At 73.6% G+C, this 114,376-nt stretch carries 96 protein-coding genes and 1 riboswitch (2 of these 97 only partly in view); of the genes, 56 read left to right on the top strand and 40 right to left on the bottom strand.

Annotation, left to right across the window (positions count from 1 at the left end):
• Positions 1–605, bottom strand: the 5' portion of a protein-coding gene (locus tag ACIGAN_RS01585) for a helix-turn-helix transcriptional regulator (RefSeq protein WP_365088052.1). Its footprint begins 229 nt before the window's first position; the window shows 605 of its 834 coding nt (coding positions 1–605); it begins with the start codon at positions 603–605; its stop codon lies beyond the left edge, outside the window.
• Between the two features lie 125 nt (positions 606–730).
• On the opposite strand from ACIGAN_RS01585, the gene ACIGAN_RS01580 reads away from it, so the two are divergent.
• The 7 genes from ACIGAN_RS01580 (at position 731) to ACIGAN_RS01550 (ending at position 12,507) form a co-directional block, all read left to right on the top strand.
• Positions 731–2,410 carry an AMP-binding protein gene (locus tag ACIGAN_RS01580; protein ID WP_365739745.1) on the top strand — a complete coding sequence of 560 codons (1,680 nt, stop codon included), beginning with the start codon at positions 731–733 and terminating at the stop codon, positions 2,408–2,410.
• The gene (locus tag ACIGAN_RS01575) at positions 2,407–3,990 is read left to right on the top strand and encodes an AMP-binding protein (RefSeq protein ID WP_399854406.1); all 1,584 of its coding nucleotides are present in this window, start codon (positions 2,407–2,409) and stop codon (positions 3,988–3,990) included. The genes ACIGAN_RS01580 and ACIGAN_RS01575 overlap by 4 nt, the downstream gene beginning before the upstream one ends.
• 68 nt (positions 3,991–4,058) lie before the next feature.
• On the top strand, positions 4,059–5,084 hold the full coding sequence (locus ACIGAN_RS01570; protein ID WP_365088049.1) for a LacI family DNA-binding transcriptional regulator: 1,026 nt from the start codon (positions 4,059–4,061) through the stop codon (positions 5,082–5,084).
• Positions 5,085–5,345: 261 nt separating this feature from the next.
• Positions 5,346–6,476: a GH12 family glycosyl hydrolase domain-containing protein gene (locus ACIGAN_RS01565; protein WP_399854405.1), complete on the top strand. Its 1,131-nt coding sequence runs from the start codon at positions 5,346–5,348 to the stop codon at positions 6,474–6,476.
• Positions 6,477–6,826: 350 nt separating this feature from the next.
• On the top strand, positions 6,827–9,061 hold the full coding sequence (locus tag ACIGAN_RS01560) for a glycoside hydrolase family 3 N-terminal domain-containing protein (protein WP_399854404.1): 2,235 nt from the start codon (positions 6,827–6,829) through the stop codon (positions 9,059–9,061).
• Positions 9,062–9,142: 81 nt separating this feature from the next.
• Entirely contained in the window at positions 9,143–11,368 is a 2,226-nt protein-coding gene (locus ACIGAN_RS01555) for a glycoside hydrolase family 6 protein (protein WP_399854403.1), read from the top strand.
• A 56-nt stretch (positions 11,369–11,424) separates the two neighbouring features.
• Positions 11,425–12,507, top strand: coding sequence for a lytic polysaccharide monooxygenase auxiliary activity family 9 protein (locus ACIGAN_RS01550; protein WP_365088045.1), 1,083 nt, complete (start codon positions 11,425–11,427; stop codon positions 12,505–12,507).
• Between the two features lie 60 nt (positions 12,508–12,567).
• On the opposite strand, the gene ACIGAN_RS01545 is transcribed toward ACIGAN_RS01550, so the two are convergent.
• Positions 12,568–13,236: a hypothetical protein gene (locus ACIGAN_RS01545; RefSeq protein WP_399854402.1), complete on the bottom strand. Its 669-nt coding sequence runs from the start codon at positions 13,234–13,236 to the stop codon at positions 12,568–12,570.
• A gap of 191 nt (positions 13,237–13,427) precedes the next feature.
• Between ACIGAN_RS01545 and gcl the strand changes: the two genes are divergently transcribed.
• Positions 13,428–15,212 carry a glyoxylate carboligase gene (gcl, locus tag ACIGAN_RS01540; RefSeq protein ID WP_399854401.1) on the top strand — a complete coding sequence of 595 codons (1,785 nt, stop codon included), beginning with the start codon at positions 13,428–13,430 and terminating at the stop codon, positions 15,210–15,212.
• Between the two features lie 46 nt (positions 15,213–15,258).
• Here gcl and ACIGAN_RS01535 read toward each other — a convergent pair whose 3' ends face one another.
• From ACIGAN_RS01535 to ACIGAN_RS01515, 5 genes are all read right to left on the bottom strand, one after another.
• Positions 15,259–15,705: a hypothetical protein gene (locus ACIGAN_RS01535; RefSeq protein ID WP_399854400.1), complete on the bottom strand. Its 447-nt coding sequence runs from the start codon at positions 15,703–15,705 to the stop codon at positions 15,259–15,261.
• A 153-nt stretch (positions 15,706–15,858) separates the two neighbouring features.
• Positions 15,859–16,095 (bottom strand): hypothetical protein, encoded by a 237-nt coding sequence (locus ACIGAN_RS01530; protein WP_399854399.1) that lies wholly within the window; start codon positions 16,093–16,095, stop codon positions 15,859–15,861.
• Between the two features lie 310 nt (positions 16,096–16,405).
• Entirely contained in the window at positions 16,406–17,863 is a 1,458-nt protein-coding gene (locus tag ACIGAN_RS01525; protein ID WP_399854398.1) for a catalase, read from the bottom strand.
• 194 nt (positions 17,864–18,057) lie between these two features.
• The gene (locus tag ACIGAN_RS01520; protein WP_399854397.1) at positions 18,058–18,951 is read right to left on the bottom strand and encodes a 2-hydroxy-3-oxopropionate reductase; all 894 of its coding nucleotides are present in this window, start codon (positions 18,949–18,951) and stop codon (positions 18,058–18,060) included.
• Between the two features lie 26 nt (positions 18,952–18,977).
• Entirely contained in the window at positions 18,978–19,799 is an 822-nt protein-coding gene (locus ACIGAN_RS01515; RefSeq protein WP_399854396.1) for a TIM barrel protein, read from the bottom strand.
• A gap of 297 nt (positions 19,800–20,096) precedes the next feature.
• On the opposite strand from ACIGAN_RS01515, the gene ACIGAN_RS01510 reads away from it, so the two are divergent.
• The 7 genes from ACIGAN_RS01510 to ACIGAN_RS01480 all read left to right on the top strand — a co-directional run bounded on the left by ACIGAN_RS01510 (position 20,097) and on the right by ACIGAN_RS01480 (position 25,880).
• Positions 20,097–20,348 carry a hypothetical protein gene (locus ACIGAN_RS01510; RefSeq protein ID WP_365739733.1) on the top strand — a complete coding sequence of 84 codons (252 nt, stop codon included), beginning with the start codon at positions 20,097–20,099 and terminating at the stop codon, positions 20,346–20,348.
• On the top strand, positions 20,345–20,713 hold the full coding sequence (locus ACIGAN_RS01505; protein ID WP_365099266.1) for a helix-turn-helix domain-containing protein: 369 nt from the start codon (positions 20,345–20,347) through the stop codon (positions 20,711–20,713). Before ACIGAN_RS01510 ends, ACIGAN_RS01505 begins: the two co-directional genes overlap by 4 nt.
• A gap of 164 nt (positions 20,714–20,877) precedes the next feature.
• Positions 20,878–21,387: a 2-oxo-4-hydroxy-4-carboxy-5-ureidoimidazoline decarboxylase gene (gene uraD / locus ACIGAN_RS01500; protein WP_399854395.1), complete on the top strand. Its 510-nt coding sequence runs from the start codon at positions 20,878–20,880 to the stop codon at positions 21,385–21,387.
• A 7-nt stretch (positions 21,388–21,394) separates the two neighbouring features.
• On the top strand, positions 21,395–21,790 hold the full coding sequence (gene uraH / locus ACIGAN_RS01495) for a hydroxyisourate hydrolase (RefSeq protein WP_365739730.1): 396 nt from the start codon (positions 21,395–21,397) through the stop codon (positions 21,788–21,790).
• A 4-nt stretch (positions 21,791–21,794) separates the two neighbouring features.
• Positions 21,795–22,742, top strand: a complete 948-nt coding sequence (pucL, locus tag ACIGAN_RS01490) for a factor-independent urate hydroxylase (RefSeq protein WP_365739729.1) — start codon at positions 21,795–21,797, stop codon at positions 22,740–22,742.
• 111 nt (positions 22,743–22,853) lie between these two features.
• Positions 22,854–24,233, top strand: coding sequence for an 8-oxoguanine deaminase (locus tag ACIGAN_RS01485; protein ID WP_399854394.1), 1,380 nt, complete (start codon positions 22,854–22,856; stop codon positions 24,231–24,233).
• Between the two features lie 258 nt (positions 24,234–24,491).
• Positions 24,492–25,880 (top strand): nucleobase:cation symporter-2 family protein, encoded by a 1,389-nt coding sequence (locus ACIGAN_RS01480; RefSeq protein ID WP_399854622.1) that lies wholly within the window; start codon positions 24,492–24,494, stop codon positions 25,878–25,880.
• 35 nt (positions 25,881–25,915) lie between these two features.
• Here ACIGAN_RS01480 and ACIGAN_RS01475 read toward each other — a convergent pair whose 3' ends face one another.
• The 3 genes from ACIGAN_RS01475 to ACIGAN_RS01465 form a co-directional block, all read right to left on the bottom strand.
• On the bottom strand, positions 25,916–26,338 hold the full coding sequence (locus ACIGAN_RS01475) for an acyl-CoA thioesterase (protein ID WP_399854393.1): 423 nt from the start codon (positions 26,336–26,338) through the stop codon (positions 25,916–25,918).
• Between the two features lie 79 nt (positions 26,339–26,417).
• A complete protein-coding gene (locus ACIGAN_RS01470; protein ID WP_399854392.1) occupies positions 26,418–27,068 on the bottom strand; it encodes a hypothetical protein in 651 nt (216 codons plus the stop codon).
• Between the two features lie 76 nt (positions 27,069–27,144).
• Positions 27,145–28,353 (bottom strand): pyridoxal phosphate-dependent aminotransferase, encoded by a 1,209-nt coding sequence (locus tag ACIGAN_RS01465; protein ID WP_399854391.1) that lies wholly within the window; start codon positions 28,351–28,353, stop codon positions 27,145–27,147.
• A gap of 86 nt (positions 28,354–28,439) precedes the next feature.
• Between ACIGAN_RS01465 and ACIGAN_RS01460 the strand changes: the two genes are divergently transcribed.
• Positions 28,440–29,066, top strand: coding sequence for a winged helix-turn-helix transcriptional regulator (locus tag ACIGAN_RS01460; protein ID WP_399854390.1), 627 nt, complete (start codon positions 28,440–28,442; stop codon positions 29,064–29,066).
• Between the two features lie 47 nt (positions 29,067–29,113).
• Here ACIGAN_RS01460 and ACIGAN_RS01455 read toward each other — a convergent pair whose 3' ends face one another.
• From ACIGAN_RS01455 to ACIGAN_RS01445, 3 genes are read right to left on the bottom strand one after another with little or no spacing between them, the layout of a single operon-like run.
• Positions 29,114–29,905, bottom strand: a complete 792-nt coding sequence (locus ACIGAN_RS01455; protein ID WP_399854389.1) for a hypothetical protein — start codon at positions 29,903–29,905, stop codon at positions 29,114–29,116.
• The gene (locus ACIGAN_RS01450; RefSeq protein WP_399854388.1) at positions 29,905–31,170 is read right to left on the bottom strand and encodes a VWA domain-containing protein; all 1,266 of its coding nucleotides are present in this window, start codon (positions 31,168–31,170) and stop codon (positions 29,905–29,907) included. Before ACIGAN_RS01450 ends, ACIGAN_RS01455 begins: the two co-directional genes overlap by 1 nt.
• Positions 31,171–31,214: 44 nt before the next feature.
• The gene (locus tag ACIGAN_RS01445; RefSeq protein WP_399854387.1) at positions 31,215–32,708 is read right to left on the bottom strand and encodes an IucA/IucC family protein; all 1,494 of its coding nucleotides are present in this window, start codon (positions 32,706–32,708) and stop codon (positions 31,215–31,217) included.
• A 100-nt stretch (positions 32,709–32,808) separates the two neighbouring features.
• On the opposite strand from ACIGAN_RS01445, the gene ACIGAN_RS01440 reads away from it, so the two are divergent.
• Together ACIGAN_RS01440 and ACIGAN_RS01435 are read left to right on the top strand one after the other, a co-directional pair.
• The gene (locus ACIGAN_RS01440; RefSeq protein ID WP_399854386.1) at positions 32,809–34,341 is read left to right on the top strand and encodes an IucA/IucC family protein; all 1,533 of its coding nucleotides are present in this window, start codon (positions 32,809–32,811) and stop codon (positions 34,339–34,341) included.
• 49 nt (positions 34,342–34,390) lie between these two features.
• Positions 34,391–34,516: riboswitch (cobalamin riboswitch) on the top strand.
• Between the two features lie 62 nt (positions 34,517–34,578).
• Positions 34,579–34,977 (top strand): (2Fe-2S) ferredoxin domain-containing protein, encoded by a 399-nt coding sequence (locus ACIGAN_RS01435; protein WP_365739719.1) that lies wholly within the window; start codon positions 34,579–34,581, stop codon positions 34,975–34,977.
• A gap of 7 nt (positions 34,978–34,984) precedes the next feature.
• Here ACIGAN_RS01435 and ACIGAN_RS01430 read toward each other — a convergent pair whose 3' ends face one another.
• From ACIGAN_RS01430 to ACIGAN_RS01415, 4 genes are read right to left on the bottom strand one after another with little or no spacing between them, the layout of a single operon-like run.
• On the bottom strand, positions 34,985–37,057 hold the full coding sequence (locus ACIGAN_RS01430; protein ID WP_399854385.1) for an iron ABC transporter permease: 2,073 nt from the start codon (positions 37,055–37,057) through the stop codon (positions 34,985–34,987).
• A gap of 8 nt (positions 37,058–37,065) precedes the next feature.
• Positions 37,066–38,046 (bottom strand): ABC transporter substrate-binding protein, encoded by a 981-nt coding sequence (locus ACIGAN_RS01425; RefSeq protein WP_399854384.1) that lies wholly within the window; start codon positions 38,044–38,046, stop codon positions 37,066–37,068.
• Complete coding sequence (locus ACIGAN_RS01420) at positions 38,043–38,912, bottom strand: ABC transporter ATP-binding protein (RefSeq protein ID WP_365099281.1); 870 nt, start codon at positions 38,910–38,912, stop codon at positions 38,043–38,045. The genes ACIGAN_RS01425 and ACIGAN_RS01420 overlap by 4 nt, the downstream gene beginning before the upstream one ends.
• Before the next feature lie 54 nt (positions 38,913–38,966).
• Complete coding sequence (locus tag ACIGAN_RS01415; protein ID WP_399854383.1) at positions 38,967–39,530, bottom strand: MSMEG_1061 family FMN-dependent PPOX-type flavoprotein; 564 nt, start codon at positions 39,528–39,530, stop codon at positions 38,967–38,969.
• 105 nt (positions 39,531–39,635) lie between these two features.
• On the opposite strand from ACIGAN_RS01415, the gene ACIGAN_RS01410 reads away from it, so the two are divergent.
• Both ACIGAN_RS01410 and ACIGAN_RS01405 read left to right on the top strand, forming a co-directional pair.
• Entirely contained in the window at positions 39,636–40,550 is a 915-nt protein-coding gene (locus ACIGAN_RS01410; protein ID WP_365739715.1) for a HipA family kinase, read from the top strand.
• Positions 40,547–40,816: a SelT/SelW/SelH family protein gene (locus ACIGAN_RS01405; RefSeq protein ID WP_365099284.1), complete on the top strand. Its 270-nt coding sequence runs from the start codon at positions 40,547–40,549 to the stop codon at positions 40,814–40,816. Before ACIGAN_RS01410 ends, ACIGAN_RS01405 begins: the two co-directional genes overlap by 4 nt.
• A gap of 19 nt (positions 40,817–40,835) precedes the next feature.
• Here ACIGAN_RS01405 and aceB read toward each other — a convergent pair whose 3' ends face one another.
• A complete protein-coding gene (gene aceB, locus ACIGAN_RS01400) occupies positions 40,836–42,461 on the bottom strand; it encodes a malate synthase A (RefSeq protein ID WP_399854382.1) in 1,626 nt (541 codons plus the stop codon).
• Positions 42,462–42,666: 205 nt separating this feature from the next.
• Positions 42,667–43,278 carry a nucleotidyltransferase family protein gene (locus ACIGAN_RS01395; RefSeq protein ID WP_399854381.1) on the bottom strand — a complete coding sequence of 204 codons (612 nt, stop codon included), beginning with the start codon at positions 43,276–43,278 and terminating at the stop codon, positions 42,667–42,669.
• A gap of 193 nt (positions 43,279–43,471) precedes the next feature.
• On the opposite strand from ACIGAN_RS01395, the gene ACIGAN_RS01390 reads away from it, so the two are divergent.
• On the top strand, positions 43,472–43,801 hold the full coding sequence (locus tag ACIGAN_RS01390; protein WP_365099287.1) for a DUF5955 family protein: 330 nt from the start codon (positions 43,472–43,474) through the stop codon (positions 43,799–43,801).
• A gap of 61 nt (positions 43,802–43,862) precedes the next feature.
• Here ACIGAN_RS01390 and ACIGAN_RS01385 read toward each other — a convergent pair whose 3' ends face one another.
• Both ACIGAN_RS01385 and ACIGAN_RS01380 read right to left on the bottom strand, forming a co-directional pair.
• Positions 43,863–44,549, bottom strand: a complete 687-nt coding sequence (locus tag ACIGAN_RS01385; protein WP_365739710.1) for a DUF6304 family protein — start codon at positions 44,547–44,549, stop codon at positions 43,863–43,865.
• Entirely contained in the window at positions 44,546–45,340 is a 795-nt protein-coding gene (locus ACIGAN_RS01380; protein WP_365099057.1) for an IclR family transcriptional regulator, read from the bottom strand. The genes ACIGAN_RS01385 and ACIGAN_RS01380 overlap by 4 nt, the downstream gene beginning before the upstream one ends.
• Before the next feature lie 163 nt (positions 45,341–45,503).
• Between ACIGAN_RS01380 and allB the strand changes: the two genes are divergently transcribed.
• Positions 45,504–46,844 (top strand): allantoinase AllB, encoded by a 1,341-nt coding sequence (gene allB, locus ACIGAN_RS01375; RefSeq protein ID WP_365739707.1) that lies wholly within the window; start codon positions 45,504–45,506, stop codon positions 46,842–46,844.
• A 38-nt stretch (positions 46,845–46,882) separates the two neighbouring features.
• Entirely contained in the window at positions 46,883–47,998 is a 1,116-nt protein-coding gene (alc, locus tag ACIGAN_RS01370; protein WP_399854380.1) for an allantoicase, read from the top strand.
• 666 nt (positions 47,999–48,664) lie between these two features.
• Here the strand turns inward: alc and ACIGAN_RS01365 are convergent.
• A complete protein-coding gene (locus tag ACIGAN_RS01365; protein WP_399854379.1) occupies positions 48,665–49,408 on the bottom strand; it encodes an SDR family oxidoreductase in 744 nt (247 codons plus the stop codon).
• A gap of 170 nt (positions 49,409–49,578) precedes the next feature.
• Between ACIGAN_RS01365 and ACIGAN_RS01360 the strand changes: the two genes are divergently transcribed.
• Together ACIGAN_RS01360 and ACIGAN_RS01355 are read left to right on the top strand one after the other, a co-directional pair.
• Complete coding sequence (locus ACIGAN_RS01360) at positions 49,579–50,235, top strand: dihydrofolate reductase family protein (protein ID WP_399854378.1); 657 nt, start codon at positions 49,579–49,581, stop codon at positions 50,233–50,235.
• Positions 50,236–50,321: 86 nt separating this feature from the next.
• A complete protein-coding gene (locus ACIGAN_RS01355) occupies positions 50,322–50,717 on the top strand; it encodes a ribonuclease domain-containing protein (RefSeq protein WP_365099050.1) in 396 nt (131 codons plus the stop codon).
• A 54-nt stretch (positions 50,718–50,771) separates the two neighbouring features.
• Here the strand turns inward: ACIGAN_RS01355 and ACIGAN_RS01350 are convergent, their stop codons facing one another.
• A complete protein-coding gene (locus ACIGAN_RS01350) occupies positions 50,772–50,972 on the bottom strand; it encodes a hypothetical protein (RefSeq protein WP_365099049.1) in 201 nt (66 codons plus the stop codon).
• A 213-nt stretch (positions 50,973–51,185) separates the two neighbouring features.
• Here ACIGAN_RS01350 and ACIGAN_RS01345 point away from each other — a divergent pair, with 213 nt between their 5' ends.
• Both ACIGAN_RS01345 and ACIGAN_RS01340 read left to right on the top strand, forming a co-directional pair.
• Positions 51,186–52,427 carry a sensor histidine kinase gene (locus tag ACIGAN_RS01345; protein WP_399854621.1) on the top strand — a complete coding sequence of 414 codons (1,242 nt, stop codon included), beginning with the start codon at positions 51,186–51,188 and terminating at the stop codon, positions 52,425–52,427.
• A 55-nt stretch (positions 52,428–52,482) separates the two neighbouring features.
• A complete protein-coding gene (locus tag ACIGAN_RS01340; RefSeq protein WP_399854377.1) occupies positions 52,483–53,196 on the top strand; it encodes a response regulator transcription factor in 714 nt (237 codons plus the stop codon).
• A gap of 14 nt (positions 53,197–53,210) precedes the next feature.
• Here ACIGAN_RS01340 and ACIGAN_RS01335 read toward each other — a convergent pair whose 3' ends face one another.
• On the bottom strand, positions 53,211–54,233 hold the full coding sequence (locus ACIGAN_RS01335) for a Gfo/Idh/MocA family protein (protein WP_365739693.1): 1,023 nt from the start codon (positions 54,231–54,233) through the stop codon (positions 53,211–53,213).
• 128 nt (positions 54,234–54,361) lie between these two features.
• Between ACIGAN_RS01335 and ACIGAN_RS01330 the strand changes: the two genes are divergently transcribed.
• The 8 genes from ACIGAN_RS01330 (at position 54,362) to ACIGAN_RS01295 (ending at position 65,519) form a co-directional block, all read left to right on the top strand.
• Positions 54,362–55,099 carry a GntR family transcriptional regulator gene (locus tag ACIGAN_RS01330; RefSeq protein ID WP_365099060.1) on the top strand — a complete coding sequence of 246 codons (738 nt, stop codon included), beginning with the start codon at positions 54,362–54,364 and terminating at the stop codon, positions 55,097–55,099.
• Positions 55,100–55,224: 125 nt separating this feature from the next.
• On the top strand, positions 55,225–56,373 hold the full coding sequence (locus ACIGAN_RS01325) for an ROK family glucokinase (RefSeq protein WP_365099045.1): 1,149 nt from the start codon (positions 55,225–55,227) through the stop codon (positions 56,371–56,373).
• Positions 56,370–56,951 carry a sugar kinase gene (locus ACIGAN_RS01320; RefSeq protein WP_365099044.1) on the top strand — a complete coding sequence of 194 codons (582 nt, stop codon included), beginning with the start codon at positions 56,370–56,372 and terminating at the stop codon, positions 56,949–56,951. The genes ACIGAN_RS01325 and ACIGAN_RS01320 overlap by 4 nt, the downstream gene beginning before the upstream one ends.
• A gap of 85 nt (positions 56,952–57,036) precedes the next feature.
• Positions 57,037–59,865, top strand: a complete 2,829-nt coding sequence (locus ACIGAN_RS01315) for a DEAD/DEAH box helicase (RefSeq protein WP_399854620.1) — start codon at positions 57,037–57,039, stop codon at positions 59,863–59,865.
• Positions 59,866–60,469: 604 nt separating this feature from the next.
• Positions 60,470–62,632 (top strand): SWIM zinc finger family protein, encoded by a 2,163-nt coding sequence (locus ACIGAN_RS01310; protein WP_399854619.1) that lies wholly within the window; start codon positions 60,470–60,472, stop codon positions 62,630–62,632.
• A 77-nt stretch (positions 62,633–62,709) separates the two neighbouring features.
• Entirely contained in the window at positions 62,710–64,017 is a 1,308-nt protein-coding gene (gene pcaC, locus ACIGAN_RS01305; protein ID WP_399854376.1) for a bifunctional 3-oxoadipate enol-lactonase/4-carboxymuconolactone decarboxylase PcaDC, read from the top strand.
• Between the two features lie 34 nt (positions 64,018–64,051).
• Positions 64,052–64,687 (top strand): MBL fold metallo-hydrolase, encoded by a 636-nt coding sequence (locus ACIGAN_RS01300; protein WP_365099036.1) that lies wholly within the window; start codon positions 64,052–64,054, stop codon positions 64,685–64,687.
• A gap of 52 nt (positions 64,688–64,739) precedes the next feature.
• Positions 64,740–65,519, top strand: coding sequence for an exodeoxyribonuclease III (locus tag ACIGAN_RS01295; protein WP_365739681.1), 780 nt, complete (start codon positions 64,740–64,742; stop codon positions 65,517–65,519).
• On the opposite strand, the gene ACIGAN_RS01290 is transcribed toward ACIGAN_RS01295, so the two are convergent.
• Positions 65,516–67,285, bottom strand: a complete 1,770-nt coding sequence (locus ACIGAN_RS01290) for an SGNH/GDSL hydrolase family protein (protein ID WP_399854375.1) — start codon at positions 67,283–67,285, stop codon at positions 65,516–65,518. The genes ACIGAN_RS01295 and ACIGAN_RS01290 overlap by 4 nt on opposite strands.
• Positions 67,286–67,506: 221 nt before the next feature.
• Between ACIGAN_RS01290 and ACIGAN_RS01285 the strand changes: the two genes are divergently transcribed.
• Entirely contained in the window at positions 67,507–67,914 is a 408-nt protein-coding gene (locus ACIGAN_RS01285; protein WP_365099034.1) for a DUF6278 family protein, read from the top strand.
• Between the two features lie 140 nt (positions 67,915–68,054).
• Positions 68,055–68,798, top strand: coding sequence for an amino acid ABC transporter ATP-binding protein (locus ACIGAN_RS01280; RefSeq protein ID WP_365739677.1), 744 nt, complete (start codon positions 68,055–68,057; stop codon positions 68,796–68,798).
• 220 nt (positions 68,799–69,018) lie between these two features.
• Here ACIGAN_RS01280 and ACIGAN_RS01275 read toward each other — a convergent pair whose 3' ends face one another.
• Together ACIGAN_RS01275 and ACIGAN_RS01270 are read right to left on the bottom strand one after the other, a co-directional pair.
• Complete coding sequence (locus tag ACIGAN_RS01275) at positions 69,019–70,587, bottom strand: alpha/beta fold hydrolase (RefSeq protein ID WP_399854374.1); 1,569 nt, start codon at positions 70,585–70,587, stop codon at positions 69,019–69,021.
• Positions 70,588–70,703: 116 nt separating this feature from the next.
• Positions 70,704–71,468 carry a hypothetical protein gene (locus tag ACIGAN_RS01270; protein ID WP_399854373.1) on the bottom strand — a complete coding sequence of 255 codons (765 nt, stop codon included), beginning with the start codon at positions 71,466–71,468 and terminating at the stop codon, positions 70,704–70,706.
• Positions 71,469–71,572: 104 nt separating this feature from the next.
• Between ACIGAN_RS01270 and ggt the strand changes: the two genes are divergently transcribed.
• Positions 71,573–73,372 carry a gamma-glutamyltransferase gene (gene ggt / locus ACIGAN_RS01265; RefSeq protein WP_399854372.1) on the top strand — a complete coding sequence of 600 codons (1,800 nt, stop codon included), beginning with the start codon at positions 71,573–71,575 and terminating at the stop codon, positions 73,370–73,372.
• Between the two features lie 47 nt (positions 73,373–73,419).
• Here the strand turns inward: ggt and ACIGAN_RS01260 are convergent, their stop codons facing one another.
• Both ACIGAN_RS01260 and map read right to left on the bottom strand, forming a co-directional pair.
• Complete coding sequence (locus tag ACIGAN_RS01260; protein ID WP_399854371.1) at positions 73,420–75,942, bottom strand: ATP-dependent Clp protease ATP-binding subunit; 2,523 nt, start codon at positions 75,940–75,942, stop codon at positions 73,420–73,422.
• Between the two features lie 180 nt (positions 75,943–76,122).
• On the bottom strand, positions 76,123–76,890 hold the full coding sequence (gene map / locus ACIGAN_RS01255; protein ID WP_365087066.1) for a type I methionyl aminopeptidase: 768 nt from the start codon (positions 76,888–76,890) through the stop codon (positions 76,123–76,125).
• A gap of 32 nt (positions 76,891–76,922) precedes the next feature.
• On the opposite strand from map, the gene ACIGAN_RS01250 reads away from it, so the two are divergent.
• The 9 genes from ACIGAN_RS01250 to ACIGAN_RS01210 all read left to right on the top strand — a co-directional run bounded on the left by ACIGAN_RS01250 (position 76,923) and on the right by ACIGAN_RS01210 (position 88,301).
• A complete protein-coding gene (locus ACIGAN_RS01250; protein WP_351349502.1) occupies positions 76,923–77,174 on the top strand; it encodes a helix-turn-helix domain-containing protein in 252 nt (83 codons plus the stop codon).
• 109 nt (positions 77,175–77,283) lie between these two features.
• On the top strand, positions 77,284–79,206 hold the full coding sequence (locus ACIGAN_RS01245) for a hypothetical protein (protein ID WP_399854370.1): 1,923 nt from the start codon (positions 77,284–77,286) through the stop codon (positions 79,204–79,206).
• 170 nt (positions 79,207–79,376) lie between these two features.
• The gene (locus ACIGAN_RS01240) at positions 79,377–80,219 is read left to right on the top strand and encodes a nitrilase-related carbon-nitrogen hydrolase (RefSeq protein WP_365087062.1); all 843 of its coding nucleotides are present in this window, start codon (positions 79,377–79,379) and stop codon (positions 80,217–80,219) included.
• Positions 80,216–81,502, top strand: coding sequence for an aspartate aminotransferase family protein (locus tag ACIGAN_RS01235; RefSeq protein WP_365087060.1), 1,287 nt, complete (start codon positions 80,216–80,218; stop codon positions 81,500–81,502). Before ACIGAN_RS01240 ends, ACIGAN_RS01235 begins: the two co-directional genes overlap by 4 nt.
• A 27-nt stretch (positions 81,503–81,529) precedes the next feature.
• Positions 81,530–83,137 carry a PucR family transcriptional regulator gene (locus ACIGAN_RS01230; RefSeq protein ID WP_399854369.1) on the top strand — a complete coding sequence of 536 codons (1,608 nt, stop codon included), beginning with the start codon at positions 81,530–81,532 and terminating at the stop codon, positions 83,135–83,137.
• 155 nt (positions 83,138–83,292) lie between these two features.
• A complete protein-coding gene (locus ACIGAN_RS01225; RefSeq protein ID WP_399854368.1) occupies positions 83,293–84,135 on the top strand; it encodes a nitrilase-related carbon-nitrogen hydrolase in 843 nt (280 codons plus the stop codon).
• Between the two features lie 89 nt (positions 84,136–84,224).
• A complete protein-coding gene (hydA, locus tag ACIGAN_RS01220) occupies positions 84,225–85,610 on the top strand; it encodes a dihydropyrimidinase (RefSeq protein ID WP_399854367.1) in 1,386 nt (461 codons plus the stop codon).
• 11 nt (positions 85,611–85,621) lie between these two features.
• Positions 85,622–86,644 (top strand): TIGR03842 family LLM class F420-dependent oxidoreductase, encoded by a 1,023-nt coding sequence (locus tag ACIGAN_RS01215; protein ID WP_399854366.1) that lies wholly within the window; start codon positions 85,622–85,624, stop codon positions 86,642–86,644.
• A gap of 127 nt (positions 86,645–86,771) precedes the next feature.
• Positions 86,772–88,301 (top strand): NCS1 family nucleobase:cation symporter-1, encoded by a 1,530-nt coding sequence (locus ACIGAN_RS01210; RefSeq protein ID WP_399854365.1) that lies wholly within the window; start codon positions 86,772–86,774, stop codon positions 88,299–88,301.
• A 44-nt stretch (positions 88,302–88,345) separates the two neighbouring features.
• Here ACIGAN_RS01210 and ACIGAN_RS01205 read toward each other — a convergent pair whose 3' ends face one another.
• Positions 88,346–89,017 (bottom strand): hypothetical protein, encoded by a 672-nt coding sequence (locus tag ACIGAN_RS01205; protein WP_399854364.1) that lies wholly within the window; start codon positions 89,015–89,017, stop codon positions 88,346–88,348.
• 266 nt (positions 89,018–89,283) lie between these two features.
• Here ACIGAN_RS01205 and ACIGAN_RS01200 point away from each other — a divergent pair, with 266 nt between their 5' ends.
• The 4 genes from ACIGAN_RS01200 (at position 89,284) to ACIGAN_RS01185 (ending at position 94,183) form a co-directional block, all read left to right on the top strand.
• Entirely contained in the window at positions 89,284–91,110 is a 1,827-nt protein-coding gene (locus ACIGAN_RS01200) for a gamma-glutamyltransferase family protein (protein ID WP_399854363.1), read from the top strand.
• A gap of 131 nt (positions 91,111–91,241) precedes the next feature.
• The gene (locus ACIGAN_RS01195; protein WP_365097844.1) at positions 91,242–92,087 is read left to right on the top strand and encodes an inositol monophosphatase family protein; all 846 of its coding nucleotides are present in this window, start codon (positions 91,242–91,244) and stop codon (positions 92,085–92,087) included.
• Between the two features lie 180 nt (positions 92,088–92,267).
• Positions 92,268–93,677 carry a phytoene desaturase family protein gene (locus ACIGAN_RS01190; protein ID WP_399854362.1) on the top strand — a complete coding sequence of 470 codons (1,410 nt, stop codon included), beginning with the start codon at positions 92,268–92,270 and terminating at the stop codon, positions 93,675–93,677.
• Entirely contained in the window at positions 93,674–94,183 is a 510-nt protein-coding gene (locus ACIGAN_RS01185) for an O-acetyl-ADP-ribose deacetylase (RefSeq protein WP_399854361.1), read from the top strand. The genes ACIGAN_RS01190 and ACIGAN_RS01185 overlap by 4 nt, the downstream gene beginning before the upstream one ends.
• Positions 94,184–94,201: 18 nt before the next feature.
• Here ACIGAN_RS01185 and ACIGAN_RS01180 read toward each other — a convergent pair whose 3' ends face one another.
• Positions 94,202–95,035, bottom strand: coding sequence for a class II glutamine amidotransferase (locus ACIGAN_RS01180; protein ID WP_399854360.1), 834 nt, complete (start codon positions 95,033–95,035; stop codon positions 94,202–94,204).
• A 222-nt stretch (positions 95,036–95,257) separates the two neighbouring features.
• Between ACIGAN_RS01180 and ACIGAN_RS01175 the strand changes: the two genes are divergently transcribed.
• Positions 95,258–97,945, top strand: coding sequence for a LuxR C-terminal-related transcriptional regulator (locus tag ACIGAN_RS01175; RefSeq protein WP_399854359.1), 2,688 nt, complete (start codon positions 95,258–95,260; stop codon positions 97,943–97,945).
• 210 nt (positions 97,946–98,155) lie between these two features.
• Here the strand turns inward: ACIGAN_RS01175 and ACIGAN_RS01170 are convergent, their stop codons facing one another.
• From ACIGAN_RS01170 to ACIGAN_RS01160, 3 genes are all read right to left on the bottom strand, one after another.
• Complete coding sequence (locus tag ACIGAN_RS01170) at positions 98,156–99,559, bottom strand: DUF2252 domain-containing protein (RefSeq protein ID WP_399854358.1); 1,404 nt, start codon at positions 99,557–99,559, stop codon at positions 98,156–98,158.
• A gap of 9 nt (positions 99,560–99,568) precedes the next feature.
• Positions 99,569–100,168, bottom strand: coding sequence for a potassium channel family protein (locus ACIGAN_RS01165; RefSeq protein ID WP_399854357.1), 600 nt, complete (start codon positions 100,166–100,168; stop codon positions 99,569–99,571).
• A gap of 384 nt (positions 100,169–100,552) precedes the next feature.
• Positions 100,553–102,598, bottom strand: a complete 2,046-nt coding sequence (locus ACIGAN_RS01160; RefSeq protein ID WP_399854356.1) for a SpoIIE family protein phosphatase — start codon at positions 102,596–102,598, stop codon at positions 100,553–100,555.
• Between the two features lie 388 nt (positions 102,599–102,986).
• On the opposite strand from ACIGAN_RS01160, the gene ACIGAN_RS01155 reads away from it, so the two are divergent.
• Positions 102,987–106,913, top strand: coding sequence for a glycoside hydrolase family 2 TIM barrel-domain containing protein (locus ACIGAN_RS01155; protein WP_399854355.1), 3,927 nt, complete (start codon positions 102,987–102,989; stop codon positions 106,911–106,913).
• 26 nt (positions 106,914–106,939) lie between these two features.
• Here the strand turns inward: ACIGAN_RS01155 and ACIGAN_RS01150 are convergent, their stop codons facing one another.
• Positions 106,940–107,302, bottom strand: coding sequence for an ArsR/SmtB family transcription factor (locus tag ACIGAN_RS01150; RefSeq protein ID WP_365097858.1), 363 nt, complete (start codon positions 107,300–107,302; stop codon positions 106,940–106,942).
• A gap of 130 nt (positions 107,303–107,432) precedes the next feature.
• Here ACIGAN_RS01150 and ACIGAN_RS01145 point away from each other — a divergent pair, with 130 nt between their 5' ends.
• Entirely contained in the window at positions 107,433–108,914 is a 1,482-nt protein-coding gene (locus ACIGAN_RS01145) for an AlkA N-terminal domain-containing protein (RefSeq protein ID WP_399854354.1), read from the top strand.
• A 9-nt stretch (positions 108,915–108,923) separates the two neighbouring features.
• Positions 108,924–109,406 carry a methylated-DNA--[protein]-cysteine S-methyltransferase gene (locus ACIGAN_RS01140; protein ID WP_365097862.1) on the top strand — a complete coding sequence of 161 codons (483 nt, stop codon included), beginning with the start codon at positions 108,924–108,926 and terminating at the stop codon, positions 109,404–109,406.
• Between the two features lie 36 nt (positions 109,407–109,442).
• Here ACIGAN_RS01140 and ACIGAN_RS01135 read toward each other — a convergent pair whose 3' ends face one another.
• From ACIGAN_RS01135 to ACIGAN_RS01125, 3 genes are all read right to left on the bottom strand, one after another.
• A complete protein-coding gene (locus tag ACIGAN_RS01135) occupies positions 109,443–110,198 on the bottom strand; it encodes an SIR2 family NAD-dependent protein deacylase (RefSeq protein WP_399854353.1) in 756 nt (251 codons plus the stop codon).
• A 110-nt stretch (positions 110,199–110,308) separates the two neighbouring features.
• Complete coding sequence (locus ACIGAN_RS01130) at positions 110,309–110,803, bottom strand: NUDIX domain-containing protein (protein ID WP_399854352.1); 495 nt, start codon at positions 110,801–110,803, stop codon at positions 110,309–110,311.
• A 44-nt stretch (positions 110,804–110,847) separates the two neighbouring features.
• On the bottom strand, positions 110,848–111,921 hold the full coding sequence (locus ACIGAN_RS01125) for an ADP-ribosylglycohydrolase family protein (protein WP_399854351.1): 1,074 nt from the start codon (positions 111,919–111,921) through the stop codon (positions 110,848–110,850).
• Between the two features lie 187 nt (positions 111,922–112,108).
• Between ACIGAN_RS01125 and ACIGAN_RS01120 the strand changes: the two genes are divergently transcribed.
• Positions 112,109–113,227, top strand: coding sequence for a glycerate kinase (locus ACIGAN_RS01120; RefSeq protein WP_399854618.1), 1,119 nt, complete (start codon positions 112,109–112,111; stop codon positions 113,225–113,227).
• A gap of 97 nt (positions 113,228–113,324) precedes the next feature.
• Here ACIGAN_RS01120 and pssA read toward each other — a convergent pair whose 3' ends face one another.
• Together pssA and ACIGAN_RS01110 are read right to left on the bottom strand one after the other, a co-directional pair.
• Positions 113,325–114,107, bottom strand: a complete 783-nt coding sequence (pssA, locus tag ACIGAN_RS01115; RefSeq protein WP_050810223.1) for a CDP-diacylglycerol--serine O-phosphatidyltransferase — start codon at positions 114,105–114,107, stop codon at positions 113,325–113,327.
• 55 nt (positions 114,108–114,162) lie between these two features.
• Positions 114,163–114,376, bottom strand: the 3' end of a protein-coding gene (locus ACIGAN_RS01110; RefSeq protein WP_365097868.1) for a phosphatidylserine decarboxylase. It continues 443 nt past the right edge of the window; only the last 214 of its 657 coding nucleotides appear in the window; its start codon lies off the right edge, out of view; the stop codon is at positions 114,163–114,165.

Below are 114,376 nucleotides of genomic sequence, written 5' to 3'. Positions count from 1 at the left end.
CCGCCGGGGCCGGCCGCCAGCAGCGCGCACGCGCCGAGCAGCTCGGCCCGCAGCCCGGGGTCCGCGATCCGCGGGGCCAGCGCCCGCAGCGCCGCGTGCGCCTCCCGCACCTGCTCCCAGCCCGCGCCCGGACCGCCGCCGGCGGCGAGCGTGCGCGCCTCGTCCCGCACGACCAGCGCCCGCTCCACGTCCCGCGCCGCCTCCACGGCCGCGTCCAGCATCCGCCCGCCCAGCGGCTGAGCCGTGCGCAGCGCCCCGTACAGCACCCCGCGCACCCGGTGCCGCACCACCACCGGCACGGCCAGCACCGAGCGCAGCCCCTCCACCGCCACCGGGGCGTCGTACTCGTGGCTGATCTGCCGCGAGACGGAGTAGTCCGTCACCACGCACGGCCGCGACAGCGCCACCGCCTTGCCGCCCAGGCCGGTCCCGGACGTCACCACCAGCGACCGCAGCGCGTGCGTCGCCGTGCCGCTCAGTTCGCTGATGCGCATCTGCCGCCCGGCCTCCAGCAGACCGCCGAAGGCCACCGGAAGACCGGTGGCGCGGCGCAGCCGCAGCAGGGCGTCCCGTACCTCGACCGCGTCGGACGCGTCTGCCGTCACCTGTTCGCCCCTTCACTACGGCGCCTGTGCGGGCGCACCCCCCGTTCGGGGGTAGTGAGACCCGCATCACGGATTACACGATGGCTCAGAGCCGCCCGGCAATGGTCCGGCACCGAGGAGGACGCATGACATCGGCGACGGAGGCGTTCCGCAGCGCGCGGGACTTCCTGCTGGAGCACCGCGAGGACTACGCCACCGCCTACGGGGGTTTCCGCTGGCCCCGTCCCGAGTACTTCAACTGGGCCCTCGACTGGTTCGACGAGATCGCCGACGGCAACGCCCGCACGGCCCTGCACATCGTCGAGGAGGACGGCCGCGAGACCCGGCTGTCCTTCGGGGAGATGTCCGTGCGCTCCGCCCGGTTCGCCACCTGGCTGCGGGCCCGGGGCGTGCGCGCCGAGGACCGGATCCTGGTCATGCTCGGCAACCAGGCCGAACTGTGGATCACCGCCCTCGCGGCGATGAAGCTGCGCGCGGTGGTCATCCCGGCCACCCCGCTGCTCGGCCCGGCGGACCTGCGCGACCGGGTGGCGCGCGGCCGGGTCCGGCACGTCATCGCCCGTCCCGAGGACGCCGGCAAGTTCGCCGAGGTCCCCGGCGACTACACGCGCATCGCCGCCGGGGCCGCCGGATCCGTACCGGACGGCTGGCTGCCGCTGGACGACGCCCACGGCGCCTCCGCCGACTTCACGCCCGACGGCCCGACCCGGTCCGACGACCCGCTGATGCTCTACTTCACCTCGGGCACCACCGCCCGGCCCAAGCTGGTCGAGCACACCCACACCTCGTACCCGATCGGCCACCTGGCGACCATGTACTGGATCGGCCTGAAGCCGGGCGACGTGCACCTGAACATCTCCTCCCCGGGCTGGGCCAAGCACGCCTGGTCCAACCTCTTCGCCCCCTGGAACGCCGAGGCGACCGTCTTCCTGCACAACTACACGCGCTTCGACGCCGCCCGGCTCATGGCCGAGATGGACCGGGCGGGCGTCACCACCTTCTGCGCCCCGCCGACCGTGTGGCGCATGCTCATCCAGGCCGACCTGACGCAGCTGCGCACCCCGCCCCGCGAGGTCGTCGCCGCCGGGGAACCGCTCAACCCGGAGGTCATCGAGCAGGTCCGCCGCGTCTGGGGCGTCACCATCCGGGACGGCTTCGGCCAGACCGAGACGGCCGTCCAGGTCGCCAACAGCCCCGGCCAGCCGCTCAAGACCGGCTCGATGGGCCGGCCCAGCCCCGGCTACCGCGTCGAGCTGCTCGACCCCGTCTCGGGCGCGCCCGGCGCCACCGAGGGGGAGATCGCCCTCGACCTGTCGCACCGTCCGGTCGGCCTGATGACCGGCTACCACGGCGACGCGGACCGCACGGCGGAGGCCATGGCCGGCGGGTACTACCGCACGGGCGACATCGCCGCCCGGGACGCGGACGGGTACCTGACCTACATCGGCCGCAGCGACGACGTCTTCAAGTCGTCCGACTACAAGATCAGCCCCTTCGAGCTGGAGAGCGCGCTGCTGGAGCACGAGGCGGTGGCCGAGGCGGCTGTGGTGCCCGCCCCGGACGAGGTGCGGCTGTCGGTGCCGAAGGCGTACGTCGTCCTGGCGGAGGGCTGGGAGCCCGGGCCCGACACGGCGAAGGTCCTCTTCGAGCACTCCCGCGAGGCCCTCGCCCCCTACAAGCGCATCCGCCGCCTGGAGTTCGCCGATCTGCCCAAGACCGTCTCCGGCAAGATCCGCCGGATCGCCCTGCGCGAGGCGACGGCGGCCGGCTCGGACGCCGAGTACCGCGAGGAGGACTTCCGGTGAACTCCTACAGCCACGGCACCGGCACGACACCGCTGCTCGGCGACACGATCGGGGCGAACCTGGACCGGGCCGTGGCCGCGTGGCCGGACCGCGAGGCCCTGGTGGACGTGCCCTCCGGGCGGCGCTGGACCTACGCGCGCTTCGGCGCGGACGTCGACCGTCTCGCGTCGGCCCTGCTGGCCTCCGGTGTCGCCAAGGGCGACCGGGTGGGCATCTGGGCGGTCAACTGCCCCGAGTGGGTGCTGGTCCAGTACGCCACCGTCCGCATCGGCGCGATCATGGTGAACATCAACCCGGCCTACCGCACCCACGAGGTCGAGTACGTCCTGCAGCAGGCCGGGGTGTCCGTGCTGTTCGCCTCGCAGAGCCACAAGACGAGCGACTACCGGGCCATGGTCGAACAGGTGCGGGGCCGCTGCCCCCGGCTGCGCGAGGTCGTGTACTTCGGCGATCCGGGCTGGCAGGCGCTGCTCGCCCGGGCGACCCCCGATCCGGCCTACCCGGAGCTGTCCTGCGACGACCCCATCAACATCCAGTACACCTCCGGCACCACCGGCTTCCCCAAGGGCGCCACGCTCTCCCACCACAACATCCTCAACAACGGCTACTTCGTGGGGGAGTTGATCGCCTACTCCGAGCAGGACCGGATCTGCGTCCCGGTGCCCTTCTACCACTGCTTCGGCATGGTCATGGGCAACCTCGCCGCCACCTCGCACGGCGCCTGCATCGTCATCCCGGCCCCGTCCTTCGACCCCGCGGCGACCCTGGAGGCGGTCCAGCAGGAGCGCTGCACCTCCCTCTACGGCGTCCCGACCATGTTCATCGCGGAGCTGAACCTGCCCGGCTTCGCCTCCTACGACCTGTCCTGCCTGCGCACCGGCATCATGGCGGGCTCGCCCTGCCCGGTGGAGGTGATGAAGCGGGTCGTGGCCGAGATGCACATGGCGGAGGTCGCCATCTGCTACGGCATGACCGAGACCTCCCCGGTCTCCCTGCAGACCCGGCGGGACGACGACCTGGAGCACCGCACCGGCACGGTCGGCCGCGTCCTGCCGCACCTGGAGGTCAAGGTCGTCGACCCGGCGACCGGCGTGACGCAACCCCGGGGCGTGGCGGGCGAGTTGTGCACGCGCGGCTACAGCGTGATGCTCGGCTACTGGGACGAGCCGGAGAAGACCGCCGAGGCGATCGACGCCGGCCGCTGGATGCACACCGGCGACCTCGCCGTCATGCGCGAGGACGGCTACGTCGAGATCGTCGGGCGCATCAAGGACATGATCATCCGGGGCGGGGAGAACATCTACCCGCGCGAGATCGAGGAGTTCCTCTACGCCCACCCCAAGATCCGGGACGTCCAGGTCGTGGGCGTGCCGCACGAGCACTGGGGCGAGGAGGTGCTGGCCTGCGTCATCGCCCGCGACCCGGACGACCCGCCGACCCTGGAGGAACTGCGCGCCTTCTGCGCGGGGCGGCTCGCGCACTACAAGGTCCCCAGCCGGCTGCAGGTCCTGGACTCCTTCCCGATGACGGTGTCCGGAAAGGTGCGCAAGGTGGAACTGCGCGAGCGCTACACCGTCTGAACGACCACGGGGGCGTTCGGCCGGACGGGAGCCCCGGCCCGTAAGATCGGCGCCCTTGGGGGTGACACATGGTCAAGCGGCGGCCCGGTACGACGCCCACGCTGGAGCAGGTGGCCGCGCTCGCCGGCGTCGGGCGGGGCACGGTCTCCCGCGTCATCAACAACGAGGCGGGCGTGCGCGAGTCCACCCGCCTCGCGGTGCAGCGGGCCATCGCCGAACTCGGCTACGTGCCCAACCTGGCGGCGCGGTCGCTGGCGGGGCGGCGGGCCGACGCCGTGGCGCTGGTGATGACGGAGCGCGACTGGCGGCTGTTCGGCGAGCCGTTCTTCTCGGAGACGGTCACCGCCGTCGGCGACGCGCTCGCCGAGACCTCGGTGCAGCTGCTGCTCACGCTGGTCCGCACGGACGCCGAGCGGCAGCGGTTCGTCGAGTACGCGCGCGGCGGCCGGGTCGACGGCGTGCTGCTGATGTCGGTGCGCGCCGAGGACCGGCTGCCCGACATGCTCGCCGACGCGGGCCTGCCCACCGTGCTGCTGGGCCGCCGCTCCGGTGACGAGCAGATCACCTACGTCGACGCGGACAACGTCGGCGGTGCCCGCGAGGCGGTGACCCACCTGCTGGCGGGCGGCCGGCGGAAGATCGCGGCCATCACCGGGCCGCTGGACATGTACGTCGCCCGGTGCCGGCTGCGCGGCTACCAGCAGGCCCTGGAGCAGGCGGGGTTGCCCGCGCCCGGCTCCTGGACCGTCGAGGGCGACTTCACCGAGGCGAGCGGGCGCCGGGCGATGGCCGAACTCCTGGAGCGCCACCCGGACGTGGACGCGGTCCTCGCCGCCTCCGACACCATGGCCTCCGGCGCCCTGGCCGTGCTGCGCGCGGCGGGGCGCCGGGTCCCCGACGACGTGGCGGTCGTCGGCTTCGACGACTTCGAGCTCGCCCGGCACACCGACCCGCCGCTGACCACCGTCCGCCAGCCGCTGGAGCAGATCGGCCGGACCATGGTGCGGCTGCTGCTGGAGGAGATGGACCAGCCGGAGGTGGCGTGGCGCCATGTGATCCTGCGGACGCAGCTGGTGGTGCGGGAGTCGGCGTGAAGCCGTCCGGGAGCGCTCCCAACTCCCGCATGTGGCGCACCCGTTGATCGGTACGGCCGACGCACCGCACTGACCTGCGGCTTCGAAATTCATTCGATGGATTCCCGTCTAACGGGTTGTCAGGGACATGGAGTGGCTCCTACAGTCGCGACCGAAACCGGTGAGGTGGGAGCGCTCCCATCAGTGGGGAGGTGGGAGCGCTCCCGAACTCCGAAGCCGCAGCACCTCCGTCATCCGGTTCCCACGGAGAGAGGCCCCCGCATGCGATCGTCACCGCACCGCCTCCGCACCGTCCGCGCCCTGTTCGGCGCGCTGCTCACCACGCTCGCCACCGTCGCGGCGCTCCTCGCCGCCACCGCGCCCGCCCGGGCGGACACGGTCGTCTGCGAGCAGTTCGGCTCGACCGTGATCCAGGGCCGCTACGTCGTCCAGAACAACCGCTGGGGCACCAGTGCTCCGCAGTGCGTCACCGCGACCGACACCGGCTTCCGGGTCACCCAGGCCGACGGCTCGGTACCCACCAACGGGGCGCCGAAGTCCTACCCGTCGGTCTTCAACGGCTGCCACTACACGAACTGTTCGCCGGGCACCAACCTGCCGGCGCAGATCAGCACCATCTCCAGCGCGCCCAGCAGCATCTCGTACGGCTACGTCTCGGGCGCCGTGTACAACGCCTCGTACGACATCTGGCTGGACCCGACGCCCCGCACCGACGGCGTCAACCGCACCGAGATCATGATCTGGTTCAACCGGGTCGGGCCGATCCAGCCGATCGGCTCCCAGGTCGGCACCGCCTCCGTCGGCGGGCGCAGCTGGGAGGTGTGGACCGGCAGCAACGGGTCCAACGACGTGATCTCCTTCGTCGCACCCTCGGCGATCTCCAGCTGGAGCTTCGACGTCATGGACTTCGTCGACCAGACCGTGGCCCGGGGCCTGGCGCAGAGCAACTGGTACCTGACCAGCGTCCAGGCCGGTTTCGAGCCGTGGCAGAACGGTGCCGGGCTCGCCGTGAACTCCTTCTCGTCCACCGTCGACACCGGCGGCCAGGGCCCGGGCGGCCCCGGCCAGCCCGCGACCGCCTGCCAGGTGGCCTACGACGCCAACGTCTGGCAGGGCGGCTTCACCGCCGACGTGACCGTGAAGAACACCGGCTCGGCCGCGGTCGACGGCTGGAAGCTCGGCTTCACACTGCCGTCCGGGCAGCGGGTGTCGAGCACCTGGAACGCGACCCTCTCCGGGACCGGCGGCGCCGTCACGGCGAGCCCCGTCGCGCACAACGCGCGGATCGCGGCCGGCGGCACCCAGTCCTTCGGCTTCCAGGGCACCTACAGCGGCTCCTTCGCCGAGCCGTCCGGCTTCACCCTGAACGGCACCGCCTGCTCCGTCGCCTGACCCGCGGCGCACCGACCCGCTCCGGGCTCCGCCCTGCGCCGAACGGGCGGACCCCGGAGCGTTCCACCCCGTCGCGGGCCCTCGCCCGGGGCAGCGCCACCGGGCCACCGGCGAGCCCCGTCCGGTGAACCGTCCCGCCCCGTCCCGGGCGGCCGCACGACCGGGCCGCCCGGAGTCCCGCTCGCCTCACCCTGCCGGGGGTCCGCTCCACCGGCCCACCGGCACCTCCTGTCCGCCGTACCTCCCCGTGTCCGGCACCGCGTCCCGTCCCCCCGGCCGCACCACGCCGGCGGCGCCGCCGGGCCACGCCTCGCCCCGCCCCTCCGGCCCGCATCCGGAAAGGCTCCGCCATGACCCCACCCCCGCCCGCAACCGCCGTCCCCCCTCCCGCCCGGCGGTCCGTCCGCCGCCCGGCGTTCGTCGCCGCGCTGTGTGCCGCCGCGCTCGTGGTGACGGGACTCGCCGCAGCCCCGCCCGAGCGGGACACCGTGCGGGCCGCCGCCGTGCTGCCGTACCAGGATCCGGCCCTGCCCGTGCCGCAGCGGGTCGAGGATCTGCTGGGCCGGATGACGCTGGACGACAAGCTCGGCCAGATGACGCAGATCGAGAAGGACGCCCTGGTCCCGCGCTCCGATCTGGCCACCTACCGCATCGGCTCGGTGCTCTCCGGCGGCGACTCCACCGTCAGCCCCAACAACGCGCAGACCTGGGCCGACACCTACGACGCCCTCCAGCGCACCGCCCTGACCACCCCGCTCGGCATCCCGATGATCTACGGCATCGACGCCGTGCACGGCCACAACGCGGTGCGCGGCGCCACCCTCTTCCCGCACAACATCGGCCTCGGCGCCACCCGCGACCCCGCCCTGGTGCAGCGCGTGGGCCGCGCGGTCGCCGAGGAGGTCGCCGGCACCGGCATCGACTGGTCGTTCGCGCCGTGCCTGTGTGTGGCCCGCAACGACCGCTGGGGGCGTACCTACGAGTCGTTCGGCGAGACGCCCGAACTGCCCACCGCCATGACGTCGTTCATCACCGGACTGCAGGGCACCGCCCTGGGCGGCGACCCGGCCTCGGTGCTCGCCACCGCCAAGCACTACCTCGGCGACGGCGGCACCACCGGCGGCGTCGACCAGGGCAACACCCAGCTCACCGAGGCCGAACTGCGCGCGATCCACCTGCCGCCCTTCAGGGAGGCCGTCAAGCGCGGCGTGGGCTCGGTGATGCTCTCCTACAGCAGCTGGAACGGGGTGCGCTCGCACGCCCACAAGTACCTGGTCACCGACGTCCTCAAGGGCGAGCTGGGCTTCACCGGCTTCGTCGTCTCCGACTGGGCGGCCATCGACCAGCTCGACGGGCAGAGCGGGTTCACCGGCGCCGAGATCGCCACCGCCGTCAACGCGGGCGTCGACATGGTGATGGTCCCGCACGACTACAAAAAGTTCCTGAGCCTGCTGCGCGGCGAGGTCACCGCGGGCCGGATCTCCCAGGCCCGGATCGACGACGCCAACCGGCGCGTGCTGACGAAGAAGTTCCAGCTCGGGCTGTTCGAACGGCCGTTGACCGACCGCGCGTACACCGCCACGGTCGGCTCGGCCGCCCACCGCGCCCTCGCCCGGCAGGCGGTGCGCGCCTCGCAGGTGCTGCTGAAGAACGACGGCGACGTCCTGCCGCTGCCGCTGCCGAAGACCGGCCGGCTGTTCGTCGCCGGGAAGTCGGCCGACGACATCGGCAACCAGAGCGGCGGCTGGACCGTCGGCTGGCAGGGCCGCAGCGGTCCCGTCACCGAGGGCACCACCGTCCTGCAGGGCATCCGCGCCGCCGTCGCCGACCCCTCCCGGGTCACCTACGACCGCTACGGCAACGGCATCGACGGCGGCTACACGGCAGCCGTGGCCGTCGTCGGCGAGACCCCCTACGCCGAGATGCGCGGCGACCGGCCGGACGGCATGGGCCTCGACCAGGAGGACCTGCAGACCCTGGCCCGGCTGAAGGCCAGCGGCGTGCCCGTCGTGGTCGTGCTGGTCTCCGGCCGCCCGCTCGACATCGCGGCCCACCTGCCCGACTGGAAGGCCCTGCTCGCGGCCTGGCTGCCCGGCACCGAGGGCGGCGGCGTCGCGGACGTGCTCTTCGGCGACCACGCGCCCACCGGCAAGCTGCCCATGACCTGGATGCGCAGCGCCTCCCAGCAGCCGATCAACGACGGCGACGGCAAGAGCCCGCTCTTCCCCTACGGCCACGGCCTGACCTACGGCACGGACCCCGATCCGGACCCGGAGCCCGATCCCGACCCGCACCCGGCCGCGGCCTGCACCGCCACCCACAAGCTGGTCAACTCCTGGCCGGGCGGCCACCAGGCGGAGGTCACCGTCAAGAACACCGGCACGGGCCCGGTCACGGGCTGGACGGTCGACTGGGACCTGGGAGGCGCGACCGTCACCAGCCTGTGGAACGGCACCCACACGGTCACGAACGGCCGGATCACGGTCCGCGGCACCGGCACGCTCGCCGCCGGCGCCACCACCTCGTTCGGCTACACGGCGAACGGCAGCGCGGGCACCCCCGCCCCGCGCTGCACCCCCGCCTGACCGGCCCACGGTTCTCCCCACCGGTTGATCCCGCGGCTGTCCCCACACCCCTCACCCGCACCCCCGCACCGAGGAGAGCACATGACAGACCGGAACAGACGCGACGCGGACACCCGCCCGCGCCGGCCGCGCCGCAGGCGCGCCGCGGCACTCGCCACCGCCCTGGCCACCCTGCTGCTGGGGGCGGCGGCCCAGGTGTCGGCCCCGGAGGCGTCCGCGGCGGAGGCGCATGTCGACAACCCGTTCGCCGGCGCCTCGTTCTACGTCAACCCGGACTACGCGCGCCTGGTTGACGGATCCATCGCCCAGACCACCGACGCGACGCTCAAGGCCAGGATGGAGAAGGTCAAGAGCTATCCGACGGCCGTCTGGCTGGACCGGATCGCCGCCATCCACGGCGGTGAGGCCAACGCGGGCCGCAAGAGCCTCGCCGACCACCTGGACCTGGCACTCGCCCAGAAGAAGCCCGGCCAGCCGCTCGTCGCCACCTTCGTCGTGTACGACCTGCCGGGCCGCGACTGCTCCGCCCTCGCCTCCAACGGCGAACTGCCGCTCACCGCGGCCGGGTTGGCGCGTTACAAGAGCGAGTACATCGACGAGATCGCCGAGGTCTTCGCCGATCCCAAGTACCAGGACATCCGCATCACCACGGTCATCGAACCGGACGGCCTGCCGAACCTGGTCACCAACCTCAACGACCCCGAGTGCGCCCAGGCCAAGAGCAGCGGCATCCAGGTCGAGGCGATCCGCTACGCCCTGAACAAGCTGCACGCCGTCCCGAACGTGTACACGTACCTGGACTTCGCCCACTCCGGGTGGCTCGGCTGGGACAACAACCTCGCCCAGACCACCCAGCTGTACACGGACGTCGTCAAGGGCACCACGGCGGGTCTTCGCAGCGTCGACGGCCTGATCACCAACGTCGCCAACTACACGCCGCTCGCCGAGCCGTTCCTGACCGACCCGAACAAGACGGTCGGCGGCAACCAGATCCGGTCCGGCAAGTACTACGAGTGGAACCCGAACTTCGACGAGTCGGACTTCACCAAGGCCGTGCACGCCGCGCTGGTGGCACAGGGCTGGCCCGCCTCCACGGGCATGGTCGTCGACACCTCCCGCAACGGCTGGGGAGGCGCTGCCCGGCCGACCGCCGAGTCCACCAGCACGGTCCTCGACACCTACGTCAGCCAGTCCAAGGTGGACCGGCGCACCCACCGCGGCCTGTGGTGCAACGTCAACGGAGCCGGTCTCGGGCAGCCCCCGCAGGCCTCGCCCGCCGGGTACCCGGACTCGCACCTCGACGCCTTCCTGTGGATCAAGCCGCCGGGGGAGTCGGACGGGGCCAGCAAGGACATCCCGAACGACGAGGGCAAGCGCCCGGACCCGATGTGCAACCCGGACTACACGGCGCCCAACGCGGGCGGCAACCCGACCGGCGCCATGCCGGACGCGCCGCTCGCCGGCCACTGGTTCCACAACCAGTTCACGATGCTGGTGCGCAACGCGTACCCGGCCGTGCCCACGGACGGCGGCGGCGAGCCCGACCCGGCCGACACCACCGCGCCCACCGCGCCGGCCGGTCTGAGGTCCACCGCGAAGACCGCGAGCAGCGTCTCCCTGGCGTGGACGGCGGCCACCGACGACGTGGGCGTCACCGGTTACGACGTGTACCGCAACGGCACCAAGGCCAACGCCTCGACGGTCACCGGCACCACGTTCACCGACACCGGGCTGAGCGCGGCCACCGCGTACAGCTACACCGTCCGGGCCCGCGACGCCGCCGGGAACGTCTCCGCGGCCTCCGCCGCGCTGAGCGTCACCACCGAGGCGGGCGGCGGCGGACCCGACCCGGCCGGCGGCCTCAAGGTCACCTACAAGAACAACGACGCCTCGGCCGCCGACAACGGCATCCGCCCCGGCCTGCGGATCGCCAACACCGGCAGCGCCGCCGCGGACCTCACCAAGGTCACCGCCCGCTACTACTTCACCCGGGACGGCGGCTCGTCCACCGTGAACGCCTTCTGCGACTACGCGGCCGTCGGCTGCTCCAGCCTCTCACTGCGGGTGGTGCCGCTGAGCACCCCGGTCGCGGGCGCGGACGCCTATCTGGAGGTCGGCTTCAAGAGCGGCACCCTCGCCGCCGGCAAGGACACCGGCGACGTCCAGCTGCGCCTGGCCAAGTCCGACTGGTCCGCGTTCGACGAGACCGACGACCACAGCCGCACCACCGCCGCCTCCTACACCGACGCCCCCAGGATCCCCGCCTACCTCAACGGCGCCCTGGCCTGGGGCACGCCGCCGGCCTGACCCGCCCCGAACCCCCCGGGGAGACAACCGAACCCACCATCCCCACAGGAGAGAACATGGCTCGAAGCACCAGACGCCCCCTGTCGTTACTGGCGGTCCTGGTCACCCTGCTCAGCGGGCTCGGTCTGGCCCTGATCGGCCAGAACAGCGCGCAGGCGCACGGCGTGACGATGACGCCCGGCTCGCGGACCTACCTGTGCTGGCTGGACGCCAAGACCAGCACCGGCTCCCTGGACCCGACGAACCCCGCGTGCAAGGCCGCGCTCGCCGAGAGCGGCGCGTCCTCGCTGTACAACTGGTTCGCCGTGCTGGACTCCAACGCGGGCGGACGCGGCCCGGGTTACGTCCCGGACGGCAAGCTGTGCAGCGCCGGCGACCGCTCCCCGTACAACTTCACCGGCTACAACGCCGCCCGCGCCGACTGGCCCCGCACGCACCTCACCTCCGGGGCGACCATCCGCATCAAGCACAGCAACTGGGCGGCGCACCCGGGCGACTTCCGGGTGTACGTCTCCAAGCCCGGCTATTCGCCCACCAAGCCGCTGGGCTGGGGTGACCTGGAGCTGATCCAGACGGTCACCAACCCGCCGCAGTCCGGTTCGGTGGGCAGCGAGTCCGGCCACTACTACTGGGACCTGAAGCTGCCCTCGGGCCGCTCGGGCGACGCGATGATGTTCATCCAGTGGGTGCGCTCGGACAGCCAGGAGAACTTCTTCTCCTGCTCGGACATCGTCTTCGACGGCGGCAACGGCGAGGTGACCGGCATCCGCGGCTCGGGCGGCTCCCCTGACCCGACGCCCACGCCGACCCCGACGCCCACCGACCCGCACACCGGGTGCATGGCGATCTACAAGGTGACCAACTCCTGGGGCGGCGGCTTCCAGGGGTCCGTCGAGGTGATGAACCACAACACCACCGCGCGTGACGGCTGGGCCGTGCGCTGGCAGCCGGGCGCCGGCACCCGGATCAGCCAGGTCTGGAACGGCACGCTGAGCACGGGCACCGACGGCACGGTGACGGTCAGGCACGCCGACCACAACCGCACCATCCCGCCGGACGGCACCGTCACGTTCGGCTTCACCGCCACCTCGACCGGCAACAACCTGCCGGTCGGCTCCCTCACCTGCGTCAACCCGTAACACCGCGCACGACGGCGCCGGCTCCCGCTCCGCGGGGGCCGGCGCCGGCCCGTGGGCGTCTCAGGCGGCGAACGCCTCGGCCGGCTCGTTCACCGCCTGGGGAGTGCCCGTCAGATCGAGCACGAACAGCGGCACGCCGAGCGCGTCGGCGCGGGCGCGGGCCTCGTCGCCGTACCCGGCGAGGGAGAAGTAGACGCAGGCCGCGGACTCCGTCATCGCGGTCAGCCACAGGCATTCCACGTCCCGCGCGTCGGCCGGGCGCACGGTCGGGTCCACCTGGGCCAGCACGCCCCGCGCGGCGAGCCCGATCCCGGACGGCGGGCGCCGGTCGGCGCGCCGTACGTCCCGGTGGCCGAGCCAGCGCAGATAGAGGGCGGCCGCGGTCACCGCGTCGCGCGCGGTGCGGATGGTCACCGGCCGGAAGGCGGGGCGCACCGGCCGCGGCGGGATGTCGCGCGGGGCGTCGCGCACGTCCGCCACCGACAAGCGCAGCATCGTGCCGCAGGGACAGCCCAGTTCCGGGTGCGGCCACGCGGAGGGACGGTCGCAGGCCGCGCAGTGCACGGTCACCCACTCCTCGTCCCAGGACCGATGGGTGACGGCGGCCGGCAGCGCCCGCGGATCGAGCGGTGGCGCGACGGGCGCCCCGCAGGCGCACGGATACGACGGCGCGGCGAACAGATGGGCGCGCCCACAGGCCGGGCAGCGCACCGGCACGCTCTCGGACATGCCCCCATGGTCCACCCGCGGGCCCCCGCCTGTCCGTTGCTCCGCCCATCACCCCGGACGTCTCTTGACGGCTACCCCGCACCCCCCTACATTGCTTCCAGATAGTAGAAACTAAATTCCGCAATACGGAAGGTGCTCACGGCGGGGCGCGACGGGAGTGCGTATCCGACAGCCGAACCAGGAGTAGTTCCATGGCTCGTATGACCGCTGCCCGCGCGGCAGTCGAGATCCTCAGGCGTGAGGGCGTCACCGACGCGTTCGGTGTCCCGGGCGCGGCGATCAACCCCTTCTACGCGGCGCTCAAGGCCTCCGGAGGCATCGCCCACACCCTCGCTCGGCATGTCGAGGGCGCCTCCCACATGGCCGAGGGCTACACCCGCACCCACCCGGGCAACATCGGCGTCTGCATCGGCACCTCAGGGCCGGCCGGCACCGACATGATCACGGGCCTGTACTCCGCGATCGGCGACTCCATCCCGATCCTGTGCATCACGGGCCAGGCCCCGACCGCCGTGATCCACAAGGAGGACTTCCAGGCCGTCGACATCGCCTCGATCGCCAAGCCGGTCACCAAGATGGCCGTGACCGTCCTGGAGGCCGCGCAGGTCCCGGGCGTCTTCCAGCAGGCGTTCCACCTGATGCGCTCGGGACGGCCCGGCCCGGTCCTCATCGACCTGCCGGTCGACGTGCAGCTGACGGAGATCGAGTTCGACCCGGAGACGTACCAGCCGCTGCCGGTCTACAAGCCCGCCGCGTCCCGCGCCCAGGTCGAGAAGGCCCTCGGCATGCTGAACGCCGCCGAGCGGCCGCTGATCGTCGCCGGCGGCGGCGTCATCAACGCCGACGCCTGCGAACTGCTCGTGGAGTTCGCCGAGCTGACCGGCACGCCCGTCGTGCCCACGCTGATGGGCTGGGGCATCCTGCCCGACGACCACGAACTGAACGCCGGCATGGTCGGCCTGCAGACCTCGCACCGCTACGGCAACGCGACCTTCCTGGAGTCCGACTTCGTCCTCGGCATCGGCAACCGCTGGGCCAACCGCCACACCGGCAGACTGGACGTCTACACCGCCGGACGGACGTTCGTCCACGTCGACGTCGAGCCGACCCAGATCGGCAAGATCTTCGCCCCCGACTACGGCATCGCCTCCGACGCCAAGGCGGCCCTGGAACTGTTCGTGGAAGTCGCCCGCGAGACGAAGGCGGCCGGCCGGCTGCCCGACCGCTCCGCCTGGGCCGCCTCCGCGCAGGAGCGCAAGGCCACGCTCCAGCGCCGTACGCACTTCGACGACATCCCGATCAAGCCGCAGCGCGTCTACGAGGAGATGAACAAGGCCTTCGGCCCCGAGACCCGGTACGTCTCCACCATCGGCCTCTCCCAGATCGCCGGCGCCCAGATGCTCCACGTCTACCGGCCGCGCCACTGGATCAACTGCGGCCAGGCCGGCCCGCTCGGCTGGACCGTCCCGGCCGCGCTCGGCGTCGCCAAGGCCGACCCGGAGGCGTCCGTCGTCGCGCTCTCCGGCGACTACGACTTCCAGTTCATGATCGAGGAACTGGCCGTCGGCGCCCAGCACCGCATCCCGTACGTCCACGTCCTCGTGAACAACTCCTACCTGGGGCTGATCCGGCAGGCGCAGCGGGCCTTCGAGATCGACTTCCAGGTCAACCTGGAGTTCGAGAACCTCAACTCACCGGAGATCGGCGTCTACGGCGTCGACCACGTCAAGGTCGCCGAGGGCCTGGGCTGCAAGGCGATCCGGGTGACCGACCCGGCCGAGCTGGGCGCCGCGTTCGAGCAGGCCAAGAAGCTCGCGGCCGAGTACCGGGTCCCGGTGGTCGTCGAGGCGATCCTGGAGCGGGTCACCAACATCTCCATGTCGACGACCAACGACATCGGCGACGTCGTGGAGTTCGAGGAGCTCGCCACCGAGCCGGGGCACGCCCCGACCTCCATCAAGACGCTGAAGGCCTGACACCGGCGACACCAGGGGCGGCCCGTCCGGCAGGACGGGCCGCCCCTCACGCATGCGCGGACGCGCCGCTCACTCCCCGGCCCCGCCGCCGCAGCAGGAGGAGCCCCCGCCCCCGCCGCCCGTGCCGCGGGGCGAGTGCTCCAGAGCGCCTTGCCGCCCACCTCGGGCCGAGCAGCGGGTGGCGCGGCAGGCCGGCGTCCGCGAGCGGGACGCGCGTCAGCGCGACGGCCAGCCGGATGCCGGGGTCCTCCATCAGGGTCTTGAGCCCGGCGGGTTTCCGCACACGCGTGTGCACCGCCTCGGCGGGTGGCGGGAGCGGCCGCGGCCCTCCACGGCGTCCCCGGCGCCCCGGCCCGGCGTCCCCGGGCGGGTCGGCCTCGGTCAGGCCCCGCAGGTGCAGGTCCACCACGGCGACGGTGACGGCGGCCCGCGGGCCGTCCCCCCGCGGTGCGATCCCGCGCGGCGCCGGCGGCACCGCCGTACCGTCGCTCATGGCTCACCCCCGTACCGGGCCCGCCGCCCCCGTGCCGGCGGGCCCGTGTGCCGAGAATGTGCCCGGCCCCGGGGGCGGTTGAAGCCCCCGGGGCCGGGTTCAGAGGTTCATTTGAGGGTGCCGTACGGGGTGTACGACCGGTGCCGTACGCGCTCAGGCGCCGTGGTGCTCCGAGAGCCCGGGCCAGTCGTCCGGTCCGCCGCCCTGCCACTCGACGAGGTCGTTGTCCTCGACGTCCGTGACGTACAGGTCCGCCAGGCGCAGGATCTCCGCCACGTCGTCGACGTGGGTGGCGACGCCCAGGGGCTCGTCGCCCAGCGTGACCCGGCGCGAGCCGTCCAGGGCGGGAGCGTGGACCACGACGTGCGGCTGCTCGGTCGGATGTGCCATGCCTTCAGGCTGCCGCCGACGGGGCGGTTCCGCACCCCGGGGCGGGCCGGCCGTCCGGCGGCGCGAGGCTGGGCGCGACAGGACGTTCGCGCCGCCGGACGGGGTCGAGGGGAGGGGGAGCGTGTGCTGGGACCGCGGCGGGTGCGACGGGATCCGGAGCGGGCTTCCCTCAGGTCGAGAAGCCGGTCCTGATCCCTTCACCACCGCACTGGCTCGCGCCCGCCGCGGTCCGCGCCCTGCCCGTGTCCGTGTCCGGGACGGCCACCCCTCATCCGGGCCGCCGGCGGCGGTCGGACGCGGGCAGGGAGTCTCAGTCCTCGCGCAGCGCGCGGACCGCCTCCTCCACGCGCCGGCCGTAGTCGGGGTCGGCGGCGTGGAAGTGCGCGAGGTTCTTCTCGATCACGTCGTCGCGGGAGACCCGGGACAGGCCCCCGGCGATGTTCGCGACCAGGCGGGACTTCTCCTCGGCGGACATCAGCCGGTACAGCTCGCCCGCCTGGAAGAAGTCGTCGTCCTTGGTGTGCAGGGGCGCCGCGTGGGTGCCGGTGTGGCCGTGCACCGCGAGCGGGGCCGACAGCGGCCGGCCGGTCTCGGCCGGGCCGTCGTAGGAGTTCGGCTCGTAGTTCTTGGCGTACCGGCCCTGCGGGTTGGTGGCCATGAGGCCGTCCCGGCCGTAGTTCTCGGCGGTGGTGGCCCGGGGCGCGTTGACGGCCAGCTGCGTGTGGTTGACGCCCAGCCGGTAGCGGTGGGCGTCCGCGTAGGCGAACAGCCGGCCCTGGAGCATCTTGTCGGGCGAGGGTCCGATGCCCGGCACGAAGTTGTTCGGGGAGAACGCGGCCTGCTCGACCTCGGCGAAGACGTTGTCCGGGTTGCGGTCCAGCACCAGCCGGCCCACGCGGCGCAGCGGGTGGTCCGCGTGCGGCCAGACCTTGGTCAGGTCGAAGGGGTTGAAGCGGTACTCCGCCGCCTCGGCCGCCGGCATGATCTGCGCGTACAGCGTCCAGGACGGGTGCACGCCCCGCTCGATGGCCTGCAGCAGGTCCGTCTGGTGGGAGTTGGGGTCCTTGCCCGCGAGCTCGGCCGCCTGCTCGCTGCTCAGGCAGCGGATGCCCTGGTTGGTCTTGAAGTGGTACTTGACGAAGAAGGCCTCGCCGCGGGCGTTGGTCCATTGGTAGGTGTGCGAGCCGTAGCCGTTCATGTGCCGGTACGAGGCCGGGATGCCGCGGTCGCCCATCAGCCAGGTCACCTGGTGCGTGGCCTCGGGGGAGTGGGCCCAGAAGTCCCAGACGTTGTCCGGCTCCTGACGGCCCGTGAACGGATCGCGCTTCTGCGAGTGGATGAAGTCGGGGAACTTGATCGGGTCCTTGATGAAGAAGACCGGGGTGTTGTTCCCGACGAGTTCGTAATTGCCCTCGCGTGTGTAGAACTTGACGGCGAAACCGCGCGGGTCGCGCACGGCGTCCGCGCCGCCGAGGCTGTCGGCCACGGTCGAGAAGCGCAGGAACACCTCGGTGCGCCGGCCCACCTCGCCGAGGAAGTCGGCGTGGGTGAACTCCGTGACGTCGTCGGTGACTTCGAAGTGGCCGTAGGCGCCCGAGCCGCGGGCGTGCACCACGCGCTCCGGGATGCGCTCGCGGTTGAAGCGCGCGAGCTTCTCCAGCAGGTGCTGGTCCTGGAGCAGGAGCGGGCCGCCGACGCCGGCGGTGGCGGAGTTCTGGTTGTCGGCGACGGGGGCGCCGGACTCGGTGGTGAGCACGCGCTGCGACATCGTGACCTTCCGTACGAGAGGGCAGCGGAAAAATGTTTCCGCTTTGTGGAGCCTAGGGTCGGGGCGAGCGGAGCGTCAACAGTTTGTTGAAGCGGTGGGCATGGGTGGACCGGGCGGTGCCGCCCCTTTGGGCGCGACAGGACAGGTGTCAGCGGCGGCACCGCCCGGAGCAGGGGGCCCTGGGAGGGCGAGGGTCAGAGCTGTGCGCCGGAGAGCCGCTCCACGGACCGCAGCAGCGCCGAGTGGTCCAGGCCGCCGTCGCCCTGCGCGCGCAGGGACGCCACCAGCTGGGCGACCACCGCGCCGACGGGCAGGGCCGCGCCGACGGTGCGGGCGGCGTCCGTGACGATGCCCATGTCCTTGTGGTGCAGGTCGATCCGGAAGCCCGGGGTGAAGTCGCGGGTGAGGAAGTTGTCCTTCTTGCGGGCCAGCACGGTCGAGCCGGCCAGGCCGCCGCCCAGGACCTCCAGCGCCGCCGCAAGGTCCACGCCGGACTTCTCCAGGAAGACCACGGCCTCCGCGCACGCCTGGATGTTCACGGCGACGATCAGCTGGTTGGCCGCCTTCACCGTCTGGCCGGAGCCGTGCGGGCCGCACAGCACGATGGTCCTGCCCAGCGCCTCGAAGACGGGCTTCGCCTCGTCGAAGTCGGCCTGCTCACCGCCGACCATGATGGACAGCACGGCCTCGATCGCACCGGCCTCACCGCCGGAGACCGGCGCGTCCAGGACGCGGATGCCCTTCTCAGCCGCGGCCTTGGCGAGGTCGATCGAGGTCTGCGGGGTGATCGAGGACATGTCGATCAGCAGCGCCCCGGACCGGGCGTTGTCCAGGATCCCGTCGGGGCCGTAGGCGACGGCCTCGACCTGCGGCGAGGCGGGCACCATCGTGATGACGACGTCCGCGTCCCGCACGGCCTCGGCGATGGAGGAGGCGGCCGTTCCGCCCGCCGCGGCCAGCCGGTCCAGCTTGTCCCGCTCCAGCGTGTAGCCGGTGACCTGGTAACCCGCCTTGATCAGGTTCTCGGACATGGGGGAGCCCATGATGCCGAGGCCGATCCAGGCGACCTTGGGGAGAGTGCTGCTCATGATGGGGTGCCTTTCGGTGGAGAGGGTCAGCGGGGCAGCCAGTCGAAGGCCTCGGCGCTCGGGCGGTCGCCCGGCTTGTACTCGAGGCCGACCCAGCCGTCGTAGCCCGCCTTCTTCAGCCGGTCGAGGAGGTCTTCGAGCGGGAGCGAGCCCGTGCCGGGCGCGCCGCGGCCCGGGTTGTCGGCGATCTGGACGTGGCCGGTCTTCGCGGCGAACCGCTCGATCACCGCCGGCAGGTCCTCGCCGTTCATGGACAGGTGGTAGAGGTCCATGAGGAAGCGCGCGTTGCCCAGTCCGGTGGCCGCGTTGACCCGGTCGACGACCTCGACGGCGGCGGGCGCGGACACCAGCGGGTACAGCGGCGACTCGGGCTTGTTCAGTGCCTCGATCAGCAGCACCGCGCCGATCCGGTCGGCGGCCCGGGCCGCGAGGACCAGGTTCTCCAGCGCGAGCGCGTCCTGCTCGGCCGGGTCCACGCCCTCGACGCGGTTGCCGTACAGGGCGTTGAGGGCCCGGCAGCCGAGCGAGGCGGCGAAGCCGGCGGCCACGTCGAGGTTGGCGCGGAACCGCTCCGACTCCGCGCCGGGCAGCGACAGCGCGCCGCGGTCCGGGCCCGGCAGCTGCCCCGCGTAGAAGTTCAGCCCGGTGAGCTGCACGCCCGCGTCCTCGATCGCCCGCTTCAGGGCGTCGAGCCGGGACTGCTCCGGCGTGGGTGTGTCGGTCCAGGGCCACCACAGCTCGACCGCGGTGAAGCCGGCCGCGGCGGCGGCCGCGGGGCGCTCCAGGAGCGGGAGTTCCGTGAAGAGGATCGACAGGTTGACGTTGAAGCGCTGGTCTGCGAATCCCATCGGGCCGCGCTCCCTTCCGCTGTATTTCGTATTGTGGAAGTTGCTTTCTGCTTAACGGAAGACTGCCGTCGGGTCTCCCCGCTTGTCAAGGGGGTGGGGGAGGGTCCGTCCCCGGGCGGGGGAGCGTCCGTCCCCCGGCTGCGCCTGGATCGCCCGGCAGTCGCGGCCCGCCCCGTCCGTCCGTGCGTCGGCTAGGGTCGCCTCGTGGCGGACCCGGCGTGTCCGCCGCTCCCCGCCGCGTCCGGCCCGTCACGGGCGGGCCGGCGGCGGTGCAGGTCATCACGGTGAGGGGGCGCTATGCGCTTGAGGGTGGAGTTCACGACCGAGCCCTTCGACCTGGACGAGGCGCCCGCGCACGCGCTGGTCGCCCGCGAGGTCGTGGAGGGGGCCGGACTGGACGCCGTGGACGTCGGCCCGTTCGGCAACACCGCGCAGGGCGGCGCCGACGCGGTGCTCACCGCCGTCGACGCCCTGCTCCGCAGGACCCTGGAGGCCGGTGCCACCCGGATCTCGCTCCAGGTCAACGTGGTCGCGGAGGACCAGGCATGACCGGCACGGGGGACGAGCCGTTCATCGCGGCGGTCAAGCCCCTGGTCGACGCCATGGGCGGCGAGATGGTGCCCCCCGACGAGGCCGGCCCCGACGACGTCGTGCTGTCCTGGGAGGGCCGCGACGCCGTCGCCGTACGGCTGCCGCAGCTCGCCGACTCCCTCGATCACATCCTGGCCGCCATGGAGCGCCGCAAGGGCATGCCGCTGGCCGACCTGGACCGCAAGGCCAAGCAGGAGGTCGTGCGCATACTGGAGGCGCGCGGCGCCTTCTCCGTGCGGCACGGCGTGGAGACGGTGGCGAGCGCCCTCGGCGTCAGCCGCTTCACCGTCTACAACTACCTCAACCGCGAGAAGGGGTCCTGACCGGTCCCTTCCCGGCCGGACCGCGCCCGGTGGTCGCCGCGCGGTTTCGCCGCCGTTTCCCCGCCGCGAATTTTCAACAAACTGTTGACGGGTTGTCGCGGGAGGGCGTTAGCTATCGGCACGCCCGTTCAGCACGACGGCCGCATCCGGCCACGGAGGCTCCCGTGACTTCCCGTTCCACGCCGCCGGGCCTGGCCCGGTTCAACACCCTGGAGGAGCACGCGGCCCGCACCGCGCTCCACGAGGCGTGCGCCTCCACGGCGTGGGCGACACGCCTGCTCGCCAACCGCCCCTACGCCACCCCCGAGGACCTGTACACCGCGAGCGACGCCGCCACGGCGGACCTGACGGACCCGGACCTCGACGAGGCGATGGCCGGACACCCGCCCATCGGCCGCCCCAGGCCCGGCGACCCCACCTCCGCCCGCGAACAGCGCGGCATGGCCGGCGCCTCCGACGCGCTCAAGGCGGAGATGCTGGAACTGAACCTCGCCTACCAGGAGAAGTTCGGCCATGTCTTCCTGATCTGCGCCACCGGCCGCACCGGCGAGCAGATGCGCGACGCGGTCCGGGAGCGGATCGGCAACACGCCGGAGCGCGAGCGGGAGATCGTCCGCACCGAACTGGGGAAGATCAACCGCATTCGCCTGGCCCGACTCGTCGAAGAGGACTGACCGCACCATGAGCACCTCCGCCACCGCGTCCGTGTCCACGCACATCCTGGACACCAGCGCCGGCCGCCCGGCCGAGGGCGTCGCCGTCCGGTTGTCCGCCCGCTCCGGGCGTGCGGCCGGCTGGCGGGCGCTCGGCGGCTCGGCGACCGACGCGGACGGCCGGTGCAAGGACCTCCCGGCCCTGCCGGAGGGAACCACCCATGTGCGGCTCGACTTCGCCGTCGAACCGTACTTCGAGAAGAAGCAAGCCGATGCGCAGCAGGACGCCCCCGCGAATCGGGACAGCGGCGCCGATGTGTTCTTCCCGGAGGTGGCGATCACCTTCGCCGTCGTCCCGGGCGAGCACTACCACGTACCGCTGCTGCTCAACCCGTTCGGCTACTCCGTATACCGAGGGAGCTAGCTAGATGACCGTCAATTCCCGCCCCGGCCGCCCCGTCCTGCTGGGACAGAACCAGTACGGCAAGGCCGAGAACCGAGTCGTGAGGATCACGCGGGACGGCGCCACCCACCACATCAAGGACCTGAACGTGTCCGTGGCGCTGAGCGGCGACATGGACGAGGTCCACTACTCCGGCTCGAACGCCAACGTCCTGCCGACCGACACCACCAAGAACACGGTGTTCGCCTTCGCCAAGGAACACGGCATCGAGTCCGCCGAGCAGTTCGGCATCCACCTCGCCCGGCACTTCGTCACCAGCCAGGAGCCGATCCACCGGGCCAGGATCCGCATCGAGGAGTACGCCTGGGAGCGGATCGAGGCCTCCGACGCCACCTCGCAGTTCATCGGCGCCGACGAGGTCAAGCACTCATTCGTCCGCAAGGGCCAGGAGACCCGCCTCACGCAGATCACCTACGACGGTGAGAAGTGGGAGGTGATCTCGGGCCTGAAGGACCTGGTCGTGATGAACTCGACCAACTCCGAGTTCTGGGGCTACGTCAAGGACAAGTACACGACCCTGAAGGAGGCCTACGACCGCATCCTGGCCACCGAGGTCTCCGGCCGCTGGCGCTTCAACTGGACCGACGACGACGCGCGCATGCCGCACTGGGAGAAGTCCTACGAGCAGGTGAAGAAGCACATGCTCCAGGCCTTCGCCGAGACCTACTCGCTCTCGCTGCAGCAGACGCTGTACCAGATGGGCGCGCGGATCATCAACCACCGCAGCGAGATCGACGAGGTCCGCTTCTCCCTGCCGAACAAGCACCACTTCCTGGTCGACCTGGAGCCGTTCGGGCTGAAGAACGACAACGAGGTCTACTACGCCGCCGACCGCCCCTACGGCCTGATCGAGGCGACGATCCTCCGGGAGGGGAGCGAGGCGCGCATCCCGGCGGACCTCACCAACCTCTGACGTTCCCCCTTTTTCGGCACCCGTGGCCGGGGGCAACCCGACCCCCGGCCACGGCACTCAAACTCCCGGGGTCCTGCCGTGCCCTGCCCACATCAGCGCAAAGGACGAACCATGGCAGCTGACCGGCGCATCGTCATCGACAACTGTGCGATCGCGACCGTCGACGCGCACGACACCGAGTACGCCTGTGGACACGTCGTCATCGCCGGCAACCGCATCGAGTCCCTCGGCGCGGGCCCCGCCCCCGAGGGCCTGCGGGACGTGGCCCGCCGCATCGACGCCTCCGGCCACCTCGTGACCCCCGGCCTGGTCAACACGCACCACCACTTCTACCAGTGGATCACCCGGGGCCTGGCCACCGATCACAACCTCTTCGACTGGCTCGTCGCGCTCTACCCCACCTGGGCCCGCATCGACGAGCCGATGGTCCGCGCGGCGGCCCAGGGCTCGCTGGCGATGATGGCCCGCGGCGGCGTCACCACCGCCATGGACCACCACTACGTCTTCCCGCACGGCTCCGGCGACCTGTCCGGCGCGATCATCGGCGCCGCCCGCGACATGGGCGTCCGCTTCACCCTCGCCCGCGGGTCCATGGACCGCAGCGAGAAGGACGGCGGCCTGCCCCCGGACTTCGCCGTGGAGACCCTCGAGGGCGCGCTCGCGGCCACCGAGGAGACCGTCCGCCGGCACCACGACTCCTCCTTCGACGCCATGACGCAGGTCGCCGTCGCCCCCTGCTCGCCCTTCTCCGTCTCCACCGAACTGCTCCGGGACGGCGCGCAGCTGGCCCGCCGCCTCGGCGTGCGCCTGCACACCCACGGCTCGGAGACCGTCGAGGAGGAGAAGTTCTGCCACGAACTGTTCGGCATGGGCCCGACCGACTACTTCGAGTCCACCGGCTGGCTCGGCGAGGACGTGTGGATGGCGCACTGCGTCCACATGAACGACTCCGACATCGCCGCCTTCGCCCGCACCAGGACCGGCGTCGCGCACTGCCCCTCCTCCAACGCCCGCCTCGCGGCCGGCATCGCCCGCGTCCCCGACATGCTCGCCGCCGGCGTCCCGGTCGGCCTCGGGGTCGACGGCACCGCCTCCAACGAGTCCGGCGAACTCCACACCGAGCTGCGCAACGCCCTCCTCATCAACCGCCTCGGCGGTCACAAGGAGGCCGCGCTCGACGCCCGCCAGGCGCTTCGCCTCGGCACGTACGGCGGCGCCCAGGTCCTCGGCCGGGCCGCGCAGATCGGCTCCCTGGAGCCCGGCAAACTCGCCGACCTGGTCCTGTGGCGGATGGACACCCTCGCCCACGCCTCCATCGCCGACCCGGTCACCGCCCTGGTCCTCGGCGCGGCGGCCCCGGTCACCGCCTCCTTCGTGAACGGCCGGCAGATCGTCGAGGACGGGCGCCTGCTCACCGCCGACGAGGACGCGATCGCCCGCGCCACGCGCGACGAGGCGCGGCGCCTGGCACGGATCACCGCCGAGGCCTGACCCCCACCCGGATACTCCGGCCGGGAGGGACGGCTCCCGGCCGGCGGCCGCGGACCCGAGCGGGGCCCGCGGCGGCTGTCTCCGGAGGCGTGCGCCCACGCGAGCGCCTCCGGAGACGGTCACCACCGTCCGCCGGTCCCTCCCCCAAGCTCTCGGCTTCGCTCGAGCAGGGAGGCACCCATGACCACCCGCACCACCTCCCTGACACCCACGGCAGCCCTTCGGCGCGGCCGTGTAACCGACCGGAGGGACGCCGCCGTGGCCGACCACCCCGTTGACGAGAAACTCCCCGCGATCAAGATGGCGACGACCGGCCTGCAGCACGTGGCCGCCATGTACGCCGGAGTCGTCGCCCCGCCCCTGATCGTCGGCGCGGCCATCGGCCTGACCGCCACCGACCTGACCTTCCTCACCGGCGCCTGCCTGTTCACCGCGGGCCTCGCCACCTTCCTGCAGACCCTCGGCATCTGGAAGATCGGCGCCCGGCTGCCGTTCGTCAACGGCGTCACCTTCGCCGGTGTCGCCCCGATGACCGCCATCGTGGCCTCCACCGAGGACAGGTCCGACGCCCTGCCGGTCATCTTCGGCGCGGTCATCGTCGCCGGACTCCTCGGCTTCCTGGCGGCCCCCGTCTTCTGCAAGGCGATCCGCTTCTTCCCGCCCGTGGTCACGGGCACGGTCATCACCCTGATCGGCATATCGCTGCTGCCCGTCGCCTTCGGCTGGGCCCAGGGGCCGGACCCGGCAGCGGACGGCTACGGCTCGGCGACCAACCTGGGCCTGGCGGGCGTGACCCTGCTGATCGTGCTGCTGCTGCGCCGGTTCACCCGGGGCTTCGTCAAGCAGATCGCCGTGCTGCTGGGCCTGGTCGCCGGCACCCTGATCGCGATCCCGTTCGGCGTCACGGACTTCGGCCCGGTCGCGGACGCGGACGTCATCGGCTTCCCGACGCCGTTCCACTTCGGCGCCCCGCAGTTCCAGCTCGCCGCGATCCTCTCGATGTGCGTGGTGATGGTGGTGTCGATGACCGAGTCGACCGCCGACATGCTGGCCCTCGGCGAGATCGTCGACCGCCCGGCCGACGAGAAGACCATCGCCGCCGGACTGCGCGCCGACACCCTCGGCTCGGCGATCAGCCCCCTGTTCAACGGCTTCATGTGCAGCGCCTTCGCCCAGAACATCGGACTGGTCGCGATGACGAGGATCCGCAGCCGCTACGTCGTCGCCGCGGGCGGCGGTTTCCTGGTGCTGATGGGCCTGTGCCCGATGGCCGCCTCACTGATCGCCGTCGTACCGCGCCCGGTGCTCGGCGGGGCGGGCGTGGTCCTGTTCGGCTCGGTCGCCGCCAGCGGCATCCAGACCCTGGTCCGGGCCGGCCTGGACAAGGACAACAACGTCCTGATCGTCGCCGTCTCCCTGGCCGTCGGCATCGTCCCCATCACCGCGCCGGAGTTCTACCACGCCTTCCCCGAGACGGCCCGGATCGTCCTGGACTCCGGCATCTCCACCGGCTGTGTGGCGGCGGTGCTGCTGAACCTGGTCTTCAACCACCTGGGCCGCGGCGGCCGGGACGCCCACGACGTGACCCACCCGATGGAGCCGGGCGAGGAGCTCACCAGCACCCCCAAGACACCGGCCACGCCATGACCCCCCTGTCGGGCGCACGCGCCGGGGCCGGTGACCTAGAGCCCGAACACGCCCGGGTGTGACGCCAGTCTCCGGAAGACCTCGGCGGGGTCCGCGACCAGCCTGCGCTTCTCCAGGTCGAGGATCCCGCCGACCGCCGAGATCTCGGCGGCCACCGTGCCGTCGGTCTTCACCACGGCCTGCTCGATCCGGAACGTCTTGCCCTCACCCCAGACGAAGGCGCAGGTCACCTCGGCCTCGTCGCCCGCGAGCAGCTCCCGCCGGTAGCGGATGGTCGTCTCCAGGGCGACCGGGCCGACGCCGCTGGAGACGAGGGCGGACTGGCTGATGCCGGCCGCCTGGAGCAGGGACCAGCGGGCGTGCTCCGCGTAGTTCAGATAGACCGCCTGGTTGAGGTGTCCCTGCACGTCCGTCTCGTATCCACGGACGGTCACAGGGACGGAAAACGGCTCGCTCACGGCTTCCCCTTCCGGCACCGGACCTCCTCGCCGGGCGTCCCGTGCACGGCGCGACGATCCGTCGATCTTGGCATGTACATCATGCCCGGCGCGGTGAAGCCAGCAGATACCGGTTCGCGGTGCGCGGCTCGCGGTGCTCGCTCACCTGCCAGCCTGCCTCTTCCAGCGTGGCCGCGCAGGCCCGCAGCGCCTCGCCGTCCGGCCCGTACACGGCGACGGCCTCCGGCTGCGGGGTCTCGCGCACCCGGTAGCCCTCCTCGTCCGGCCCGGCCGGACGGTGGCCCGCCGCCTCCAGCGCGAGCGCGGCGGCCCGCACCAGGTGCGCGCGCTCCCAGCCGCACGGCCGGTCCACCGCCCCGTCCGGGTTGGTCATCCGGCGCAGCTCCAGCAGCCCCTGCCAGGCGCTGTGCACCTCGCGCCGCCGGGCGGGCCCGGACCGCGGAGGATCCGGCTCGCCGCCGGTGCGTGCGGCGAACACCCCCGCCGGCGCGGGGTCCGCAGCGGAACCGGCGGGCCCTGACCCGGCGGGCTCGGGCGCCCCGGTGATGCCCTGCCGTATCCGGTGCCCCTCCGGCGTCAGGTAGTGCTCGTGCGGCGGACGGGGGTGGCGGAAGGCCAGACCCCGCTTCACCAGCGCGGCGAGCTGCGCCTCCGTCCCCCGCAGCCGTCCGGTCACGGGGTCGGCGGCGTCGATCACACGCCGCTGCGCGGCGGTCGGCGGTCGCGTCACGGCGTGCTCCTCTCCGGCCGGTCCCGGGCACGGGCCCACCTGCTCGAAGGCTACGACCCGCCACTGACAACCGCGCCTACTGGCGGTAGCCGGCGAGGAAGCGCCCGATCCGGCCGATCGCCGCCTCCAGGTCGTCGGCGTACGGCAGGGTCAGGATGCGGAAGTGGTCGGGCGCGGGCCAGTTGAAGCCGGTGCCCTGCACCACCTGGATCTTCTCGCGCAGCAGCAGGTCCAGGACGAACTTCTCGTCGTCGTGGATCGGGTACACCTCGGGATCCAGCCGGGGGAAGGCGTACAGCGCGCCCTTCGGCTTCACGCAGCTCACGCCCGGGATCTCGTTGAGCCTGCGCCAGGCCACGTCCCGCTGCTCCCGCAGCCGCCCGCCCGGCGCGGTCAGCTCGCCGATGGACTGCCGGCCGCCGAGCGCGGCCTGGATGGCGTACTGGGCGGGGGCGTTGGCGCACAGCCGCATGGAGGCCAGCATGGTCAGCCCCTCCAGGTAGTCCTTGGCGTGCTGCTTGGGACCCGTGACCACCAGCCAGCCGGAGCGGAAACCCGCCACGCGGTAGGTCTTGGACAGGCCGCAGAAGGTGAGGACGACCAGGTCCGGGGCGAGCGCGGCGGCCGAGTGGTGCACGGCGTCGTCGTAGAGGATCTGGTCGTAGATCTCGTCGGCGAAGACCATCAGGCCGTGGCGGCGGGCGAGGTCGAGGATGCCCTCGACGATCTCCTTGGGGTAGACCGCGCCGGTGGGGTTGTTCGGATTGATGATCACGACCGCCTTGGTGCGGTCGGTGATCTTCGCGGCCAGGTCGTCCAGGTCCGGGTACCAGTCGGCCTGTTCGTCGCACAGGTAGTGGACGGCCCTGCCGCCGGCGAGGGTGGTGACCGCCGTCCAGAGGGGGAAGTCGGGGGCGGGGATCAGGACCTCGTCGCCGTCCTCGATCAACGCCTGTACGGCCATGGAGACCAGCTCGGAGACGCCGTTGCCGAGGAAGACGTCGTCGACGCCGACCTCCAGGCCCAGCGTCTGGTAGCGCTGGGCCACGGCCCGGCGGGCGGAGAGGATGCCGCGCGAGTCGGTGTAGCCGTGCGCCCGCGGCAGCATCCGGATCATGTCCTGGAGGATCTCCTCGGGTGCCTCGAACCCGAAGAGCGCGGGGTTGCCGGTGTTCAGGCGCAGCACGCTGTGGCCGGCCTCCTCCAGCGCGTTGGCGTGCTCGATCACCGGGCCGCGGATCTCGTAGCAGACCTCGCTGAGCTTGCTCGACTGCCGGAACTCCATGCGCCGCTTCCCCTCTGCCGACTGTGTCGCTTGGTTTTACCAAGTAGGCGCTTGGAAAGTCCAACAACTTGTCTAGACTGCGTCGCATGCCACCTCGCCGAAGCTACGACCAGTACTGCCCCGCCGCCCGCGCGCTCGACGTCGTCGGCGACCGCTGGACCCTGCTGATCGTCCGGGAGCTGCTCGCCGGTCCCCGCCGCTACACCGACCTGCACGCGGACCTGCCCGGCGTCAGCACGGACGTACTCGCCTCGCGGCTGAGGGACATGGAGCGCGACGGCCTGGCGACCCGGCGCCGGCTCCCGCCGCCCGGCGCGGCGAACGTCTACGAACTCACCCCCAGGGGCCGTGAGTTGCTGCCGGTGCTGCAGGCGCTGGGGGAGTGGGGGCAGGGCGAACTCGGCGAGCGCAGGCCCACCGACGCCGTCCGGGCGCACTGGTTCGCGCTCCCCCTGCTGCGCCTGCTGGGCGGCGAGGGACTCGTCGAAGTCCGCTTGGAGGAGGGGCGGTTCCATGTGCACGCCGGTGCCGAGGAGGGCCCGGTGTACGGCGACGGGCCCGCCCCCGGGGAGCCCGACGCCCTGCTGACCCTGGACACGGCCACGTGCACGGCGCTCGGCCGGGGCGAGCTGGACCTGGTGCGGGCCGTGCGGGAGGGCCGGGTCGAGGTGACCGGCGAGGGCGCCCTGGCGAAGGCACTGCGCGAGGGATGAGAGAAGGCCCGCACCGGGCGGGCCTTCTCCAGGGGCGTCGGACCGGGTCAGGCACCCGGCGGGACGCGGGCCGGGCGGCCCGAGCCACGGGTCAGGGCGTATCCGGCGACCCCCGCCAGCGCGGCCAGCGCGCCGCCCAGGGCGGTCCACACCCACCGGTCCGACCACCAGCCGGACGTCCAGCCGTCCTCGGGTGCGAGCCCGGCCGGCACCGCCGCGTCCTCCCGATCCTCCTCGGTCTTCGCCGCGGTCCCCGGCACCAGCGGCTCGGCCAGGGAGCCGTCCACCGCCGCCGCGCCGCCGGCGTCCTCGGACTCGACCCGGACCCGGGTCTCGACCGGGAGACCGAGGTCGGAGGTGGCGGCCCCGGTGACGGTCAGCCGCACGTAGTACGTGCCGGGCAGCGGGTCGTTCGCCCACGGCTCCGACCAGGCGCGGACCGTGCGCAGGGCGCAGGCCAGTTCCACCGAGGCCGCGTCCGCCGCCGCGGTGCGGGTCTGGGCGCCGTACCGGCAGGCCTGGCGGCGGCGCAGCCCGTCGTAGACGTCGACCTGCCAGGTCTGGGAGGCATGGGTGTCCGGCAGCCGCACCGTGGCCCGGACCGTGGGGCGCTGCCCGGTGTCCGCGGGGAACGACCAGTACAGGTAGTCGCCGGTGGAGCCGCCGGCCGTGGCCTCCTGCCCGGGCTCGATCCCCGTCGCGGTGCGGAACGAGGTGCCCGCCCGCGTGGGGCCCGCCGAGCCGTCCCGCGCCGGACCCGGCGAGGCGTCGGCGGCGGCCGGGGCGGCCGCCAGGCCCAGGGTCAGCAACGCGGCGCCGAACGCGCGTACCACTCGCATCAGTTGGTCCTCCAGACGGCGACCCGCCAGCGCGACAGCCAGCCCCAGACGAGACCGGCCAGGAAACCGGTCAGGATCAGCACACCCAGCAGCCACCAGCCGCGGCCCAGACCGAAGGCGGCCACGTCGGACGCCTCGCCGGGACCGTCCACCACGTCGACGGTCAGCTCCAGCGGCAGACCGGGCGTGGTCTTCACGCCGGAGGCCGCCGAGAAGGAGTGCGAGACCGCCAGGCAGACCGCCTCGGCGGGAGCGCCTTCCTCGTCGCCCCCGGCCTTCGGATAGCGCAGACCCGTCGAGATCACATCCGTACGGCCGGTGCCCGCCGCCTCGCCGCGCACGATCTCCCGGCCCTTGAGCGTGACGGCCCGCAGCAGCACGCCGTAGCCGGGGTTCACGGCCCGGTCGGCCGCCACGCTCACCGACGCGCGCAGCTCCTTGCCCGGCGGGAGGTCCACCCGGTACCAGCGCTGCTGCCCGAACCCCTCCCGGTCGGTGTACAGGCCCGGCTTCAGGGCCGGAGCCCCGGCGCACCGGTCCGCGCCCTCGGCCGGCACCGGCGTCACCACCGGGTCGGCCGCCCGGTCCACCAACTCGTTCACCCGGTCGGTGAGTTCGTCCTGGTGCCGCACCGAGGTGTAGGTGCCGCCGGTGGCCTCGGCGATGCAGCTCAGCTGCCGGCTCAGCTTCGCCGTCGGCACCAGGCCGAGCGTGTCGATGGTCAGGCCGATGCCCTTGGCGGCGATCTCGCGGGCGACCTCGCACGGGTCGAGCGGGGCGCAGGTGTCCTCTCCGTCGCTGATCAGCACGATGCGCTTGGAGCCGTCACCGCCGTCCAGGTCACCGGCCGCCTTCAGCAGGGCCGGTCCGATCGGCGTCCAGCCGGTCGGGGCGAGGGTGGCGACGGCCGCCTTCGCCTCGGTGCGGTCGAGCGGCCCGACCGGGTAGAGCTGCGCGGTGTCCTTGCAGCCGGTTCGGCGGTCGTCGCCGGGGTAGTTCGCGCCGAGGGTGCGGATACCGAGCTCGACCTCCTCGGGCGTCGCGTCCAGCACGTCGCTGAACGCCTGCTTCGCGGCGGCCATCCGCGACTGTCCGTCGATGTCCCGGGCCCGCATCGAGCCGCTCACATCGAGGACGAGGTCGACCTTGGGGGCGTCCCGGCCCGTGGGTTCACCGGCGGCCGCCCCGGCCGGGAGGGCGATCCCGGCGGTCAGGGCGGCGAGCAGGGCACAGGCGCCCGCCGCCAGCCGTGTACGTGTGATCATCGGCGGATCCTATTGATCACTCGGGCCGTCCTCCAAAACGGCCCTCAGCGCAGCGGATTGGGCAGCTCCGCCCACTGGTCCCCGGGCGTGCGCGGCGAGAGCCGCATCAGCGTCAGCGCCTTCGTGGGCAGGGGCTCAGCCCGCAGGGCCGCGACGTCCGCGGTGTCCGGCAGGTCCCCCAGGGCCGCCTCCAGTGCCGCCGCGAGCGCCTCGTACGACCCGGCCGTCCCGGCCAGCGCGCCCGCCACCAGGGAACCGAACAGCTTGCGGCGCAGGGTGCGTTCGTCGTCCGTGACCATGCGGGCGGGCAGCTCGGGCACCGCGATGCCGTGCCGGGCGAGACGGGCCGGACTCACGCGGATGTCGGCCAGATCGCGGTAGACCAGCCGCAGCGGCTCGCCCGCCGCCGAGAGGACGACCAGGAGGTTCTGGCCGTGCGCCTCGAGGGCCACGCCCAGTTCCAGCAGCCGCAGCCCGACCGTGAGGGCGAGACGGGCGAACCCGGCCAGCCAGGCGGCGGACCGGGGCAGTTCGGTGGTGGCGAGCGCGGCCACCGGCAGCACCCGCTCACCGCCGCCCGCGTACACCTGCGGCGACTGACGCAGCACGGCCGCGAAGTCGGGCGAGCCGGCCGCCGCCGCGCCCAGGGTGCGGGTGACGTGCAGCAGCCCGTCCGTGCGCGCGGCCGGGAGCGCGGCGAAGTCCGACAGCAGCGCGGAGGCGGCGACCGAAGGCAGCGAGATGTCCCGCACCGAGGACGTCAGCCGGGCGCTCAGCGAGGTCTTCACATGCGGCCCGCCGGGCAGGGCGAGCGTCCGCAGGGACATCAGCGGATGCGCCGGACGGCTCACCTCGCACGACCGCTTCAGCACGTGCGCCGCCTGCCAGGGGTGCACCGGCAGCAGCACGCGCCCCCCGTCCCGCAGGTCCTCCGGCCACCCACCGGTGACCAGGCACTCCTCCTCCGGCACCGGCACCAGCCCCAGCTCCACCACCGGCCGGTGCTCCGGCCCGTAGGCCAGCTGTTCGGCGACCGAGAAACCGGGCCGGGAGCGGCAGGTCGGGTGGAACGGGTGCCCGTCGACGATCCGCTGCTCCCACTCCCAGTCCCGCCGCGGCCACGCCCGGCGGTCCTCCTCCTGCCCCGCCCTGGACAGCGCCAGCGAGGCGACGCTGTGCCCGAGTTCGGCCGCGAAGGAGGCCGAGTGCGGCACGCCCAGGCCGGTCATCAGCCGTGCCGGATCGGCGTACTCCGTCCCGTCGAGCCGCACGGCCGTGACATACGCCCCGGTCGCGTACGGATCGGGCAGCGGACCGTGCAGCCGGCGGCCGTCGGCGAGGGACAGGGCCAGCCCGTCCCGGCCCCGCTCCACGCCGGTCACCCAGGGCAGTGGATCATGGGTCAGGCCACGCCACAGGCGGGACAGCACGGCCGCCCGGGCGCCGGGCAGTTCGGCCTCGTAGCGCGGCAGGAGTCCGGGCCGGACGACGGACAGCTCGTCGGCGACCTCGGTCTCGGCGCTGGGGGGACGGTGCACGGGCGGACTCCTCGGGTACGAATAGGGCGTCACAGCGGAATGGCGACGACCGACATACTGATCATCTCCGCCCGGAACGCTGGAAGGACCGTAGGGACGAGTGGAACGCGTGGACCTCATGCCCCCGCCCGCCGACGACGACTCGGCCCACGGTGACGACCCGGCCATCGGCTCTCTCGCCGACGCGTACGCCGCCGTGCCCCTGCTCAACTGCCTGCTGCGCGAGGTCGCCCGGCCGGTGCGCGAGGAGGACGGACACCGCGTCCACCACCTGCCCGGAGCGGACCGCCTGCTGCGCGTGCGCGGCACCCGGCGGCCCGCCGAGCCCGAGATCGAGGCGGCGGGCACCTGGCGGCGCCTCGGCCACGCCGAGCTGGTCGGCCTGGTCGCCGCGGAACTGCGCCGGCGCACCGGCGTGGACAATCCCGGCCTGCCCGCCGAGATGACCGACAGCCGGGACGTGATCGCCGCGCTGCTCGCCGCCCGCGCCGGGGCCACCCCGCCCGAGGACCTCTACCGGCGGTCCGAGCAGTGCCTGCTCACCGGCCACACGCACCACCCCGCCCCCAAGGCCCGCGGCGGCGGCCCCGCCGCGGCCTGGCTGCCGTACGCGCCCGAGGCGTACGCCCGCTTCCCGCTGGTCCTGCTCGGCCTGCGCGAGGACACCGTCGTGGAGGACGGCGACACTACGGCGCTCGACGCCCTCGGCACGGCACCGCCCGGCTACCGGCTGCTCCCGGCCCACCCCTGGCAGCTCGACCTGGCCGCCCGGGAGCTGGCCCCCGCCTTCGCGGACGGCAGACTCCTCCGGCTCGGCACCACGGCCTTCGACACCTGGCCGACGGCCGCGATCCGCACCGTCTACGCCCCCGAGCGGGACCTGTTTTTGAAGTTCAGCCTGGACGTGCGCATCACCAACGACATCCGCCGGCTCTGGCGCCACGACCTGCTCGCCCTGCGCCGGACCGACTCCGCCACGAGCGCGGCCTTCGCGGCGTACGACGGCCCGCCCGGCTGGCTCGGCGACCGCGGGTACCGCACCGCCGGCTTCTCTTTCGAGGCCCTCGCCGTCCTGGTCCGCGACGGCTTCACCGGCCGCCTCGTGCCCGGGGCGACCCCGCTGCTCGCGGCCGCCCTCGTCGAGGGCTTCGACGGCAACCCGCTCGACCGGGTCACCGACCCGGAGCCCTGGTGGGAGGCCTATCTGGCGCACGCCGTGCCCCCGGTCCTGGCGGCCTTCGCAGGCCACGGCGTCGTCGTCGAGGCCCATCTGCAGAACACGCTGGTCGCCGTGGACACGGCCGGCATGCCCGTGCAGGTGCTGTACCGGGACGCCGAGGGCGTCAAGCTGCTGCCGGACGTGGAGCGCGCGGCCGGCTGGGAACGGCTGGTGTACTGCCTGCTCGTCAACCACCTCACCGAGATCGCCGGTGCCCTCGCCGAACGCCGGCCCGGCTTCGACCCCTGGCCCGCCGTCCGCCGCGCACTCGCCCGGCACGACCTGCCGGAGATCCCGGCCTTGCTCGCCTCCCCGACCCTGCCCGCCAAGACGAACCTGCTGCTGCGCTGGACGGGCGCGGACGGCGCCGACGCCCGCTACCTGCCGCTGCCGAACCCGCTCAGGCGGTCCTGACCCCGGCGCGGCCCCGTGGAATGATGACCGGCGACAAGGGCGACGGCGGACGAGGAAGCCGGTGTGAATCCGGCGCGGTCCCGCCACTGTGATCGGCGAGCCGGTCCCGACAGGCCACTGCCCGCAAGCGGGTGGGAAGGCCGGGACCGGCGGCGACCCGAGAGCCAGGAGACTCACGCGGTCGCCTCCTCCACGGACCACCGGGGCGGATCTCCCCGGAGAGAGGGCAGGTGCGGCATGCCCGCGACGCCGGCCGGCGAACCCCTGGACGACCCCCGCGGCGATGCCCCGCCCTGCCGGGTCGTCGTCTGCCGGGACTGCTGCTGCGGCAGCCCCAAGGTGAGAGGCGTCGACCACGCGGCCCAGACCGCGCGCCTGCGCGCGGCGGCGCCGGTGCGGATCTCCGACTGCCTCGACGTCTGCGACCAGGCCAACGTCGTCGTCGTGCAGCCGTCCGCCGCGGGCCGGGCCGCCGGCGCCCGCCCGGTCTGGCTCGGCCTGGTCAACGACCCGGCCGCCACCGAGGACGTCGTGGCCTGGGTGCGGGCCGGCGGCCCGGGCGTCGCCCCGCTGCCGGACATCCTCGGCCTGTACGTCTTCAGCCCGCGGGCGCGACGGGACGGCGACCGCGCCTGACACGGCCTCAGGCCGCCCGCCGGCTCCGGACCAGCAGCCACAGGAAGTACGGCGTGCCGATCACGGCCGTCATCAGACCGGCGCCCAGCTGGGCCGGGGCGATCACGGTCCGGCCCAGCAGGTCGGCCGTGCCGACGAGCGCGGCGCCGAGCAGCACGGCCACCGGCACCACCCGGACGTGCCGCCGGCCCACCAGGGCCCGGGCCGCGTGCGGCGCGACGAGGCCCACGAAGCCGATGGTGCCGGCCGAGGCCACGGCGGTCGCCGCCAGCAGCACGCCCACCACCAGGAAGCCGAGCCGGGCCCGGGGCAGTGCGAGCCCGAGCAGACGCGGGGTGTCCCCGTCCAGCGAGACGAGGTCCAGCTCGGTGCGCCGGGCGACCGCGACGGCCACCCCCAGGGCCAGCACGAGCGCCACGGGCACCACGTCCGCCGTGGTGCGCCCGTACGTCGAACCGGACAGCCAGGTCAGCGCCTTGGTGGCGTTGAACGGGTCGGTCAGCACGATGAGCAGGCTGATCAGGGCCGTCGACCCGGCCGCCACGCCGATGCCGACGAGGACCAGCCGGCTCTGCTGGTAGCCGCCCCGGGCGGCGAGCCCGAAGACGAGGGCGGAGGCCAGGGCCGCACCCGCGAAGGCGGCCCCCGCGACACCCCAGGAACCGGCGGCGGGCACGGTGGTCACCAGCAGCACGGCACCGAGCGCGGCGCCGCCGGAGACGCCCAGCACCCCGGGCTCCGCCAGCGGGTTGCGGGTCACGGCCTGCACCAGCGTGCCGGCCAGGGCGAGCGCGGCACCCGCGCAGAGGGCGGCGAGCACCCGCGGCACCCGGGTGTCCAGGACGAAGGAGACGGTCCGGCCGGCCCGGCCCTGCGCCCAGTTGGCGACGTCGCCGAGCAGGAGCTTGGTGTCGCCCAGCAGGACACCGGCGAGGGCGACGGCCACCACCGCGGCGGCCAGGGTCCCCACCGTGACCAGGAACGCCGTCCGGCCGGGGATGCGCAGCCGGTCCGGTGGCTCCACCCCGGCGGTGTCCCGCAGCCGCAGGGCCGTCGCCACCAGGAACACGGCCCCGACCAGGCTGGTGACGATGCCGGTGGGCACACCCACCGCCGTGTCCGCCGGGATCAGGGACCGCAGCAGCACGTCCGAGCCGAGCACCAGCGCCGCCCCGGCCAGCCCGGCCGCGGGCAGCGCCGCCCGCGCGCGGGTGAAGCCCCGGAACCGGCGGGCCAGCGGACGGACCAGGGCGGGCGCGCAGAGCCCGACGTAGCCGAGCGGACCGGCGAGCGTGACGGCCGCCGCGGACAGCAGCGCCGCCAGCACCACCACCGTGACGCGGGTGGCGTGCACCGGCACGCCGAGACCGCGCGCGGCGTCGTCGCCGAGGGCGAGCGCGTCGACCCGGCGGGCGACCAGCAGCAGCCCGGCGAGCCCCACCAGGGCGACGGGCAGCATCTGCAGGACACCGTCGAAACCGTTCTGGCCGATGCTGCCCTGGTTCCACTGGTAGAGGCCCTCCGTCTGCTGCGGGAACAGCAGCAGCAGCCCTTCCGTCAGGGAGTTCAGGCCCAGCGCGAGCGCGGTGCCGGCCAGGACCAGCCGTACGGTGCCGGTGCCGAGGCCGGACAGGGCGAGCACCACGGCCGCGGCCACCAGCCCGCCCGCGAAGGCCACGCCCGAGGAGGCCAGCAGGGGCAGGGAGACGCCGGTGGCGCCGACCAGTCCGAGCGCCAGGTACGAACCGGCGTTGACCGCGAGGGTGTCGGGCGAGGCGAGCACGTTGCGGCTGACGGCCTGCAGGACGGCGCCCGCGATGCCGAGGACGACGCCGACCAGGATCCCGGCGGCCATGCGCGGCAGCCGGGAGGCGATCACCACCGAGGCGTCGCCCGGATCGGCCTGCCCGGTCAGGGCCTTGAGCACCTGCGCCGGTCCGACGGCGGCGGTGCCCTGGGTGATGTCGGCGACCGCGAGGGCGGCGACGAGGAGGACGAGCCCGGCCGTCACCGCGGCCGCGCCCGTCCGGGACGCGGCCGCCGTGGGACGGACGGCGGGGGGCGCTTCGGTGACGGCCATGGCGGGCGTTACTTCGTCAGCGCTGCGACGAGGGCGTCGATGTACGCCTCCATCGAGCCGGGACCGCCGAACATCCAGATGCCGTCGGGCAGCCGGTGCACGTCGCCGGCCTTGACGAACGGCAGGGAGCTCCACACGGCGTTCTTCTTCAGCTGCCCGGCGAACGGGTTGCTGGCCTTGTCGCCGTCGTTGCCGATGTAGGCGAACGCGGTGTCCTTCGGCAGGGCGGTCAGGCCCTCGACGTCGGTGGTGCCCAGGCCGTAGGCCGGGTCGCCCTTGACCTTCCAGGCGTTCTTCAGGCCGAGCTTTTCGTTGACGGAGCCGATGAGCGAGCCGCTGGTGTACGGACGGATGGAGACCTGGTTGGACGTCACGTAGCCGTCCGCGAAGGCGACGGAGCTGCCGCCGAGCTCGGCATCGGCGAGGGTCTTGCGGCCCGCGGCGACCTTGGCGTCGAAGCTCTCGCGGGCGGCCTCGGCCCTGTCGGTGGTGCCGGTGGCCTTCGCGATCAGGTCGAGGTTCTCGAACATCTGCCCGATCTGGTCGGCGGCATCGGCCGACTTGATCTCCAGGACCGGCGCGATCTTCCGCAGCTGCTTCACGGCCGCGTCCGGCAGGTCGGAGCTGGCCACGATCAGGTCGGGGGAGAGCGAGGCGATGGTGTCCATGCTCGGCTCGCCGCGGGTGCCGATGTCCTTGGGCTCGTTCTTCAGCGGGACGGCGCTGTCCCAGGTCTTGTAGCCCTTGACGTCGGCCACGCCCACGGGGTCGACGCCGAGGGTGATCAGGCTCTCGACCTCGTTCCACTCGGTGGCCACGACCTTCTTCGCCGGGCCGTCCAGCTTCACCTTCGCGCCGGTGGAGTCGGTGAGGCTGATCGCCCCGGTGGTCTTCTCCGGGCTGTCGGCGGCCGGCTCGGTGGTGCCGCAGGCGGCGAGGGTGAGCGCCGCGGCGGTGGTGGTGGCCGCGGTGAGCAGGAGACGTCTCATGAGGTGGTGCCGAGCCTTTCGCTTCGGGTGGTGCGGGTGTGGTGGCGGCCGATCGGACGGGTCCGCAGCCGGCCGGTGAGGGGGTCGGTGTCGACGTCGATCCGGATGCCGTAGACGGCCGTGAGCCGTTCCGGCGTCAGGACGTCCTCGGGCCGGCCGTCGGCGACGATGCGGCCCGCTTCGAGCAGGGTGATCCGGTCGGCGAGGGCCGCCGCCTGGTCGAGGTCGTGCAGGACGACGCCCACGGCGATCCCGTGGTCGTCGGCCAGGTCGCGGACGAGGTCGAGCAGCTCGATCTGGTACCGCAGGTCGAGATAGGTGGTGGGCTCGTCCAGCAGCAGCACGCCGGTCTCCTGCGCCAGGCAGCTCGCGAGCCAGACGCGCTGCAGCTGCCCGCCGGAGAGGTGGTCGGCGCCGCGCCCGGCCAGCTCCGTCACCCCGGTCAGTGCCAGTGCCCGCTCGACGGCGGCCGAGGCGTCCGCGTCGGGGCGGCCGAACCGGCCCCGGTAGGGGTAGCGGCCGAACTCGACGAGGTCGCGCACGGTCAGCCCGCTGGGCGTGGGCCGTCCCTGGGTCAGCAGGGCCACGTGCCGGGCGAACTCCCGGGCCGACAGGGCCAGGCCGTCGATGTCGCCGTCGATCCGCAGTCCGGCCCGGCGGGCCCGCTGCAAGCGGGCGACCGTGCGCAGCAGCGTCGACTTCCCACTGCCGTTGGGGCCGACCAGGACGGTGACCTCACCGGGCCGCAGCGTGATCGCCGCGCCGTGCACGACGTCCACACCGTCGTACGACACGGTCACGTCCGTGGCCGACAGTTCATGCCCGCGCAGACGTCGTCCGCCCGCGGGCTCCTCACCAGATCTCACGAGAGCGAAGGTTAGCCTAACCTAACCGCAGGTCGAGAGGGGGGTACCCGGTCCTCAGGCGGCCCGCCAGGAGGCGGGATCCCACAGACCCGAGCGGCGCAGCGACGCGGGACAGTGCAGATAGATCTCGTCGATCTCCAACAGCAGGGCGAGGGCGGGGCGTTGGCCGCCGTGGCTCATGGCGTCGAAGAACGGGGCGTCGGTGAGGATGCGGGCCCGGCCGTTGACGCGCAGGACCTCCTTGCCGCCCGGTATCAGGTACAGCAGCCCCGCGTGCGGGTTGTCCAGGATGTTGTGCAGGCTGTCGCCGCGCCGGTTGCCCGGCCGGTCCGGCAGGGCGATGGTGCCCGGGTCGACGACGTGCGTGAATCCGGCCGCGTCCCCGCGGGGCGAGACGTCGCAGCCGCCGCTCGCGTCGGAGGTGGCCAGCAGGCAGAAGGGGGAGCGGGCGAGGATGCCGAGGTCCTGCTCGGTGAGCCGGTCGTGGACCTTCTCGATCACCACCGGCCACGGCTCGCCCAGCAGCTCCCGCAGCCGGGCGCGGTCGGCCAGTTCGACCCAGCCCCGCCCGGACGCTGCGTCCGGCCCGTCCCCGGCGGTGTCGGTGATGTGCGGCATGGCCGGCTCCCGTGCTCAAAATGATCGAAGTTAGGATTGGCTGACCTTAACGGACCGCGATCGGCTGATCGCCGCCGCGGTCCTGCCGCCCGGTACGGTGGGGGAATGCTGTCCGAGGTCACCGCCACCCGCTACATCGAGCCGCTGCGCTCCGGCGGTTCCGTCCCCGGGATCGTCGAGGCGGACGACCTGGGCACCTACGTCGTGAAGTTCACCGGCTCCGCGCAGGGCCGCAAGGCGCTGGTCGCCGAGGTGATCGTGGGCGAACTGGCCCGGGCGCTCGGACTGCGCTTCCCGGAGCTGGTCCTGGTGCACTTCGACCCGGCCATCGCGCGCGACGAGCCGCACCAGGAGGTGCGCGGACTGCACGCGGCCAGCGCCGGAGTGAACCTCGGCATGGACTACCTGCCGGGCGCCCGGGACTTCACCCCCGAGGTCGCCCGGGACTTTTCCGTCGGCCCGCTGGAGGCCGGGCGGATCGTCTGGCTGGACGCCCTGACCGTGAACGTCGACCGCACGGTCCACAGCTCCAACCTCATGGTCTGGCCGACGCTGGGCGTGGCGCCCCCGCGCCTGTGGCTGATCGACCACGGCGCCGCCCTCGTCTTCCACCACCGCTGGGACGGCACCGACCCCGCGAAGGCCTACGACTTCCGCCACCACGCCCTCGGCCACTACGCGCCCGACGTCCGGGCCGCCGACGCCGAACTCGCCCCCAGGGTCACCGAGGACCTGCTGCGCCGCATCCTCGCCGAGGTCCCGGACGCCTGGCTCGCCGACGACCCGGCCTTCGCCACCCCGGACGCGGCCCGCGCGGCGTACGTGGCGTACCTGCACGCGCGCGTGCGGGCCTCCGCTGCGTGGCTGCCCACCGACTTCCCCAGCCGGGAGGAGCTCGCCGCCGAGGAGGCCCTGCGGGCGGCGCGGAACCAGCGAGGACGTCCCGCGTGGCTCAAGCAGGTCCCCGACCTGCACGGCAAGCCCGCGGCCCAACAGGATTGGTCGGTGCACCTGGGATGAGTGGCCGTGTCGAGATCGAGTACTGCACGCAGTGCCGGTGGCTGCCCCGCGCCGCCTGGCTGGCGCAGGAGCTGCTCACCACCTTCGAGGCCGAACTGACCGAACTGGCCCTCAAGCCCGGCACGGGCGGGGTGTTCGTGGTCCGCGTCGGCGACGAGGTCGTCTGGGACCGCCGCGAGCAGGGTTTCCCCGAGCCGACGGCCGTGAAGAAGGCCGTACGCGACCGAGTGGCCCCGGGCAGGACCCTGGGCCACTCGGAGCGGTAGCGGCTGCCGCGGGCGCTGCTCAGCCCTTGAGCTGCTCGTACGCCGGCAGCGTGAGGAAGTCGGCGTAGTCCTCGTCGAGGGCGACCTTCAGCAGCAGGTCGTGCGCCTGCTGCCAGGTGCCGGCCGCGAACGCCTCCTCGCCGATCTCGCTCCTGATGTCCGCCAGTTCCTCGGCGGCGACCTTGCGGGCCAGTTCGGCGGTGACCCGCTCCCCGTTGTCCAGGACGACACCCGCGTTGATCCACTGCCAGATCTGCGAGCGGGAGATCTCGGCGGTGGCCGCGTCCTCCATGAGGTTGAAGATGGCGACCGCGCCCAGGCCGCGCAGCCACGCCTCGATGTAACGGATGCCGACCTGGACGGCGTTGACCAGGCCCGCGTAGGTCGGCTTGGCGTCGAGCGAGTCGATGGCGATGAGGTCGGCCGCCTTGACGTCGACGTCCTCGCGCAGCCGGTCCTTCTGGTTCGGCTTGTCGCCGAGGACCTTGTCGAAGGACTCCATGGCGATGGGCACCAGGTCGGGGTGGGCGACCCAGGAGCCGTCGAAACCGTCGTTCGCCTCGCGGTCCTTGTCGGCGCGGACCTTCTCGAAGGCGACCTTGTTGACCTCCGCGTCCCGGCGGGAGGGGATGAAGGCCGCCATGCCGCCGATGGCGTGCGCGCCCCGCTTGTGGCAGGTGCGGACGAGCAGTTCGGTGTAGGCGCGCATGAACGGGGCGGTCATCGTCACCGCGTTGCGGTCCGGCAGCACGAACTTCGCGCCGCCGTCACGGAAGTTCTTGACGATGGAGAACAGGTAGTCCCAGCGGCCCGCGTTCAGCCCTGAGGCGTGGTCGCGCAGTTCGTAGAGGATCTCCTCCATCTCGTACGCGGCCGTGATCGTCTCGATGAGGACGGTGGCGCGGACGGTGCCGTGGGGGATGCCGCAGTACTCCTGCGCGAAGACGAACACCTCGTTCCAGAGGCGGGCCTCCAGGTGCGACTCCGTCTTGGGCAGGTAGAAGTACGGGCCCTTGCCCAGGTCGAGCAGGCGCTGGGCGTTGTGGAAGAAGTACAGGCCGAAGTCGACCAGCGCGCCGGGCACGGGGGTGCCGTCGGCGTCCACGAGGTGACGCTCGTTCAGATGCCAGCCGCGCGGGCGCATGACGACCGTGGCGAGCTCCTCGTTCGCCTTCAGGGCGTAGGACTTGCCCGACTTCGGGTCGGTGAAGTCGATGTTCCGGGTGTAGGCGTCGATCAGGCTGAGCTGGCCCGTGACGACGTTCTCCCAGGTGGGCGCGGAGGCGTCCTCGAAGTCCGCGAGCCACACCTTCGCGCCCGAGTTGAGGGCGTTGATGGTCATCTTGCGGTCGGTGGGGCCGGTGATCTCGACCCGGCGGTCGTTCAGGGCGTCCGGGGCCGGGGCGACCTTCCAGGAGTCGTCGGCGCGGATCGCCGCCGTCTCCGGGAGGAAGTCGAGGGTGCAGGTGCGGGCGATCTCGGCGCGGCGCTCGGCGCGGCGGGCGAGGAGTTCGTCCCGCCGGGGGGTGAACCGCCGGTGCAGCTCGGCCACGAAGGCGAGCGCCGCTTCGGTGAGGACCTCCTCCTGCCGGGGCAGGGGCTCGGCGTCGACGATGGCCAGCGGGGACGGCGCTGGAGCGGACATGAACGGTCACTTCCTTCAGCGAGCTGTGAAGACGAGCCGGCGACGGCACCCGGTGCCAGTCTTCCCGGATACGGCGTTCGGCGCCCGGGGAGCCAGCGGGCGCTTCTGAACAGTGGATAGTAGTTTCCTCATGGTGGAAGTTCAATCGTCTGTTGATGTCGAGATTCTCCGAATCGAGGCAAGGTGGCGCTCCGTGCCACCCCGTTCACTCCAGGTGGACCAGGTCGGCCTCGGTGTCGATGTCGAACGGCCGGGCCACGTCGCCGCACTCCACGAGCGTGAGCGCCGGCGCGTGGTCCCTCAGATAGGCGCGTGCCCCCCGGTCCCCCGTGGCGGTCGCGGCGATGCCGGCCCAGTGCGCCGCGCCGAACAGCACCGGATGGCCGCGCACCCCGTCGTACGCGGCCGAGACCAGGGACTCCTCGCCCGTGTACGCGCTGAGCACCCGGGCCACCGCCGCGGGGCCGATGCCGGGCTGGTCGACGAGCGACACCAGGGCCGCCCGGGCGTCCGTGCCGGCGAGCGATTCCAGCCCGGCCCGCAGGGAGGACCCCATGCCCTGCTCCCAGTCCGGGTTGTCGACCAGCACGCAGCCCGTCAGCTCGGCCTGGGCGCGCACGTCGTCCGACTGCGCGCCCAGGACCACGTGCACCCGGGTGCACCCGCCCTCGCGCAGGACCCGCACCGCGTGCTCCACCAGCGGACGTTCCCGGTGGCGCAGCAGGGCCTTGGGGCGCCCGCCCAGCCGCCGTCCGCCCCCCGCGGCGAGCAGCAGGGCGACCACGCCCGTCTCGTCCGTCGTCTTCCTCGTCGTCATGGATCCTGCATACCGCACGATCCCGGCCGTTCGTCACACAGCGGAGCAAGTCGATGACGCAATGGACTGGCGCCCGGTGGTCCGCGTCGTTTACTGTCGCCCGCACCGACCGGCCGGGTGTGCGGGCAGGGCCGGCCGCGGAGTGCTCGGTGCCGGGACGGCACGCGCACGGCGAGGTGCGAGGGGGAGGACTGTGTTGCGGAGCGTGGAGCAGAAGCGGCAGGGGCCTGCGACCGGCGGCGACGAGGATCCGCGGGTGACGGAGCTGCGCTCCGCCGTGGCCCGGCTGCGGCGTCGCCTCGCCGCCCATCCCGGCGAGTTCGCCGACCGGAGCATCGCCGAGGAGGAACTGGCCGCCCTCGCGGCCATGGCCGCCGGCGGCGCCCCCGAGGTCCCGCGGCTGCGCCGCTCCCTGCTGCTCATCGCGGGCGCGATCGGCTCGGTGAGCGCGCTGTCCTCAGGCCTGGCGGAGGTCCGCCGGGCGGTGGACCTCTTCGGCGGGCCGGTGCGCGGGCAGGGCTAGGCCGTGTCCGTAAAGTCCCGCCTGCCCCGCGACGCCTAGCGCATCGCGGGCCCCAGGGGCCCTAGGGAAAGGTGCCCCGGTAACCGCCGTGCGTGCCGCGGGGCTCGAACTCCCCGCACCGGTGCGTCTCCTGGACGAACTCCGTGAGCGCGGGCCAGAGGGCGAAGATGCCCCGCGGGCCGTGCTTGCCGTCGACCCGGCGATAGCGGTCTTTGGTTCGCCGGAAGCACGCCAGACCCGCCATCAGCCCGTGGCCCGCCGGGCTGTAGTCGGACCAGGCGCAGGCGACGCACGCCCGCAGCCGGGCCCCGGGCGGGAGCCGGTGCTGGATGTCGTACAGGGCCGCCTCGAAGTCGTCGTGCTCCTCCGCGCCGCCGTACGTCCGCCCGTCCAGGCGCAGGGTGACGGTCAGGCTCTGCCCGTCCAGCCCGCCGCGCGGGGGCGGGACGGGGTCGCCCAGCCGCAGGGCGCAGCGCAGCACACCCGCCCGCGGGCCCTGCCCGGCGACGTCGACGGGGAGGGGCTGTTCCCACTCCAGCAGACAGGAGCAGAGGTCGCCGTCGCAGAAGCGGAACATCGCCTCGGGCGGCTCACCGGCCAGAGCGCCCAGGGCGTCCATCGTCTCGCCCGCGAAGCGGACGCCCCTGATCGTGGTGCGGATCAGCGCACGGCCGTCGGACTCGAAGACGACCTCCTGCGCACCGTGCCGGTCGGTGTAGCGGCCCGGCCAGGCGGACCAGGCGCTCACGCGGGGTTCTGGCTGGCGAGCGCCTGCGACAGTTCGCCGGCGACCTGCTGGAGCACCGGCACGATCCGCTCCGTCGCCGCCTCCGTGACCCGGCCCGCCGGGCCGGAGATGGAGATGGCCGCGGCGGTGGGGGAGTCGGGCACCGGGACCGCCAGGCAACGGACCCCGATCTCCTGCTCGTTGTCGTCGATGGCGTAGCCCTGGCGGCGCACGTCCTCCAGCGCCGCGAGGAACCCGTCGGCCGTCGTGATCGTCTTCTCCGTCGCGGCGGGCATGCCCGTGCGGGCCAGCAGCGCGCGCACCTCCTCCGGCGGGAAACCGGCCAGCAGGGCCTTGCCCACGCCCGTGGAGTGCGGCAGCACGCGCCGGCCGACCTCTGTGAACATGCGCATCGAGTGCTTCGACGGCACCTGGGCCACGTAGACGATCTCGTCGCCGTCCAGCAGCGCCATGTTCGCCGTCTCGCCGGTCTCCTCGACCAGCCGCGCCAGGTACGGCCGCGCCCAGGTGCCCAGCAGCCGGGAGGCCGACTCGCCCAGGCGGATCAGACGAGGGCCGAGCGCGTACCGCCGGTTGGGCTGCTGGCGTACGTATCCGCAGGCCACGAGCGTGCGCATCAGACGGTGGATGGTCGGCAGGGGCAGCCCGCTGGTCGCGGACAGCTCGCTCAGACCGACCTCTCCGCCCGCGTCCGCCATCCGTTCGAGCAGGTCGAAGGCGCGCTCCAGGGACTGGACCCCGCCGTTGGAGGACCGGGCGGAGTCGGTGGTGCTGGCGCTGGACGTGGGCACGGCGCGTTCCTTTCGCGTAACATTTCGCTTCCCGGTATGTTAATTCCGCTTTGTGGAAAAGTCCAGGGGTGTCCGCCGGTGCCGTCCGGTAGCAGTGTGCCCTTGACGGGGCCGGAGCGGGAGGGAAGACTCTTTCAACAGAATGTTGAAGAAAGGGGTTCGGGTGTCCGACGCTGAACTGGTGCTCCGCTCGACGCGTGTCCTCACGCCCGGGGGGACGGTTGCGGCATCCGTGGCCGTCGCCGGCGGCACGATCACCGCAGTCCTCCCTCACGACGCCCCCGTACCGGACGGCGCCCGCCTGGAGGACCTGGGCGACCACGTCCTGCTGCCCGGCCTGGTCGACACCCACGTGCACGTCAACGACCCCGGCCGCACCGAGTGGGAGGGCTTCTGGACCGCCACCCGGGCCGCCGCGGCCGGCGGCATCACGACCCTCGTCGACATGCCCCTCAACTCCCTGCCGCCCACCACGACCGTCGCGAACCTGCGCACCAAGCAGCGGGTCGCCGCCGACAAGGCGCACATCGACGTCGGCTTCTGGGGCGGCGCCCTGCCCGGCAACCTCAAGGACCTGCGCCCGCTGCACGAGGCAGGCGTGTTCGGCTTCAAGGCGTTCCTGTCCCCGTCCGGCGTGGAGGAGTTCCCGCACCTGGACCGCGCGTCGCTCGCCCGGACCATGGCCGAGATCGCCGCCCTCGACGGCCTCCTGATCGTGCACGCCGAGGACCCCCACCTGCTCGCCTCCGCCCCGCAGCGACCCGGCCCCCGCTACGCCGACTTCCTCGCCTCCCGCCCCCGGGACGCCGAGGACAGCGCCATCGCCCAGCTCATCCGCGAGGCCAAGGCCCTCGACGCCCGCGTGCACGTGCTGCACCTGTCGTCCGGTGACGCCCTGCCGATGATCGCCGAGGCACGGGCGGAGGGCGTGCGCATCACCGTGGAGACCTGTCCCCACTACCTGACCCTGACCGCCGAGGAAGTCCCCGACGGCGCCAGCGAGTTCAAGTGCTGCCCGCCCATCCGCGAGGCCGCCAACCAGGACCTGCTCTGGCAGGCGCTGGCCGACGGCACCATCGACTGCGTCGTCACCGACCACTCCCCGTCCACCGCCGACCTCAAGACCGGCGACTTCGCGACGGCCTGGGGCGGCATCTCCGGGCTCCAGCTGAGTCTCGCGGCGGTGTGGACCGAGGCCCGCCGGCGCGGGCACGGCCTGGAGGACGTCGTCCGCTGGATGTCGGCGCGGACCGCCGCACTCGTCGGGCTCGACGACCGCAAGGGCGCCATCGCCCCGGGACGCGACGCCGACTTCGCCGTCCTCGCCCCCGACGAGACCTTCACCGTCGACCCGGCCGCCCTCCAGCACCGCAACCGCGTCACGGCCTACGCCGGCAAGACCCTGTACGGCGTCGTCAAGTCGACCTGGCTGCGCGGTCGGCGCATCGTCGCGGACGGCGAGTTCACCGAACCGAAGGGGCGACTGCTCACCCGGACCCACTGACACCCCATCCGGACACCCGAAAGGAACACCTGATCATCGTGACGGCGATCCCCCGCTTCACCGGCGACGCGAACCCCTACGGAGGCGGCGACCCCTACGCGGACTACCGCACCGCCGACCTCCCCTTCACCCATTACGCCAACCTCGCCGACCGGAACCTCGGGGCCGGGGTCGTCGCCGCCAACGACGAGTTCTTCGCCGAGCGCGAGAACCTGCTGGTGCCCGGGCGGGCCGAGTTCGACCCGGAGCACTTCGGTCACAAGGGCAAGGTCATGGACGGCTGGGAGACGCGGCGCCGCCGGGGCGCCTCGGCCGACCACCCCTGGCCGGCCGCCGAGGACCACGACTGGGCGCTGGTCCGCCTCGGCGCCCCGGGCGTGATCCGGGGGATCGTCGTCGACACCGCCCACTTCCGCGGCAACTACCCGCAGGCCGTGTCCGTCGAGGGCACCTGCCTGCCCGGCTCCCCGTCACCGCGGGAGCTCCTCGCGGACGACGTGAAGTGGACGACGCTGGTGCCGCGCACGGCGGTCGGCGGCCACGCGGCGAACGGCTTCGCGGTCGCCGTCGAGCAGTGCTTCACCCACCTGCGGGTCAACCAGCACCCCGACGGCGGCATCGCCCGCCTGCGCGTGCACGGCGAGGTCGTCCCCGATCCGGCGTGGCTGGCGGCGCTCGGCACCTTCGACGTGGTCGCCCTGGAGAACGGCGGCCGGGTCGAGGACGCCTCCGACCTCTTCTACTCGCCCGCCACCAACACCATCCAGCCGGGCCGCTCCCGCAAGATGGACGACGGCTGGGAGACGCGCCGCCGCCGCGACACCGGCCACGACTGGATCCGCTACCGGCTCGCCGCCCAGGCGCAGATCCGCGCGCTGGAGATCGACACCGCGTACCTCAAGGGCAACAGCGCCGGCTGGGCGTCGGTGTCGGTGCGGGACGGCGAGGACGGCGACTGGCGGGAGATCCTGCCCCGCACGCGCCTCCAGCCCGACACCAACCACCGCTTCGTCCTGCCGGAGCCGGCCGTGGGCACGCACGCGCGCGTGGACATCTACCCGGACGGCGGCATCTCCCGCCTGCGCCTCTTCGGCTCCCTCACCCAGGAGGGCACGACCCGCCTGACGACCCGCCACCAGGAACTGGGCGCCTGAGGACCCCCACACCTCCGGCGCGCTCCGCGCGAGGCACAGACCGGGCAGGACTGCGCTTGCCACACCGGCCCGGAGTGCCTGCCGTGCCGGCCCGGAGTGCCGCCCGCCGTGGTGAGCGCCGGCATGACCGCGTGCCGGGACCGGGCTGATGTGCCGCGCGCGGGGGAGCCCGGGGCCCGTGCGCTGCATTGACCACGGGGCACCGCCCTTGCGGGTCAGCACCGCCGCGCCTCGGAGGGCCGGGGCCCGGTGCGCCGCCCGCGCGGGCGAGCGGTGGCGTGCCCGCGTCGTCGCCGGGTACGCCGAGCGGGACGCGCGGTGACGCCGGTGCACTCGCCGCCGCCGTCGGCCGGTCCGGCCGGGGCGTCCTGGGAGCGTGCTGAGGTTCCGCGTGCGGAGGCGCCCCGGCACGGCCCGAGGTGCCATACGCGCGGGCGCGCACCGGCGTGCCTCACCGCGCCCCCGAGGCCGACATACGCTCGGGCGCACCGGCGTGCTGCATCCCCCGAGGTGCCGTACGCGGGACAGCACCGGCCGGGCCGGTCCCCGCACGCCGCTCCGGCCCGGTGCGCCGCGCATGTCGGATTCGCTGCAGCCGCCCCTGCCGCTGATCGCCTCCGCTGCCCGCTGCCCGCTGCCCGCTGCCCCCTTCCCCCACCCGGCGTTTCAGGCCGCGTGGCCGCCGTCCACGGCGAACTCCGCTCCCGTCACGAACGTCGCCCCCGCCAGATACGCGACCGTCGACGCCACCTCCCCGGCCGTGCCGAAGCGGCCCAGGGCCGTCAGTGCCGCCTGCCCGCCCGCGTAGGGGCCGTCCGCGGGGTTCATGTCCGTGTCGATCGGGCCGGGATGGACGACGTTCGCCGTGATGCCCCGCCCGCCCAGCTCCCGGGCCAGCGCCTTCGTCAGGCCGGTCAGCGCGGCCTTGCTCATCGCGTAGAGCGTCCCGCCCGGCCCCGGCACCCGCTGGGCCAGGCAGCTGCCGATCGTGATGATCCGCCCGCCCTCGGGCATGATCGCGGCGGCCGCCTGGGAGGCCAGGAACACGGCGCGCACGTTCACCGCGAGGACCCGGTCCACCTCCGCAAGGGACAGGGTCTCCAACGGCCCGAGCACCCCCACGCCCGCGTTGTTCACCAGGACGTCGAGGCCGCCCAGCGCCTGCGCCGCCGCGTTCACCACACCGGCCGCCTCGCCCGGGTCCGCCGCGTCCGCGCGCAGCGCCACAGCCCGGCGCCCCCGCGCCTCCACGGCCCGGACGACCTCCTCGGCCGCCTCCTTGCCGCGCACGTACCCGACCGCCACGTCCGCGCCCTCCAGGGCGAGCCGCAGGGCCGCCGCCGCGCCGATGCCACGGCTCCCGCCGGTCACGAGAGCCACCTTGCCGTCAAGAGTTCCTCGAGAAGTCATGCCTCCATCCCAGCGGTCCGGCCCCGTCGGCGCTGGCGGCGAACGGACGTCGAACTCACGGGGCGCGGCGGGCCGGACGGCCCAGCGATGAGTTGCGGGGACCGGCGGGGTCTGCACCGATGAACACCAGGGCCTCGGCCCGCACGGAATCCGGAAGGAAGGCACCCGCCATGGGCAAGCTCGTCTCCACCCTCTTCATCACCCTCGACGGCGTCTACCAGGCCCCCGGCGGCCCGCAGGAGGACACCCGCGGCGGTTTCACCCACGGCGGCTGGAGCTTCCCGTACGCCGACGAGGACTTCGGCCGGTTCATCAACGAGGTCTTCGCCCGCCCGGCCGCCTTCCTGCTGGGCCGCCGCACCTACGACATCTTCGCCACCTACTGGCCGAAGGTGACCGACCCCGCCGACCCGGTCGCCTCCAAGCTCAACTCCCTGCCGAAGTACGTCCCTTCGGCCACCCTGACCGACCCCGGGTGGGCCGGCACCACCGTGCTCGCCGGTGATCTCGCCGAGGAGGTCGGCGCCCTGAAGGAGCGCACCGACGGCGAGATCCAGGTGCACGGCAGCGGGGCCCTGGTCGGCTCCCTGCTGGGGCTCGGCCTCGTCGACACCCTCCACCTGCTGACCTTCCCGGTCGTGCTCGGCTCGGGCTTCCGCCTGTTCCCGGAGGGCGCCGTGCCGGCCGCCTTCGAGCACGCCGGCGGCAGCGTCACCGGCGCGGGCGTGTCGGTGCAGACGTACGACGTGGCGGGCCGCCCGCAGTACGGCGAGTTCGGACTGCCCGAGGACGCGCAGCGCCGTGCAGGAGGGCCGGACGGCAGGTGAACATTCCGCGAACTCGTCCGACGTGCCGTTGAAATCCACCGTCTTGTCATTGACATGCCACTGTCTACGCGCATCATCATGGGCGCATGATCTTCCCCCCACGCGCCTCGCGGCTCGGCGCAGCAGCCGCCCTCCTGTCCGCCCTCCTCGTCGGCGGTGCCGTCACCGCCCCCACCGCCGGCGCGGCCCCCACCGCCGTCGGCGACATCTGCTACAGCGCCCTGCCGTCCCAGGCCCACGACACGCTCGACCTGATCGAGCAGGGCGGCCCGTACCCGTTCGACCAGGACGGCACCGTCTTCCAGAACCGGGAGGGCATCCTGCCCGACCGGTCGACCGGCTACTACCACGAGTACACCGTCATCACCCCCGGCTCCTCCACCCGCGGCGCCCGGCGCATCGTCACCGGTGAGCGGAGCCAGGAGGACTACTACACGGCCGACCACTACGCGTCGTTCGACCTGGTCGACCACGGCTGCTGAACCGGACCGCCCCGCGGGGCACGCCGGCCGGAGGTCCGTCGCGTCCGGCGGACCTCACACGGACTTCCGGCTCCCGGCCGCCGCGAACAGGGCGATGCCCAGCACCAGTAGGGCGATGCTCGCGTAGATCTCGTGGCCGTCGAGGAACCCCAGGCGCTGCACGAGGCCCCAGTCCCAGTCGGTGAACTCGTGCACCAGGCCCGCCACGCCCTGCACCAGGGCGAGGAAGCCGAGAATCTCCAGTACCTGCTTCATGCCTCCCGACCCTCGCCCCGCGGACCCCCCACGCACATCGGCCACGGGGCGGGGGTCCCCCGACGGAAGTCCCCGTTCCGGCCGGCCGGCCGCGCCGAAAGTCTGCGGTGGGACGACTTTGGTCGACGATCCCGTCCGCGCGGCCGTGGACCGGCCCCGGGCTGCGTAGATTTGTCGACCGTGAATGGTGAGAACGCGGGGCGGACCTCCCCGGTGCCGACCGAGGGGACACCGGCGCTCCTCACCGGACCCCGGTGGTACTTCCCCTCCGCCCTGCTGCACGAGCTCGACCCCGACGCCGCCGGGACCCGGCGGCGGCCGCGGCGCACCGCCCGCGACTGGATCGTGGACTTCTCCTGCTTCCTGCTCGCCGTGATCGTGGGCCTCACGGCACTCGACGCGCTCCGCCGGAACCCGGACATCCCGCCCGGACTCGCCGTCCTCGACCAGGTGGTGGGCGCGCTGGCCTGCGCGGCGGTGTGGCTGCGGCGCCGCTGGCCGCTGGGGCTGGCCGTGGCGATGGTGCCCGTCACCTTCGTCTCGGACACCGCGGGCGGCGCCGGCATCATCGCGCTGTTCACCCTGGCCGTGCACCGCCCCTTCCGGTACGCGGCCTGGGTGGGCGGCGTCAACACGGCACTGGTCCCCCTCTACTTCTGGCTGCGCCCCGACCCGGACCTCTCCTACCTGGTGGTCGTGCCGTTCGTCATGCTGCTCACCCTGGCGATCATCGGCTGGGGCATGTTCGTGCGGGCCAAACGGCAGCTCATGGTCAGCCTCCGGGACCGCGCCCGGCGGGCCGAGACGGAGGCGCGGCTGCGGGCCGAGCAGGCGCAGCGGCTCGCCCGGGAGGCCATCGCGCGGGAGATGCACGACGTGCTCGCGCACCGGCTGACCCTGCTCAGCGTGCACGCCGGCGCCCTGGAGTTCCGGCCGGACGCGCCCCCGGCGGAGACGGCACGGGCGGCCGGCGTGATCCGGGAGAGCGCGCACGAGGCGCTGCAGGACCTGCGGGAGATCATCGGCGTCCTGCGGGCGGCCGAGCCGGACGACGGCGGCCGGCCGCAGCCGACGCTCGGGGCGCTGGACACGCTCGTCGCCGAGTCCCGGGAGGCGGGCATGAAGGTGGCCCTGGACGTGCGTGTCGACGACCCGGCCGCCGTTCCGTCCTCCGTCGGCCGCACCGCCTACCGGATCGCCCAGGAGGGCCTGACCAACGCCCGCAAGCACGCCCCGGGCACCGAGGTCACGGTCTCGGTCACCGGCGCGCCGGGCGACGGACTGACCGTCCGCGTGCACAACCCGGCCCCCGAAGGGGAGGTGCCCCCGGTACCCGGCTCCGGTCAGGGCCTGATCGGCCTGACGGAGCGGGCGACCCTCGCGGGCGGCCGCCTGGAGCACGGGCCCACGCCGCGGGGCGGGTTCGAGGTGCGGGCCTGGCTGCCGTGGGGCTGAGGGGTGATCACCGTTCCCGTCCTGCTCCCGCGGCAGCCGTGATTACGTATGGGCCATGACTGCGATCAGACTCCTCCTCGTCGACGACGATCCCCTGGTGCGGGCCGGGCTGTCCTTGATGCTGGGCGGGGCCGACGACATCGAGATCGTCGGCGAGGCCGCCGACGGCGGCGAGGTGGAGTCGCTCGTCGACCGCACCCGCCCCGACGTCGTGCTCATGGACATCCGGATGCCGACGGTGGACGGACTCACCGCCACCGAGCTGCTGCGGTCCCGCGAGGAAGCACCGCAGGTGGTCGTCCTCACCACGTTCCACGCCGACGAACAGGTGCTGCGGGCCCTGCGCGCGGGCGCCGCCGGGTTCGTCCTCAAGGACACCCCGCCCGCCGAGATCCTCGCGGCGGTGCGGCGCGTCGCGGCCGGCGACCCGGTGCTGTCGCCCACGGTCACCCGCCAGCTGGTGCGGCACGCCGTCGGCGGCGCCGCCGACACCCGCCGCACGCGCGCACGCGCGCGCATGGACCGCCTCAACGACCGTGAGCGCGAGGTCGCCGTCGCGGTCGGCCGGGGCCTGTCCAACGCCGAGATCGCCACCGGCCTGTTCATGAGCGTGGCCACCGTCAAGACGCACGTCTCCCGCATCCTGGCCAAGCTCGCCCTGAACAACCGCGTGCAGATCGCACTGCTCGCCTACGACGCCGGCCTCCTCGACGAGGCGGCCGGCGGAGCGGAGGAGACCGAGACGGCCCGGGAGCAGGCGGACGGCTGACGGGCCGGGGCCGGTCAGGCGAACGCGGCGGCGGCCCCGCCGGGGATCTCCGCGAGCCGCACCGGCCTGCGCTCCCGGCGCGACACCTCGCACGCCTCGGCGACCCGCAGCGCCTGCAGGGCCTCCCGCCCGTCGCAGGGGTTGGCCCGCTCGCCCCGGACGACCTCCACGAACGCGTTCAGCTCCGCCTCGTAGGCCGGGCCGAAACGCTCCAGGAAACCCGCCCAGGGCTTGTCCGCGGCCGGCGGCCCGGTCGGCTCGGTGGACGCGATCGGCGTACGGTCGTCCAGGCCCACCACGATCTGGTCGCGCTCCCCGGCCAGCTCCATGCGCACGTCGTAGCCCGCCCCGTTCAGCCGGGCACCGGTGACCGTGGCGAGCGTGCCGTCGTCGAGCGTGAGCAGCGCCGCGCCGGTGTCGACGTCCCCGGCCTCGCGGAACATCGCCGGCCCGGCGTCCGACCCGGTGGCGTACACGTCCGCCACCTCCCGGCCCGTCACCCAGCGCAGCACGTCGAAGTCGTGGATCAGGGTGTCCCGGTACAGCCCGCCGGACACCGGCAGCCAGGCGGCCGGCGGCGGCGCCTGGTCGCTGGTCAGCGCCCGCACGGTGTGCAGCCGCCCCAGCCGGCCCGCGCGCACGGCCTCGCGCGCACCCGCGTACCCCGTGTCGAAGCGGCGCTGGAAGCCCATCTGCAGCACCGTCCCGGCCGCCTCGACCTCGGCGATCGCGCTCAGCGTCCCCGGCAGGTCCAGGGCGATGGGCTTCTCGCAGAACACCGGCAGGCCCGAGCGTGCTGCCCGGCCGATCAGTTCGGCGTGGGCCGACGTGGCCGTCGTGATCACCACGGCGTCGACGCCCCAGCGGAAGATCTCCTCCACACCCGGCGCCGCCGTCTCCCCCAGGCGGTGCGCCAGGTCCGCCGCCCGCGCGGGGTCCGCGTCCGTGAGGATCAAGGACCCCACGTCACGGTGCCTGCTGAGGGTGTTCGCGTGGATCGTGCCGATGCGGCCCGTACCGATGACGCCGATGCGCATGGAAACAAAGTGCGTGCGCGGCCCGCCGCTGTCAATCTGTATGTCCGGACAATCTGACTACACAACTTCCCGTCAACAACGCGCGGAGCTACGCTCAGCGCGTGCCGAAACCAGAAGTGGACCCGACCGTGCAGCTCGAGCTCAGCGTGGACCGCAGTTCTCCCGTGCCGTTGTACTTCCAGCTGTCCCAGCAGCTGGAGGCCGCGATCGAGCACGGCACGCTGACGCCCGGCAGCCTGCTGGGCAACGAGATCGAGCTGGCCGCCCGGCTCGGTCTGTCCCGGCCGACCGTCCGCCAGGCCATCCAGTCCCTCGTCGACAAGGGCCTCCTCGTGCGCCGCCGCGGCGTCGGCACCCAGGTCGTGCACAGCCAGGTCAAGCGCCCGCTGGAGCTCAGCAGCCTCTACGACGACCTGGAGGCGGCGGGCCAGCGCCCCGCCACGAAGGTCCTCGTCAACACGGTCGTGCCCGCCTCCGCCGAGGTCGCCGCCGCTCTCGGAGTCGCCGAGGACAGCGACGTCCACCGCGTGGAGCGCCTCCGCCTCGCCCACGGCGAGCCGATGGCCCACCTCTGCAACTTCCTGCCCCCCGGCCTGATCGACCTCGACACGGGCCAGCTGGAGTCCACGGGCCTGTACCGCCTGATGCGCGCGGCCGGCATCACCCTGCACAGCGCCCGCCAGTCCATCGGCGCCCGGGCGGCGACCACGGAGGAGGCGGAGCGACTGGCGGAGGAGACGGGGGCCCCGCTGCTGACCATGCAGCGGGTGACGTTCGACGACACCGGCCGGGCAGTGGAATACGGCACACACACCTACCGCCCGACGCGCTACTCGTTCGAGTTCCAGCTCCTCGTACGGAACTGAAGTCCTGCGGGGCGCGGGGGAACCGCGCGGGCAGCCCCCACCCGCCCGCACCCGGCCATGACCCGCGCCACCCCGCCCCTGCCCCGCTCCGCACCCACCCCCACCGTGAGGCAGAATCGGCGGCGATGAGCACCTACCGCGACCTCACCGCCCCCATCGGCTCCCGCCGTGCCACCGTGCTCCGCACCGTCGGCACCCGGGAGCGCCGCTCGCACCTGACGGCCCCCCGGGTGCCCACGGTCGGCATCGACATCGGCGGTACGAAGGTGATGGCGGGCGTCGTCGACGCCGACGGCAACATCCTGGAGAAGCTCCGCACGGAGACCCCGGACAAGTCCAAGAGCCCCAAGGTCGTCGAGGACACCATCGCCGAGCTGGTCCTGGACCTCTCCGACCGGCACGACGTGCACGCCGTCGGCATCGGCGCGGCCGGCTGGGTCGACGCCGACCGCAACCGCGTGCTGTTCGCCCCCCACCTGTCCTGGCGCAACGAACCGCTGCGCGACCGCCTCGCCAGCCGCCTGTCGGTCCCGGTGCTGGTCGACAACGACGCCAACACCGCCGCCTGGGCCGAGTGGCGCTTCGGCGCCGGCCGCGGCGAGGACCACCTGGTCATGATCACCCTCGGCACGGGCATCGGCGGCGCCATCCTGGAGGACGGCCAGGTCAAGCGCGGCAAGTACGGCGTGGCCGGCGAGTTCGGCCACATGCAGGTGGTGCCCGGCGGCCACCGCTGCCCCTGCGGCAACCGCGGCTGCTGGGAGCAGTACAGCTCCGGCAACGCCCTGGTCCGCGAGGCCCGCGAGCTGGCCGCCGCCGACTCCCCGGTCGCCTACGGGATCATCGAGCACGTCAAGGGCAGCATCGGCGACATCACCGGCCCGATGATCACCGAGCTGGCCCGCGACGGCGACGCCATGTGCATCGAGCTGCTCCAGGACATCGGCCAGTGGCTCGGCGTCGGCATCGCCAACCTCGCCGCCGCCCTCGACCCCTCCTGCTTCGTCATCGGCGGCGGCGTCTCGGCCGCCGACGACCTGCTGATCGGCCCGGCCCGGGACGCCTTCAAGCGCCACCTCACCGGCCGCGGCTACCGCCCCGAGGCCCGCATCGTCCGCGCCCAGCTCGGTCCCGAGGCCGGCATGGTCGGCGCCGCCGACCTCGCCCGGCTCGTCGCCCGCCGCTTCCGCCGCGCCAAGCGCCGCCGCGTGGAGCGCTCCGAGCGCTACGAGCGGTACACGCAGTCGCTGCGCAGCAGCCAGGAGACCCTGTGACCGCCTCCCTGCCCCACCAGGGCCCCTGGCCCGGCGGGCCGGACCGCCCGGTCGAGGACCGCCGCCACATGATCCGCCGCAGGGCGCTCACCCTGCTGATCATCGTGCTGCTCATCGGCATCCCGGCCGGCTACCTGGTCATCTCCGCCAACCAGAGCCGCGACAGCGGCAAGGACAAGGAGGCCAAGTACTCGGCGACCGGCCTGACCGAGGGCTGGCCCTCCAAGCTCCAGCGCCGCATCTACCAGGTGCCGATCCCGCACCCGGCCTGGCACGTGGCGTACTACGAGACCAACAACTGGAAGACCAGCCGCCTGTACGCCCAGTTCGAGACCAACACGGCCGGTCTGGACGCCTATCTGACCGGCCTCGGCATGACCCGCGCGGACCTGAAGAAGGGCGACATCACCATCGGCGCCCGCGACCGCAAGGTCACCGGCTGGAAGTTCCCGCAGGGCGACGGCTGGTACGGCTTCGTCCACCGGCAGAAGAACCCCGCCCCCACGCACGACGTCGTCGTCGACCTGTCCAACCCGGCGTACCCCTGGGTGTACGTCGTGTCCCGGACCGTGCCCTGAGCCCGCTGCCGGGGCCGATTGTCAGACCCCGCCCGTAGAGTCGGAGACGACTGATCCGACAGGCGTGCGGGAGGTGGCAGGACGTATGGGCGGCACGGCGGTGACGGACGGGCGGGCGGACGACGCGACGGCCCCGCTCCGGCTCCCGGCCGTCTTCCTGCCCGCGCCCCTCCCGCGCGACGGACGCGTCGCCTTCTGGGACCCCGACGGCGAGCCACTGCCCGCCGACGCCACGGCCCTGACCGTCGTACGCCGCCACGGCACGGGCATCCGGCGGCACACCACCCCGGCGCTGTCCCTCCCGCTGGTGACGGCCCTGCCCCTGCTGGTGCGCGCCCGGCACGACCCGGCGGCCCACCCCGCCACCGCCTGCTGGGGCGCCGCCGCCCTGCACGCCCTGCGGCTGACCGCGCGCGGCCGGCTGCTGCCCGGACTCACCGCCACGGGACACGACGCCTGGCGCGCGGGCCCCCTCGACCCGGAGGACATCGCCCACCTGCGCGCGGTGGCCGCGGCCCTGCCCCCCGAAGGCCACGCGGTCCCGCTGCCCGGCCCGGGCCCGATCCGCCTGCCCGAGCCGGAAGCGCTGGTGCGCGCCTTCCTCGACGCGGTCGCCGACACGCTGCCGCGCACCCCGGCCGCCCCCCACACCACCGGCCGTCCCTTCGCCGCCCGCGACGCCACGCATCTGCCCGGCGCCCACGACTGGGCCGCCGAGGTCGCCGCCGGCATGGACGCCGGCGTGCGCATCTCGCTCCGCCTCGACCTCACGGCCTACGACCTGTTCGACGGCGCCCCCGACGGCGGCGCGCGCGGCGCCGGCGCGGCCGTCGTCCAGGTGCACAGCCTCGCCGACCCCACCCTCGTGGCCGACGCGGCGGCCCTGTGGGCGGGCGAGGCCGACGCCGCCTTCGGCCCGCGCGCCCGCGTGGACGCGGCCCTCGCCGTCCGCCGCGCCGCCCGCGTCTGGCCGCCGCTGGACCGGCTCTCCGACCAGGACGTGCCCGACGTGCTGGCCCTGAGCGAGGAGGAAGTCAGCGACCTGCTCGGAGTCGCCGCCACCCGGCTCGCCGCGGCCGGCGTCGCCGTCCACTGGCCGCGGGACCTCGCGCAGGACCTGTCCGCCACGGCGGTGGTCCGTCCCGCGCCCGGCTCGGCCACCGACGGCACCGGCTTCTTCGAGAGCGAGGACCTCCTCGGCTTCCGCTGGCAGCTGGCGCTCGGCGGCGACCCGCTCACCGACGCCGAGATGGACGCCCTCGCCGAGGCGCACCGGCCGGTCGTCCGGCTGCGCGACCGCTGGGTGCTGGTCGACCCGGCCCTCGTCCGCAAGGCGCGCAAGCGCGACCTGGGCCTGCTCGACCCGGTGGACGCGCTGTCCGTCGCCCTCACCGGCACGGCCGAGGTGGACGGCGAGACGGTGGAGGCCGTCCCGGCCGGCGCCCTGGCCGCCCTGCGCGACCGCCTCACCGCCGGCGTCCGCCCGGCCGACCCGCCGCCCGGACTGCACGCCACCCTGCGCGACTACCAGCTGCGCGGCCTGGCCTGGCTCGACCTGATGACCTCCCTCGGCCTCGGCGGCTGCCTCGCCGACGACATGGGCCTGGGCAAGACCGTCACGCTCATCGCGCTCCACCTCAAGCGGGCCCGCCCCGAACCGACCCTGGTCGTCTGCCCGGCCTCGCTGCTCGGCAACTGGCAGCGCGAGATCAACCGCTTCGCCCCCGGCGTCCCCGTCCGCCGCTTCCACGGACCCGACCGCAGCCTGTCCGGCCTGGACGGCGGTTTCGTCCTCACCACCTACGGCACGATGCGCTCGGCCGCCCCCGCCCTGGCCGAGCAGTCCTGGGGCATGGTCGTCGCCGACGAGGCCCAGCACGTCAAGAACCCCTACTCGGCCACGGCCAAGGCGCTGCGCACCATCCCCGCTCCCGCCCGGGTCGCCCTCACGGGCACGCCCGTCGAGAACAACCTCTCCGAGCTGTGGGCCCTGCTCGACTGGACCACCCCGGGCCTGCTCGGCCCGCTCAAGTCCTTCCGCGCCCGCCACGCCCGGGCCGTGGAGACCGGCGAGGACGAGCAGGCGGTGGAGCGCCTGGCCCGCCTGGTCCGCCCCTTCCTGCTGCGCCGCAGGAAGTCGGACCCGGGCATCGTCCCCGAGCTGCCGCCCAAGACCGAGACCGACCACCCGGTCCCGCTCACCCGCGAACAGGCCGCCCTGTACGAGGCGGTGGTGCGCGAGTCGATGCTCGCCATCGAGACGGCCGAGGGGATGGCGCGCCGCGGCCTGGTGCTGAAACTGCTGACGTCGCTGAAGCAGATCTGCAACCACCCGGCGCTCTACCTGAAGGAGGAGCACGCACCGCCCGGCGACCGGCTCGCCGCCCGCTCCGGCAAACTCGCCCTGCTGGACGAGCTGCTGGACACGCTCCTCGCCGAGGACGGCTCCGCCCTGGTCTTCACGCAGTACGTCGGGATGGCCCGTCTGATCAGCTCCCACCTGGCCGGCCGCGCGGTCCCGGTCGACCTGCTGCACGGCGGCACCCCGGTCCCGGAGCGGGAACGCATGGTCGACCGCTTCCAGGCCGGCTCGACCCCGGTCCTGGTCCTGTCCCTGAAGGCGGCGGGCACCGGCCTGAACCTCACCCGCGCGGGCCATGTCGTGCACTTCGACCGCTGGTGGAACCCCGCCGTCGAGGAGCAGGCCACCGACCGCGCCTACCGCATCGGCCAGACCCAGCCGGTCCAGGTCCACCGCCTCATCACCGAGGGCACGGTCGAGGACCGCATCGCCGAGATGCTCCAGGCCAAGCGCGCCCTCGCCGACGCGATCCTCGGCTCCGGCGAGTCGGCCCTCACGGAACTGACCGACCGCGAGCTGTCGGACCTGGTCTCCCTGCGGAGGTCGTCATGACGCCCCGCCGCGGCGCCCTCGCCGCCCCGGGAGGCACGCCATGAGCCCCCGCCCGGCCGACGAGGCCCGCCGCGCCCTGCGCGAGGCCAGGTCCCGGGCGGCCCAGCACCCCGACACGGCACCGTCGTCCCCCGGAGGAGAACCCACCGGCGGGGAGACCCCGCGCCCCGGGGACGCCGCCCGTGAGGCACTGCGGAAGGCGGGCGCGTCCGCAGGCCCGCAGGAGAGCCCGGCCGGGACTGATCCGGCGCACGCGCCCGCAGCGGCCCAGGAAGAGCGGGCCCCGAGCACCGGGGCCGACCGGCCGGGGCCCCGCGCGGCGGACGTCGCACGCGAGGCGCTGCGCGCGGCACGGGAGGACGCGCGGCGGGCCCGGGAGGAGACCGAACGGGAGGGCGCCCGACGCAGGCGCCGGGCCCGGCAGAAAGCGGTGGACGACAGGGTGGCGGCGGTGCGGCGGGCGCGTGACCGCGGCGAGGGCGCGGCCGCTGACGTGCGGCGGCTGCTGTCGGACGCGTTCCGGATGCCGGACGAACTGGGGGAGCCGGGGGAGGCGTCCTCCGACCGCGTCGAGGGGACGGGGCAGGACACCGCGCCTGCGCGCATGCCCGACGCAGCGCACGGCCACGCTCCGGCGGCACCGGACGCCGAGGAGGCGACGGAGCACCCGGCACCACAGCCGGAGCCGCCGGCAGCGGCGCCCGAGACCGTGAGCCGAAGGACCCCTCGGGGTGCGGCTCAGGACCCCGACCGCGGGCACCCGCCGACGACAGGCCGGGCGTCCCGAACGGCCGAGCCCGGCGCTACGACGCACCGGGCCGACACGGCGGAGGCCGGTGCTCCGCCTACTCCACCCCTGGCCCCGGCCTCGGCCGCCACGCCCGAGGCCGACACTCCGGATCCGGCTCCCGCGCGGGAGACCGGCGCTTCGGCGAGCCCGGGGCGCCTGGCCCCGCTCCCGGTTGACGCCCCGGCTTCGGCCGTCACCCCTGAGGTCGACGCTCCGGCCTCGGCCGTCACCCCTGAGGCCGACGCCCCGGATCCGGCTCCCGCGCGGGAGACCGGCGCTTCGGCGAGCCCGGGGCACCTGGCCCCGCTCCCGGTTGACGCCCCGGCTTCGGCCGTCACCCCTGAGGTCGACGCTCCGGATGCGGCCCCCGCTCAGGATGCGGCCCCCGCTCCGGAGGCCGACGCTTCGCCGGACCCGGACCCGGACCCGGACCCGGACCCGGACCCGTACACGCACGCGGCCCCCGACCCGTACACGGACCCCGACCCGTACACGGACCCCGACCCGCACGCAGACCCGGCCCCGCACGCGGATCCGGCTCCGGGACGTGCCCTCGGAGCCGCCGACGGCGCTCCCGTCCCCCCGGCCACGGCGCCGGCCCGGACTCCCGGAACGGGCGCTTCCCGCACAGCCGTCGGGCCGCCCCCTCACACAGCCGCCGGACCCACCTCTCGCACAACTGCCGCAAGGACGGGTCCCCGCACCACCGCCCCCCGCTCCATGGCCGCCCCCGACCGCGACGGTGACCTGCGCCGGACGTTCCCGCCCTTCCCGCCCCGGGAGGGTGACCGGTTCGCCGAGAGCTGGTGGGGGAACGCCTGGGTCTCCGCGCTGGAGCGGGGCGCGCTGGACGTCAAGCGGCTGGAGCGCGGACGCGGGTACGCCGAGCAGGGGCACGTGGACGCCATCACGGTGACGCCCGGCCTCGTGCTGGCGTACGTACAGGGCAGCCGCCCCCGGCCCTACCGCGTGCAGGTGCGTCTGCGCACCCTCGACGACTCCGACTGGGACCGCTTCCTGGACGCCGCCGCCGACCGGCCCGGAGACATCGCGGCGCTCCTCGACAAGGAGATGCCCCAGTCGCTCGCCCACGGCGGCGTGCCCCTGCTGCCCGGCCCCGGCGACCTGGAACCCCGCTGCAGCTGTCCCGACCGCGGCCACCCCTGCAAACACGCCGCCGCCCTGTGCTACCAGACCGCTCGGCTGCTCGACGCCGACCCCTTCGTGCTGCTCCTGCTGCGCGGCCGGGGCGAGCGGGAGCTGCTCGACGCGCTGTCCCGGCTGAGCGCCACCCGCGCGGCGCGCGCCGCGCAGGACAAGGAACCCGCACCGCTCCCCGGCGTGCGGGCCAAGGAGGCGCTGCAGCCGCGCGCCCTGCCGCCCCTTCCCGCGCCCCTGCCCCCGCCCGCGCACCCGGAACAGCCCCCGGCCTACCCGGCGTCCCCCGGTGGCCCGGACCCCTTCGCCCTGGACCAGCTGGCCACGGACGCCGCCGCCCGGGCCCACGCCCTCCTGACCACCGGCCGTGACCCGGTCGGGCAGCTGACGTTCTGGCAGGACGCGGTCCGCCTGGCCGCGGCCCGCCCCGGCTCGGGACTCACCGCCGGCACCCGGGCCCTCTACGCCTCCCTCGCCACCGCGGCCGGCCGCACGCCGGCCGACCTGGCGCGGGCGGTCGCCGCATGGCGGCAGGGCGGGCTCGAGGGCCTCGCCGTGCTGGAGGAGCCCTGGGACCCGCCGGCCGGCCGGTTCGACCGGGCCCGCCCCCTGCTCCTCGCCGCCGACCTGCCCGCCTTCCGCCCCTGGCGCAACCACCTCACGCACCCCCACGGCCACCTCCAGCTCCGCCTCGGCCGCGACGGACTGTGGTACGCCTACGAATCCGAGCCGGGCCGCGACGACTGGTGGCCACGCGGCACCCCCGACCTGGACCCGGTCGGCGCCCTGACCGGCCTCGGCCTGACGGGCGACCTCTGACGCCGCCGTACCGGCCCGGTCACCGCGCTCGGCCCCCTCGTCGAGCGGGCGCCCGCCTCCGTGAGAAGGTCTAGGGCGTGAGTGAGACACCGTCGAACACCCTGCAATACCGCTTTGACGGGCCGGAAGAGGCTCCCGTCCTGATCCTGGGTCCCTCACTGGGCACCACGTGGCACATGTGGGACCGCCAGGTCCCCGAACTGACCAAGCAGTGGCGGGTCTTCCGGTTCGATCTGCCGGGGCACGGCGGCGCTCCCGCCTATCCGGCCGGTTCCGTCACCGACCTCACCACACGGCTGCTGGCCACCCTGGAAGCGCTCGGCGTGCACCGCTTCGGCTACGCGGGCTGCGCGCTGGGCGGTGCCGTCGGGATCGAGCTGGCCCTGCGCCACCCCGAGCGGCTGGCCTCGCTCGCGCTGATCGCGGCGTCCCCGCGCTTCGGTACGGCCGACGAGTTCCGGCAGCGCGGCGTGATCGTGCGGACCAACGGTCTCGACCCCATCGCCAGGACCGCGCCGGAACGCTGGTTCACCGGCGGGTTCGCCGCCGCTCAGCCCGCCATCACGGAGTGGGCCGTGCAGATGGTGCGCACCACCGACCCCGGCTGCTACATCGCCGCCTGCGAGGCGCTCGCCTCCTTCGACGTGCGCCCCGAGCTCGGGCGCGTCGGCGTCCCCACCCTGGTCCTCGTCGGCTCGGACGACCAGGTCACCGGCCCCGCCGAGGCCCGCACGCTGGTCGCCGGCATCCCGGACGCCCGCCTCGCCGTCGTCCCCGGGGCCTCGCACCTGGTGCCCGTGGAGCAGCCCGCCGCCGTCACCGACCTGCTCGTGCGGCACTTCTCCACCGCCTGGCAGCCCGCCTTCGAGACCTCCACCGGCCAGACCGCCCTGCCCGCCGCCGCGCTCAAGCCCGCTCCGTCCCCGGCCCCGCCGCAGCCGCCGCAGACCGGCCCCGTCGCCGAGATCGCCCCGGTGGCCGCACCACCCCAGGGGCAGGGGCGGCCCGACCCGTACGACGCCGGGATCAAGGTCCGCCGCGAGGTGCTCGGCGACGCCCACGTGGACCGGGCGCTGGCGCAGGCCGACGAGTTCTCGGGGGACTTCCAGGAGTTCATCACCCGCTACGCCTGGGGCGAGGTCTGGGACCGCCCCGGTCTCGACCGGCGCACCCGCAGCTGCGTCACCCTCACCGCCCTGGTCGCCGGCGGGCACCTGGACGAGCTGGCCTTCCACACCAGAGCCGCCCTGCGCAACGGCCTCACCCCCGGCGAGATCAAGGAGGTGCTGCTGCAGGCGGCCGTCTACTGCGGCGTGCCCGCGGCGAACAGCGCCTTCAAGGTGGCCCAGCAGGTCGTCCGCGAGGAGACCACCCCCCAGGAGTGAGTCCGCCACGCGCCCCGGAGGCAGGATGGGAACCATGAAACTCACGAAGAAGTCGCACGCCTGTGTCCGCCTGGAGAAGGACGGCCGGACCCTGGTCCTGGATCCCGGCGTCTTCACCGAGGAGGACGCCGCGCTCGGCGCGGACGCGATTCTCGTCACCCACGAGCACCCCGACCACTTCGACGAGTCCCGGCTGCGCGCCGCGATGGAGGACAACCCGGCCGCCGAGATCTGGACGCTGAAGTCGGTCGCGGAGAAGATCTCCGCCGCCTTCCCCGGCCGCGTCCACACCGTCGGCCACGGCGACGCCTTCACCGCCGCCGGCTTCGACGTCCAGGTCCACGGCGAGCTGCACGCCGTGATCCACCCGGACATCCCGCGCATCACCAACGTCGGCTACCTCGTCGACGGCGGCAAGGTCTTCCACCCGGGCGACGCCCTCACGGTCCCCGGCCGGCCCGTCGAGACGCTGATGCTGCCCGTCATGGCCCCCTGGAGCAAGATCTCCGAGGTCATCGACTACGTCCGCGAGGTGAGGCCGCGCCGCGCCTACGACATCCACGACGCACTCCTCACCGACCTGGCCCGCCCCGTCTACGACCGCCAGATCGGGCAGCTCGGCGGCTCGGAGCACCTGCGGCTGACGCCGGGCGAATCCGCCGAGGTCTGAGGCCGTGCGGGGGCGGGCCGCGTTGTCACACCCTCCGGGTAGGTTGTGAGGCATGCGCATCGCGACCTGGAACGTGAACTCGATCACCGCCCGCCTGCCGAGGCTCCTGGCCTGGCTGGAGAGCAGCGGCACGGACGTGCTGTGCCTCCAGGAGGCCAAGGTCGCCGAGGAGCAGTTCCCGGCGGAGCAGCTGCGCGAGCTGGGCTACGAGTCGGCGGTGCACGCCACGGGCCGGTGGAACGGCGTGGCGGTGCTCTCCCGCGTCGGCATCGAGGACGTCGTCAAGGGCCTGCCCGGCGACCCGGGCTTCGACGGCTCGGTGGAGCCGCGCGCGATCTCGGCGACCTGCGGCCCGGTCCGCGTCTGGTCGGTCTACGTGCCCAACGGCCGCGAGGTGGACCACCCCCACTACGCCTACAAGCTGCGGTGGTTCGAGGCCCTCAAGGCCGCCGTCGCTGGTGACGCGGCCGGCAGCCGGCCCTTCGCGGTGATGGGCGACTACAACGTGGCGCCGACCGACGACGACGTCTTCGACCCCGCCTTCTTCGAGGGCTCCACGCACGTCACGCCCGCCGAGCGCGCCGCCCTGGCCTCCCTGCGCGAGACGGGCCTGTCGGACGTGGTCCCCCGGCCGCTGAAGTACGAGCACCCGTTCACGTACTGGGACTACCGCCAGCTCTGCTTCCCGAAGAACCGCGGCATGCGCATCGACCTGGTGTACGGCAACCAGCCGTTCGCGCAGGCCGTGAAGGACGCGTACGTGGACCGCGAGGAGCGCAAGGGCAAGGGCGCCTCGGACCACGCCCCGGTCGTCGTCGACCTGGACGTCTAGGGCGCCAGCAGCCGCAGGTCCACCGAGTCCGCCAGGGCCGCCAGGCCCGCGTCGCCCGGATGCAGATGGTCTCCGCTGTCGTAGGCGGGCAGCAGGCGTGCGGGCTGCTGCGGGTCCCGGGCGACGGCGTCGAAGTCGAGCACGCCGTCGAAGGCCCCGCCGTCCCGGATCCAGGCGTTCACGGCCCGGCGTGCGGTGTCCACGGCGGCGGTGCACCGCGCCTCGCCCGCGCAGGGCAGGATCGTCGCGGCGAGCATCCGCACCCCCCGGGCGTGCCCCCGCGCCGCGAGTTCCCGCAGGCCCGCGATCACCTGCTCGGCGGAGGTGTCCCACCGCAGGTCGTTGACGCCCTGGAAGACGACCGCCGTGCGCGCCGACGTCTGGGCGAGCACGTCCCGGTCGAAGCGGTGCAGGGCGCTCACCCCGGCCGTGTCCGTGGACACCCCGTCGCCGGGGTACCGGTCGGTGACGACCCGGTTGCCCGAGACGCCCTGGTTCAGCACGCCGTAGCGCGGGACGGCGCTCTGGCTGAGGAGACGGCCGGCCAGGACGTCCGGCCAGCGCCGGTTGGCGTCCGCCGTCGACTTGTCGCCGTCGGTGATCGAGTCCCCGAGCAGGACCACGGACCCCGGCCCGCCGCCCACGTCGACCCCGGCCAGCAGCGGCCAGGCGGTGATCACCGACGTGTACGGGCCGGCCGAGCCGTCCGCCGCGTGATCGCCGGGCTCGCTGACGTAGGAGCGCTGCTGCGCGAGCCGGTGCACCGGTGCCGCCGTGACCGTGCCGGGCAGGTGGAAGCTCACCAGCAGGTCGGTGCCGGCCGGTACGTCGAAGCCGAGGGGGTCGCTGTACGCCTGCGTCCCGGCCGGGACCTCCACGCCCGCCGCCCCGCCGAACGACAGCGGCACCGGAGTGCCCCGCGCGGCCGCACCCGACGCGCGCACGGCCACCGTCGCGACCCCGATCCGCACCGGCGCGGACGCGAAGGTGTTGTCGAACCGGACCCGCACCCGGGGCCCGCCGGCCGAGGTGTGCACCACCAGCCGCAGCGTGCGGTCCGTCCACGGCCCGACGGCGGCGTAGCCGCCCGTGGACGTGGTCCAGCTGCCCGTCCACCCCGCCGTCGCGGACCGTACCGACAGGGCGAAGACGTGCAGCCCGGCCGCGTCCGGCAGCCGCACCGAGGCGATCGCGCGCCCCGGCGCCAGCGGCACCGTCACGGCGTACAGCCGGGCGCGCTCGGCCAGTTGGCCGCCGGGCGTGTTGATGTGCGGCAGGGCCACGGCCTTCGTGGCGAGCGGCCCGCTGCGCCAGTCGGGCGCGGTCAGCCGGTACGCGGAGCGGGTGCCGTCCGCGTAGCGGACCGTGCCCGCGCCGCCCGCCTCGGCGCCATTGGTGCCCGCCACCAGGAAGGCGAGGGCGTCGCCGCGCCCCGTGACCCGGACGTCCTGCCCGGCGGCGCGGACGTTGTCCGGCTCACCGGGCCGCCGGTTCGGCCAGGTCAGCCGGGCGCCCTGCAGGGTGAGGACGCGGCCGGGCGTCCAGCCGGCTGCCGTGAGGTCGCGCGCCGACAGGGAGGCCCCGGAGCCGTCGAAGTCGGCCTGCCCGGGCCGGTCGTCGTCGCTGACGGCGATGTTGTCGAACAGCCGCTCCAGTGGCAGCGGCGCGGCACGCCTCCCTTGGGCGGCCTCGGCCGCCGCCGTCGTCGGAACCAGCGACCCGCACAGGGCCAGGACGACCAGGATCCCCCGGACGCATCGGCGCACGGCCGACTCCTCCCGCTCATCGGGACACGACGCGACACCGCACCGGGCGGCAACGGAACACACGACTCGACGACAGCCGGTACGCAGGACGCCTGGTGACGTTAGGGAGACGCCGGGAACTCGTCAACGAGCGCCGCACGAACGCGGCGTGAACTCGGCCACCGCACTCCGGTCCGCGCGCCCTGTGGTGCATACGGCGGTACGAATGACACGCTGGAGATATGAACATCCCTTTCCTGGGCCACCGGCGCCAGAAGGTGGGGTTCCCCGATCCGGCGGGCATCGCGGACCTCCTCGCCGAGTGCGAACTGCTCCGCTCCCAGGCGTCCCGGGAGGGGGTCCGGCTGGACGACTCGGCGGCCTCCCTGGAGGCGCTCGACCAGCTCGTCCCGCGCTGGCGGGACGACGAGGAGACCCTGACCTGGCTCGGCAACGACGCCGGGCTCTACCTGGGCACCGTGATCGTGCGCACCGTGCCCGGCGCCGCCTGGGAGATCCGGTCCGACGGGCAGCCCGTCGTACGGCTCACCTCCGGCCGGGAGTTCGACGTCGTGGACTCCGGCCACGCGTGGGCCGCGCACGGAGTGCCCGAACTGTCCCAGCTGTACGCCGAAGTCGCCGAGTCCTGAGCCCGCAGGCCGGAAACCATGGCCCAAAATGCGCCGTAAATACGGCTAATGATCGAAAAGTGCGTGTCGCCCGACGCATCCGATCGAGCCTGGATACGTTGCGGCAACCACCACACAGCTGAGAGTGAGTAGGGCTGAGTATGGCCGTCGATCCGCTGATCGAGCTGCGTGACGTCAACAAGCACTTCGGTGACCTGCACGTCCTGAAGGACATCAACCTCACCGTCGGCCGGGGGGAGGTGGTCGTGGTCATCGGCCCGTCCGGGTCGGGCAAGTCCACCCTGTGCCGGGCGATCAACCGGCTGGAGACCATCGAGTCCGGGGAGATCGTCATCGACGGGCAGCCGCTGCCGGAGGAGGGCAAGCCGCTGGCCCGGGTGCGCGCCGACGTCGGCATGGTCTTCCAGGCGTTCAACCTCTTCGCCCACAAGACCGTCCTGCAGAACCTCTCGCTGGGGCAGGTCAAGGTGCGCGGGCGCAAGAAGGAGGACGCGGACAAGCGCTCCCGGGAACTCCTCGACCGGGTCGGGGTGGCCGACCAGGCCGACAAGTACCCGGCCCAGCTCTCCGGCGGTCAGCAGCAGCGCGTGGCGATCGCCCGCGCCCTGGCCATGGAGCCCAAGGCGATGCTCTTCGACGAGCCGACCTCGGCCCTCGACCCGGAGATGATCAACGAGGTGCTGGAGGTCATGCGGCAGCTCGCCCGCGAGGGCATGACGATGATCGTGGTCACGCACGAGATGGGCTTCGCCCGCTCCGCCGCCAACCGTGTCGTCTTCATGGCGGACGGCGCGATCGTCGAGGACCGCACGCCCGACGAGTTCTTCACCAACCCCAGCAGCGACCGCGCCAAGGACTTCCTCTCCAAGATCCTCAAGCACTGAACGGGCGGCCACCGGAAGGCCCATCGTGTCGGACCTCGACTACGATGTGCCCTTCATCCCTGTCGGAGAGGGGGACTTCACGCAGGCCGCCGATCCGTTCGGGGTGAACAGACCGCCCGCCCGGTCCGCGGGGCGCCACCCGCCGGGCGCGGCCCCCGCGGCACCAGGCCACGGGGGCGGTGGTTCACATCGGCCAGGCCCGTCCGGCGGCAGCCGGAGATCACTGCTCGCGCAGCGGAACCGACACGTACGACGGGTCGTTCGCCGGCGAGGAGAAGGTCAGCTGCGCGCCGGACGGGTTGTGCTCGATGTAGAGCGGGTCGACCGTGTCGACGACCAGGGCGAGGCGATGCCCGGCCGGGACGTCGTAGGCCGTGGAGTACAGCTCCAGGTCGACGCCGAACGGCTTCCCGGGGGTGCGCCCGTGGAAGGTGTACGGCGCGTGGGAGACCAGCTTGCCGAGGCCGAGCGGCCCCACGTCGTACAGGTAGGCGACGAGGGTGCCGCTCTCCTCGGTCGGGGTGAGGGTGGTGTGCAACCGGGCCGTGCCGCGCACCTGCCGGGCCGTGGCGTACGGCTCGGACTGCCACACGGCGGCCCAGCGGCGGGGGAGCAGCGGGATCGAGGCCGTCGGGGGCAGCTGGGCCACCTGGTCGAGGATGCTGGAGAGGAAGACGACTCCGCCGTCCGCGCCCGAGTTGACGTTCGTGTGGATGGTCCTGGAGCCCGCGAGGGTGATCTTCCGCTCGTCCGCCCCGACCGACTTCCAGTCCGGGTAGCCCTCGTAGCCGCCCGCGGCGCGGGACTTGAGCTGGACGGGCTGCTCGCGGTCGATGCCGTTGTCCACGCCCCGCAGGTGGTGGTCGAACCAGCGCTCGGTGTCCTTCCACACGTCGTTGGGCAGCCCGAACAGACCGGTCAGCTCGGCGGTGGCGTGGTCGCCGGGCCGCATCTCCAGCCGCTTGGGGCCGGTCAGCTTCTCGTAGAAGTCGGCGTACTGGTTGGGCGGGAAGATCGAGTCGCCCCAGGCGTTGGTGAGCAGGACCGCCGTGCCGTTGTCGTTGATCCGGTCGACGTACGTCGTGGCAGAACGTTTCTTCCCCCAGGCGATGAGTTCCGGCTCCTTCGCCAGGACGGAGCCGTAGAAGTCGTCGAAGACCTGGCGGAGTTCGGCGCCCTGGCGGCCCGTGACGATGCTCGCGCCGTCCAGCAGGGCGGCCGCCTGGACGTGCTGGGTGCGCCCGGCGTAGATCGAGCCGATCAGGTCGGCCCAGCCGCTCAGCGAGGCGACGGCTCTGACGCGCCGGTCGTGCGCGGCGGTGAGCAGGCTGATGCCGGCGCCGTAGGAGACGCCCGCCATGCCGACGCGTCCGGCGTCGGAGGGGGTGTGCGCGAGCGCCCAGTCGATGACCTTCGAGGCGTCGGCGACGTCGGGCGGGCCCGCCACCTCGATCTCGCCGCCCGACTGCCAGAAGCCGCGCACGTTGTAGGTGACGACGACGTACCCGGAGTCGGCGAGCTTCTGGGCCTGGGCGAGGTACTCGATCTGGGGCAGGCCCCAGCTGGTGGGCAGGACGAGCAGCGGGTAGCGGCGCGTGCCGTCGGCGCCGGCCGGGGTGACGACGTTGGCCTTGAGGACGGTGCCGCCGTCCCCGCTGATGTCGACGAAGCGGACGGGGTGCGGTGCCGCCTGGGCGGTGGGGGCGATTCCGAGGGCGGTTCCGGCGACCAGGGTCGCCGAGACGGCGCCTACGGCGGTGGTGCGCAGGGCCTTGCGGTGGGGTCCCACGGGTCACTCCTCACTCGTGTCAGTGCAAAGTGACCGAACGGTAACCGCGCCCCCTTACCGGGGGTAACCCGTCGGTAAGTTACGCGCCGGTAACGATTGTTGATCCGTGGAGGACGTCAGGAGGCGCGGTGTGTGTTGCGTGGTGCCGCTCCCGAGGGGGCGGGCAGCGCGGTCTGCGCCGCGCGCGTCACGTCCGCCACGAGCTCGACGACGTCCGGCCCGTACGCCTGCGAGTTGATCACCTTCAGCAGCAGCACGAACGAGCCCTTGCCGTACCTGCGGGTCAGCCGCTCGTGGTTGCGCGCGAGATAGCGGGTGGCGGCCTGGTTGGCGATCGACGTCTGGCCGCAGAAGAGGAAGACCGGGCGGATGTCGTGGGTGCGGTCCGCGGTGAGGCGGGCCAGCAGCGCGTACTCCTCCCGGCCGTGCTCCACGCGGTAGCGCTCCGCGCCCACCAGGAACGACCACCGGTCCGGACCCGGTTCGGCGTCCACGTTGACCCGCACACCCGGCAGCAGCGAGGACAGGTGGGCCGCCATCCGCCGGTTGGACGCCGGGCCGCCGACGCAGAACTCGGTGCGCTCGCCGAAGCCCTGACGCGCCGTGTCGTGCGGGAGGATCTGGGCGTGGGCGTTGCAGTCCTTGATCAGGGCGGCCAGTTCGAGCAGCGCGAACACGTCGTAGCGCATCACCGCGAACTCCGGCCCCGCCGCGCCCCGGTTCACCACCAGCAGGGACTCGGAGTTGTCCGGCAGCCCGAAGAACGCCTGCTTCCGGCGCAGTCTGCGCCGGTACAGGAAGGTGCGGGCCACCCAGCCGAGCGCGGCGCTCAGGCCCGCCGCTATCACGCCCAGGACGATGTTGCGCACGTCGTCATTCATGGGCGCGCATGGTAGCGGTCCGGGCGGACACGCGTTCGGTGTGCTCCTGACGAGGCCATGGCGATGAATTAAGCTGCGCGGACTGCCTTTGCCTGGAGGTGCGGATGCGTCGCCCTGTCGCGCGGAATCTGACGGTCCTGGCGGTCTCGGCCGCCGTGGTGGCTTCGGTGGGGGCGGCGGCGCCACCCGCCGCGCAGAGCCCCGGCGGAGAGAAGACCCCCCTGGCGGTCGGCTACGGCGGCGCGGTCTCCAGCGTCGACCCGGACGCCTCCGCCGCCGGTATCGAGGTCCTGAAGAAGGGCGGCAACGCCGTCGACGCGGCCGTCGCCACGGCCGCGGCCCTCGGCGTCACCGAGCCCTACTCCGCCGGGATCGGCGGGGGCGGCTACTTCGTCTACTACGACGCCCGCTCCCGCACGGTCCGCACCATCGACGGCCGTGAGACCGCCCCCTTGAGCGCCGACGAGAACCTCTTCGTCGAGAACGGCAAGCCCGTTCCCTTCGCCGAGGCCGTCAGCAGCGGCCTGAGCGTCGGCACGCCCGGCACGCCCGCCACCTGGCAGGCGGCCCTCGACCGGTGGGGCAGCAAGCGGCTCGCGAGCGTCCTGAAGCCGGCCGAGCGCCTGGCCCGCGACGGCTTCACGGTCGACGAGACCTTCCGCGCGCAGACCGCCTCCAACGAGGCTCGCTTCCGCCACTTCCCGGACACCGCCGAGCTGTTCCTGCCCGGCGGGCTGCTGCCGGAGGTCGGCTCCACCTTCAAGAACCCCGACCTCGCCCGTACCTACGCGGAGTTGGCGCGCAAGGGCGTCGGCGAGCTCTACCACGGCCGGCTCGGCCGGGAGGTCGTCGAGACGGTGAACAAGCCGCCGGTGGACCCCGGCTCCGGCTGGAACGCCCGGCCCGGCGACCTGTCCCCGCGGGACCTGGCCGCCTACCGCACCAGGCTCCAGGCGCCCAGCCGGACCTCGTACCGCGGCCTCGGCGTCTACTCCATGGCGCCGTCCTCCTCCGGTGGCACGACGGTCGGCGAGGCGCTCAACATCCTGGAGCGGACCGACCTGTCGAAGGCCGGCCGGGCGGCCTATCTGCACCGGTTCATCGAGGCGAGCCGGATCGCGTTCGCCGACCGGGGCCGCTGGGTGGGCGACCCCGCGTTCGAGGACGTGCCGACGAAGGAACTGCTGTCGCAGCGGTTCGCCGACTCGCGCGCGTGCCTCATCAGGGACGACGCGGTGCTCACCAGCCCCGTGGCGCCCGGCGATCCGCGCCACCCGCGGGCCTGCGACGCCGGAGGCACGGCCGCTCCCACCACCTACGAGGGCGACAGCACCACGCATCTGACCGTGGCCGACAAGTGGGGCAACGTCGTGTCCTACACCCTCACCATCGAGCAGACGGGCGGCAGCGGGATCACCGTGCCGGGCCGTGGCTTCCTCCTCAACAACGAGCTGACGGACTTCTCCTTCACCCCGGCGAACCCCGCGGTGCACGACCCGAACCTGCCCGGGCCGGGCAAGCGGCCGCGCTCCTCCATGGCGCCGACGATCGTGCTCGACCGGCACGACAGGCCGGTGGTGGCGCTGGGCTCGCCGGGCGGGGCGACGATCATCACGACCGTGCTGCAGACCCTCACCGGGTTCCTCGACCGGGGGCTGCCGCTCGTCGACGCGATCGCGGCGCCCCGGGCCAGCCAGCGCAACGCCGCGCAGACCGAGCTGGAACCCGGGCTCGACCCGGACGTGAGGCGGCAACTGGAGGCCATCGGTCACTCGTTCAAGGCGAACCCGGAGATCGGAGCGGCCACGGGCGTGCAGCGGCTGCCCGGCGGCAAGTGGCTGGCGGCCGCGGAGACCGTGCGGCGGGGCGGCGGGTCGGCGATGGTGGTGCGGCCCGCGCGTTGAGTGCCGGGTACGGATCGGCGGGGGCCGGTCGCGCGGGTCCCCGCGCCCTAACGGGGCGCGGTACCGAACGCGAGCCGGCCGTCCCGCACGTCCACGGTCACCCGGCCGCCCTCCGCGACCCTGCCGTCCAGCAGCAGGCGTGACAGTTCGTTGTCGACCTCGCGCTGGATGGTGCGGCGCAGCGGGCGGGCGCCGTACTCCGGCTGGTAGCCGTGGTCGGCCAGCCATTCCACCGCGCGCTCGGTGAAGTCGACCGTGACGCCCTTGCTCCGGACCAGCGAGCGGGTGCGCTCCAGCAGCAGGTCGGTGATCCGGCGCAACTGCTGGGTGGTGAGCTGGCGGAAGACGACGATCTCGTCGATGCGGTTGAGGAACTCCGGGCGGAAGTGCTCGCGCAGCGGGCGCAGGATCTGCTCGCGGCGGGCCTCCTCGTCCGCGTCGGCGCCACCCGAGGCGAAGCCCACGGACCCGCCGCGGCGGGTGATCGCCTCGGAGCCGAGGTTGCTGGTCATGACGATGACCGTGTTGGTGAAGTCCACCGTGCGGCCCTGGGAGTCCGTCAGCCGGCCGTCGTCGAGCACCTGGAGCAGGATGTTGAAGACGTCCGGGTGGGCCTTCTCCACCTCGTCCAGCAGCAGCAGCGAGTACGGGTGGCGGCGGACGACCTCGGTGAGCTGGCCCGCCTCCTCGTGGCCGACGTAACCGGGCGGGGCGCCGACCAGCCGGCTGACCGTGTGGCGCTCCTGGTACTCGCTCATGTCGAGGCGGACCATGCGGTCCTCGCTGCCGAACAGCGCCTCCGCCAGGGCCCGGGCCAGCTCGGTCTTGCCGACGCCCGTCGGGCCCAGGAACAGGAAGCTGCCGATCGGGCGGTCGGGGGCGGCGAGCCCGGCGCGCGAGCGCAGCACCGCGTCGGCGACGACCCGCACGGCCTCGTCCTGGCCGACGACCCGCTCGTGCAGATGCTCCTCCAGGCCCAGCAGACGGTCCTTCTCCTCCTGCGTGAGACTGCTGACCGGGATGCCCGTCTGCCGGGACACCACCTCGGCGATCGCCTCGGCGCCGACCACCAGGTCCTGGCCCTCGTCGACCTCGCCGTCGCCGCCGGCGTCGGTGATCCGCTGCTTGACGTCCACGATCCGGTCGCGCAACTGGCTGGCCTGCTCGTACTGCTCGTCCGCCACGGCCTGGTCCTTGTCGCGGATCAGCTGCTCCAGCTCCCGCTCCAGGGCCCGCACGTCCGTGCCCTTGGTCCGCGCCCGCAGCCGCACCCGGGCACCGGCCTGGTCGATCAGGTCGATCGCCTTGTCGGGCAGACGGCGGTCGGTGAGATAGCGGTCGGACAGCTCCACGGCCGCCACCAGCGCCTCGTCGGTGTAGCGGACCTGGTGGTGGGCCTCGTAGCGGTCCCGCAGACCGCGCAGGATCTCGATCGCGTCGGCGGGGGTCGGCTCCGGCACCATGATGGGCTGGAAGCGGCGGGCCAGGGCCGCGTCCTTCTCGATCCGGCGGTACTCCTCCAGTGTGGTGGCGCCCACGATGTGCAGCTCGCCCCGCGCGAGGGCGGGCTTGAGGATGTTGCCCGCGTCCATGGAGCTGCCGTCGCCGCCCCCGGCACCGGCGCCCACGACCGTGTGCAGCTCGTCGATGAAGATGATCAACTGGTCGGAGTGGGCGCGGATCTCACCGACGATGGTGTTCATCCGCTCCTCGAAGTCACCCCGGTAGCGGGTCCCCGCGACCACACCCGTCAGGTCCAGGGCGACCACCCGGCGCCCGGTCAGCACGTCGGGCACGTCCCCCTCGGAGATGCGCTGGGCCAGGCCCTCCACGATGGCTGTCTTGCCGACGCCCGCGTCACCGATCAGCACCGGGTTGTTCTTGCCGCGCCGGGACAGGACCTCGACGGTCTGCTCGATCTCCTCGTCCCGGCCGATCACCGGGTCGATCCGGCCCTGCCGGGCCAGGTCGGTGAGGTCGCGGCCGTACTTGTCGAGGGTCGGCGTGTTCGTCGCGCGCGGCCGTTCGGCCTGGGGTGCCTCGGGCGCCTCCGGCGGGCTGGAGGGCGCGAAGCGGGCCGCGTTGAGGATGTGCCCGGCGGCCGAGTCCGGGTTCGAGGCGAGCGCGCTGAGCACGTGCTCCGGGCCGATGTAGCCGTAGCCGCGGGCCCGGGCCATGTCGTGCGCGTCGAGCAGGGCGCGCTTGGCGGCCGGGGTGAGGGAGAGCGCGGTCGGCGGTGGCGCGTCGTCCGGGGAGTGCTGGGCCGGGCCCGAGCGTTCGTCGATCTGGGAGGCCAGCGAGTCCGGGTCGGCGCCTGCCTTGCTCAGCAGCGTCCGGGTGGGTTCCGTGGCGAGCGCCGCCCGCAGCAGGTGTTGCGTGTCGAGGTCCCGGCTGCCGTGCTCGGCGGCGTACTGGGCGGCGCCGCGGACGAGTTCCCGGGCCGGCTGGCTGAGCAGCCGGCCCAGGTCGATCTGCCGGGGACCGGGACGCGGTCCGCCGAAGAAGCGTGCGAGGAATTCTCCGAAGGGGTCCGAGCCGTAGCCCTCCGGGCTGCTGAAGCCGCTGCTCATGGGCCTTCCGTTCCCGGCGTCCCCGGCGCCCGGGCGGGGGACGCCCTCGCTGGTCGACGTGCCGGGGTCGGGTAACCCGGGTGGCAGCCCGTTACACCTGGGGCGCGCTCGTAGAACACCTTCGCACGATCGCCGGCAAGGGGCACCTTCGGGACATGTCGGGGCAGGGGCCGGCGGAGGTCAGCGTGCGGTCAGGATCCGCGGGCCCGCGTCCGTGATCGCCACCGTGTGCTCGGCGTGGGCCGCGCGCGATCCGTCATTGGTCTTCAGGGTCCAGCCGTCGGGGGCCGCGTGGTAGTCGTCCGTGCCGCCCGCGACGACCATGGGCTCGATCGCCAGCACCATGCCGTGCCGCAGCCGCATGCCGCGTCCCGGACGCCCCTCGTTCGGCACCCCCGGGTCCTCGTGCATCCGGCGGCCGATGCCGTGGCCGCCGAAGCCGTCGGGGATGCCGTAGCCGGCGGAGCGGCAGACCGTGCCGATCGCGTGGGCGATGTCGCCGATGCGGTTGCCGACGACGGCCGCCTCGATGCCGGCCGCGAGGGCCCGCTCGGCGGTCTCGATCAGGCGCAGATCCGCCTCGCGCGGGGTGCCGACGACGAAGCTCAGCGCGGAGTCGCCGACCCAGCCGCCCAGTTCGGCGCCGAAGTCGATGGACACGAGGTCGCCGTCGCGCAGCCGGTAGCGGGTCGGGATGCCGTGCACGATCGCGTCGTTCACCGACACGCACAGGACGGCGGGGAAGGGGGTCGGCGCGAAGGACGGCCGGTACCCGAGGAAGGGCGAGGTCGCGCCCGCCTCGCGCAGTACGTCGTGTGCCACCTCGTCCAGTTCCAGCAGGGAGACGCCCACGTCGGCGGCCTTCTGCGCGGCCGTCAGCGCGCGGGCGACGACCTGTCCCGCCTCGTACATGGCATCGATCGATGTGTCTGTCTTGAGCTCCACCATGCCAATTACTATACCGGTATTAGAATGGGGGCATGGTGCGCACCCCTCTCACCCCCGAAGAGCGCGAACGCGGCGAGCGGCTGGGCAAGCTGCTGCGCGAGGCGCGCGGCGACCGGAGCATGACCGAGGTCGCGGCGAGCGCGGGCATCTCCGCCGAGACCCTCCGCAAGATCGAGACCGGCCGAGCCCCGACCCCGGCCTTCTTCACGGTGGCCGCGCTGGCCGGCGCGCTCGGTCTGTCGATGGACGACCTGGCCGGGCAGTGCGTGCTCGTGCCGCTCTGACCGGCCCCCGCAGGCGCCCGCTCCGCGGGGGAAAACTCCCCGTAGCACCGCTGTAACACGACTGGTGTTGCCTACGGGGCGGAGTGCTCCGGTCGGCGGGAGTTGAGCGATGACGGCGGATCAACTCCCGGCCGCGGTGCGGGAGTTCGCGAACTACCTGGACGGTCTCCTGGCGCGCCTCGACGCGTCCGGCGGCTGGTGCGCGGTGTTCTGGCAGCGGGATGCGGAGGGCATGCGTGCCTGTCTCGACGGGCGCGAGGTGCCGCCCTGGGACGTGGTGGAGTCCCTGCTGGGGGACCTGGCCGTGCGGTACGGCCCGGGACGCGCCGGCCCGGAGACCGAACACGCCCGCTTCCTGCACGCCGCCGCGCTCGCCGCGTACGACAGCCGGCCGGGTGGCCGCGAGGCGCTGGACGACCGTCTCGACGTCATGCTCCGCGAACAGAAGTTCGCCGCGGAACGCCAGGCCTCCCTGGCCCGCCAGCTGACCTCGGCCACCACGCGCGACCGGGCGGACGCCCTCCGCCGGGACCTGGCCTGGGCCCGCGACGACCACGCACGCGCGACCGCGCGGTGCGCGGAACTGCGGACCCGGATGTCCTGCGCCGACCGTCGCGGGCCGCGGGCACCCGAGGGGGAGTGGGGCGAGACCGCCGGTCCGCACGGCGCCGACGGGGCCGGACAGGACCGTGGGGACGGCGGCAGGACGGTGTCCGGGGCTGGGGTGCCCGTGGCTGGGCGCGGTGCTCCGGGCGACGGGAGGGCGGTGTCCGGGCCCGGGGGCACGGCTCGCGACGGCGCCGGTGGCCCCGAGGGTGGGCGTCTGACCCGGCAGCGTACGGCGAGCGGGACCGAACCACGGGACGCCGCCGCGGGAGGCGTGAGCGTCTCCGCCCCTCTCGAAGCGCCGGACGCGTTCACTGCTCGGACTGCCGCTCCGGCCGCTTCGCAGTCGTACGGCGTTGGGGCCGCTCCGGCCGCCTCGGACGCGTTCACCGTTCCGGCCGCCGCCCCGGCCGCTTCGGAGTTGTACGGCGTTCGGGCCGCCCCGGTCGCGCCGGACGCGTACACCGTTCCGGCTCCTGCCTCGGCCGCTCCGGACGCGTTCACTGCTCCGGCCCCTGCTCCGGCCGCCTCGGACGCGTTCACCGTTCCGGCCGCTCCGGAGCCGTACGGCATTCAGACTGCCACCCCGGCCGCACCCGGTCCCGGTCCGGCTTCTCGGCCCGCGCCCGCCCACTCCCCGCCGCCGAGCACCCCGCCGCCGGGCACCCCGCAACCCGCTGCCCCCCGAGCGCGCAGACGCCGGCGCGGCGGTGCCCGCTTCGCCGGAGCCGTCGAGGAGGACGTCACACCCGGCGTGGCGCCCGCCGTCGTGCCGCCCCTGCCCGCGCCCGCCGCGCCGGCAGGCGGACGCACGCCCCGCGGTGCCCGGTTCGCCGGGGCCGCCGAGGAGGTGGTTGTCGAGCGTCCGGCCGGGGAGGACCTCGCGGCGGCCGGGGACGCCGACCGGGACGAGGTCGCGCGGGTCGTCGAGACGCTGGCGCGGCTGCGGGGCCAGGGGCGCAGCGGCGAGGCGCACGCCCTGCTGGTCGAGGCCGCCGCCTGGGAGCCCGCCCGGTTCCCGCTGCTCGCGCAGTCGCTGCATCGTGCCGACCTGGGCGCCGACTGGCAGACCCTGCTCTGGGAGGCCGCCTCGCTGCCCGCCGGGCGGCTGGTCGCCGCCGCCGACGCCCTGGCCGCGGCCGGGCGCACGGGCGACGCGCGGCAGCTGCTGCGGCAGGGCGTCGCGCGCCCGCCCGGCGATATCGGCCGGGCCGTCCTCGGGCTGGCCGACGAGGGGCGGCTGCGTGAGGTGCGCGCGTTGCTCGGCGCCTACGTCACGGCCCGCACCCCCGAAGAGGCCGCCCGCTGCGCCGGCCCCGACCCGCAGCGCCTCGTGCCGCTCCTGCTGGAGGCCGCCGCGGGCGTGTCCGACGAGCGCCGCTGGGACCTCGTGCACGCGCTCCGGGTCGCCGGGCACCCCGTCTGACCGGCGCGGCCGTGGCCCCCGCGACTCACCCACCGGAGTGCGAATCGCGCGATGCCCCGCGGGTTGGTGACGATGGTCTTGGCAAGCCCGGTCACGAGGCTTACGTTCGTGGCTCCACGTCCCGCTTCTACGGGCGTAGAGGCGCAGACGTCGCGTCGAAGGAGCAGCTCATGGCCAACGTCGTACGTGCCGCTCTGGTCCAGGCCACCTGGACCGGCGACACCGAGTCCATGGTGGCGAAACACGAGGAGCACGCCCGCGAGGCGGCCCGCCGGGGCGCGAAGATCATCGGGTTCCAGGAAGTCTTCAACAGCCCCTACTTCTGCCAGGTCGAGGAGCCGGAGCACTACCGCTGGGCCGAGCCCGTCCCCGACGGGCCGACCGTGCGGCGGATGCGGGCGCTCGCCCGCGAGACCGGCCTGGTCGTCGTCGCGCCGGTGTTCGAGGCCGAGCAGCCCGGCTTCTACTACAACACCGCGGCCGTGATCGACGCCGACGGCAGTTACCTCGGCAAGTACCGCAAGCACCACATCCCCCAGCTGAAGGGCTTCCGCGAGAAGTACTACTTCAAGCCCGGCAACCTCGGCTGGCCCGTCTTCGACACCGCCGTCGGCAAGGTCGGCGTCTACATCTGCTACGACCGCCACTTCCCGGAGGGCTGGCGCGAACTCGGCCTGGCCGGCGCCCAGCTGGTCTACAACCCCTCCGCCACCCACCGCAGCCTGTCGGCCCACCTGTGGCGGCTGGAGCAGCCCGCCGCGGCCGTCGCCAACGGCTACTACATCGCCGCGATCAACCGCGTCGGGCAGGAGGAGTACGGCGACAACGACTTCTACGGCACGAGCTACTTCGTCGACCCGCGCGGGCAGTTCGTGGGGGACGTCGCCAGCGACAGCAAGGAGGAGCTCGTGGTCCGGGACATCGACCTCGACCTGATCGAGGAGGTGCGGCAGACGTGGGCCTTCTACCGCGACCGCCGCCCCGACGCCTACGAAGGGCTGGTGCGGCCGTGACCCATGACCTGCTGGGCCGCCACCGGGCCGTGCTCCCCGACTGGCTCGCCCTCTACTACGAGGAGCCGATCGAGATCACCCACGGCGAGGGCCGCCACGTCTGGGACGCCGAGGGCAACCGCTACCTCGACTTCTTCGGCGGCATCCTCACCACCATGACCGCGCACGCCCTGCCCGAGGTGACCAAGGCGGTGAGCGAGCAGGCCGGGCGGATCATCCACTCCTCGACCCTCTACCTCAACCGCCCCATGGTCGAACTGGCCGAGCGTATCGCCCAGTTGAGCGGCATCCCGGACGCCCGGGTGTTCTTCACCACCTCCGGCACCGAGGCCAACGACACGGCCCTGCTGCTCGCCACGACGTACCGGCGCAGCAACACGGTGCTGGCCATGCGCAACAGCTACCACGGCCGTTCCTTCAGCTCCGTCGGCATCACCGGCAACCGCGGCTGGTCCCCGACCTCGCTGTCCCCGCTGCAGACGCTGTACGTGCACGGCGGCGTGCGCACCCGCGGCCCGTACGCCGAGCTGAGCGACGGCGACTTCATCGCGGCCTGCGTGGACGACCTGGTCGACCTGCTCGGCCACACCCGCCCGCCGGCCGCGCTGATCGCCGAGCCCATCCAGGGCGTCGGCGGCTTCACCTCCCCGCCGGACGGGCTCTACGCCGCCTTCCGCGAGGTGCTGCACGAGCGCGGCATCCTGTGGATCGCCGACGAGGTGCAGACCGGCTGGGGCCGCACCGGCGAGCACTTCTGGGGCTGGCAGGCCCACGGGCAGCACGGACCGCCGGACATCATGACCTTCGCCAAGGGCATCGGCAACGGCATGTCCATCGGCGGGGTCGTCGCCCGCTCCGAGATCATGAACTGCCTGGACTCCAACAGCATCTCCACCTTCGGCGGCACGCAGATCACCATGGCGGCGGGCCTCGCCAACCTCACCTACCTGCTGGAGCACGACCTCCAGGGCAACGCCCGGCGCGTCGGCGGCCTGCTCATCGAGCGGCTGCGCGCTGCCGCCGCCCAGGTCCCGGCCGTCCGGGAGGTCCGCGGCCGCGGCCTCATGATCGGCGTCGAGATCACCAGGCCCGGCACCGACGAGGCCGATCCGGCGACCGCGGCGGCCGTCCTGGAAGCGGCCCGCGAGGGCGGTCTGCTCATCGGCAAGGGCGGCGGCCACAACACCAGTGCGCTGCGGATCGCCCCGCCGCTGTCCCTGAACGTCGCGGAGGCCGAGGAGGGCGCCGCGATCCTCGAAGACGCTCTGAGGAGCATCCCGTAGCGGTGGACCGACCAAGGGAACCGTCACATGACCATCACCCCGGACTCCCTCGAACCGGCCCTGTCCGTCCGGCAGGTCCTCACCCTGGAACGGGTGCTCGCCGGGGAGCCCGAGGTGGTGGCCGGGGCGAGCCATCTCGACCGGCCCGTCCGGTGGGTGCACGTGGCGGAGGCCGCCGACGTCGGCGTCATGCTCAGCGGCGGCGAGATGGTCCTCACCACCGGGGTGCTGCTCGCCGGCGACGAGGACAAGCAGGCCGAGTACGTCCGCTCGCTGCACCGCGCCGAGGCGGCGGCGGTCGTCCTCGGGCTCGGCCGGGCCTTCCCCGCCCCGCCGGACGTGATGCGCCGGGCCGCCGAGCGGTGCGGGCTGCCGATGGTCGTCCTGCACCGGCCCTTCCCCTTCGCCGAACTGACCGAGGAGGTGCAGTCGCGGCTGGTGCGGCGCAAGTTCGCCGCCGTCAGCCTCTCCGAGGCCGTCCGTACCGAGCTCACCGCCCTCATCACCGCGGGCGCCCCGCTCCAGCGCCTGCTCGACGAGGTCGCCCGGCACGCCGCCTGCCCGGTCGTCGTCACCAACCTCGCCCACCGCGTCCTCGGCACGGCGGGGGAGCGCCCGGCCGTCGACGACGTGCTGCGCGACTGGGAGCGCATCGCCCGGCAGGCATGGGGCCACCGCCCAGGCCCTCCGGGCACCGGGGCAGGCCGCGCGGGCGACGGCTGGATCCGGGCCGAACTGGGCGGGCGCGGGGAGCGCTGGGGGCGGATCGTGCTGTGCGGCTACCGCGGCGACACCGCCACCGGACGGCTGCTGGCCGACCGCGCCGCCGAGGCCCTCGTCCTGCACCGCATGCTCGCCGGCGGCGCCGCCTGCTCCTGGGAGGAGCAGTCCGCGCAGAGCCTGCTGACCGACCTCGTCAGCGGCGTCGTACCGGCGCGGCAGCTGCTGCCCCGGGCCCGGGCGGCCGGACTGCCGGTCAACCGGCGGACGTTCGTGCCGCTGGTCGTCCGCGACGGCGACCCCGTCCGGCTGGACCGGCTGCTGCGGCTGCTCGGCCTGTCCGGTCTCGTGGCCGAACTGGCCGACGGGGCCACCGCGGTGCTGCTCAGCCTCGCCCGCGACCAGGACGCGGACGCCCTCGCCGCGCATTTCGCGACCCGGCTGCGCACCCAGTCCGGCACGGACGGCACGGACGGCACGGTCGTCGCGGCGGCCGAGCCCCGGCTCGCCTGGGACGACGTGCCCACCGGTCTGCGCGAGGCGCAGCACGTCGCGGACGCCGTCGCCGACTCCTCCGCCGCCCTCGACCTGCCCCCGGTGGTCCGCCTCAGGGACGTCCACCTGCGCGGGCTGATCCGCCTGCTGCGCGACGACCCGCACGTGCAGTCCTTCGCGGAGCGGGAACTGGACGGGCTGCTGTGCGCGGCGGACGAGGACCTGCTGTCCGTGCTGCGCACCTATCTCGCCACCGGCCGCAACAAGTCCCGCACCGCCCAGCTCCACCACGTCTCGCGGCCGGCCCTCTACCGCCGGCTGGAGGCGATACAGGTCCGCCTCGGGGTGGACCTCGACGACTTCGAGCAGGCCGCCTCGGTGCACATCGCACTTCTCGCGCACGACGCGCAACAGCAGTGAAACACGCAACCACCTGGGATGACGGCGGTGAAACATGGGCCCGCAGCACAGTGACACGGTGGCACGCCGCACGCCCCGGGACGTGACACGGTGCCACTCAACGACGACGTCCCGGCTTCCTAGGCTCACGGCACACCGAGCGACCGGAGGTCCCGATGAGCCGAGTGATCCGTGCCGCCGTCTTCCAGACCGCCTGGACCGGCGACAAGGAGTCGATGATCCAGGTCCACGAGCAGGCGGCCCGCGACGCCGCCGCCCAGGGCGCCCAAGTCCTGTGCTTCCAGGAGCTGTTCTACGGCCCGTACTTCTGCCAGGTGCAGGACCCGGCCTTCTACGAGTACGCCGAGCGGATCCCCGAGGGCCCGATCGTCCGCCGCTTCCAGACCCTCGCGAAGGAACTGCGCCTCGTGCTGGTGCTGCCGATGTACGAGGAGGAACAGCCCGGCGTCCTCTACAACACCGCCGCCGTGATCGACGCGGACGGCTCCTACCTCGGCAAGTACCGCAAGACCCACATCCCGCAAGTGCGGGGATTCTGGGAGAAGTTCTACTTCCGCCCGGGCAACTCCGGCTGGCCCGTGTTCGACACGGCGGCCGGCAGGATCGGTGTCTACATCTGCTACGACCGGCACTTCCCGGAGGGCTGGCGGGCGCTGGGCCTCGCGGGCGCCGAACTCGTCTTCAACCCCTCGGCCACCTCCCGGGGCCTGTCCGGCTACCTCTGGCAGCTGGAACAGCCGGCGGCCGCCGTGGCCAACGAGTACTTCGTCGGCGCGATCAACCGGGTCGGCGTCGAGGAGTACGGCGACAACGACTTCTACGGCACCTCGTACTTCGTCGACCCGGAGGCCCGGTTCGTCGGCGAGGTGGCGAGCGACAAGGAACCCGAACTGGTCGTCCGCGACCTGGACCTGTCCAGGCTCCGCGAGGTCCGCGACCGCTGGCAGTTCTACCGGGACCGGGCTCCCGCGGCCTACGGCCCGCTGACGGACCGCTAGGGGCACGGGGCTGTATCCGCCATGCGGCTGCCGCCGCGCGCGCGACCGGCCACGACGAATCCGCACGCACCCACAGTGAGGAGCGCCCGATGACCCGAACACTGATCCACGGCGGTCTCGTCATCACAGCTTCCGACGAAGTCCACGCCGACGTCCTGATCGAAGACGGCCGCATCGCCGCCCTGGCCGCGCCCGGAGTCCTGACCGCCGACCGCACGATCGACGCCACCGGAAAGTACGTCATCCCCGGCGGCGTCGACGCCCACACCCACATGGAGCTGCCCTTCGGCGGCACCTTCGCCTCCGACACGTTCGAGACCGGCACCCGGGCCGCCGCCTGGGGCGGCACCACGACGATCATCGACTTCGCGGTGCAGAGCGTCGGCCACGGTCTGCGCGAGGGCCTGGACGCCTGGCACGCCAAGGCCGAGGGCAACTGCGCGATCGACTACGGCTTTCACATGATCGTCTCCGACGTCGACGAGGAGACGCTCAAGGAGATGGACCTGCTGGTCGAGGAGGGCGTCACCTCCTTCAAGCAGTTCATGGCCTACCCGGGCGTCTTCTACAGCGACGACGGCCAGATCCTGCGCGCCATGCAGCGCTCCGCCGACAACGGCGGCCTGATCATGATGCACGCCGAGAACGGCATCGCCATCGACGTCCTGGTCGAACAGGCCCTGGCCCGCGGCGAGACCGACCCGCGCTACCACGGCGAGGTCCGCAAGGCGCTGCTGGAGGCCGAGGCCACCCACCGCGCCATCCGGCTCGCCCAGGTCGCCGGCGCCCCCCTCTACGTCGTGCACGTCTCGGCGATGGAGGCCGTCGCCGAACTGGCCCGGGCCCGCGACGAAGGGCTGCCCGTCTTCGGCGAGACCTGCCCGCAGTACCTGTTCCTGTCCACCGACAACCTCGCCGAGCCGGACTTCGAGGGCGCCAAGTACGTGTGCAGCACACCCCTGCGGCCCCGCGAGCACCAGGCGAAGCTCTGGCAGGGGCTGCGCACGAACGACCTCCAGGTCGTCTCCACCGACCACTGCCCCTTCTGCTTCACCGGCCAGAAGGAACTCGGCCGCGGCGACTTCTCCAAGATCCCCAACGGCCTGCCGGGCGTGGAGAACCGTATGGACCTCCTCCACCAGGCCGTCGTCGACGGGCACATCAGCCGCCGCCGCTGGATCGAGATCGCCTGCGCCACCCCGGCCCGCATGTTCGGCCTCTACCCGAAGAAGGGCACCATCGCGCCCGGCGCCGACGCCGACGTCGTGATCTACGACCCGCACGCCGAGCAGGTCATCTCGGCCGAGACCCACCACATGAACGTGGACTACTCGGCGTACGAGGGCCGGCGGGTCACCGGCCGGGTCGAGACGGTGCTCTCCCGCGGCGTCCCCGTCGTCACCGACCGGGAGTACACCGGGCGCGCCGGGCACGGCGTCTTCACCCCGCGTTCGACCTGTCAGTACCTCGACTAGGAGTGGTGGACATGGACTTCGGACTCGTCCTGCAGACCGATCCGCCGGCCTCGCGGGTGATCAGCCTGATGAAGCGCGCGGAACGCAACGGCTTCACCCACGGCTGGACCTTCGACTCCGCCGTGCTGTGGCAGGAGCCGTTCGTGATCTACAGCCAGATCCTGGCCAACACCACGAAGCTCAAGGTCGGGCCGATGGTGACCAATCCGGGCACCCGCACCTGGGAGGTCACCGCCTCCACCTTCGCCACCCTCAACGACATGTTCGGCAACCGCACCGTCTGCGGCATCGGCCGCGGCGACTCCGCGATGCGCGTGGCCGGACGCAAACCCAACACGCTGGCCCGGATCAGCGACGCCATGCGGGTCATCCGGGACCTCGGCAGCGGCCGGGAGGCCGACCTCGGCGGCGGCAGCGTCGTGCGGTTCCCGTGGATCAGGCCGGGGGCGGAACTGCCCGTCTGGATGGCCGCGTACGGGCCCAAGGCGCTGAAGATGGCCGGTGAGGAGGCGGACGGCTTCATCCTGCAACTGGCCGACCTGTACCTGACCGAGTACATGGTCAAGGCCGTCAAGGACGCGGCCCTCGCCGCCGGACGCGACCCGTCGGAGGTGACCGTCTGCGTGGCCGCCCCCGCCTACGTCACCGACGACGACTCGCCCGAGGCGCTCGCCCACGCACGCGAGCAGTGCCGCTGGTTCGGCGGCATGGTCGGCAACCACGTGGCCGACCTGGTGTCCAAGTACGGCGAGCACTCGGCCGCCGTCCCCGACGAACTCACCGCCTACATCAAGGCCCGCGAGGGCTACGACTACTCCCACCACGGCCGGGCCGGCAACCCGGACACCCGGTTCGTGCCCGACGAGATCGTCGACCGGTTCTGCCTGATCGGCCCCGTCGAGCGGCACATCGAGAAGTTGAACGCCCTGCGCGCCCTCGGCGTCGACCAGTTCGCCGTCTACGACATGCACGACGCGCAGGAGGCCGTGATCGACGCCTACGGATCCCGGGTGATCCCGGCGGTCGACGGCTGACGTCCCCACCCCCGTGACCTCCCCCTTCCCCCGGCCCGGGAAGGGGGCGCAGGACGCCCCGAGCGCACCCCCCGTCGGCCTCACCCGCACGGCCATTCCCGTCCCGCCTCCCCGATTGGCCCGGCCCATGACCGATACCGCTCCCACGGCCACACCGCCGACCACCCAAGTCACCCTCGCCGACGGCCGCGTGGAGATCGCCCCGGGCGCCCCCGCGCCGAGCGGTCCCTACGCCAACGACGACCTGCTGCCGGTCCCGGTCGCCCGGCGCACCTGGACCACGTACAACTTCTCCGCCCTGTGGGTCGGCATGGCCCACAACACCGCCTCCTGGACGCTGGCCTCCGGGCTCATCGCCGTCGGCATGGACTGGAAGCAGGCGGTGCTCACCATCGCCCTGGCCAACGTCATCGTGCTGATACCGATGCTGCTCACCGGGCACGCCGGGCCCAAGTACGGCATACCCTTCCCGGTCTTCGCCCGGGCCTCCTTCGGCATCCGCGGTGCCAACCTGCCCGCCGTCGTACGGGCATTGGTGGCGTGCGGCTGGTTCGGCATCCAGACCTGGATCGGCGGCGAGGCCATCTACTTCCTGGCCGGCAAGCTCATCGGGACCGGCTGGACGGACGCGTCGAAGGTCGGCGGCCACGCCTGGACCATGTGGCTGTCGTTCGCGATCTTCTGGGCGTTGCAGGTCGTCATCATCTACCGGGGCATGGAGACGATCCGCCGCTTCGAGAACTGGGCGGCGCCCTTCGTCCTCGTCGGCGCGTTCGTGATGCTGTGGTGGATGAGCGACAAGGCGGGCGGCTTCGGGCCGCTGTTCGACCAGCCGTCGAAGCTGGGCTGGGGCGCCGACTTCTGGACGCTGTTCGCCCCCGCCCTGATGGGCATGATCGGCTTTTGGTCCACGCTGTCGCTGAACATCCCCGACTTCACCCGCTACGGCAGGAGCCAGAAGGCGCAGACCCGGGGCCAGGCCCTCGGCCTGCCGACCACCATGACGCTGTTCGCCTTCCTGTCGGTGATGGTCACCTCCGGAAGCCAGGCCGTCTACGGCGAGGCCGTCTGGGACCCGGTGCAACTCGCCGCCAAGACCGACAACACGGTGGGCCTGCTCTTCGCCCTGGTCACCGTCCTGGTGGCGACCCTGTCCGTGAACGTCGCGGCCAACCTGGTCTCCCCGGCGTTCGACTTCTCCAACATCGCGCCCCGGCGCGTCAGTTTCCGGGCCGGCGCCCTCGCCACCTGCGTCCTCGGTGTGCTGATCTTCCCGTGGAAGCTGTACTCCGACCCGCAGGGCTACATCTTCACCTGGCTCGGCCTGGTCGGCGGCCTGCTCGGCACCGTCGCGGGCATCCTCATCGCCGACTACTGGATCCTGCGCCGCTCCCGCCTCGACCTCGCCGACCTGTACCGCCCGGGCGGCCGCTACTGGTACGAGGGCGGCTGGAACTGGCGGGCCGTGGTCGCCTTCGCGGCCGGCGGCGTCCTCGCCGTCGGCGGCGCGAACTTCAAGCCGCTGATCGACGGCCGTCCCGTCCCGGCACTGGCCGATCTGGCCGACTACGGCTGGGCCGTGGGACTGGGCACCTCGATGGTGCTGTACCTGCTGCTGATGGCGCCGCGCGCACGCGCGGCGCGCCGAGCGGGGTGACCGCCGCGCCGGAGGGCGGGGTGACCGCCGCGCCGGAGGGCGCTTCAGCCCTTCTCGCTCTCCAGCGCGGCCACCGCCTCCTTCGCGGCCTTGATGGCGCCCTTGTTGATGGTGTCCGTGTCCGGCGCCTTCTTCGACTCGAAGTCGCTGCCGTTGTAGGTGATCGTCACCAGCGCGTTGGAGGCCCGCGCGATCACGACGCCCTCCCGGGTCTGCTGCCCGTCCTCGGTGGTGAGGCCGACGACGGAGTACGCGCTGTCACCCAGGCCGGGGACGGCCCCGCCGCCGCCTCGGCGCTCCACTTGTTCCCGGTACGACTTCTCGGCCGCCTCGTCCGACGCCATCACCTCGTAGGACACGTCGAGCCAGCGGTAGTCGTAGCCCTTGAGCGCGTTCCACGAACACGTACGGCGCACCTCGGAGTCCGTGGACGGGATCTCCTTGCCGGTCGTCTTCGCGCCGGGCACCAGCGACGTGACGGTCTTCTCGGCGACGCTCTCGCAGGGCGCCGGTGCCGCCGCGTACGTCTTCGGCGCGGCCGACGTCGAGGGAGCGGCGACGGACCGGGTCTCGGCCTTGTCCTGGGCGGCCGGCCTGTGCTCGGCGGCCGTCGGCGCGGCCAGGGGACCGGACGACAGCGCCCAGCCCGCCGCGGCGAGCACGGCCACCGGCGACAGGCGGGCGGTCAGGGCCAGGGGCAGGGGTAGGGAACGCACGGCGCCCTTCTCGTGGGGGACGGACGGTGCGGAACAGGTCCGCACGGCGGACGGGACGACAGTGTCACACGAGTCCCCGCGGGGCGGAAGGGCGAACTCGCTGCGTGGCCGCGCGGTGACGGTGCCTCACCACGGACGCCAGCGATCGCGGTGGTTCACGCGGCCGGAGGGGCATGTGCGCACCCGCGCCGGCGTCCGGGTTTTGTCGGGGCCGCGACAGGGGGAGGGGGACGAGTGGCGCACGACGACGAGAGGTGACGAGCCGCGTGTTCACGACCCGCCCCACCCTCCAGGGCACCTTCGGCATGGTCTCCTCCACCCACTGGCTCGCCTCCCAGACGGCGATGGCCGTGCTGGAGGACGGCGGCAACGCCTGCGACGCCGCCGTCGCGGGCGGTTTCGTGCTGCAGGTCGTCGAACCCCATCTCAACGGCCCGGCCGGCGAGGTGCCCCTGCTGTACGCCCCGCCCGACGGCGAGGTGCGGGTGCTGTGCGGGCAGGGCGTCGCCCCCGCCGGAGCGACCGTCGCGCACTACCGCGGCCTCGGCCTGGACCTCGTCCCCGGCACCGGACCGCTCGCCGCCGCCGTTCCCGGCGCCTTCGACGCCTGGGCGCTGCTGCTGCGCGACCACGGCACCAGGACCCTCGACGACGTGCTGAAGTACGCCATCGGCTACGCCGAGCACGGCCACCCGCCCGTGGAGCGCCTCGGCCAGACCGTCGACACCGTCCGGGAACTGTTCGCGACCGAGTGGACCTCCTCGGCGGAGGTCTACCTGCCCGGCGGCGAGGCACCCCGGCCGGGGAAGCTGTTCCGCAACCCCGCGCTCGCCGCCACCTGGAAGCGGCTGCTCGCCGAGACCGCCACGGCCGGGGACCGGGAGGCGCGGATCGACGCGGCACGGCAGGTCTGGCGCACCGGATTCATCGCCGAGGCCCTCGTCCGGCAGGCCGCCCGCCCCACCCTCGACACCAGCGGCACCCACCACACCGGCACCCTCACCGCCGCCGACCTCGCCGCCTGGTCCGCGACCTGGGAGAGCCCGGCGACGTACGACTGGAACGGCTGGACCGTGTGCAAACCCGGCCCCTGGAGCCAGGGCCCGGTCCTCCTGCAGCAGCTCGCCCTGCTTCCGCCCGAACTGCCCCCGTACGGCTCGGCCGACTACGTCCACCTCCTCGTCGAGGGCTGCAAGCTCGCCATGGCCGACCGGGAGGCCTGGTACGGGGACGCCGCCGACGTGCCGCTCGACGACCTGCTGTCCGCCGCGTACAACACCGCCCGCCGCGCCCTCGTCGGTGAGCGGGCCGAGCACGATCTGCGGCCCGGCACCCCCGGCGGACGCACCCCCCGCCTGAGCGCGCACGCGCGCGTGGCCGCCGCCGCGCAAGAGGGCTTCGACGCCCTCGGCATCGGCGAACCCACGGTCGCGAAACTGCCCACCTCGCCCGTGCCCGGCGAACCGGAGATCCTCCCCGACGGCAGCACCCGGGGCGACACCTGCCACCTCGACGTCGTCGACCGCTGGGGCACCATGGTCTCCGCCACCCCCAGCGGCGGCTGGCTCCAGTCCAACCCCGTCGTGCCCGAACTCGGCTTCCCGCTCGGCACCCGGCTGCAGATGACCTGGCTGGAGGAAGGCCTGCCCGGCACCCTCACCCCGGGCCGCCGCCCCCGCACCACCCTGTCCCCGTCGATCGCGCTGCGCGACGGCGTGCCCGTCCTGGCGTTCGGCACCCCCGGCGGCGACCAGCAGGACCAGTGGCAGCTGCACTTCCTGCTGGCCCTCGCACGGCGCCCCCGGGTCCGCGGCGGGCTCGACCTGCAGGGCGCGATCGACGCCCCGAACTGGCACAACGACGGCTTCCCCGGCTCCTTCTACCCGCGCGGCATGCGCCCGGGCAGCGTGACCGTGGAGGCCCGCACCGACCCGGCCGTCGTCGCGGAGCTGCGGCGGCGCGGCCACGAGGTGACCGTCGGCGCCCCCTGGTCGGAGGGCCGGCTCTGCGCGGTCGCGCGGGACCCGGCCACGGGCGTGCTGTCGGCGGCGGCGAACCCGCGGGGCATGCAGGGGTACGCGGTCGGCCGGTGACCGCGCCCCCGCGCACGCCGGAGCCCACCGCGAGGCACCCGGGGGCGGCGCACCCCGGGTGTTCACCGTGAGGCCACCCGGGGTGCACCCCGCGGGTGGGGATTGTCAGTGGCGCGTGTTGTGATGGAGGGGTGATCGACAGCAACGAAACCATCGAAGAGTTTCTCGCCCGGCACGCCTCCGACGTCGAAGAGGCGATCCGCAAGGCCGCGGCCACGGAGATCCTGCCGCGCTGGCGCCGCCTCGCCGCGCACGAGATCGACCAGAAGGCCGGACCGCACGACCTGGTGACCGACGCCGACCGCAAGGCCGAGCTGTACCTGACCGAGGCGCTGACCGCCCTGCTGCCCGGCTCGGCCGTGGTGGGCGAGGAGGCGGTCCACGCCAACCCCGCCTCCTACGAGGCGATCCGCGGCGACGCCCCGGTGTGGATCGTCGACCCGGTCGACGGCACCCGGCAGTTCGTGCGCGGCGAGGCCGGATTCTGCACCCTGGTCGCCCTGGCCCACGGTGGCACCCTCCTCGCCTCCTGGACCTACGCCCCCGCCCGCGACCGGCTGGCCACCGCCCAGCGGGGCAAGGGCGCCTACCTCGACGGCGAGCGGCTGTTCGCCGGCGTCCCCGAGCCCGGCCGCGACCTGCGCGTGGCCACCTCCCACCCGGACTACACGACGGAGGAGCAGAAGCACGCCCTGCTCGGCCTGCGCACCGAGGGCGTGGCACCGCGCGCCTGCGGCTCGGCCGGCCTGGAGTACCTCGCCGTCGCCCGCGGCGAGTCGGACGCCACGGCCTTCTCCTGGGAGGCGGCCTGGGACCACGCGGCCGGTCTGCTCCTCGTCGAGGAGGCGGGCGGCGCCCATCTGACCCTGACCGGCGAGCCGTTCCGCATCACGGGCGGCAACGCCCTGCCGTTCACCGCGGCCCGGGACGCGGCCACGGCCCGCCGCGTCGCGGGGCTGCTGGCGGGCGGCGCCTGACGGCCCAAGTCGTTGCGTGGTGCGCACAGATGATGACCCTGCGTGCGCGAGGCGGAGCCGTCACCGTCGCAAACCGGTCGTCCCGGACGGATCTCCCCCGCGGCCGGTGACTGTCCGTCCCCGGGCATATCCTGATCCCCAGTGGCCATCGGCTGACGAAGGGGTCCGAAGGTGCCGTCGATGCTCGATGCGGTCGTAGTGGGTGCGGGACCGAACGGACTGACCGCGGCCGTGGAGCTGGCCCGGCGCGGCTTCTCCGTCGCCGTCTTCGAAGCCAGGGACACGGTGGGCGGCGGTGCCCGCACCGAGGAGCTCACCCTGCCCGGCTTCCGGCACGACCCGTGTGCCGCGGCCCACCCCCTCGCCGTCAACTCCCCCGCGCTGCGCGCCCTGCCCCTGGAGCGCTACGGCCTGGAGTGGCTCCACGCCGAGCTGCCCATGGCCCATCCCTTCCCGGACGGCACGGCGGCCGTGCTGTCCCGGTCGGTCGGCGAGACGGCCGCCTCCTTCGGGCCGCGCGACGCCGGTGCCTACCGCAGGCTGGTCGAGCCCTTCCTGCCCAAGTGGGACACGCTCGTCCGGGACTTCATGTCCCTGCCGCTCACGGCGCTGCCCCGCGACCCGGTCACCCTCGCCCGCTTCGGGCTCGCCGGCCTGCCCCCGTCGACCCTGCTGATGCGCCGCTTCCGCGACGAACCGGCCCGGACGCTCTTCGCCGGGCTCGTCGCCCATGTCATGGCACCGCTCGGCGGGTTGGCCACCGGCGCCGTCGGCCTGGTCTTCGCGCTCGCGGCGCACGCCCGCGGCTGGCCGCTCGCCCGCGGCGGGTCCCAGGCGCTCTCCGACGCCCTCGCCGCCCATCTGCGCGACCTCGGCGGCGAGATCCACACCGACTACGAGGTCAAGCGCCTCGACGACCTGCCGCCGGCCCGGGCCTACGTCTTCGACACCTCGCCCACCGCCCTGGCCCGTATCGCCGGCTTCGGCAGCCACTACGCCGGCTACCGCTACGGACCGGGTGTGTTCAAGATCGACTACGCGCTGGACGGGCCCGTGCCGTGGACCGCGAAGGAGGCCCGGGTCGCCGGCACGGTGCAGATCGGCGCGGACAGCGCGGAGATCGGCGCGGCCCTGCGCGCGGCCTCCCGCGAGGGCCGGGCCCCCGACAGGCCGTTCCTCATCACGACCCAGCCGAGCGTCGTCGACCCGACCCGCGCCCCCGGGGGCAAGCACGTCTTCTGGGTCTACGGGCACGTCCCGCACGGCTGGACCGGCGACCTCACCGACGCCGTCGAACGTCAACTGGAGCGTTTCGCGCCGGGGTTCCGCGACCGCGTCCTGGCCCGCGCCACGGCCGGCCCGCCCGAACTCGCCGCCCGCAACGCCAACTACGTCGGCGGCGACATCGCCACCGGCGCGGCCTCGGGCCTGCAACTGCTGCTCCGCCCGAAACTCACCCTGTTCCCGTACCACACGCCCCACCCGGCGATCTTCATCTGCTCCTCGGCGACCCCGCCGGGCCCCGGCGTGCACGGCATGTCCGGACACAACGCGGCGAAGGCCGTGTGGAAGCGACTGAGGCAGACATGACCATCATCGAAGCGGTCCGGGGCGACATCACCCGCGAGAGCGTCGACGCGATCGTCAACGCGGCCAACTCCTCGCTGCTGGGCGGGGGAGGGGTCGACGGCGCGATCCACCGGCGCGGCGGCCCGGCGATCCTGGAGGAGTGCCGCAGACTGCGCGCCTCCCGGTACGGCAAGGGCCTGCCCACCGGCCAGGCGGTCGCCACCACCGCCGGCGACCTCGACGCCCGCTGGGTCATCCACACCGTCGGCCCCGTGTACAGCACCACCGAGGACCGCTCGCACCTCCTCGCCTCCTGCTACCGCGAGTCGCTGCGCGTCGCCGACGAACTCGGCGCCCGCACGGTCGCCTTCCCCGCCGTCTCCACCGGCGTCTACGGCTGGCCCATGGACGACGGCGCCCGCATCGCCGTCGAGACGGTCCGGGCGGCGGACACGGCGGTCGAGCGGGTCAGGTTCGTGCTCTTCGACGAGCGGGCCCACGGGGTGTTCGCCGCCCGGCTGGGCTGAGAGCCGGCCCCGGGCGGCTCAGACGGGCTCCGGCTCGAAGTGCCGCATCAGGTCCCGCCCGGGCTGGACGACGCCGTAGCTGCTCTCCGGCACGGCGTTCCACACACCAGGGAGATCGCCCAGCGGCTCCGACACGACCAGCCGGGTCTCGTCGGAGATGTGCTTGAGGAACGCGAGGTCGGGGTGGAGGGCGCGCACGTCCTCCACGCGGCTGCTGAAGTACAGCGACCGCGAGTCCCCGCCGCTGGAGTAGCGGAAGAACCACAGGCGCTCGCCGTCGGTCACCGCGATGGTCATCTGCAGCGGCTCGGCCACTGCGTGCTCGTGCCCCAGCCGCTCCACGAGGCCCGCCATCCGCGCCACCGCGCCCGGCGGATCGCCGTCGAGCCCGAAGGTGAGGGCCACGTGGAACATCACCTCGGAGTCGGTGGTGCCCTCCAGCGACGGGAACAGCTCCGGGTCCACGGCCAGCATGAGGTCCCGGCGCATCGCGGAGAACCCGGTGATCGCCCCGTTGTGCATCCACATCCAGCGATCGTGGCGGAAGGGGTGGCAGTTGGTCTGCTGCACGGCCGTCCCCGTGGAGGCCCGCACATGGGCGAAGAACAGCGGTGAGCGGACATGGTCGGCGATCTCCCGCAGGTTGCGGTTGCTCCAGGCCGGGCCGGTGTCGCGGATGACGGCGGGCGAGCGCAGATGCCAGGCGTACCAGCCGACGCCGAAACCGTCGCCGTTGGTGGTCTCCACCCCCATCCGCGCGTGCAGGCTCTGGTCGATCAGGGAGTGCTGCGGACGGTAGAGGACGTCGTCGAGCAGCACGGGGGTGCCCGAGTAGGCGAGCCAGCGGCACATGGTCGGTACTCCGGTTCCGAGCCGCCGGGCGTGCCCCGCGGCTCCCTGGGCGGTGGGCGGGCACCTCAGCCAACCTCGGACACCGGCGGGCCGCATCGCCCGCCACGGGTGGTCCGGCCGGGCACGATCACCCCCGGGAGTGCGCGGGGGAGTGAACGGAGAGATGCTGGCGGGACGAGGGACCGCTCATCACCCCGGCGGACCGCACGTACTGGGGGCCCCATGGCCGTGACCGACGAGACCGACGCGGAGCCGGCGTCGGCGCGCGTCGACCCCACGGGCGTCGACCCCACGGGTGACCCCCTGCTGCGCACCCGGTTCGCGCTGCCGCGCCGGCCCGCCACCTTCCTGCGCCGCCCGCGCCTGGTCCGGCACCTCGACCAAGCGCTCCGCACGCCCCTGACCGTGGTCGACGGATCTGCCGGCGCGGGCAAGACCCTCCTGGTCGCGGACTGGGCCGCCGGTCTGCGCGAGCCCGTCGCCTGGCTCACCGGCGACACCGCCGACCAGGCCCCGGGGATCTTCTGGGCGTATCTCCTGGAGGCGCTGCGGGCCGCCGGCATCCCGGTGGCGGCCGAGGTCGGCTGCCCCGCCGAGGCCGGCCGCGTGGACCCGAGGACCCTGACCCGCCTCGCCGCCGACCTGGAACGCCGCGATCACACCACCGTCGTCGTCCTCGACGAGTTCGACCGGGTGACCTCGCCCGAGATCGCGCGCCAGCTGCAGTTCGTGCTGCACCACGCCGGACCGGGCCTGCGCCTGCTCCTGGTCACCCGCACCGAACCCCTGCTGCCGCTGCACCGCTACCGCGTGTCCGGCGAGATGACGGAGATCCGGGGCGCCGAGCTGGCCTTCACCCCCGGCGAGGCCGGCGCACTGCTGTCCCGGCACGGGCTTCACCTGCCCGACGACGCCGTGCAGGCCCTGGTGGAGCGCACCCGGGGGTGGGCCGCGGGGCTCCGGCTCTGGGCGCTGGCCGCCCAGCGGGAACCCGACCCCGGCACCTACGCGCAGCAGTTCGAGGCGAACCACAGCACGATGGCCGACTTCCTGCTCGCCGAGGTCCTCGACCGGCAGCCACCCGCCACCCAGGACCTGCTGCTGCGCATCAGCGTCCTCGACCGGTTCCGCCCCGACCTGGTCAACGCGCTGACAGGGCGCACCGACGCGGAATCCGTGCTCGCCTCGCTGCACCGCGACAACGCCTTCGTCCACTACCTCGGGGACTCCTGGTACAGCCTGCATCCGCTGTTCGCCGAGATCCTCCGCGCCCACCTGCGCGCCCGCCGCCCCGGCCTGGAGCCGGAGCTGCGCGGCCGTGCCGCCCGCCGGCTGCGCCACTCGGGAGCGCTGTGGGACGCGCTCGTCCAGGGAGCCGAGGCGGACGACTGGGAGTTCACCGCGCGCGCCGTCGTCGACGACCTGGCGCTCGGCCGGCTCTTCACCGGCCTGCGCTCCGAGGAGCTGTCCGCGCTGTTCGCACGGATGGGCCCCGAGGTGACGGGCCCGGCGCCCGACCTGGTCCGCGCCGCCCGCTACCTGGGCCGGTGCGATCTCGCCCGCGGCCTGACCCACTTGCGCGATGCCGGGGAGAAGCTCGCCCGCGACGGCGGGGCAGCGGCTCCGGCACAGCTCGGCTTCGCCCTGCTCGAGGCGCTCGCCGCCCGGCTGACCGGCTCCCCCGCACGGGCCGAGCGCGCCGCCGAGCAGGCCGGGCTGCTGCGCGGGCGGATCCCCGCGGGGCTCCTCGACGCCCACCCGGAACTCACCGCCCTCCTCCTCACCCACCTCGGCTCCGCCCGCCTGTGGGACGGGCGGTTCGACGAGGCCCGCGCCGCCCTGTCGGCGGTCGCCGGGCAGCCGGGCGGAGCGGTGATGGCCCTGCCCCGGTGGGAGGCCCTCGGCCACCTGGCACTGATCCACTACCTCGACGGCTGGCCCGGCCGCGCGGAGCACAAGGCGCTGGCCGCGGCCGGCCAGGCGGAGCGCCACAGCCTGCCCCGGCGCTCCGGGGCGGGCCTCGGCCCGCTGGTCCTGGCCGCCGTCCACGTCGAGCGCGACGAACTCGACGAGGCGCAGGCGCTCCTCGACGACGAGGCCGTGTCCCGCCCGGCCGCGGAGGACCCGGTGGTGCGGGCGGGCCGGGCCGTCGTCCGGGGCCGGCTGCTCCTGGCCCGCGGGGACACCCGGGCCGCGCTCGCCGCCGCCGACGCACCGGTCACCGCGGACGTCGGCTCGCCCTGGGCACAGGAGCAGAGCGCCCTGCTCGCCTCGGCCGCCCACCTCGCCCAGGGGCAGCCGGAGCTGGCCCGCAAGGACGTGGAGCGGGTGGCGCACCACCGGGCCCCGTGCGCGGTCCAGGCGGCCCGCGTCCGGCTGGCCGAGGGCCGGGCCGACGAGGCGCTCGGGCTGCTCGACGGCCTGCGCGAGGACGCCCGGTACGGTCCGGCGGTGGCGGTGCGCGCCGCGCTGGTCCGCGCCCAGGCCGCACAGGAGACCGGCGACCACACCGCCGTCGGCCGGCTCGTCACCCGTGCGCTCCTGGACGGCCGGCGCGAGCGGCTGCGCCGGCCGTTTGCGGAGGCCGGCCCCTGGCTCCGCCCACTGCTGTGCACCGGCCGGCTGCGGGACCTGGCCGGCGGCTGGCTCGTCCCCGGCCAGGTCCGGCACCGGCCCGCGGGGCCCGCCGCAGCCGCGCCCGCGCCGGACCTGGTGGTGGAGGACCTGAGCGCGCGCGAACGGGAAGTGCTGCACCGCCTGGCCGACATGCTCTCCACCGAGGAGATCGCCGCCGATCTGCACGTGTCGGTGAACACCGTGAAGACCCACCTCAAGAGCATCTACCGCAAGCTCGGGGTGGGCCGGCGGGCCGAGGCGGTGCGCCGCGCCCGCGACAAGGGGCTCCTGTGATCCGGGCCCCCGCGCGGGGTGGGGCACGGGACCCCTCGATGAGGAACGTGTCCGTCAGCCGGCCGGCCGAAAACCCCGGCCCGGAGGCCACCGCTGCCGGGGCTCGCCGTCCACGGCACCGGAGGCAGAGGGCGGACTCGCCGGCCGAGGTCGGCCTCAGGGGCGTGGCGACGCGCCGGCTGCCGGAGTGAGCGGGCGGCACGCACGCGGTCACAGGGCGGCGGTGGAGATGCGGCCGGAACGGGCGGCGGCCGCGAGGGCTTCGAAGTCCCGCTGGTTCCGGTCGGCGTACGCCTGGGCGAACAGTGTCAGCGCGCGGTCGAAGCGGTCGCCGCCGCCCAGGTAGCCGGCGATGGCGATCGGGTCGCCGGAGCGGGCGTGGGCCCGGGCCAGACTCGCCCCGCACAGCCGCGCGAACAGCCGCAGCATGCCGGGATCCATGGTCTCCGGCCGGGCGATGCCCTTCCAGTCCCGCAACTGCCGTACGTAGAAGTCCCGCTCCCGGCCGTCGAGCCCCACGGCGTGCGTCCAGCCCAGCAGGATGTCGCTGGTCGTCTGGATCAGCCGCTGCCCCGCCACCACCCGGCGGCCCTCGTTGTCGTGGCGGACGCCCCCGGTGTGGGCGGCGAGCACCGACTCCTGGGCCTCCTTGGCCTGGAGCAGCAGCGGATCGTCGTCGTCGCGGCCGAGCAGCAGCACGATCCAGCAGCGCGTGCCGACGCTGCCCACGCCCACCACCTTGCGGGCGATGTCCACCAGCCGGAAGCGGCGCAGCAGGTGCCGCCGCTCGGACGACAGGGTGCGGGTGTAACCCTCCAGGACCGCGCGCAGTTCCCGCTCCTGCCCGGCGGAACCGGTGGCCAGGTCCCGCAGCGGCGTGATCAGCGGCGGGTCCGCCGCGACCCGCCGGCCCTCCGGGGTGGCGACGGTCAGCCGGGCGAAGGCCTGCAGATGCGTGCGGGTGCGGGCCTTCGCCGTCGCCTCGCCGGTGTGACGCCTGGCCCGCTTGGTCATCGAGGCGGCCATCAGCTCCCGCAGGCGGTCGGCGTCGTCCTGCGCGTACCAGATGTCCAGGGTGCGCATGCCGGCGAACTCCCGCATCCGGCGCCGGTAGGCCTCCACGCACGCCCGTACCGCGCCGTCCTGTTCCTCGGACCCGAACCCGTTGGCCCGGCCCGCGATGGCGAAGCTGGCCGCGAGGCGCTTGACGTCCCACTCGAAGGGGCCGGCCAGGGTCTCGTCGAAGTCGTTGATGTCGAACGCCAGATGGCGCTCCGGTGTGGCCAGCAGCCGGAAGTTCAGCAGATGGGCGTCGCCGCACAGCTGCACCCGCAGCCCGGTGTCGGCGGCGGCCCCGAGGTCCGCGGCCATGATCGCCGCCGCTCCCCGGTAGAACCGGAACGGCGATTCGAGCATGCGGCCGTAGCGGACCGGCACCAACTCCGGTACGCGCGTGGCGGACTGGCGCTCCACCACCTCCACCGGGTCGAACCGCCCGGGTTCCGTGCCGAACCGGCCGTGCGACGAACGCGGCGAGCGGCGCCGTGCGGCGCGGCCCTCGGCGGCCCGCTCCGCGGGGGACAGGAAGGCCGGGGTGGCGCCGGGCATGGTCATCGCTGGTTCCTATGGGTTCCTGTGGCTGGGCGGGAAGACGTCCGGGGGATCCCCGTCGCGCCGGCGCAGTCCCGTCTGCACCGCGCTCGCCAGGATCTTCGCGGCCACCCCCACCAGCAGCAGCCCGCCCAGCATCTGACACATGGTCAGAACTCGTCCGGGCTGGGAACGGGCCGCGATGTCGCCGTAGCCGACGGTGGTGAACGTGGTGAGCGTGAAGTACAGGGAGTCCGTCTTGGTCAGCGGTTCGCTGAACGAGCCGGGTGTGGTGTGCTCCAGCAGGAAGTAGGCGCCCGCGAAGAGCAGCAGGAACAACGCCAGTGTGGTGGCCAGAGCCTCCAGGGCCTTCAGCCGCGGCCAGGGCGAGTCCACGATGGCCCGCACCTCCCACCAGAACACCACCACGACCAGCAGCAGTCCGCAGACGAGCACGGCCGAGGCGCCGGCTGTGAGACGGCCGTCCAGGGGGAGCACGTAGTAGACGGTGACGAGCCCCGCCGCTATCAGGAGGGCTCGGGCCAGTGCCGTGGCCGACGCGCGGCCCCGGTGCGGCTGCTGCCCCTGCCGGGACGCGGGCGGCCCGGTGGGGGCGGTCGCCGGATTCTTCATCGCGAGTCTTTCGGTCCGTGCCCGGCTCCGGGCAGCCGGCGTGCGGGTGGGATGCGCTGCCACTCCATCACTTCGGTGGCCCGGCCGGATCACCCGCCGGGGGTGACCCCGTCACCGGGCGGCACCGGGCAGCGGAGCGGACCTCGGGAGGGACGGCCCCGGCCCGCCTTGCCCGGCCGGCCCCGCGGAGCCCTTGGCCGCACCCGGACGCTCCCTGGACGTGGATCCTCGCCTCCGGCGGGCGGCCACCTGCCGTCCCACCCGGTCTGGTCCGTGGTGATGATCGCCATCTCGGCGTTCCTCACCTGGGCGCTGTGCGCCGACACACGCCGGAGCGGCTCCTGACCCCCGCCGTCGGGCGCGCGGGCGACCCGGCCCGCGCGCTCAGACGCGCCTGCGCACCAGCAGCAGCGCCACGTCGTCGTCCGGCTCCGGCCGCAGCGCCCCGAGCAGGTGGTCTCCGGTGCGCTGCAGATTCGGCGCCGCGCTCCCCAGCAGCCGGGTCAGTGTCTCCAGGCCGATGTCGAGCGACTCCCCGCGGGTCTCCACCAGCCCGTCCGTGTACAGCGCGAGCAGGGCGCCCGGGGCGAGCTCCACCTCCACCGTGCCGAACTCCACGCCCCCCACCCCCAGCGGCACCCCGCCGGGCACGTCGACGAGGCGGGCCCCGCCGCCCGCCCCGGCGAGCACGGGCGGCAGGTGACCGGCGCTGGACAGCTCGCACACGCCGCGCTCCAGGTCGCAGACGGCGTACACGCAGGTCGCGATCGTGTCGCCGAGCGAGCCCGTGATGTCGTCGAGGTGCCGCAGCAGCTCGGCGGGCGGCAGGTCGAGCCGGGCCAGCGCCCGGGCCGCCGTGCTGAGCTGCCCCATGATCGCCGCGGCCTGGACGCCCTTGCCCATCACGTCCCCGACGACGAGACCGGTGCGCCCCGGCCCCAGCCGCAGCACGTCGTACCAGTCACCGCCGACCTCGCTGAGGGCCGGACGGTAGCGGGCCGCGATGTCGAGCCCTTCCTGCGCCGCGGGCGCCGCGGGCAGCAGACTGCGCTGGAGGGTCAGCGCGGTGCCGCGCTCGCGGCCGTACAGGCGGGCGTTGTCGATGCAGATGGCGGCGCGGGCGGCCAGTTCGGAGGCGAGCAGCTGGTCCCGGGCGTCGAAGGGGCGCTCGTTGACCGTGCGGTACAGCGAGAGCGTGCCGAGCACCTTGCCCCGGGCCAGGAGCGGCAGCGCCAGGTAGGAGTGGGCGCCGGCCTCCTGCAGGGCCTCGGCGGCCCGCGCGTCCCGGGCGAGGCGCCGCAGCATCCGGGCGTCCACGTGCGCGACCAGCACCGGGCGGGCGTGGCGCACGCACCGCGTGATGAACCGCGACGAGCCGTAGGTGGCCACCTCGCCCACCGGGTCGGCGGCGTGGATGGCGTCGGTGGGGTACCCGGCGGCCACGGCCAGCGCCCGGAACTCGGCCGGGGCACCGCCCGTCACGGGCACGATGGTGCCGTGGGCGACCACCGACTCCAGGACGTCCACGGCGGCCAGGTCCGCCAGCTGCGGCACGACCACGTCGGCCAGCTCCCGGGCGGTCTGCCGCAGGTCCAGCGTGGTGCCGATCCGCATGCCCGCGTCGGCGATCACGGACAGGTGCTGGCGTGCCTGGGCGACCTCGGCCGCGGCCTGCTGGCGCTCGGTGACGTCCAGCACGGCCATGGCCAGGCCCAGCACCCGCCCGTCGATGTCCTCGATGCGGTGGTAGGACTCCGAGTAGGCCCTCTCCTGCGCGTCCCCGGCCGTGCGGCCGACGGTCTGCTGGTCCAGCAGCGGGCGGCCGGTGCGCAGCACGTGCCGCATCCGGGCCTCGATGGCCGCCACGTCCAGCCCGGGCAGCACCTCGCCGACCCGGCGCCCCAGCAGGTCCTCCTCCGCGACGCCGTTGATCCGCTCCAGGGCGGGGTTGACCCCCACCCAGCGCAGGTCGTTGTCGAAGACGGCGATGCCGAGGGGGGTCTGGTTGACGAGGCTGTGCGAGAGGGCGAGGTCCCGCTCCACCTTCCGTACCGTCGTCGCGTCCGTGGCGAGGCCCAGCAGATGGGGCTGCCCCTCGGGGTCGAGGAGCCGCATCGTGCGGAACTCCACGGCACGTGCCGTGCCGTCGCGGTGGCGCAGCGGGAAGACACCGGCCCAGCGCCGGCCCGCACTGACCTGGGCGAACAGCTCCCGCCCCCGGGCCCGGTCCGCGGGCGCGACCAGCAGGGTGTCGGCGCGCTGCCGCAGGGCCTCCTCGGCGCTCCAGCCCAGCAGCTGCTCGATCTCGGGGCTCCACAGGGCGATGTGCCCGGAGGAGTCCAGGACGACGGCGGCGACCTTCAGCAGGTCCAGCAGTCCGCCGGGGGCGCCCGCGACGGCGTCGGGGTCCGAGGTCGCATAGCCGCTCATGCGAGCCGCTCCTTCCGGCGCGGCAAGAGGTACCGCCGAGATCCGTTCCAGGCCGTCCGATGAGGTCACAGTACGGTCGGCGGAGCGACACTGTCGCGCCGAAATGACAAAAAACCGTCGTTGTCGGGACCGGGAGGCCGCCTCTCGGGTGAGTCCCGGCCGATGCGCGGCGTCGCGGACCGAATCCTCAGGACCGCACAAAGTCCGACGCGGTCATTGCTTCGGTTGTGTCCGGGTCCTAGGGTGTGCCTGCTCAGCAGTTGCTCCGTCACCGTCAGTTGCACGCGTCCCAACAGAAACACCCATCGGGGGTGCGCAGTTGAGCACCGCGTCTGACGTGCCCTCAGTCCGTGCAGCACCACCCTGTCGAACCGAGGAAGGTCACGGTATGCCGCACCCCCACCCGTCTCCCGCCGACCAGCCCGACCGGCCCGACCGGCCCACCCACCCCGAGCGGCCGGTCGTCAGCCGTCGCCGTCTGCTGGAGGGAGGAGCCGCCGTGCTGGGCGCGCTGGCGCTGTCCGCCTCGCCCGTCGCGGCCCGCGCGGCCGGCCGGCCCCCGGCGGCGGACGGCCCTCCGGAGTGGAACGACGGCCTGTCGGTGTACCGCGTGGGCACCGAGCCGCCGCACACCACGCTCATGCCGTACGCCGACCTCGGCCAGGCACTGCGGGCCGACCGCGAGCGCTCGCCGTACCGGCTGAGCCTCGACGGCACCTGGAAGTTCGCCTACGCGGACCGCCCTGACGACCGGGACCCCGACTTCCACCGCACCGACGTCGACGACTCCGGCTGGGACACCATCCCGGTGCCCTCCGCCTGGCAGCTGCACGGCTACGACTTCCCGATCTACGTCAACATCACCTACCCCTGGTGGGGCCCCAACGGCGGCGGCGAGAACGCCCAGCCGCCCGCCGCCCCCACCCGCTACAACCCCGTCGGCCAGTACCGCCGCACCTTCACCGTCCCGCGCGACTGGCGGGGCCGGCGCACCTTCCTGCACTTCGAGGGCGTCAAGTCCGCCCACTACGTGTGGATCAACGGCGAGCTGGCGGGCTACCACGAGGACTCCTACACCTCCGCCGAGTACGACATCACCCGCCACCTCAGGCCGGGCACCAACCAGATCGCCGTCGAGGTCTACCGCTACTCCGACGCGGAGTGGCTGGAGGACCAGGACATGATCCGGCTGAGCGGCATCTTCCGCTCGGTGCACCTCTACTCCACGCCCCCCGTGCACCTGCGCGACTTCAAGCTGGACACCCCCCTCGGCGACGGCTACACCTCCGCCGAACTCGAGGTCACCGCGCACGTGCGCGACTACGGCGGCGAGGGCGGGGGCCGCTACACCGTCGAGACCCAGCTGTACGACGCCCGCGGCCACGCCGTCTGGCCCCGGCCCCTGAGCAGCCCCGTCGACGTCCCCGACGCCGGCGAGGCCACCGCCGAGGCGTCCCGGTCCGTGCCCTCACCGAAGCTGTGGTCGGCCGAGCACCCGTACCTCTACACGGCCGTGCTGCGCCTGCGGGCCCCCTCCGGCAAGGTGATCGAGACCCTCTCGCACCGGGTCGGCCTCCGCGAGTTCGCGCTCAAGGACGGCCTGATGCGCATCAACGGCAAGCCGGTCTCCTTCCGCGGCACCAACCGGCACGAGATGCACCCCGTCACCGGCTCCGCGCTGACCCGCGCGCAGCTGGTCGAGGACATCGGCATCATCAAGCGGCTCAACATCAACAGCGTGCGCACCTCCCACTACCCCAACAGCCCGCTGTGGCTCGACCTCGCCGACGAGTACGGCCTCTACCTCGTCGACGAGACCAACCTCGAGACCCACGGCATCCGCGACACCTACCCCGGCAGCGGTCACCCCGAGTGGACCGAGGCGTGCGTGGTGCGCGCGCAGAACATGGTCCACCGGGACAAGAACCACGCCTCGGTGGTCATCTGGTCCCTGGGCAACGAGGCCGGCGGCGGCACCACCTTCAACGCCATGCACGACTGGATCCGCTCCTACGACCCCACCCGCGTCATCCAGTACGAGGGCGACGACCGCCCGGGCATCAGCGACATCCGCTCCGAGATGTACGACAGCCCCCAGCGGGTCGAGCAGCGCGCCAAGGACACGAGCGACACCCGGCCGTACGTGATGATCGAGTACTCCCACGGCATGGGGAACTCCAACGGCAACTTCAAGAAGTACTGGGACGTCGTCCGCCGCCACGACGTCCTCCAGGGCGGCTGGATCTGGGACTTCGCCGACCAGGCCCTGCGCTGGCCCACCCCCACCCGCAAGCTGCTGACCGAGTCCGGCCCCGGCGCGCTGCGCGGCGAGATCATGGCCCCCGCCGGCACCTTCGACCGCGACAAGGGGGTCTGCGGCGGCACCGTCTTCCCGCGCGACCCCCGCCTGGACCTCACCGGCTCCCTCACCCTGGAGGCCTGGGTCACCCCGCACGTCACCGGCGGCCACCAGCCCCTCCTCGCCAAGGGCGACACCCAGTACGCCCTCAAGCAGACCGAGCGGACCCTGGAGTTCTTCCTCCACGGCGGCGGCCAGTGGATCACCGCGAGCTGGGCCCTGCCCGAGGACTGGACCGGCAGGGAGCACCACGTCGCGGGCGTCTACGACGCGGACGCGGGCACGCTCACCCTGCACGTCGACGGCCAGGTGCGCGGCACCCGCACCACCACCCGGCGTCCCGGCGTGAACACGGCGTCCCTGTCGCTCGCCACCGACGTCGACAACCCGACCCGGGAGTTCAGCGGCACCATCCGACGGGCCCGCGTCTACGCCCGCGCCCTCGGCGCCGCCGAACTGGCCTCCGGCACCCGCGGCCCGGACGACGAGGGCGTGCGCTTCTGGTTCGACGCCGCCACCGCGGGCTTCACCGAGGAACGCCCGCGCGACGAGACGTTCTACGCCTACGGCGGCGACTGGGGCGACAACCCCAACGACGGCGCCTTCTCCGGCGACGGCATCGTCACCGCCGACCGCGGCCTCACCGGCAAGTCCGCCGAGGTCAAGCAGATCTACCAGGCGATCGACGCCGCCCCGGCCGCCGGCGGCCCCGGCGCCGTGAGACTCACCAACGAACACCTCTTCTCCAGCCTCCGCGAGTTCGACGGCCGCTGGTCCCTGGTCGCCGACGGCACGGTCGTCCAGCGCGGCCGGCTCACCCGCGACCAGCTGGACGTCGCACCGCTGTCGAGCAAGGACATCGACATCCCGGTGCGCCTGCCGGCGCACCCCGCACCGGGCACCGAGTACTTCCTCCAGCTCTCCTTCACCACCAGGCAGCCCACCCCCTGGGCGAAGGCGGGCTTCGAGGTGGCCAAGCAGCAGCTCGCCCTCGACGCGGGCGCCCCGGCCGTCGAACCGGCCCCGCTGCGCAGCGTCCCCGCCCTGCGCCACACCGACGGGGCGAAGACCGTCACGGTCGAGGGCAAGGGCTTCGCGCTCACCGTCGACAAAGCGACCGGAACCCTCACCTCCTTCGAGGCGGGCGGCGAACGGCTCATCACCTCCGGCCCCGTCCCGAACTTCTGGCGGGCCCCCACCGACAACGACCGCGGCAACGGCCACCACACCCGCAACCAGGTCTGGCGCGACGCCGGGGCCCGCCGGACCGTGGCGGACGTGCGGGTCCGGCCGCTGGACGACCGCGCGGTGGAGATCACGTTCACCGGCACCCTGCCCACCGGCACGGCGTCCACGTTCAGCACGACGTACACGGTCTTCGGCAACGGCGAGATCAAGGTCGACCACACCCTGCACCCGGGCGCGGCCGGCCTGCCGTACCTCCCCGAGGTCGGCGCCCTGCTGTTCCTGCCGCGCCGCCTGGACCGGCTGCACTACTACGGCCGCGGCCCCGAGGAGAACATGTGGGACCGCAACAACGCCACCGACGTCGGCCTGTACTCCGGGAAGGTCGCCGAGCAGTGGACGCCCTATCTGCGCCCCCAGGAGAACGGCAACAAGACCGACGTCCGCTGGGCCGCGCTGACCGACGGGCGCGGGCGCGGACTGCTCGTGAGCGGTGAGCCCCTGCTGGAGGTCAACGCCTCGCACTTCACCCCGGAGGACCTGTCGGTGGGCGCCCGCCACGACTACCAGCTGACCCCCCGGGACGCGGTCGTCCTGCGCCTCAACCACCGGCAGATGGGCGTGGGCGGCGACAACAGCTGGGGCGCCCACACGCACGACGAGTTCAAGCTGTTCGCCGACCGCGACTACGCCTACACCTACCGGCTGCGCCCGCTGGCGCGCGTCAGCGAGGCGATGCGGGCCTCGCGGCGGCCGACCGCGACCGAATAACGCGCGCGGGGGACGGCGGCGCCGCGTCAGTCGGCGGCGTCGCTGATCCCCAGGCGCAGGTGCTCCACGTGGTACACCGCCTGGTCGAGCAGTTCGGCGACATGGTGGTCGTGCAGCGCGTAGACGACGGAGCGGCCCTGGCGCTCGCCCACCACCAGGCCCAGATTGCGCAGCAGCCGCAGTTGGTGCGAGCAGGCCGACTGCTCCATGCCCACCTCCGCCGCCAGCTCCGTGGCCGGCAGCGGCCCCTCGCGCAGGCGCGCCAGGATCAGCAGCCGGGACGGTGTGGACAGGGCCTGGAGCGTGGTGGCGACCTTCGCGACGTTGTCCGCGTCCAGGCGTACCCGCTGTGCGGCGTCCTGCGCGGGGATGACGGCTCCATGACCCATGACGTCATGGTACCGGGCGGGCACGAACACATGAATGAATCTTCATCTGTCCCGGTGCGCGGCGCCCTGCCGCGAGGTCCATGTCGGATTCTCGCCAGACCCGCCCCGCCCGGTGCCCGATGCTTGAGGCATGCAGATGGGGATGCACACCGACACCGAGCGCTGCGTGCGCGCCGTCCGGTCCAAGGACGCGCGGTTCGACGGCTGGTTCTTCACGGCCGTCCTGACGACCGGCATCTACTGCCGTCCCAGTTGCCCGGTCGTGCCGCCCAAGCCGGAGAACATGGTCTTCCACCCCAGCGCCGCGGCCTGCCAGCAGGCCGGGTTCCGGGCCTGCAAGCGCTGCCGGCCCGACACCAGCCCCGGCTCCCCGGAGTGGAACCAGCGGGCCGACCTGGTGGCCCGGGCCATGCGGCTGATCGCCGACGGCGTCGTGGACCGCGAGGGCGTCCCCGGACTCGCCGCCCGGCTCGGCTACAGCACCCGGCAGATCGAACGCCAGCTCCTCGCCGAACTCGGCGCCGGGCCCCTCGCGCTCGCCCGCGCCCAGCGCGCCCAGACGGCCCGGCTGCTCATCGAGACGACGGCCCTGCCGATGGCGCAGATCGCCTTCGCCGCGGGCTTCGCCTCGATCCGCACCTTCAACGACACGGTCCGTGAGGTCTTCGCGCTCTCCCCGGGCGAGCTGCGCACCCGCGCCCCGAAACGGCAGGGCCCGAGCACACCCGGCGCGCTCTCCCTGCGGCTGCCGTTCCGCGCCCCGCTCAACCCCGACAACCTCTTCGGCCATTTCGCCGCGACGGCCGTACCCGGCGTGGAGGAGTGGCGGGACGGCTCCTACCGGCGCACCCTGCGCCTGCCCTACGGCCACGGCGTCGTCTCCCTCACCCCCCGCCCCGACCACATCGCCTGCCGCCTCACCCTCGGCGACCTGCGCGACCTGACCGTCGCCATCAGCCGCTGCCGGCGCCTGCTCGACCTGGACGCCGACCCCGTCGCCGTCGACGACCAGCTGCGCAGCGACCCCGTCCTCGCGCCGCTGGTGGACAAGGCGCCGGGGCGGCGCGTCCCGCGCACGGTGGACGAGGCGGAGTTCGCCGTGCGGGCCGTGCTCGGCCAGCAGGTGTCCACCGCCGCCGCCCGCACCCACGCGGCCCGCCTGGTCACCGCGCACGGCGAACCGGCCCACGACCCCGAGGGCGGCCTCACCCACCTCTTCCCGGCCCCCGAGGTCCTCGCGGAGCTCGACCCGGAGACCCTGGCGATGCCCCGCACCCGCCGCGCCACCTTCACCACCCTGGTCCGCCGGCTCGCCGACGGCGACCTCCGGCTCGGCGTGGAGAGCGACTGGCCGCGCACCCGCGCCCAGCTCCTCGGCCTGCCCGGCTTCGGCCCGTGGACGGCCGACGTCATCGCCATGCGGGCCCTCGGCGACCCCGACGCCTTCCTCCCCACCGACCTCGGCATCCGCCGCGCCGCCCGCGACCTGGGCCTGCCCTCCACCCCCGCGGCGCTCACCGCCCGCGCGGCGGCCTGGCGCCCCTGGCGCGCCTACGCCGTCCAGTACCTGTGGGCGACCGACAGCCACCCGATCAACTTCCTCCCGGCATAGGACCTCTCGATGAAGCAGCACACCGTGACCGACAGCCCCTACGGCCCCCTCACGCTCGTCGCCGACGACGGCGTCCTGTGCGGCCTGTACATGGAGGGCCAGCGCCACCGCCCGCCGGAGGAGACCTTCGGCCCCCGCGACGACACCCTCTTCGCCGAGACACAGGAGCAGCTGAAGGCGTACTTCGCGGGCGAGCTGCGGGAGTTCACCGTCCCGCTGCGCCTGACCGGCACCCCGTTCCAGCTCAGGGTCTGGGAGGCGCTGCGCCGCATCCCCTACGGCGAGACCCTCACCTACGGCCGGCTGGCCGGCGCCCTCGGCAGCCCCACCGCCTCCCGCGCGGTCGGCCTCGCCAACGGGCGCAACCCGATCGGCATCATCGTCCCCTGCCACCGCGTCATCGGAGCGAACGGCGGTCTCACCGGCTACGGCGGCGGCCTGGAACGCAAGCAGCGCCTGCTGGACTTCGAGCGCGGAGCGGCTCTCTTCTGACCCGGATCCCGCCCCGCCGCACCCTCCGGCGCCGCCTCAGCCGGCTGCGGGACCGGCGGGGCGCCCCTCCGCCATGAGCCCGCGCAGCAGTGCGGGCAGGGCCGTGCCGATGGGCTCGCGGACGATCTCGTCGGCCCGTTCGTCATAGGGCGTCGGCTCGGCGTTGACGATGATCAGACGGGCGCCGTGGTCGGCCGCGACACCGGCGAGACCGGCCGCCGGCTGCACCTGCAGGCTCGTGCCGACGGCGACGAAGACCTCGCAGGCCTTGCTGATCGCGGCCGCCTCGCCGAGGACGACCGGGTCGAGCCGCTCGCCGAACATCACCGTGGCCGGCTTCAGGATGCCGCCGCACTCCCGGCACGCCGGGTCGTCCTCACCGGCCTCGATCCGCGCGAACACCTCCTCCACCGGACCGCGCGCAGGGCAGCCGGTGCAGACGAACCTCCGTGCCGTGCCGTGCAGTTCGAGCACCTTGCGGGCGGGCATCCCGGCCTGCTGGTGCAGCCCGTCCACGTTCTGCGTGATCACCCGCACCGGCACCCCGGACCGCTCCAGCTCGGCCACCGCCCGGTGCGCGGCGTTGGGCTCGGGGCGCAGCGCGTGGCTCTCCCGCCGCATCCGCCACGACCGGCGGCGGATCTCCGGGTCGCCCATGTAGTGCTCGTACGTGACCAGCTTCTCGGCGTCCGGGTCCCGCCGCCACAGCCCGTTCGGCCCGCGGTAGTCGGGAATGCCGGAGTCGGTGCTGATCCCGGCACCGGTGAGCAGGGCGACAAGGGGCTTGGCCATGCCGCCGAGCGTAGGCCGCCCGCGGGGCCGCCTGCGACCGGATATCGCCCGGGCCGGCACCGGACCCGGACGACTGCCGCCCGGGCTCGGGCCAGCATGCCCGGCGCCGGTCAGGCGACCCGGTGGCCGTTCTCCAGCTCCGCCGTGCCGGAGCCGTCCGCCAGGACGTCCAGGCCCGCCAGGACGCGGCGGCCCAGGGCGCCCGGCAGGTAGTCGGTCAGCTCCTCGCGCGCGACCAGCCGCCAGGACAGCAGCTCCTCCTCCTGCAGGCGGATCGCCTTCAGGTCGTCCTCGCCGAGCACCCCGCCGTCGTACAGATACGCCACCAGCGGCGGGCGGCCCGTGCCCTGCACCCAGTCCACCGCCAGCAGCCGGCCCGGCTCACGGTCCAGGCCGATCTCCTCGGCCGTCTCGCGCCGCGCGCCCTGCCGCGGGGTCTCCCCGTCGTCGGACTCGACGGTGCCGCCCGGCAGCGCCCAGCCCTCCCGGTAGTTGGGCTCCACGAGCAGGACCCGCCCCTCACCGTCCCGGAACAGCACGGCGGCGCCGGCCAGGACGCGGGGCAGGGAGGCGATGTAGGCGGCGTAGTCGGCAGAGGTGCTCATGAGGGGGAGGGTAACCGTCCACCGCCCGGTCCACGCCTGCCGGTTCAGACCTCCGGCTCCGCCAGCCGTACGGTCCGCTGGGCCAGTTCGCTGATCCGTACGCCGTCGAAGCCGAACACCGCGCTGCGGACCATGTCCTGGAGCGGGACCTTCCACTGGTCCGGGATGGCCGCGGCCCCGCCGAACACGCCCGCCACCGAGCCGGCCGTCGCGCCGTTGGAGTCGGTGTCCAGGCCGCCGCGGACGGTCAGCGTGATGGTGCGGGTGAAGTCGCCGTCGCCGTAGAGCAGGCCGGCCGTGAGGACGGCGGCGTTCGGGACGGTGTGGATCCAGCCCATGCCCGCGGTCTCCTCGGAGACCGTGGTGAGCGTGTCCTCCCAGGACATCCGCGTGTCGTGCAGGGAGGCCACCCGGCACACCGTGCGGGCCAGGCGGCAGCTCGCCGGGATCACGGCCAGCGCCTCGTCGAGGGCGTGCCGCACGGTGGGCGCCGTGAACGCCGCCGCGATCAGCGCCGCCGCCCACATCGCGCCGTACACCCCGTTGCCGGTGTGCGAGAGCACCGCGTCCCGCCGGGCCAGCGAGGCGGCCCGGCGCGGCAGGCCCGGGCAGGTCCACCCGTAGACGTCGGCACGGATGAGGGCGCCGATCCACTCCTGGTACGGGTTGTCGTAGGTCGCCGTCAGCGGCGGCTTGAGCCCGTTGGCGAGGTTGCGGTAGGCGGCCCGCTCGGCCGTGAAGGTCTGCAGGTACGGCAGCCTCAGCAGCCACAGGTCGCCGACCTGCTCGGTGCTGAAGCCGAACCCGTGCGTCTCCAGCAGGTGCAGGCCGAGGATCGCGTAGTCGACGTCGTCGTCCCGGCAGCTGCCGTGGATGCGGCCGCGGACGCAACTGCGCCACTCCGGACGCAGCGCGAAGCCGTCGTGCTCGCTGATCGGCTCGGGCAGGTAGTCGGTGAGGGGGAGGGCGGCGGCCTGCCTCAGGTAGCGGTCGATGCGGTCGCGGGTCCACACCTCGCCCTGCTCGACCGGCTTGCCGAGCATGTTGCCCGCGATGGGGCCCTGCCAGCCGCCGAGGACGCGGTCCGCCAGGTCTGTCTCGGTGTGTGCGGGGGTCATGGTTACCGTCTACCCGCTCCGGGGCGCGGTCCGAGGGCTGGGCAGAGGCTGACGGCCGGGGCGTCCTGCGGTTAAGGTCGCAGCGGCGCGACTGGCCCTGACGTGCGTGAGGGCCCGGAGAGCAAGGGGAGTGCAAGTGGCGGACGCTGCAGTGAGCGGCACCCGGGAAGAGCGGCGGACCGAGAGGGTGCTCGTCGCCGCGGACAAGTTCAAGGGGTCGCTGACGGCCGTGGAGGTCGCCGAACGGGTGACGGCCGGGCTGCGCCGGGCCGTGCCGGGCCTTCAGGTCGAGGCGCTGCCCGTGGCCGACGGCGGCGACGGGACCGTGGCCGCGGCGGTGGCGGCCGGGTTCGAGCGCCGGGAGGTACGCGTCGCCGGTCCCCTCGGCGACGAGGTGACGGCGGCGTTCGCGCTGCGCGAGGGCACAGCGGTCGTGGAGATGGCCGAGGCCAGCGGGCTGCAGCGGCTGCCGGACGGGGTGTTCGCTCCGCTGACGGCGTCGACGTACGGCTCGGGTGAGCTGCTCCGGGCCGCCCTGGACGCCGGTGCCCGCACGATCGTCTTCGGGGTCGGCGGCAGCGCCACCACCGACGGCGGCGCCGGGATGCTGTCGGCGCTGGGCGCCCGGTTCCTGGACGCGGACGGGGAGCCGGTGCCCCCGGGCGGCGGCGGCCTCGCCGAGCTGGCCACGGCGGATCTGTCGGGCCTCGACCCGCGCCTCGCCGAGGTCGAACTGGTCCTGGCCAGCGACGTCGACAACCCGCTGACCGGCCCGAAGGGCGCCCCCGCCGTCTACGGGCCGCAGAAGGGCGCCTCTGCGGACGACGTCGAGGCCCTGGACGCGGCCCTCGCGCACTTCGCGCAGGTCCTGGAGGGCCCGCTGGGTGCCCGGGCCGCCGAGTACGCCGCTTCGCCTGGGGCCGGAGCCGCCGGCGGCATCGGCTACGGCGCGCTGCTGCTGGGCGCCCGGTTCCGCCCCGGCATCGAGGTCATGCTCGACGTCCTGGGCTTCGCCCCCGCCCTGGAGCGCGCCGATCTGGTGATCACCGGCGAGGGTTCGCTCGACCAGCAGACCCTGCACGGCAAGGCCCCGGCGGGCGTCGCCGCCGCGGCCCGGGCGGCGGGCAAGGACGTGGTGGCGGTCTGCGGCCGCCTCGCCCTGCCCCCCGAGGTCCTGGGCCGCTCCGGCTTCCGCCGCGCCTACCCCCTGACGGACGCCGAACCGGACGTGGCCAGGTGCATCGCCGAGGCGGGCCCCATCCTGGAACGCGTCGCGGAACGCATCGGCCGGGACTTCCTGACCTGACCTGACCCGGCACACGGGAGCGGTCCCCTCGCACGCGAAACGGGTGTGGCCCGGACCGTCATGGTCCGGGCCACACCCGTCGGCGCAGAGGGAAGCGTCAGGGCAGCTGGGCCGCCCGTGCCTCCCGCCGGTTGTCGCGGAAGTTGTTCACCCGGCGGGCCGTCGCGAACAGGGGGATCACCGCGCCCATGACCAGCTGCAGCGCGCAGCCCGTCTGCAGGAGCAGCTGTCCGCTCGGCGCGTCGAACGCCCACGCCGCCAGCAGGCCCATGCTCAGCACGATCCAGGAGAGCATCGCCACGGCGAGCCGGCCCCGGGGCTTGGGGTATTCCACGCGGGACACCATCAGCCACGCCGTCCCCAGGATCGCCAGCAGCGTCGCCACGAAGGGCAGCTCCAGCAGCACGATGGACACGACGGTCAGCGCGCCGAACGGCGACGGCATGCCCTGGAAGGTGCCGTCCTTGACCGTGACGCACGAGAACCGGGCAAGCCGCAGCACCACCGCCAGCAGGACGACGATCGCGCCGACCGCCGCGACCCGCTGGTGCGCGTCGTCCGCGACCATGCCGTACACCAGCACGAAGTAGGCCGGCGCCAGGCCGAAGCTGATCAGGTCGGAGAGGTTGTCCAGCTCCGCGCCCATCGGCGAGGAGCGCAGCTTGCGCGCCACCAGCCCGTCGAAGAGGTCGAAGACCGCCGCGCAGAGCATCAGGATGACCGCCGTGGCCGCGCTGTGGCGGGCCATGCCGGTCTCCTGGCTGCCCGTGAGGTGCGGGATCAGGATGCCGGTGGTGGTGAAGTACACCGCCATGAAGCCGCAGGTGGCGTTGCCGAGCGTCAGGGTGTCCGCTATCGACAGGCGCAGCGAGAGGGGCATCTCCTCTTCGTCGGCCTCGTCGGCCTCCGGGACCCAGCCGGCCTTGGTGTCGGGATCAATCACGGTCAATGCGAGTCACCCCAGCCACGGTCTTCTGCCCCACCTCGACCGCGACCTCCACGCCCTCGGGCAGGTAGAGGTCGACCCGCGAGCCGAAGCGGATCAGGCCGATCCGCTCGCCCTGCTCGACCTTGGTGCCCTCGGGCACGTAGGGGACGATGCGGCGGGCGACCGCGCCGGCGATCTGGATCATCTCGATGTCACCGAGC

The organism is Streptomyces sp. NPDC085931, assembly GCF_044540565.1.
Taxonomy (GTDB): Bacteria; Actinomycetota; Actinomycetes; order Streptomycetales; family Streptomycetaceae; genus Streptomyces.
This window is presented reverse-complemented; position numbering and strand designations above follow the sequence as displayed.

What these genes read in the sequence shown, in the direction of transcription:
- ACIGAN_RS01360 (WP_399854378.1), top strand. Translation starts at nt 49,579, where the DNA reads ATGGGCAAGCTCGTCTCCACCCTCTTCATCACCCTCGACGGCGTCTAC.
- ACIGAN_RS01405 (WP_365099284.1), top strand. Translation starts at nt 40,547, where the DNA reads ATGAGTGGCCGTGTCGAGATCGAGTACTGCACGCAGTGCCGGTGGCTG.
- ACIGAN_RS01165 (WP_399854357.1), bottom strand. Translation starts at nt 100,168, where the DNA reads ATGAAGAATCCGGCGACCGCCCCCACCGGGCCGCCCGCGTCCCGGCAG.
- ACIGAN_RS01150 (WP_365097858.1), bottom strand. Translation starts at nt 107,302, where the DNA reads ATGGGTCATGGAGCCGTCATCCCCGCGCAGGACGCCGCACAGCGGGTA.
- ACIGAN_RS01425 (WP_399854384.1), bottom strand. Translation starts at nt 38,046, where the DNA reads ATGAGACGTCTCCTGCTCACCGCGGCCACCACCACCGCCGCGGCGCTC.
- ACIGAN_RS01295 (WP_365739681.1), top strand. Translation starts at nt 64,740, where the DNA reads ATGCGCATCGCGACCTGGAACGTGAACTCGATCACCGCCCGCCTGCCG.
- hydA (WP_399854367.1), top strand. Translation starts at nt 84,225, where the DNA reads ATGACCCGAACACTGATCCACGGCGGTCTCGTCATCACAGCTTCCGAC.
- ACIGAN_RS01555 (WP_399854403.1), top strand. Translation starts at nt 9,143, where the DNA reads ATGACAGACCGGAACAGACGCGACGCGGACACCCGCCCGCGCCGGCCG.
- ACIGAN_RS01245 (WP_399854370.1), top strand. Translation starts at nt 77,284, where the DNA reads ATGACGGCGGATCAACTCCCGGCCGCGGTGCGGGAGTTCGCGAACTAC.
- ACIGAN_RS01280 (WP_365739677.1), top strand. Translation starts at nt 68,055, where the DNA reads ATGGCCGTCGATCCGCTGATCGAGCTGCGTGACGTCAACAAGCACTTC.
- ACIGAN_RS01570 (WP_365088049.1), top strand. Translation starts at nt 4,059, where the DNA reads ATGGTCAAGCGGCGGCCCGGTACGACGCCCACGCTGGAGCAGGTGGCC.
- ACIGAN_RS01270 (WP_399854373.1), bottom strand. Translation starts at nt 71,468, where the DNA reads ATGAATGACGACGTGCGCAACATCGTCCTGGGCGTGATAGCGGCGGGC.
- map (WP_365087066.1), bottom strand. Translation starts at nt 76,890, where the DNA reads ATGGTGGAGCTCAAGACAGACACATCGATCGATGCCATGTACGAGGCG.
- pssA (WP_050810223.1), bottom strand. Translation starts at nt 114,107, where the DNA reads ATGCCCCTCTCGCTGCGCCTGTCGATAGCGGACACCCTGACGCTCGGC.
- ACIGAN_RS01170 (WP_399854358.1), bottom strand. Translation starts at nt 99,559, where the DNA reads ATGACCATGCCCGGCGCCACCCCGGCCTTCCTGTCCCCCGCGGAGCGG.
- ACIGAN_RS01510 (WP_365739733.1), top strand. Translation starts at nt 20,097, where the DNA reads ATGCGCTTGAGGGTGGAGTTCACGACCGAGCCCTTCGACCTGGACGAG.
- ACIGAN_RS01125 (WP_399854351.1), bottom strand. Translation starts at nt 111,921, where the DNA reads ATGACCCCCGCACACACCGAGACAGACCTGGCGGACCGCGTCCTCGGC.
- ACIGAN_RS01545 (WP_399854402.1), bottom strand. Translation starts at nt 13,236, where the DNA reads ATGTCCGAGAGCGTGCCGGTGCGCTGCCCGGCCTGTGGGCGCGCCCAT.
- ACIGAN_RS01300 (WP_365099036.1), top strand. Translation starts at nt 64,052, where the DNA reads ATGAAACTCACGAAGAAGTCGCACGCCTGTGTCCGCCTGGAGAAGGAC.
- ACIGAN_RS01530 (WP_399854399.1), bottom strand. Translation starts at nt 16,095, where the DNA reads ATGGCACATCCGACCGAGCAGCCGCACGTCGTGGTCCACGCTCCCGCC.
- ACIGAN_RS01155 (WP_399854355.1), top strand. Translation starts at nt 102,987, where the DNA reads ATGCCGCACCCCCACCCGTCTCCCGCCGACCAGCCCGACCGGCCCGAC.
- aceB (WP_399854382.1), bottom strand. Translation starts at nt 42,461, where the DNA reads ATGTCCGCTCCAGCGCCGTCCCCGCTGGCCATCGTCGACGCCGAGCCC.
- ACIGAN_RS01175 (WP_399854359.1), top strand. Translation starts at nt 95,258, where the DNA reads ATGGCCGTGACCGACGAGACCGACGCGGAGCCGGCGTCGGCGCGCGTC.
- ACIGAN_RS01250 (WP_351349502.1), top strand. Translation starts at nt 76,923, where the DNA reads ATGGTGCGCACCCCTCTCACCCCCGAAGAGCGCGAACGCGGCGAGCGG.
- ACIGAN_RS01160 (WP_399854356.1), bottom strand. Translation starts at nt 102,598, where the DNA reads ATGAGCGGCTATGCGACCTCGGACCCCGACGCCGTCGCGGGCGCCCCC.
- ACIGAN_RS01340 (WP_399854377.1), top strand. Translation starts at nt 52,483, where the DNA reads ATGACTGCGATCAGACTCCTCCTCGTCGACGACGATCCCCTGGTGCGG.
- ACIGAN_RS01315 (WP_399854620.1), top strand. Translation starts at nt 57,037, where the DNA reads ATGGGCGGCACGGCGGTGACGGACGGGCGGGCGGACGACGCGACGGCC.
- ACIGAN_RS01225 (WP_399854368.1), top strand. Translation starts at nt 83,293, where the DNA reads ATGAGCCGAGTGATCCGTGCCGCCGTCTTCCAGACCGCCTGGACCGGC.
- ACIGAN_RS01185 (WP_399854361.1), top strand. Translation starts at nt 93,674, where the DNA reads ATGACCATCATCGAAGCGGTCCGGGGCGACATCACCCGCGAGAGCGTC.
- ACIGAN_RS01525 (WP_399854398.1), bottom strand. Translation starts at nt 17,863, where the DNA reads ATGTCGCAGCGCGTGCTCACCACCGAGTCCGGCGCCCCCGTCGCCGAC.
- ACIGAN_RS01355 (WP_365099050.1), top strand. Translation starts at nt 50,322, where the DNA reads ATGATCTTCCCCCCACGCGCCTCGCGGCTCGGCGCAGCAGCCGCCCTC.
- gcl (WP_399854401.1), top strand. Translation starts at nt 13,428, where the DNA reads ATGGCTCGTATGACCGCTGCCCGCGCGGCAGTCGAGATCCTCAGGCGT.
- uraH (WP_365739730.1), top strand. Translation starts at nt 21,395, where the DNA reads ATGAGCACCTCCGCCACCGCGTCCGTGTCCACGCACATCCTGGACACC.
- ACIGAN_RS01465 (WP_399854391.1), bottom strand. Translation starts at nt 28,353, where the DNA reads ATGGAGTTCCGGCAGTCGAGCAAGCTCAGCGAGGTCTGCTACGAGATC.
- ACIGAN_RS01285 (WP_365099034.1), top strand. Translation starts at nt 67,507, where the DNA reads ATGAACATCCCTTTCCTGGGCCACCGGCGCCAGAAGGTGGGGTTCCCC.
- pucL (WP_365739729.1), top strand. Translation starts at nt 21,795, where the DNA reads ATGACCGTCAATTCCCGCCCCGGCCGCCCCGTCCTGCTGGGACAGAAC.
- ggt (WP_399854372.1), top strand. Translation starts at nt 71,573, where the DNA reads ATGCGTCGCCCTGTCGCGCGGAATCTGACGGTCCTGGCGGTCTCGGCC.
- ACIGAN_RS01230 (WP_399854369.1), top strand. Translation starts at nt 81,530, where the DNA reads ATGACCATCACCCCGGACTCCCTCGAACCGGCCCTGTCCGTCCGGCAG.
- ACIGAN_RS01430 (WP_399854385.1), bottom strand. Translation starts at nt 37,057, where the DNA reads ATGGCCGTCACCGAAGCGCCCCCCGCCGTCCGTCCCACGGCGGCCGCG.
- ACIGAN_RS01215 (WP_399854366.1), top strand. Translation starts at nt 85,622, where the DNA reads ATGGACTTCGGACTCGTCCTGCAGACCGATCCGCCGGCCTCGCGGGTG.
- ACIGAN_RS01565 (WP_399854405.1), top strand. Translation starts at nt 5,346, where the DNA reads ATGCGATCGTCACCGCACCGCCTCCGCACCGTCCGCGCCCTGTTCGGC.
- ACIGAN_RS01450 (WP_399854388.1), bottom strand. Translation starts at nt 31,170, where the DNA reads ATGATCACACGTACACGGCTGGCGGCGGGCGCCTGTGCCCTGCTCGCC.
- ACIGAN_RS01415 (WP_399854383.1), bottom strand. Translation starts at nt 39,530, where the DNA reads ATGCCGCACATCACCGACACCGCCGGGGACGGGCCGGACGCAGCGTCC.
- ACIGAN_RS01130 (WP_399854352.1), bottom strand. Translation starts at nt 110,803, where the DNA reads ATGAGCACCTCTGCCGACTACGCCGCCTACATCGCCTCCCTGCCCCGC.
- ACIGAN_RS01410 (WP_365739715.1), top strand. Translation starts at nt 39,636, where the DNA reads ATGCTGTCCGAGGTCACCGCCACCCGCTACATCGAGCCGCTGCGCTCC.
- ACIGAN_RS01260 (WP_399854371.1), bottom strand. Translation starts at nt 75,942, where the DNA reads ATGAGCAGCGGCTTCAGCAGCCCGGAGGGCTACGGCTCGGACCCCTTC.
- ACIGAN_RS01210 (WP_399854365.1), top strand. Translation starts at nt 86,772, where the DNA reads ATGACCGATACCGCTCCCACGGCCACACCGCCGACCACCCAAGTCACC.
- ACIGAN_RS01335 (WP_365739693.1), bottom strand. Translation starts at nt 54,233, where the DNA reads ATGCGCATCGGCGTCATCGGTACGGGCCGCATCGGCACGATCCACGCG.
- ACIGAN_RS01455 (WP_399854389.1), bottom strand. Translation starts at nt 29,905, where the DNA reads ATGCGAGTGGTACGCGCGTTCGGCGCCGCGTTGCTGACCCTGGGCCTG.
- ACIGAN_RS01550 (WP_365088045.1), top strand. Translation starts at nt 11,425, where the DNA reads ATGGCTCGAAGCACCAGACGCCCCCTGTCGTTACTGGCGGTCCTGGTC.
- ACIGAN_RS01520 (WP_399854397.1), bottom strand. Translation starts at nt 18,951, where the DNA reads ATGAGCAGCACTCTCCCCAAGGTCGCCTGGATCGGCCTCGGCATCATG.
- ACIGAN_RS01350 (WP_365099049.1), bottom strand. Translation starts at nt 50,972, where the DNA reads ATGAAGCAGGTACTGGAGATTCTCGGCTTCCTCGCCCTGGTGCAGGGC.
- ACIGAN_RS01240 (WP_365087062.1), top strand. Translation starts at nt 79,377, where the DNA reads ATGGCCAACGTCGTACGTGCCGCTCTGGTCCAGGCCACCTGGACCGGC.
- ACIGAN_RS01560 (WP_399854404.1), top strand. Translation starts at nt 6,827, where the DNA reads ATGACCCCACCCCCGCCCGCAACCGCCGTCCCCCCTCCCGCCCGGCGG.
- ACIGAN_RS01515 (WP_399854396.1), bottom strand. Translation starts at nt 19,799, where the DNA reads ATGGGATTCGCAGACCAGCGCTTCAACGTCAACCTGTCGATCCTCTTC.
- ACIGAN_RS01135 (WP_399854353.1), bottom strand. Translation starts at nt 110,198, where the DNA reads ATGGCCAAGCCCCTTGTCGCCCTGCTCACCGGTGCCGGGATCAGCACC.
- ACIGAN_RS01180 (WP_399854360.1), bottom strand. Translation starts at nt 95,035, where the DNA reads ATGTGCCGCTGGCTCGCCTACTCGGGCACCCCCGTGCTGCTCGACGAC.
- ACIGAN_RS01145 (WP_399854354.1), top strand. Translation starts at nt 107,433, where the DNA reads ATGCAGATGGGGATGCACACCGACACCGAGCGCTGCGTGCGCGCCGTC.
- ACIGAN_RS01365 (WP_399854379.1), bottom strand. Translation starts at nt 49,408, where the DNA reads ATGACTTCTCGAGGAACTCTTGACGGCAAGGTGGCTCTCGTGACCGGC.
- ACIGAN_RS01505 (WP_365099266.1), top strand. Translation starts at nt 20,345, where the DNA reads ATGACCGGCACGGGGGACGAGCCGTTCATCGCGGCGGTCAAGCCCCTG.
- ACIGAN_RS01140 (WP_365097862.1), top strand. Translation starts at nt 108,924, where the DNA reads ATGAAGCAGCACACCGTGACCGACAGCCCCTACGGCCCCCTCACGCTC.
- ACIGAN_RS01190 (WP_399854362.1), top strand. Translation starts at nt 92,268, where the DNA reads ATGCTCGATGCGGTCGTAGTGGGTGCGGGACCGAACGGACTGACCGCG.
- ACIGAN_RS01395 (WP_399854381.1), bottom strand. Translation starts at nt 43,278, where the DNA reads ATGACGACGAGGAAGACGACGGACGAGACGGGCGTGGTCGCCCTGCTG.
- ACIGAN_RS01460 (WP_399854390.1), top strand. Translation starts at nt 28,440, where the DNA reads ATGCCACCTCGCCGAAGCTACGACCAGTACTGCCCCGCCGCCCGCGCG.
- ACIGAN_RS01485 (WP_399854394.1), top strand. Translation starts at nt 22,854, where the DNA reads ATGGCAGCTGACCGGCGCATCGTCATCGACAACTGTGCGATCGCGACC.
- ACIGAN_RS01325 (WP_365099045.1), top strand. Translation starts at nt 55,225, where the DNA reads ATGAGCACCTACCGCGACCTCACCGCCCCCATCGGCTCCCGCCGTGCC.
- ACIGAN_RS01535 (WP_399854400.1), bottom strand. Translation starts at nt 15,705, where the DNA reads ATGAGCGACGGTACGGCGGTGCCGCCGGCGCCGCGCGGGATCGCACCG.
- ACIGAN_RS01310 (WP_399854619.1), top strand. Translation starts at nt 60,470, where the DNA reads ATGCCCGACGCAGCGCACGGCCACGCTCCGGCGGCACCGGACGCCGAG.
- ACIGAN_RS01580 (WP_365739745.1), top strand. Translation starts at nt 731, where the DNA reads ATGACATCGGCGACGGAGGCGTTCCGCAGCGCGCGGGACTTCCTGCTG.
- ACIGAN_RS01435 (WP_365739719.1), top strand. Translation starts at nt 34,579, where the DNA reads ATGCCCGCGACGCCGGCCGGCGAACCCCTGGACGACCCCCGCGGCGAT.